At 68.6% G+C, this 112,577-nt stretch carries 107 protein-coding genes, 2 tRNA genes and 2 pseudogenes (2 of these 111 cut by a window edge); 76 read left to right on the top strand and 35 right to left on the bottom strand.

Annotation, left to right across the window (positions count from 1 at the left end; translation table 11 throughout):
• The 4 genes in view from flgH to flgF are tightly spaced (at most 53 nt apart) and all read right to left on the bottom strand, a layout consistent with a single transcriptional unit that may run on beyond the window.
• Positions 1-27, bottom strand: partial view of a flagellar basal body L-ring protein FlgH gene (flgH, locus tag QE389_RS06470; RefSeq protein WP_307365577.1) — the start only. The gene continues 702 nt to the left of window position 1, outside the view; the window shows 27 of its 729 coding nt (coding positions 1-27); it begins with the start codon at positions 25-27; its stop codon lies off the left edge, out of view.
• Between the two features lie 12 nt (positions 28-39).
• Positions 40-687: a flagella basal body P-ring formation protein FlgA gene (locus tag QE389_RS06465; protein ID WP_307365575.1), complete on the bottom strand. Its 648-nt coding sequence runs from the start codon at positions 685-687 to the stop codon at positions 40-42.
• 4 nt (positions 688-691) lie between these two features.
• Entirely contained in the window at positions 692-1,480 is a 789-nt protein-coding gene (flgG, locus tag QE389_RS06460; RefSeq protein ID WP_307365573.1) for a flagellar basal-body rod protein FlgG, read from the bottom strand.
• Positions 1,481-1,533: 53 nt separating this feature from the next.
• Positions 1,534-2,274, bottom strand: a complete 741-nt coding sequence (flgF, locus tag QE389_RS06455) for a flagellar basal-body rod protein FlgF (protein WP_307365571.1) — start codon at positions 2,272-2,274, stop codon at positions 1,534-1,536.
• A 181-nt stretch (positions 2,275-2,455) separates the two neighbouring features.
• On the opposite strand from flgF, the gene QE389_RS06450 reads away from it, so the two are divergent.
• The 7 genes from QE389_RS06450 to QE389_RS06420 all read left to right on the top strand — a co-directional run bounded on the left by QE389_RS06450 (position 2,456) and on the right by QE389_RS06420 (position 7,700).
• Positions 2,456-3,130, top strand: a complete 675-nt coding sequence (locus QE389_RS06450; RefSeq protein ID WP_307365569.1) for a flagellar basal body-associated FliL family protein — start codon at positions 2,456-2,458, stop codon at positions 3,128-3,130.
• A complete protein-coding gene (gene fliM, locus QE389_RS06445) occupies positions 3,127-4,170 on the top strand; it encodes a flagellar motor switch protein FliM (protein WP_307365567.1) in 1,044 nt (347 codons plus the stop codon). Before QE389_RS06450 ends, fliM begins: the two co-directional genes overlap by 4 nt.
• On the top strand, positions 4,170-4,766 hold the full coding sequence (locus QE389_RS06440; RefSeq protein WP_307365565.1) for a DUF6468 domain-containing protein: 597 nt from the start codon (positions 4,170-4,172) through the stop codon (positions 4,764-4,766). Before fliM ends, QE389_RS06440 begins: the two co-directional genes overlap by 1 nt.
• Before the next feature lie 19 nt (positions 4,767-4,785).
• Positions 4,786-5,703, top strand: a complete 918-nt coding sequence (locus QE389_RS06435; RefSeq protein ID WP_307365564.1) for a MotE family protein — start codon at positions 4,786-4,788, stop codon at positions 5,701-5,703.
• Positions 5,704-5,822: 119 nt separating this feature from the next.
• Entirely contained in the window at positions 5,823-6,062 is a 240-nt protein-coding gene (locus QE389_RS06430) for a DUF3297 family protein (RefSeq protein WP_307365562.1), read from the top strand.
• A 39-nt stretch (positions 6,063-6,101) separates the two neighbouring features.
• Positions 6,102-7,565 carry a M20/M25/M40 family metallo-hydrolase gene (locus QE389_RS06425; protein ID WP_307365560.1) on the top strand — a complete coding sequence of 488 codons (1,464 nt, stop codon included), beginning with the start codon at positions 6,102-6,104 and terminating at the stop codon, positions 7,563-7,565.
• A gap of 48 nt (positions 7,566-7,613) precedes the next feature.
• Positions 7,614-7,700 (top strand) — tRNA-Leu (locus QE389_RS06420).
• Positions 7,701-7,906: 206 nt separating this feature from the next.
• Here QE389_RS06420 and QE389_RS06415 read toward each other — a convergent pair.
• Positions 7,907-8,953, bottom strand: coding sequence for an oxidoreductase (locus tag QE389_RS06415; RefSeq protein WP_307365558.1), 1,047 nt, complete (start codon positions 8,951-8,953; stop codon positions 7,907-7,909).
• 64 nt (positions 8,954-9,017) lie between these two features.
• Positions 9,018-10,463 carry a short-chain fatty acyl-CoA regulator family protein gene (locus QE389_RS06410; RefSeq protein WP_307365556.1) on the bottom strand — a complete coding sequence of 482 codons (1,446 nt, stop codon included), beginning with the start codon at positions 10,461-10,463 and terminating at the stop codon, positions 9,018-9,020.
• Positions 10,464-10,594: 131 nt separating this feature from the next.
• Here QE389_RS06410 and QE389_RS06405 point away from each other — a divergent pair, with 131 nt between their 5' ends.
• The 9 genes from QE389_RS06405 to tdh all read left to right on the top strand — a co-directional run bounded on the left by QE389_RS06405 (position 10,595) and on the right by tdh (position 22,125).
• The gene (locus QE389_RS06405) at positions 10,595-12,130 is read left to right on the top strand and encodes an acyl-CoA carboxylase subunit beta (protein WP_307365554.1); all 1,536 of its coding nucleotides are present in this window, start codon (positions 10,595-10,597) and stop codon (positions 12,128-12,130) included.
• On the top strand, positions 12,127-12,753 hold the full coding sequence (locus tag QE389_RS06400; protein ID WP_307365552.1) for a DUF429 domain-containing protein: 627 nt from the start codon (positions 12,127-12,129) through the stop codon (positions 12,751-12,753). The genes QE389_RS06405 and QE389_RS06400 overlap by 4 nt, the downstream gene beginning before the upstream one ends.
• A 35-nt stretch (positions 12,754-12,788) precedes the next feature.
• Positions 12,789-14,765: an acetyl/propionyl/methylcrotonyl-CoA carboxylase subunit alpha gene (locus QE389_RS06395; protein ID WP_307365550.1), complete on the top strand. Its 1,977-nt coding sequence runs from the start codon at positions 12,789-12,791 to the stop codon at positions 14,763-14,765.
• The gene (locus QE389_RS06390; protein ID WP_307365548.1) at positions 14,766-16,145 is read left to right on the top strand and encodes a methylmalonyl-CoA mutase family protein; all 1,380 of its coding nucleotides are present in this window, start codon (positions 14,766-14,768) and stop codon (positions 16,143-16,145) included. It abuts the gene before it with no gap.
• Entirely contained in the window at positions 16,142-18,313 is a 2,172-nt protein-coding gene (gene scpA, locus QE389_RS06385; RefSeq protein WP_307365546.1) for a methylmalonyl-CoA mutase, read from the top strand. Before QE389_RS06390 ends, scpA begins: the two co-directional genes overlap by 4 nt.
• Entirely contained in the window at positions 18,310-18,732 is a 423-nt protein-coding gene (gene mce / locus QE389_RS06380; protein WP_307365544.1) for a methylmalonyl-CoA epimerase, read from the top strand. The genes scpA and mce overlap by 4 nt, the downstream gene beginning before the upstream one ends.
• A 61-nt stretch (positions 18,733-18,793) precedes the next feature.
• On the top strand, positions 18,794-19,693 hold the full coding sequence (locus QE389_RS06375) for a DUF4232 domain-containing protein (RefSeq protein WP_307365542.1): 900 nt from the start codon (positions 18,794-18,796) through the stop codon (positions 19,691-19,693).
• Between the two features lie 42 nt (positions 19,694-19,735).
• Complete coding sequence (locus QE389_RS06370) at positions 19,736-20,926, top strand: glycine C-acetyltransferase (RefSeq protein WP_307365540.1); 1,191 nt, start codon at positions 19,736-19,738, stop codon at positions 20,924-20,926.
• Between the two features lie 158 nt (positions 20,927-21,084).
• Entirely contained in the window at positions 21,085-22,125 is a 1,041-nt protein-coding gene (gene tdh, locus QE389_RS06365; RefSeq protein WP_373458339.1) for an L-threonine 3-dehydrogenase, read from the top strand.
• Between the two features lie 18 nt (positions 22,126-22,143).
• Here tdh and QE389_RS06360 read toward each other — a convergent pair whose 3' ends face one another.
• Entirely contained in the window at positions 22,144-23,166 is a 1,023-nt protein-coding gene (locus QE389_RS06360; protein ID WP_307365536.1) for a DNA topoisomerase IB, read from the bottom strand.
• 204 nt (positions 23,167-23,370) lie between these two features.
• Between QE389_RS06360 and rlmJ the strand changes: the two genes are divergently transcribed.
• Positions 23,371-24,186, top strand: a complete 816-nt coding sequence (rlmJ, locus tag QE389_RS06355) for a 23S rRNA (adenine(2030)-N(6))-methyltransferase RlmJ (protein ID WP_307365534.1) — start codon at positions 23,371-23,373, stop codon at positions 24,184-24,186.
• A gap of 23 nt (positions 24,187-24,209) precedes the next feature.
• Positions 24,210-24,938, top strand: coding sequence for a type 1 glutamine amidotransferase (locus QE389_RS06350; protein WP_307365532.1), 729 nt, complete (start codon positions 24,210-24,212; stop codon positions 24,936-24,938).
• Here QE389_RS06350 and QE389_RS06345 read toward each other — a convergent pair.
• Positions 24,935-26,014: a YeiH family protein gene (locus QE389_RS06345; protein WP_307365530.1), complete on the bottom strand. Its 1,080-nt coding sequence runs from the start codon at positions 26,012-26,014 to the stop codon at positions 24,935-24,937. The genes QE389_RS06350 and QE389_RS06345 overlap by 4 nt on opposite strands.
• A 79-nt stretch (positions 26,015-26,093) precedes the next feature.
• Here QE389_RS06345 and QE389_RS06340 point away from each other — a divergent pair, with 79 nt between their 5' ends.
• Entirely contained in the window at positions 26,094-26,969 is an 876-nt protein-coding gene (locus tag QE389_RS06340; protein ID WP_307365528.1) for a LysR family transcriptional regulator, read from the top strand.
• Between the two features lie 200 nt (positions 26,970-27,169).
• Here the strand turns inward: QE389_RS06340 and hemF are convergent, their stop codons facing one another.
• Together hemF and QE389_RS06330 are read right to left on the bottom strand one after the other, a co-directional pair.
• Complete coding sequence (gene hemF, locus QE389_RS06335; protein ID WP_307365526.1) at positions 27,170-28,051, bottom strand: oxygen-dependent coproporphyrinogen oxidase; 882 nt, start codon at positions 28,049-28,051, stop codon at positions 27,170-27,172.
• A gap of 439 nt (positions 28,052-28,490) precedes the next feature.
• A complete protein-coding gene (locus QE389_RS06330) occupies positions 28,491-28,943 on the bottom strand; it encodes a tRNA (cytidine(34)-2'-O)-methyltransferase (protein ID WP_307365524.1) in 453 nt (150 codons plus the stop codon).
• A gap of 195 nt (positions 28,944-29,138) precedes the next feature.
• On the opposite strand from QE389_RS06330, the gene petA reads away from it, so the two are divergent.
• The 5 genes from petA to QE389_RS06305 all read left to right on the top strand — a co-directional run bounded on the left by petA (position 29,139) and on the right by QE389_RS06305 (position 35,543).
• Positions 29,139-29,687 (top strand): ubiquinol-cytochrome c reductase iron-sulfur subunit, encoded by a 549-nt coding sequence (petA, locus tag QE389_RS06325; protein WP_307365522.1) that lies wholly within the window; start codon positions 29,139-29,141, stop codon positions 29,685-29,687.
• 17 nt (positions 29,688-29,704) lie between these two features.
• The gene (locus tag QE389_RS06320) at positions 29,705-31,009 is read left to right on the top strand and encodes a cytochrome b N-terminal domain-containing protein (protein WP_307365520.1); all 1,305 of its coding nucleotides are present in this window, start codon (positions 29,705-29,707) and stop codon (positions 31,007-31,009) included.
• 5 nt (positions 31,010-31,014) lie between these two features.
• Complete coding sequence (locus QE389_RS06315; RefSeq protein WP_307365518.1) at positions 31,015-31,887, top strand: cytochrome c1; 873 nt, start codon at positions 31,015-31,017, stop codon at positions 31,885-31,887.
• Positions 31,888-32,143: 256 nt separating this feature from the next.
• Positions 32,144-33,802: a M28 family metallopeptidase gene (locus QE389_RS06310; RefSeq protein ID WP_307365515.1), complete on the top strand. Its 1,659-nt coding sequence runs from the start codon at positions 32,144-32,146 to the stop codon at positions 33,800-33,802.
• Between the two features lie 76 nt (positions 33,803-33,878).
• Positions 33,879-35,543 (top strand): M28 family peptidase, encoded by a 1,665-nt coding sequence (locus QE389_RS06305; protein ID WP_307365512.1) that lies wholly within the window; start codon positions 33,879-33,881, stop codon positions 35,541-35,543.
• A 7-nt stretch (positions 35,544-35,550) separates the two neighbouring features.
• Here QE389_RS06305 and QE389_RS06300 read toward each other — a convergent pair whose 3' ends face one another.
• Entirely contained in the window at positions 35,551-36,996 is a 1,446-nt protein-coding gene (locus QE389_RS06300) for a short-chain fatty acyl-CoA regulator family protein (RefSeq protein WP_307365510.1), read from the bottom strand.
• Between the two features lie 155 nt (positions 36,997-37,151).
• Between QE389_RS06300 and aceA the strand changes: the two genes are divergently transcribed.
• Positions 37,152-38,432, top strand: a complete 1,281-nt coding sequence (gene aceA, locus QE389_RS06295; RefSeq protein ID WP_307365508.1) for an isocitrate lyase — start codon at positions 37,152-37,154, stop codon at positions 38,430-38,432.
• Between the two features lie 20 nt (positions 38,433-38,452).
• On the top strand, positions 38,453-38,662 hold the full coding sequence (locus QE389_RS06290; RefSeq protein ID WP_307365506.1) for a hypothetical protein: 210 nt from the start codon (positions 38,453-38,455) through the stop codon (positions 38,660-38,662).
• Between the two features lie 81 nt (positions 38,663-38,743).
• Here the strand turns inward: QE389_RS06290 and QE389_RS06285 are convergent, their stop codons facing one another.
• Both QE389_RS06285 and QE389_RS06280 read right to left on the bottom strand, forming a co-directional pair.
• The gene (locus QE389_RS06285) at positions 38,744-39,826 is read right to left on the bottom strand and encodes a hypothetical protein (RefSeq protein ID WP_307365504.1); all 1,083 of its coding nucleotides are present in this window, start codon (positions 39,824-39,826) and stop codon (positions 38,744-38,746) included.
• 84 nt (positions 39,827-39,910) lie between these two features.
• Entirely contained in the window at positions 39,911-40,846 is a 936-nt protein-coding gene (locus QE389_RS06280; protein WP_307365502.1) for a ribose-phosphate pyrophosphokinase, read from the bottom strand.
• A 193-nt stretch (positions 40,847-41,039) separates the two neighbouring features.
• Here QE389_RS06280 and QE389_RS06275 point away from each other — a divergent pair, with 193 nt between their 5' ends.
• Both QE389_RS06275 and recN read left to right on the top strand, forming a co-directional pair.
• On the top strand, positions 41,040-41,894 hold the full coding sequence (locus QE389_RS06275; protein ID WP_307365500.1) for an outer membrane protein assembly factor BamD: 855 nt from the start codon (positions 41,040-41,042) through the stop codon (positions 41,892-41,894).
• 103 nt (positions 41,895-41,997) lie between these two features.
• On the top strand, positions 41,998-43,695 hold the full coding sequence (gene recN, locus QE389_RS06270; RefSeq protein WP_307365498.1) for a DNA repair protein RecN: 1,698 nt from the start codon (positions 41,998-42,000) through the stop codon (positions 43,693-43,695).
• A gap of 260 nt (positions 43,696-43,955) precedes the next feature.
• Here recN and QE389_RS06265 read toward each other — a convergent pair whose 3' ends face one another.
• From QE389_RS06265 to QE389_RS06250, 4 genes are all read right to left on the bottom strand, one after another.
• Entirely contained in the window at positions 43,956-44,861 is a 906-nt protein-coding gene (locus QE389_RS06265; RefSeq protein ID WP_307365496.1) for a cobalamin biosynthesis protein CbiG, read from the bottom strand.
• A gap of 81 nt (positions 44,862-44,942) precedes the next feature.
• Positions 44,943-45,458, bottom strand: coding sequence for a hypothetical protein (locus QE389_RS06260; protein ID WP_307365494.1), 516 nt, complete (start codon positions 45,456-45,458; stop codon positions 44,943-44,945).
• Positions 45,459-45,463: 5 nt separating this feature from the next.
• Entirely contained in the window at positions 45,464-46,261 is a 798-nt protein-coding gene (gene xth, locus QE389_RS06255) for an exodeoxyribonuclease III (RefSeq protein WP_307365492.1), read from the bottom strand.
• A gap of 107 nt (positions 46,262-46,368) precedes the next feature.
• On the bottom strand, positions 46,369-47,316 hold the full coding sequence (locus QE389_RS06250; protein ID WP_307365490.1) for a hypothetical protein: 948 nt from the start codon (positions 47,314-47,316) through the stop codon (positions 46,369-46,371).
• A 125-nt stretch (positions 47,317-47,441) separates the two neighbouring features.
• On the opposite strand from QE389_RS06250, the gene QE389_RS06245 reads away from it, so the two are divergent.
• The 7 genes from QE389_RS06245 to QE389_RS06215 all read left to right on the top strand — a co-directional run bounded on the left by QE389_RS06245 (position 47,442) and on the right by QE389_RS06215 (position 53,162).
• On the top strand, positions 47,442-48,521 hold the full coding sequence (locus QE389_RS06245) for an MBL fold metallo-hydrolase (protein ID WP_307365488.1): 1,080 nt from the start codon (positions 47,442-47,444) through the stop codon (positions 48,519-48,521).
• Positions 48,518-49,291 (top strand): enoyl-CoA hydratase, encoded by a 774-nt coding sequence (locus tag QE389_RS06240; protein WP_307365486.1) that lies wholly within the window; start codon positions 48,518-48,520, stop codon positions 49,289-49,291. The genes QE389_RS06245 and QE389_RS06240 overlap by 4 nt, the downstream gene beginning before the upstream one ends.
• A 72-nt stretch (positions 49,292-49,363) precedes the next feature.
• The gene (locus tag QE389_RS06235) at positions 49,364-49,861 is read left to right on the top strand and encodes a GNAT family N-acetyltransferase (protein WP_307365483.1); all 498 of its coding nucleotides are present in this window, start codon (positions 49,364-49,366) and stop codon (positions 49,859-49,861) included.
• 126 nt (positions 49,862-49,987) lie between these two features.
• Entirely contained in the window at positions 49,988-50,635 is a 648-nt protein-coding gene (locus tag QE389_RS06230) for an OmpW family protein (protein WP_307368944.1), read from the top strand.
• 72 nt (positions 50,636-50,707) lie between these two features.
• A complete protein-coding gene (locus tag QE389_RS06225; RefSeq protein WP_307365481.1) occupies positions 50,708-51,295 on the top strand; it encodes a DUF1285 domain-containing protein in 588 nt (195 codons plus the stop codon).
• Entirely contained in the window at positions 51,292-51,954 is a 663-nt protein-coding gene (locus QE389_RS06220) for a CoA pyrophosphatase (RefSeq protein WP_307365479.1), read from the top strand. The genes QE389_RS06225 and QE389_RS06220 overlap by 4 nt, the downstream gene beginning before the upstream one ends.
• Positions 51,951-53,162, top strand: coding sequence for a CCA tRNA nucleotidyltransferase (locus QE389_RS06215; RefSeq protein WP_307365477.1), 1,212 nt, complete (start codon positions 51,951-51,953; stop codon positions 53,160-53,162). Before QE389_RS06220 ends, QE389_RS06215 begins: the two co-directional genes overlap by 4 nt.
• On the opposite strand, the gene QE389_RS06210 is transcribed toward QE389_RS06215, so the two are convergent.
• Entirely contained in the window at positions 53,143-54,096 is a 954-nt protein-coding gene (locus QE389_RS06210) for an endonuclease/exonuclease/phosphatase family protein (protein ID WP_307365475.1), read from the bottom strand. The two genes, QE389_RS06215 and QE389_RS06210, sit on opposite strands and share 20 nt — an antisense overlap.
• A gap of 64 nt (positions 54,097-54,160) precedes the next feature.
• On the opposite strand from QE389_RS06210, the gene QE389_RS06205 reads away from it, so the two are divergent.
• The 18 genes from QE389_RS06205 to QE389_RS06120 all read left to right on the top strand — a co-directional run bounded on the left by QE389_RS06205 (position 54,161) and on the right by QE389_RS06120 (position 69,051).
• The gene (locus QE389_RS06205) at positions 54,161-54,622 is read left to right on the top strand and encodes a DUF4112 domain-containing protein (RefSeq protein WP_307365473.1); all 462 of its coding nucleotides are present in this window, start codon (positions 54,161-54,163) and stop codon (positions 54,620-54,622) included.
• A gap of 141 nt (positions 54,623-54,763) precedes the next feature.
• Entirely contained in the window at positions 54,764-56,227 is a 1,464-nt protein-coding gene (locus QE389_RS06200; RefSeq protein WP_307365471.1) for a DUF2793 domain-containing protein, read from the top strand.
• Positions 56,224-56,373 carry a hypothetical protein gene (locus tag QE389_RS06195; protein WP_307365469.1) on the top strand — a complete coding sequence of 50 codons (150 nt, stop codon included), beginning with the start codon at positions 56,224-56,226 and terminating at the stop codon, positions 56,371-56,373. Before QE389_RS06200 ends, QE389_RS06195 begins: the two co-directional genes overlap by 4 nt.
• The gene (locus QE389_RS06190; RefSeq protein ID WP_307365467.1) at positions 56,370-56,639 is read left to right on the top strand and encodes a hypothetical protein; all 270 of its coding nucleotides are present in this window, start codon (positions 56,370-56,372) and stop codon (positions 56,637-56,639) included. The genes QE389_RS06195 and QE389_RS06190 overlap by 4 nt, the downstream gene beginning before the upstream one ends.
• Entirely contained in the window at positions 56,636-57,019 is a 384-nt protein-coding gene (locus tag QE389_RS06185; RefSeq protein WP_307365465.1) for a M15 family metallopeptidase, read from the top strand. The genes QE389_RS06190 and QE389_RS06185 overlap by 4 nt, the downstream gene beginning before the upstream one ends.
• Positions 57,016-57,504 carry a hypothetical protein gene (locus tag QE389_RS06180; protein ID WP_307365463.1) on the top strand — a complete coding sequence of 163 codons (489 nt, stop codon included), beginning with the start codon at positions 57,016-57,018 and terminating at the stop codon, positions 57,502-57,504. Before QE389_RS06185 ends, QE389_RS06180 begins: the two co-directional genes overlap by 4 nt.
• A gap of 345 nt (positions 57,505-57,849) precedes the next feature.
• A complete protein-coding gene (locus QE389_RS06175) occupies positions 57,850-58,668 on the top strand; it encodes a flagellin (protein WP_307365461.1) in 819 nt (272 codons plus the stop codon).
• Between the two features lie 412 nt (positions 58,669-59,080).
• The gene (locus QE389_RS06170; protein ID WP_307365458.1) at positions 59,081-59,893 is read left to right on the top strand and encodes a flagellin; all 813 of its coding nucleotides are present in this window, start codon (positions 59,081-59,083) and stop codon (positions 59,891-59,893) included.
• A 115-nt stretch (positions 59,894-60,008) separates the two neighbouring features.
• Positions 60,009-60,821 carry a flagellin gene (locus QE389_RS06165; protein WP_307365458.1) on the top strand — a complete coding sequence of 271 codons (813 nt, stop codon included), beginning with the start codon at positions 60,009-60,011 and terminating at the stop codon, positions 60,819-60,821.
• Between the two features lie 86 nt (positions 60,822-60,907).
• The gene (locus QE389_RS06160; protein ID WP_307365456.1) at positions 60,908-61,189 is read left to right on the top strand and encodes a flagellar protein FlaG; all 282 of its coding nucleotides are present in this window, start codon (positions 60,908-60,910) and stop codon (positions 61,187-61,189) included.
• A 135-nt stretch (positions 61,190-61,324) separates the two neighbouring features.
• The gene (locus tag QE389_RS06155) at positions 61,325-62,158 is read left to right on the top strand and encodes a flagellin (RefSeq protein WP_307365454.1); all 834 of its coding nucleotides are present in this window, start codon (positions 61,325-61,327) and stop codon (positions 62,156-62,158) included.
• An 83-nt stretch (positions 62,159-62,241) separates the two neighbouring features.
• Complete coding sequence (locus tag QE389_RS06150; protein ID WP_307365452.1) at positions 62,242-64,962, top strand: transcriptional regulator; 2,721 nt, start codon at positions 62,242-62,244, stop codon at positions 64,960-64,962.
• 89 nt (positions 64,963-65,051) lie between these two features.
• On the top strand, positions 65,052-65,729 hold the full coding sequence (locus QE389_RS06145; RefSeq protein ID WP_307365450.1) for a hypothetical protein: 678 nt from the start codon (positions 65,052-65,054) through the stop codon (positions 65,727-65,729).
• Positions 65,729-66,151, top strand: a complete 423-nt coding sequence (locus QE389_RS06140; RefSeq protein ID WP_307365448.1) for a hypothetical protein — start codon at positions 65,729-65,731, stop codon at positions 66,149-66,151. Before QE389_RS06145 ends, QE389_RS06140 begins: the two co-directional genes overlap by 1 nt.
• Before the next feature lie 177 nt (positions 66,152-66,328).
• Entirely contained in the window at positions 66,329-66,820 is a 492-nt protein-coding gene (gene ssb / locus QE389_RS06135) for a single-stranded DNA-binding protein (protein ID WP_307365446.1), read from the top strand.
• Between the two features lie 10 nt (positions 66,821-66,830).
• Positions 66,831-67,286, top strand: a complete 456-nt coding sequence (locus tag QE389_RS06130; protein ID WP_307365444.1) for a thiol-disulfide oxidoreductase DCC family protein — start codon at positions 66,831-66,833, stop codon at positions 67,284-67,286.
• Positions 67,283-68,584, top strand: coding sequence for an SDR family oxidoreductase (locus QE389_RS06125; protein WP_307365443.1), 1,302 nt, complete (start codon positions 67,283-67,285; stop codon positions 68,582-68,584). Before QE389_RS06130 ends, QE389_RS06125 begins: the two co-directional genes overlap by 4 nt.
• Entirely contained in the window at positions 68,581-69,051 is a 471-nt protein-coding gene (locus tag QE389_RS06120; RefSeq protein ID WP_307365441.1) for a DUF2269 domain-containing protein, read from the top strand. Before QE389_RS06125 ends, QE389_RS06120 begins: the two co-directional genes overlap by 4 nt.
• Before the next feature lie 3 nt (positions 69,052-69,054).
• Here the strand turns inward: QE389_RS06120 and QE389_RS06115 are convergent, their stop codons facing one another.
• Both QE389_RS06115 and QE389_RS06110 read right to left on the bottom strand, forming a co-directional pair.
• Complete coding sequence (locus QE389_RS06115; protein WP_307365438.1) at positions 69,055-69,435, bottom strand: type II toxin-antitoxin system VapC family toxin; 381 nt, start codon at positions 69,433-69,435, stop codon at positions 69,055-69,057.
• Complete coding sequence (locus tag QE389_RS06110; RefSeq protein WP_307365436.1) at positions 69,432-69,734, bottom strand: type II toxin-antitoxin system Phd/YefM family antitoxin; 303 nt, start codon at positions 69,732-69,734, stop codon at positions 69,432-69,434. The genes QE389_RS06115 and QE389_RS06110 overlap by 4 nt, the downstream gene beginning before the upstream one ends.
• A gap of 71 nt (positions 69,735-69,805) precedes the next feature.
• Between QE389_RS06110 and QE389_RS06105 the strand changes: the two genes are divergently transcribed.
• From QE389_RS06105 to QE389_RS06070, 8 genes are all read left to right on the top strand, one after another.
• Positions 69,806-70,717 (top strand): DMT family transporter, encoded by a 912-nt coding sequence (locus QE389_RS06105; RefSeq protein ID WP_307365434.1) that lies wholly within the window; start codon positions 69,806-69,808, stop codon positions 70,715-70,717.
• Positions 70,718-70,747: 30 nt separating this feature from the next.
• Positions 70,748-71,131: a hypothetical protein gene (locus tag QE389_RS06100; protein ID WP_307369121.1), complete on the top strand. Its 384-nt coding sequence runs from the start codon at positions 70,748-70,750 to the stop codon at positions 71,129-71,131.
• The gene (locus tag QE389_RS06095) at positions 71,013-71,279 is read left to right on the top strand and encodes a DUF1003 domain-containing protein (protein ID WP_307368943.1); all 267 of its coding nucleotides are present in this window, start codon (positions 71,013-71,015) and stop codon (positions 71,277-71,279) included. The genes QE389_RS06100 and QE389_RS06095 overlap by 119 nt, the downstream gene beginning before the upstream one ends.
• A gap of 270 nt (positions 71,280-71,549) precedes the next feature.
• Positions 71,550-74,327, top strand: a complete 2,778-nt coding sequence (gene gyrA, locus QE389_RS06090; protein ID WP_307365432.1) for a DNA gyrase subunit A — start codon at positions 71,550-71,552, stop codon at positions 74,325-74,327.
• A 15-nt stretch (positions 74,328-74,342) separates the two neighbouring features.
• Positions 74,343-75,140, top strand: a complete 798-nt coding sequence (locus tag QE389_RS06085) for an aminotransferase class IV (RefSeq protein WP_307365430.1) — start codon at positions 74,343-74,345, stop codon at positions 75,138-75,140.
• A gap of 91 nt (positions 75,141-75,231) precedes the next feature.
• On the top strand, positions 75,232-75,720 hold the full coding sequence (gene coaD / locus QE389_RS06080; protein ID WP_307365429.1) for a pantetheine-phosphate adenylyltransferase: 489 nt from the start codon (positions 75,232-75,234) through the stop codon (positions 75,718-75,720).
• Between the two features lie 8 nt (positions 75,721-75,728).
• Positions 75,729-76,604 (top strand): peptidylprolyl isomerase, encoded by an 876-nt coding sequence (locus QE389_RS06075; RefSeq protein ID WP_307365427.1) that lies wholly within the window; start codon positions 75,729-75,731, stop codon positions 76,602-76,604.
• A gap of 25 nt (positions 76,605-76,629) precedes the next feature.
• A complete protein-coding gene (locus QE389_RS06070; protein ID WP_307365425.1) occupies positions 76,630-77,499 on the top strand; it encodes a peptidylprolyl isomerase in 870 nt (289 codons plus the stop codon).
• On the opposite strand, the gene QE389_RS06065 is transcribed toward QE389_RS06070, so the two are convergent.
• Positions 77,496-78,602 carry a Ppx/GppA phosphatase family protein gene (locus tag QE389_RS06065; protein ID WP_307365424.1) on the bottom strand — a complete coding sequence of 369 codons (1,107 nt, stop codon included), beginning with the start codon at positions 78,600-78,602 and terminating at the stop codon, positions 77,496-77,498. The genes QE389_RS06070 and QE389_RS06065 overlap by 4 nt on opposite strands.
• Before the next feature lie 145 nt (positions 78,603-78,747).
• Between QE389_RS06065 and hspQ the strand changes: the two genes are divergently transcribed.
• Both hspQ and phhA read left to right on the top strand, forming a co-directional pair.
• A complete protein-coding gene (gene hspQ / locus QE389_RS06060) occupies positions 78,748-79,056 on the top strand; it encodes a heat shock protein HspQ (RefSeq protein ID WP_307365421.1) in 309 nt (102 codons plus the stop codon).
• Positions 79,057-79,109: 53 nt separating this feature from the next.
• Positions 79,110-79,985, top strand: a complete 876-nt coding sequence (gene phhA / locus QE389_RS06055; RefSeq protein ID WP_307365419.1) for a phenylalanine 4-monooxygenase — start codon at positions 79,110-79,112, stop codon at positions 79,983-79,985.
• 457 nt (positions 79,986-80,442) lie between these two features.
• Here phhA and astB read toward each other — a convergent pair whose 3' ends face one another.
• The 4 genes from astB to QE389_RS06035 form a co-directional block, all read right to left on the bottom strand.
• A complete protein-coding gene (gene astB, locus QE389_RS06050) occupies positions 80,443-81,786 on the bottom strand; it encodes an N-succinylarginine dihydrolase (protein WP_307365417.1) in 1,344 nt (447 codons plus the stop codon).
• Positions 81,783-83,198 (bottom strand): succinylglutamate-semialdehyde dehydrogenase, encoded by a 1,416-nt coding sequence (astD, locus tag QE389_RS06045; RefSeq protein WP_307365415.1) that lies wholly within the window; start codon positions 83,196-83,198, stop codon positions 81,783-81,785. Before astD ends, astB begins: the two co-directional genes overlap by 4 nt.
• A 151-nt stretch (positions 83,199-83,349) precedes the next feature.
• Positions 83,350-84,357 carry an arginine N-succinyltransferase gene (locus QE389_RS06040; RefSeq protein ID WP_307365413.1) on the bottom strand — a complete coding sequence of 336 codons (1,008 nt, stop codon included), beginning with the start codon at positions 84,355-84,357 and terminating at the stop codon, positions 83,350-83,352.
• Position 84,358: 1 nt separating this feature from the next.
• Positions 84,359-85,609, bottom strand: coding sequence for a hydrolase (locus QE389_RS06035; RefSeq protein ID WP_307365411.1), 1,251 nt, complete (start codon positions 85,607-85,609; stop codon positions 84,359-84,361).
• 98 nt (positions 85,610-85,707) lie between these two features.
• Between QE389_RS06035 and QE389_RS06030 the strand changes: the two genes are divergently transcribed.
• Both QE389_RS06030 and arsC read left to right on the top strand, forming a co-directional pair.
• Positions 85,708-86,244 (top strand): hypothetical protein, encoded by a 537-nt coding sequence (locus tag QE389_RS06030; RefSeq protein WP_307365409.1) that lies wholly within the window; start codon positions 85,708-85,710, stop codon positions 86,242-86,244.
• Positions 86,245-86,246: 2 nt separating this feature from the next.
• Positions 86,247-86,588, top strand: a complete 342-nt coding sequence (arsC, locus tag QE389_RS06025; RefSeq protein ID WP_307365408.1) for an arsenate reductase (glutaredoxin) — start codon at positions 86,247-86,249, stop codon at positions 86,586-86,588.
• A 74-nt stretch (positions 86,589-86,662) separates the two neighbouring features.
• Here the strand turns inward: arsC and QE389_RS06020 are convergent, their stop codons facing one another.
• The 5 genes and pseudogenes from QE389_RS06020 to QE389_RS06000 form a co-directional block, all read right to left on the bottom strand.
• Entirely contained in the window at positions 86,663-86,950 is a 288-nt protein-coding gene (locus tag QE389_RS06020) for a hypothetical protein (RefSeq protein ID WP_307368940.1), read from the bottom strand.
• A 103-nt stretch (positions 86,951-87,053) separates the two neighbouring features.
• Positions 87,054-87,980 (bottom strand): annotated as a pseudogene (locus QE389_RS06015) (translocation/assembly module TamB domain-containing protein); the annotation flags it as partial.
• A 2,942-nt stretch (positions 87,981-90,922) separates the two neighbouring features.
• Positions 90,923-92,716 (bottom strand): autotransporter assembly complex family protein, encoded by a 1,794-nt coding sequence (locus QE389_RS06010; RefSeq protein ID WP_307365406.1) that lies wholly within the window; start codon positions 92,714-92,716, stop codon positions 90,923-90,925.
• Positions 92,717-92,775: 59 nt separating this feature from the next.
• Positions 92,776-93,042, bottom strand: coding sequence for a hypothetical protein (locus QE389_RS06005; RefSeq protein WP_307365404.1), 267 nt, complete (start codon positions 93,040-93,042; stop codon positions 92,776-92,778).
• Between the two features lie 77 nt (positions 93,043-93,119).
• On the bottom strand, positions 93,120-94,208 hold the full coding sequence (locus tag QE389_RS06000; protein ID WP_307365403.1) for a CaiB/BaiF CoA-transferase family protein: 1,089 nt from the start codon (positions 94,206-94,208) through the stop codon (positions 93,120-93,122).
• 96 nt (positions 94,209-94,304) lie between these two features.
• Between QE389_RS06000 and QE389_RS05995 the strand changes: the two genes are divergently transcribed.
• The 5 genes from QE389_RS05995 to QE389_RS05975 all read left to right on the top strand — a co-directional run bounded on the left by QE389_RS05995 (position 94,305) and on the right by QE389_RS05975 (position 101,205).
• Positions 94,305-94,381, top strand: a tRNA-Lys gene (locus QE389_RS05995).
• 247 nt (positions 94,382-94,628) lie between these two features.
• Positions 94,629-96,587, top strand: a complete 1,959-nt coding sequence (locus tag QE389_RS05990; RefSeq protein ID WP_307365400.1) for a TonB-dependent receptor domain-containing protein — start codon at positions 94,629-94,631, stop codon at positions 96,585-96,587.
• Positions 96,588-96,591: 4 nt separating this feature from the next.
• The gene (cobN, locus tag QE389_RS05985; RefSeq protein ID WP_307365398.1) at positions 96,592-100,440 is read left to right on the top strand and encodes a cobaltochelatase subunit CobN; all 3,849 of its coding nucleotides are present in this window, start codon (positions 96,592-96,594) and stop codon (positions 100,438-100,440) included.
• Positions 100,427-100,903, top strand: a complete 477-nt coding sequence (locus QE389_RS05980) for a MotA/TolQ/ExbB proton channel family protein (RefSeq protein ID WP_307365396.1) — start codon at positions 100,427-100,429, stop codon at positions 100,901-100,903. The genes cobN and QE389_RS05980 overlap by 14 nt, the downstream gene beginning before the upstream one ends.
• Positions 100,903-101,205, top strand: coding sequence for a DUF2149 domain-containing protein (locus QE389_RS05975; protein WP_307365395.1), 303 nt, complete (start codon positions 100,903-100,905; stop codon positions 101,203-101,205). Before QE389_RS05980 ends, QE389_RS05975 begins: the two co-directional genes overlap by 1 nt.
• A gap of 33 nt (positions 101,206-101,238) precedes the next feature.
• Here the strand turns inward: QE389_RS05975 and QE389_RS05970 are convergent, their stop codons facing one another.
• Positions 101,239-102,345, bottom strand: coding sequence for a histidinol-phosphate transaminase (locus QE389_RS05970; protein WP_307365393.1), 1,107 nt, complete (start codon positions 102,343-102,345; stop codon positions 101,239-101,241).
• The gene (locus QE389_RS05965) at positions 102,345-104,879 is read right to left on the bottom strand and encodes a TonB-dependent siderophore receptor (RefSeq protein WP_307365391.1); all 2,535 of its coding nucleotides are present in this window, start codon (positions 104,877-104,879) and stop codon (positions 102,345-102,347) included. The genes QE389_RS05970 and QE389_RS05965 overlap by 1 nt, the downstream gene beginning before the upstream one ends.
• 393 nt (positions 104,880-105,272) lie before the next feature.
• Here QE389_RS05965 and QE389_RS05960 point away from each other — a divergent pair, with 393 nt between their 5' ends.
• Entirely contained in the window at positions 105,273-105,815 is a 543-nt protein-coding gene (locus QE389_RS05960; protein ID WP_307365390.1) for a hypothetical protein, read from the top strand.
• Here QE389_RS05960 and tgt read toward each other — a convergent pair.
• From tgt to udk, 3 genes are read right to left on the bottom strand one after another with little or no spacing between them, the layout of a single operon-like run.
• Positions 105,812-106,927, bottom strand: a complete 1,116-nt coding sequence (gene tgt / locus QE389_RS05955; RefSeq protein WP_307365388.1) for a tRNA guanosine(34) transglycosylase Tgt — start codon at positions 106,925-106,927, stop codon at positions 105,812-105,814. The two genes, QE389_RS05960 and tgt, sit on opposite strands and share 4 nt — an antisense overlap.
• Positions 106,928-107,401 carry a hypothetical protein gene (locus QE389_RS05950; protein WP_307365386.1) on the bottom strand — a complete coding sequence of 158 codons (474 nt, stop codon included), beginning with the start codon at positions 107,399-107,401 and terminating at the stop codon, positions 106,928-106,930.
• A gap of 1 nt (position 107,402) precedes the next feature.
• Positions 107,403-108,050, bottom strand: a complete 648-nt coding sequence (gene udk, locus QE389_RS05945) for a uridine kinase (RefSeq protein WP_307365385.1) — start codon at positions 108,048-108,050, stop codon at positions 107,403-107,405.
• A 159-nt stretch (positions 108,051-108,209) separates the two neighbouring features.
• Here udk and QE389_RS05940 point away from each other — a divergent pair, with 159 nt between their 5' ends.
• From QE389_RS05940 to QE389_RS05925, 5 genes and pseudogenes are all read left to right on the top strand, one after another.
• On the top strand, positions 108,210-109,838 hold the full coding sequence (locus QE389_RS05940; protein ID WP_307365383.1) for a long-chain-fatty-acid--CoA ligase: 1,629 nt from the start codon (positions 108,210-108,212) through the stop codon (positions 109,836-109,838).
• 19 nt (positions 109,839-109,857) lie between these two features.
• On the top strand, positions 109,858-110,541 hold the full coding sequence (locus QE389_RS05935; protein ID WP_307365381.1) for a DUF1499 domain-containing protein: 684 nt from the start codon (positions 109,858-109,860) through the stop codon (positions 110,539-110,541).
• 114 nt (positions 110,542-110,655) lie between these two features.
• A pseudogene (locus QE389_RS14635) lies at positions 110,656-110,967 on the top strand (transposase); the annotation flags it as partial.
• 43 nt (positions 110,968-111,010) lie between these two features.
• Positions 111,011-111,217, top strand: a complete 207-nt coding sequence (locus QE389_RS14630; RefSeq protein WP_373458338.1) for a transposase — start codon at positions 111,011-111,013, stop codon at positions 111,215-111,217.
• A gap of 190 nt (positions 111,218-111,407) precedes the next feature.
• Positions 111,408-112,577, top strand: partial view of a TonB-dependent receptor gene (locus tag QE389_RS05925; RefSeq protein WP_307365377.1) — the beginning only. It continues 1,983 nt past the right edge of the window; 1,170 of the gene's 3,153 nt are visible here — the first part of the coding sequence; the start codon lies at positions 111,408-111,410; its stop codon lies off the right edge, out of view.

Raw genomic sequence — 112,577 nt, 5'->3', positions numbered from 1 at the left:
GGCGGCGACGATCAGGGCGGTCTTCATGATTGTGTTTCCCTAGCGGGCGGCGAATTGTTGGGGATTGGCGCGGGCCAGATCGGCGGCAGGGCCGGCGACGGCCTGGCCCGGTCCGGTGGCGACCGCTTCGATCAGGCGGTTGGACGACACGTTCATGATCGCCAGCGGCTCTCCGGCCGCGGCGTTGCGCATGGCCTTGCCCATGACGCTGAGGTTCACGCCGCCGACCTGGTAGATGACGCGGACCATGTCGTTGCGGGCGATGACCTGCTGGCCCGCGCCGGTCGGGCGATAGGCGGCGCGGACTTGCGGCGCGGCGGCCTCCAGGCCGGCGGAGGCGGGCGCGGCCTGATTGGCGGCCTGATTGGCGGTTTGGGCGGGCGCGAGGGCGCGCCGCACCACCACGCGGCGCAGGCCGTTGGGATTGCTCCATTCCAGTCCGGCCTGGCTGGCCATGGCCTGAAGCTGGCCAGCCTCCAGCACCACCGATGGGCCGACACGCTGGGCCACCGCCACGTTCGAGGCGGCGCCCGCGCCCTCGAACAGATCGCCCAGGGTGACGTGGCCGTCGTCGTCGACGGGGTTGGCGCGCAGCACGACCGGCGCGGCCAGGGCCGGCGCGGCCACGGCGGGCAGGACGGCGGCCAGGAGAGCGCCGAGGGCGGCGATGCGATGAAGACGGCCCATGATCTTAGCCCTTGATCTGCGATGTGACCGACAGCATCTGATCGGCCGTGCTGATGACCTTGGAGTTCATTTCGTAGGCGCGCTGCGCGATGATCAGGTCGCTGATCTCCGTCACCGCGTCGACGTTCGACGCCTCGGTGTAGTTCTGCATGATCTGGCCGAAGCCGACGTCGCCGGGGGTGCCCACGATGGCCGGGCCGGACGCGGCCGTTTCCAGCAGCAGATTGTCCCCGACCGCTTCCAGACCCGCCTCGTTGAAGAAGTTAGCCAGTTCGATCTGGCCCACGGTGGTGGGGGCCGGCTGACCCGCTTGCGTCACCTGGACCAGGCCGCTCTTGGAGATGGACACCTTGGTCGCGTCCTGAGGGATGGTAATCGCCGGCTCCAGCAGATAGCCGTCGTCCGTGACCATCTGGCCTTCCGGATTGACCTGCAGATTGCCGGCGCGGGTATAGGCTTTTTCGCCCGAGGGCAGGCTGATCTGGAAATAGCCCTTGCCGTCGATGGCCATGTCATAGGGGTTGCCCGTCGCCTTGGGCGTGCCTTGCTCGGTCAGGCGATAGACGGCGCCCGCCTTGACCCCGGCGCCGATCTGGATTCCGGTGGGAACGACGGTGCCCGCGCTGGACGACTGCGCGCCCATCCGTTCGACGTTCTGGTAAAGCAGGTCCTGGAACTCGGCGCGCTGCTTCTTGAAGCCCACCGTGTTCATGTTGGCGATGTTGTTGGAGATGACCTCCACGTTCAACTGCTGGGCGGCCATGCCCGAGGCGGCGGTGCGAAGTGCGCGCATTGTTCGTCTCCCTATCTCTCGACGCTCGGCGTCTCGTGACTTGAGGGGCTCCCTTAAGCGGCCTTGCCGAGGCGCTCGACGGCGCGACGGCTCAGGTCGTTGGTGTTGTCGATCATCCGCGTCACGCTTTCGTAGGCGCGGCTGATCTCGATCAGATTGGTGATTTCGATCAGGGGGTTGACGTTGGAGGACTCCAGCGATCCCTGATGGATCTGGGCGTCGGCCGCCTCGATCGGCTTGGCGTTGGAGCGGTTGCGGTAAAGGCCGTCGCCGCCCTTCTCCAGGGCGCCGAGAGCGTCGAACCGCACGACCGACAGCCGGCCCGTGACCTGGCCCCGTTGCGTGATGGCGCCGTCCGCGCCGACCGAGACCGGACCGAGTTGAGGGTCCAGCACGATCTCGGCGCCGCCCGACAGGACCGGCTTGCCCTGTTTGGTGGTCAGGCGGCCTTCGGGATCGGTGGTGAAGGCGCCGTCGCGGGTGTAGGCTTCGCCGTTCGCGCCGTCCCTGACGGTGAAGAAGGCGCCTTCGCCGGAAATGGCGAAGTCCAGGGGGCGACCGGTCTGGGCCATCGAGCCCTGGCGGAAGTCGCGGCCCACGCCGTTGTCCAGCACGAAGCTGGCGGAGGGGCGAATGGAGTCGTTGCGGGCGCGCTCGCCCACCTCGGCGCTGACCATCAGCTGCTCGACCTTGAAGCCGTTGGTGTCGGCGTTGGCGACGTTGTTGGCCACGATGTCCAGCTCGCGGCGCAAGGTCATCTGACGCGACAATCCGATATAGGCGGCGTTTTCCACGAGAGGCGTGCTCCTTCGCCCTTCGTCTCGCAACGGCCGTGCCAACACGGTTAATTCAGGCGGGATGGGGGTTTCAGCGGCGCAGCTCGGGTCGGCGCCCGGCAAAACCTGCCCACTGTAAACGCCGCGTTAACCAAACCCGGTCGATCTTCTCCACTGAGAATTTCCGGGGCGCGCGCGCATGTTCAAGTTCGGCAAGAAGAAGGGCGACGCGCCGGCGGACGACGCCAACCTGCCCGCCGTCTCGGACGCCTCGGGCGAAGCCGCCGAGGGCGAGGCCGCCGGGTCCAAGAAAAAGAAGCTGCCGCTGCTGTTCATCATCGCCCCCGTCGCCCTTCTGGTGCTGGGTGGAGGGGGGGCGGCCGCCTTCTTCATGCTTCAGCCCAAGAAGGCCGAAGCGCATGGGGCGGAAGGCGAAAAGGGGGCCGGCGAGCACGGCAAGCCGGAAAAGAAGGAAGAGAAGAAGGGCGGCCACGGCGGAGGGGAAGGCGGAGAGGGCGGCGCGGCCGATCCTTCGCAGGGCGTGATCGCCGCGGGACCGGACGGCGTCACCTTCTTCACCCTTCCGGACATGACGATGAACATCCAGTCGTCGGACGGCCGGGCGACCTATCTGAAGCTGAAGCTGACCCTGGAGACGCACGACGCCGAGGTGGCGACCCATCTCCAGGAAGAGATGCCGCGCCTGCAGGACATGTTCACCACCTTCATGCGTGAACTGCGGCCGGAAGACCTCAGCGGTTCGGCCGGCGCCTATCAACTGCGCGCCGAAATCCTGCGCCGCGTCAATCTGATCGCCGCCCCTGGCAAGGTCGACGCCGTGCTGATCGAAGAAATGCTGGTCGGCAATCAATGACCGAGACCGCGCCTCTCGACCCGTTCGGCGGCCTGGGCGACCCTAGCGACAGCCTGTCCGAACGTGTCCTGAACCAGGACGAAATCGACAGCCTTCTTGGCTTCGATCTGGGTGACGGCGACGACGGCGACAAGTCCGGCATACGGGCCATCATCAACTCCGCGCTCGTTTCCTACGAGCGTCTGCCGATGCTGGAGATCGTGTTCGACCGCCTTGTGCGGTTGATGACGACGTCCCTGCGAAATTTCACGTCCGACAATGTCGAGGTGTCGCTGGACACCATCTCCTCGATCCGGTTCGGCGACTATCTGAACTCCATTCCCCTGCCGGCCATCCTGGCGGTGTTCCGGGCCGAGGAGCTGGACAACTACGGCCTGCTGACGGTCGATTCCAACCTGATCTATTCGATCGTGGACGTGCTGCTGGGCGGGCGTCGGGGCACTGCGGCCCTGCGGATCGAGGGGCGTCCCTATACCACGATCGAGCGCGTTCTGGTGCAGCGAATGGTCGAGGTCGTGCTGAACGACGCGCGCCAGGCGTTCGAACCCCTGACCCCGGTGCATTTCAACCTGGACCGGCTGGAGACCAATCCGCGCTTCGCCGCCATCGCGCGTCCGGCCAACGCCGCCATACTGATCAAGCTTCGGATCGACATGGAGGATCGCGGCGGCCGGATCGAACTGTTGCTGCCTTATGCGACGTTGGAACCGATCCGCAAGATGCTGCTGCAACAGTTCATGGGTGAGAAGTTCGGCCGCGACAACATCTGGGAGGGCCACCTGGCGACCGAGATGTGGACCACCGAGACCGAGGTTCGCGTCGTTCTGGACGAGCAGCAGATGCCCCTGTCCACCGTATTGAACCTGAAGGTCGGCGACACCCTGATGTTGAACGCCACGCCGGACTCCGAGGTGTCGATCCGCGCGGGGGTCATTCCGCTGACGACCGGCCGCATGGGGCGCAAGGGCCAGCATATCGCCATCCGGGTCGAAGGTCCCCTGAACCCGGAAGCCGCCACACGCCTGAGAGGAGCCCGCTGATGGCTGGAATGATCATGGACGCAGTGCTGATGCTGCTGCTGGTCGCGGCGGTCGGCTATGGCGTCAAGCTGGAGCGCAAGCTTTCGGCCCTGCGCGCGGGGCAGTTGGCTTTCGCCCAGGCCGTCACCGATCTGAACGCCGCCGCCGGCCGCGCCGAGGCGGCCTTGGCGACCCTGCGGGCTTCGGGACAGGAAACGGACCTGTTGCACGACCGGATCATCAAGGCGCGCGAGGTCAAGGCGCAGTTGGAAACCCTGATCGCCCGCGCCCCGACGCCGATGCCGACGCCGCGCGTCGAGGAGCCGACCCCCCGACTGGAGATCGTGCGCCAGACGCCGCCGCCCGCCGCGCCCGCGTCGGCGCCCGCGTCGGCGTCTGAGGACGAAGACCGCGCCCGCCGCATGGCCGCCCTGGCCGAACGCATCCAGGGTCTGGCCGGTCCCGCGACCAGCCAGCGCGCCAGCGCGCCGGCGGGCCGTGAGAATGTCGCCGCCATCGTTCACGCCCTGACGGCGGGACGGTCCGCTAACCATGCCGCCCAACAAAGCCTCAACGCCGCGCGTCGTAATCTCGACGACGATCTGTTCGCCGCCTGAGTTCGGAAAGCCCTAGTCCATGGCCCGCATCCCCCGCATTCTGCCCCTGATCGCCGTCGCCATCGGCGGGGTCGTCGCCGTGCGCGCGGTCGGGTTGGCGCCCGGTCTGTTCGACGGGGCCAAGGCCTGGGCCGAGGACGCGGCCACAAGCGCAGCCGCCGCAGGCGGCGCGCCCAAGCCCGTCCTGCCGACCGCCTGCGCCCTGACGCCGGAACAACTGGCCCAGCAGGCGGGGATTTCGCCGGCCGAACTGAAGATCATCCAGTCCCTGTCGCAGCGCCGCAGCCAGTTGGACGCGCGCGACCAGGACTTCGCCACCACCCTGCCGCTGATGGTCGCCGCCGAACAGAAGCTGGACGCCAAGGTCAAGGCGCTGGAGGCGTTGAAGGTCGAGATGAAGCAGATGCTGGGGCAGGTCGACGAGCGCGAAAAGGCCGAGATCGACCGCCTGGTCCAGGTCTATTCCGCCATGCGGCCCAAGGACGCCGCGCCCGTCATGGCGTCGCTGGAGGATCGGGTGCGCCTGCCGGTCGCCGCCGCCATGCGGCCGCGCACCTTGGCGGCCATCATGTCCCAGATGACCCCGCCCCAGGCCCGCGAACTGACGGAAAAGCTGGCGGCCCGCTTCCAGGCCCAGCAGATGGCCGCCCGCGCCGCCGCCGCCGAGGCCGCCACCCCGCCGCCGCAGCCGACGCCGGCCCAGAATACGAGTCCGGCGGCCGCGCCGACTGCGACGCCCGCCGCCAACGCCACGCCTTCTGCGGCGACGCCGGGCGCCCGCACGGCCCAAAGCCGTCCCGCGTCGCGCCCCGCCGCCCGTCCGCCCGCGCGCCGTCCGGCCCCCAAGCCGGCCGCTGCGACGCCCGCCCCGACGACGCCTCAGCCCTATCAGCCCTCGGCCGCCGCCAACGCCCAGCCGCGTCAAACGGTGCAATAGGCCCTCCCGCAGTCTACGCGCAGCGTCCGGCATACGGCTTTCCGGCGGCGGTTTCGGTTGGCAGGCGCGGCGCGTCCGTCTATCACCGCGCCTTCCCACGACCCGAGCGTACCGAAACCATGTCCGACACGCCCCCCGACCGCCTCTCGGTCGATCCGTCCAGCCCGTATCACGACGCCGAGGTGCTGCAGCGCGGCGTCGGCATCCGCTTCAAGGGCGAGGAAAAGACCAACGTCGAGGAATATTGCGTCTCCGAGGGCTGGGTGCGCCTGGCCCTGGGCAACCGCGTGGACCGCAAGGGCAAGGCCCTGACCGTCAAGCTGCAAGGCCCGGTCGAACCCTATTTCCAGCACGGCTGAATCGGAACAGGGTCCGGCTCCCTGTTCCGGAGCCTGTCCATGTCCCTTCGTCTGTCGATCGCCAGCGTCCTGACCCTGACGCTTAACCTCGCGCTGGGTCTCGTCGCCGCACCCGTGGCCCAGGCGCAGGACGCCGCCACCATCCAGCGCGCCGTCGAGATCCGCGACGCGGCCCTGCGCTCCAATATCGCCCTGGACTATGTCACCCAGCTGACGACCCGGTTCGGCGCCCGCCCCGCCGGATCGCCGGCCGAGCGGCAGGCCGCCGCCTGGGCCGCCGACTATCTGCGCGCCCAGGGCTTCCAGAACGTCCGCATCGAGGAATTCCCGCTGATCGGCTGGGAGAGGGGCGAAAGCTCGGCCGCCATCGTCGGCGAACACCCGCAGGCCCTGGTCGCGGCTGCCCTGGGGCATTCGCCCGCCACGCCGCGCTGCGGGGTGGAGGCGGACGTGGTCCGCTTCACCACCCTCGAAGACCTTCAGGCGGCGCCGGAGGCCGCCGTGCGCGGCAAGATCGTCTATGTCGATCTGGGTCAGATGCGGCCCATGCAGGACGGCTCCGGCTATGGGCCCCAGACGCGGGTGCGCGGCGCCGGGCCGGGCGTTGCGGCGGCCAAGGGGGCTGCGGCCTTCGTCATGCGCTCGGTCGGATCGGACATGGACCGGATGCCCCACACCGGCACGACCCGTTATGTCGATGGCAAGCCGACTATCCCGGCCTTCGCCCTGGCCGCGCCCGACGCCGACCAGGTCAGCCGTCTGGTCGCCATGGATCAGCCGGTTCGGCTGCGCCTGACCTCCACCGCGCGGACCTACGAGACCCATAGCCAGAACGTGATCGGCGACCTGCCCGGCGCTAGTCGCCCGGACGAGATCGTCGTGCTGGGCTCGCACATGGACAGTTGGGACCTGGGCACGGGCGCCATCGACGACGGGGCGGGCGGAGCCATCACGGTCGCGGCGGCCAAAGCTGTCGCCGACAGCAGCCGTCGCCCGGCCCGCACCATCCGGGTCATCTTCTACGGCTCCGAAGAAGTGGCCCAGCCGACGTCCCGCACGGGCGACGGCGGCGGCGTCTATGCCCGCGCGCAAGGGGCGGCTCTGGACAAGCACATCATCGCCGGCGAGAGCGATTTCGGCGCCGACCGGGTCTATGCCCTGCGGCTGCCGGCCGGCGCCCAAGGGTCCGACTTTCAGAAGGCCGCGAACCGCGTCCTCTATCCGATCGGCGTCCTGGCCTCCCAGCAGGTGGAGACCGAGGGCGGCGTCGATGTTGGGCCGATGGGGCCGCTGGGCGTGCCCTTCTTCGGTCTGGCCCAGGACGGGACGCGCTATTTCGACCTGCACCACACGGCCAACGACACCCTGGACAAGATCGACCCGGCCCAACTGAACCAGAACGTCGCGGCCTGGGCCGGACTGGTCTGGCTGATCGCCGATTCCGACGTCGATTTCCGTGCCATGAGGCCCGCCGCCGGATCGACGCCCTCCGCCGGCCACTGAGCCGCTTGGCCCTTCGGATCGGTTCTGGCTATACAGCCGGGCCGGTTCGCGGGCATGGCGAAACTGGTAGACGCAGCAGACTTAAAATCTGCCGGGCGCAAGCCCTTGCCGGTTCGATCCCGGCTGCCCGCACCACCTTCGCCACGGGCTGCATCCGCGCTCGGTTCGTCCGCATCTCGGGGCGCGCCTATCCATTTCGTCGGCGCGGCGCAGCCTCTCGTCCGCGCGTGTCGGCAGAGAGAGGGACAGGCTGCAATTCGGCGTCCGTGAGGGCGTTCAGCCGTCACATCAGAGGATTGCATGAGAATAGCGCGACGGTCGAATGCACTCGCGGTAGGGGGCTATAGCGCGATTTCCCGACGTTCGGCGGCGCTGCGCAGGCCCGCGTCCAGAATCCGCATGACGCTCAGGGCCTGGTCGGCGGGGACCGGCGGCGGGACCTGGCCGCGCATGGCGTCGCGCAGGCCGGCGTAGAAGGCGGGATAGTCGCCGCGTTCGGGCGGGACCGTCGTGCGCCGGGTCTCGCCCTCGACCACGCGGACCAGGGCGCCCGGCGACGGATCAACGCCCCAGTCGGCGTCGCCGGGACGCAGGCCGGCTTTCGACTGGGCCTCCTGCGGATCCAGGCCGTGCTTGAGGAAGCTGCCGCCCGTGCCGTGGACGGCGAAGCGCAGATCGCTGTCGGCCGCCAGATGGCCCATGTTCAGGATCACCCGCAGTCGGTCGTAACGCAGCAGGACGTGGGCGTAGTCGATGGTAGTGGCGTCTTTCCGCTGGGGCTGGAGGTCGGCATAGACGCCCAGCGGCGGCCCGAACAGCTGGACCGCCTGGTCGATCAGATGCGGCCCCAGGTCGGCCCAGACCCCGCCGTCGCGCCTGTCCTTCCAGCGGTCGGTCACGGCGGGGCGAAAACGGTCGAAATGGCTCTCGAACACCGCGATCTCGCCCAGGGCTCCGTCGGCGATCAGGCGACGCAGGGTCAGGAAGTCGGCGTCCCATCGGCGATTCTGGAACACGCTGAATACGCCGGGCGCCTGGGCGGCCAGGGCGGCGACGGCCTCGGCCTGTTCAAGCGTGGCGGCGAAGGGCTTGTCCACCACCACCGACTTGCAGGCCTTCAAGGCGGCGATCGACTGTTCGGCGTGCAGGGCGTCGGGCGTGGCGACGACGATCAGGTCGATGTCGGCGCGCGCCAGGGCCGCGTCCAGGTCCGCAAGAACCTCGACCTGGGGCAGGTCGGCCAGCACCGCCTCGGGACGGGAAGACACGACGACGCGCAGGGCCAGGCCGGGCGTCGCGGCGATCAAGGGGGCGTGAAAGGTCTGGCCCGCCAAGCCATAGCCGATCAGGGCGACGCCCAGCGGGGCGGAGGAGGAGGATCTGGTCATGGTCCGATTCAACCGGCCCGACGCCGCCTTGTCGAGGCCGGATGACCGCCCGTAACCCTTCTTGTCAGCGATCCGGCTCCTGCCCCTCCAGCCGATAGGGCACAACGCCGCGCTCGTTCTCCGAGACGTGCAGCGCCCGGTCCAGCGGCGGGAAGGCGCGCTGGGTGCAGTCGGTGCGCTCGCAGATCCGGCAGCTGACGCCGATCCGCGTCGCCGGCCCGTTCAGGTCCAGCCCGGCCGCATAGACCAGCGATCCGGCGTGTTCGATCTCGCAGCCCAGGGACAGGGCGTAGCGCCGGTCTTCGGCCAGGTAGGAGCCGCTGGGTTTGGAGACCGAACGGGCGATGGAGATGTAGCGCGATCCGTCCGGCATCTCGGCCAGCTGCACCCCGATCCGGTCCGGCGCGGCGAAGGCTTCGTGGACGTTCCACAGCGGACAGGCGCCGCCGAAGCGGGCGAACTGGAACCGTGTGGCGCTGTGCCGCTTGGTGATGTTTCCCGCCATGTCCACCCGGGCGAAGTAGAAGGGCACGCCGCGCCAGCCGGGCCGTTGCAGCGTCGACAGCCGGTGGCAGACCTGTTCGAAACTGACCTGGAACCGGGTTCGCAGGCGGTCGATGTCGTGCCGCTCCGCCCGCGCCGCCTCCAGAAAGGCGCGATAGGGCAACAGCAGCGCGCCCGCCGCATAGTTGGCCAGGCCGACGCGGGCCACGGCGCGCGCCGCCTCGGTGCGGAAGGCCGCTTGGTCCAGTTCGGCCTCGATCCCGTCGCGGAACGACAGCAGGGCCAGTTGGTGCGCCATCTGGAAAGCCCGCGTCGCGCCGGGCTGCCAGGCGTCCAGCGACAGGACCCGGCTGGTCGGATCGTAGCGCCGCAGCGCCGCCTGGCCCGCCACATTGACCACCCGCACGCCGTGGACCTGGGCCAGGGCCGCCTCCAGCCGCCGCTCCAGTTGGCCGTCCGGCGGCAGGGTCTGGGCCAGGGTTTCGGCCAGGGCCTCGGCCGCCGTGTCCAGTCCGTCGATGTAGTTGTCGCGGTAGTGGAAGAAGTCGCGCACCTCTTCATAGGGCAGCAGGGCCGCCGCCGCGCCGCGTTCGTCCCGGCCCAGCGTGTCGTCCAGCGCCTTCACCCGCTCGTCCAGCCGACGGAAGGTCTGGTGCAGGGCCAGGAACTGTCGGGCCAGGCGCGGGGTGTTGGCGACCGCCTGTTTCAGCTCGGCCGCGCTGGGCGGTTCGGCCCCGCCGCTGACCGGCCCGGCGATGTCGGTCGTCGCCTCGCGCAGATCGGCGATCAGCCGGGCGTCGCCCTCCAGGTCGAACAGGCTGGCGTCCACATGGAAGGCGCGGGTCAGGGCGATCAGCACCCGCGCCGTCGCCGGCCGCTGGTTCGTCTCCAGTTGCGACAGATAGGACGGCGACAGTCCCAGCCGCTCGGCGCACGCCTCCAGCGTCCAGCCGCGCGCCTCGCGCAGCTTTCGCAGCTTGGCGCCCAGAAAGAGTTTCTCAGCCATTCGCAACTTTGCAGATCATCGCGGGGTCCTTTGCAAGTCGCCGCAGTTCCGCACTTTTTGCAAAGTTGCGTTTGCCTATTTGCGATGAAGGCGCCACGCCTTGCCCCACGAACAAGAGGCGCAAACTCATCATGACTCAAGCCATCCTTGAAGAACTGGAGCGTCGTCGCGCCGCCGCGCGCCTGGGCGGTGGCGACAAGCGTATCGCCGCCCAGCACGCCAAGGGCAAGCTGACGGCGCGCGAACGTATCGACGTGCTGCTGGACGAGGGCTCCTTCGAGGAGACCGATATGTTCGTCGAGCACCGCAGCCACGACTTCGGCATGCAGGACCAGCGCATCCCCGGCGACGGCGTGGTGACGGGTCGCGGCACGATCAACGGCCGCCTGGTCTATGTCTTCTCCAAGGACTTCACCGTCTTCGGCGGCTCCCTCTCGGGCGCCCACGCGGCCAAGATCGTCAAGCTGCAGAAGATGGCCCTGACCACGGGCGCGCCCATCATCGGCCTGTTCGACGCCGGGGGCGCGCGGATTCAGGAAGGGGTCGAGAGCCTGGCGGGTTACGCCGACATCTTCCTGCAGAACACCCTGGCCAGCGGCGTCATCCCTCAGATCAGCGTCATCATGGGCCCTTGCGCGGGCGGCGACGTCTATTCGCCCGCCATCACCGACTTCATCTTCATGGTGAAGGACACCTCCTACATGTACGTCACCGGCCCCGATGTGGTGAAGACCGTCACCAACGAGGTGGTCAGCCACGAGGACCTGGGCGGCGCCCGCGTTCATGCCGGCAAGTCGGGCGTGGCGGACGGCGCGTTCGAGAACGATCTGGAGGCCCTGTCGGAGGTCCGCCGCCTGATCGGCTTCCTGCCGCTGTCGAACCGCGAAAAGCCGCCGGTGCGCGAGAGCTATGACGAGCCGGAACGGGACGAGCCGTCGCTGGACACCCTGATCCCGGCCAATCCGAACCAGCCCTATGACATGAAGGAGCTGATCCTGAAGGTGGTCGACGAGGCCGACTTCTTCGAGATCGGGGCCGACTTCGCCAGGAACATCATCACCGGCTTCGGCCGGCTGGACGGCCAGACGGTCGGGATCGTCGCCAACCAGCCCCAGGTGCTGGCGGGCGTGCTGGACATCGATTCAAGCCGCAAAGCCGCGCGGTTCGTGCGCTTCTGCGACGCCTTCGACATTCCGCTGGTGACGCTGGTGGACGTGCCGGGCTTCATGCCGGGCACCAAGCAGGAATACGGCGCCCTGATCAAACACGGGGCCAAGCTGCTGTTCGCCTATGCCGAGGCGACGGTGCCGAAACTGACCCTGATCACGCGCAAGGCCTATGGCGGCGCCTATGACGTGATGAGCTCCAAACACCTGCGCGGCGACGTCAACTACGCCTGGCCCACCGCCGAGATCGCGGTCATGGGCGCCAAGGGGGCGGTCGAGATCATCTTCCGCAAGGAGGCCGGCGATCCGGCGGCCCTGGCCGCGCGCGAGGCCGAGTACAAGGACAGGTTCGCCAATCCGTTCGTGGCGGCGGGCCTGGGCTATATCGACGACGTCATCATGCCCCACGGCACGCGGCGGCGGCTGGTGAAGGCCCTGCGGACGCTGAAGAACAAGGTCCAGGCGAACCCCTGGAAGAAGCACGACAATATTCCGCTGTGATTACTCTCGGCTTTGACCCCGGTGGAGCGAACGGCTTTGGCTGTGCGATTGTCACCAATGAGGCGTCGTGGTCCACGACCGTCAGCTCTGTTGACGAGGCTATCGACTGGGTTGTGCATGAGCTCAGTGGTCGTGTTCCTGACGGAGCAGGTATCGACACGCTCCTGTTCTGGCAGACCACAAAATCGGGGTGGCGTGGAGCGGATCAGTATCTTCGCGCGAGGTTTCCAACTCGCAGAAGCAGTGTTGTTTGCTCCAACGGACTTTATGGGTCGATGGCTGTCCAAGGCGCCACGCTAGCGGTGCGGCTACGCACCTTGTGGCCCGATCTTTTGCTGACGGAGACGCACCCCAAGGTGCTGTGGGAGCAGGTTGCTAAAGGAGAAGCCTATCCTCGCGAGGTGTCGAAATCGCACGCCGCAATACTGTGGCTTACCGAAGCACTAGAGGCCCAAATATCCCCGGCGAATGAGCATGAGTTCGACGCCTTGCTTTCAGGATGGGCTGCGGATCGGGCATGTCGTGGCATGTGGAAGTTTGATCTTACGACAATCCCGGCGCAGGGGCAGAAGTCGCCCAATGTCTCACTCGTCGATAACGTGCATTATTTTTGGCCCGAATAGCATCTTTCGGCGAATCCAAGACTGCAAGGACGATCATGTTCTCCAAAATCCTCATCGCCAACCGGGGCGAGATCGCGGTTCGGATCATCAAGACCTGCCGCCGCATGGGCATCCAGACGGTGCAGGTCTATTCCGAGGCGGACGCCGGGTCGCTGGCGGTCGAGATGGCCGACGAGGCGGTGCTGATCGGGCCGGCGCCGGCGGCGCAGTCGTATCTGCTGGCCGACAAGATCGTCGAGGCGGTGCGCCAGACGGGGGCGCAGGCGGTGCATCCGGGCTTTGGGTTCCTGTCGGAAAACGCCGGGTTCGCGCGGCGGCTGAGGGACGAGGGGATCGCCTTCATCGGCCCGAATCCCGAGGCCATCGAGGCCATGGGCGACAAGATCAGCTCCAAGAAGCTGGCGGCCGAGGCGGGCGTCTCGACCGTGCCGGGCCATATGGGCCTGATCGAGACGCCGGAGGAGGCGGTCAGGATCGCCAATCAGATCGGCTATCCGATCATGATCAAGGCCTCGGCTGGCGGCGGCGGCAAGGGCATCCGCGTGGCCCATTCGGACGCCGACATGGCCGAGGGGTTCGCGGCGGTGAAGGCCGAGGCGCTGAACGCCTTTGGCGACGACCGGGTCTTCCTGGAGAAGTTCATCGTCGATCCGCGCCACATCGAGATCCAGGTGCTGGGCGACAAGCACGGCCATGTGGTCCATCTGTTCGAGCGCGAATGCTCGATCCAGCGCCGCAACCAGAAGGTCATCGAGGAGGCGCCGAGCCCCTTGCTGGACGAGGCCACACGCGCCGCCATGGGGGCGCAGGCCGTCGCCCTGGCCCAGGCCGTCAACTATGACAGCGCCGGCACGGTCGAGTTCGTCGCGGGGCAGGACAAGAGCTTCTACTTCCTGGAGATGAACACCCGGCTTCAGGTCGAGCATCCGGTGACGGAGCTGATCACCGGGGTCGATCTGGTCGAACAGATGATCCGTTCGGCCTGGGGCGAGGCCCTGGCCTTCGAACAGAAGGACCTGAAGATCGACGGCTGGGCCATCGAAAGCCGCATCTACGCCGAAGACCCCTATCGCGGCTTCCTGCCCTCGATCGGGCGGCTGGTGCGCTACGAGCAGCCCGAGGAGGGGGAGCAGGACGGCTATGTGGTCCGCAACGATTCCGGCGTCCGCGAAGGCGACGAGATCAGCCTGTTCTACGACCCCATGATCGCCAAACTGTGCGCCTGGGGCGAAACGCGCGAGGCGGCGGTCGAGGGCATGGCCCGCGCGCTGGAGGACACCCACCTGTCTGGCCTTGGGCACAACGTCCCCTTCCTGGCGGCGGTGATGGATCAGGATCGGTTCAAGTCGGGGAACCTGTCGACCAGCTATATCAAGGACGAGTTCCCGGACGGCTTTCACGGTCTGGCGCCGACGGAGCGTCAGCGGCGGCTGCTGATCGCCTGCGCCGTGGCGATGAACGAGGTCGTGGCCGAACAGGACGGCGACCCCAGCGAGCGCACCGAATGGACCGTCCTGATCGACAAGACGGCCCATGCGGTCGAGGTCGGCTATGACGAGGCCGAGGATCTGGTCGTCGTCATCGACGGGGAAGCCGTCTCACTGTCCGAGATCGACTGGCGGCCGGGCCTTTCGCTGTTCAAGGCGGCGCTGGACGACGAACCCTTCACCGCGGAAGTCCGGCGCGTCGCGGACGGCTTCGACATCCGGCACCGCGCGGCCCGCGCGCGGGTGCGCGTCCTGCGGCCCGAGGTCGCCGACCTCTACGCCCTGCTGCCCGAGAAACAGGCGGCCGACACCTCCAGACTGGTGCTGTCGCCCATGCCGGGCCTGGTCGTGGACATCCCCGTGACCGAGGGGCAGGAGGTCAAGTCCGGCGAGACCGTCGCCATCATCGAGGCCATGAAGATGCAGAACATCCTCAAGGCCGAACGCGACGGCCGGGTGAAGGCGGTCAAGGCCAAGGCCGGCGATCCGGTCGCCGCCGACGACGTGCTGGTGGAGTTCGACTGAATGACCGACTTCGCCGTCCCGACCCCGCTTGAGTGGCGCGAGGCCGCCGTCAAGGCGCTGAAGGACCGACCGCTGGAAAGCCTGGTCCATCTGGACGCCGACCAACTGGCGACCCGACCGCTCTATGGGGCGGCGACCGGCGGCGCGCCCGTCTTCGCGCCCCGGCCGTCCGATGCGGAGGGCCGGGCCTGGGATGTGCGGACGCTGATCGAGGGGCAGGACGCCGATGCTCTGAACCAAGCCATCCTGACCGATCTGGAGAACGGCGCGGCCTCGGTCCTGATCGCCGGGCCGGTCGCGCCGGACGCCGGACGGTTGGCGCGCGTGCTGGATAGGGTGGCGCTGGAGTTGGCGCCCGTCGCCCTGGACGCCGGCTTCGACGGGACCAGGGCGGCCGAGGCCCTGTCGGCCGTCGCCAAGGGTTCGCCCCGCGCCAAGCTGGCCTTCCACCTGGACCCCATTTCCGCCTACGCCCAGGCGGGCGGCGCGCCCGGCGACTTCGAGGCCGTGATGGCCGAAACGGCGCAGGCGGCGGCGGCCCAGGCCGCGACCTATCCCGAGGCGACCCTGTTCATGGCCTCGGGCCGCGTGACGCATGAGGCGGGCGGCTCCATCGCTCAGGAACTGGCCTTCGCCGCCTCCTCGGCGGTGGCCTATGTGAAGGCGGCCGTGGCGGCGGGCCTGTCGGTCACGGCGGCGCTGAAGGGCGTGGCGCTGGGCGTCGTCGTGGACCAGGCCTATTTCGATTCCCTGGCCAAGATCCGCGCCCTGCGCCTGGTCTGGGCCAGCGTGTCCAGAGCCTTCGGTGTCCAGACGCCGGCGATGATTGAGGCGCGCTCCTCTCGGCGAATGCTGTCGGCGCGTGATCCCTGGCCCAATATGCTGCGCCTGACCGCCGCGGGTTTCGCCGGGGCCGTGGGCGGGGCCGATGTGGTGGTTCTGGACGGCTTCACCCGCGCGGCGGGTCTGCCGGACGCCTTCGCCCGGCGTCAGGCCCGCAACACCCAACTGATCCTGATGGAGGAAGCCAACCTGGGCCGGGTGGACGATCCGGCCAGCGGCGCCTGGTATCTGGACGCCCGCACCCGCGAACTGGCCCAGGCCGCCTGGGCGGAGTTCCAGGCCTATGAGGCCGAGGGCGGCGTCGTCGCCTGCCTGGAGGGCGAGGTGATCCAACCCCGCGTCGCCCGCGCTCGCGCCCTGGCCGAAAAAGCTTTCAAGGACGGCGCCGCCCAGATCGTCGGCGTGACCCAATTCGTCGATCCCCAGGTCCGACCCGCGCCCGTAACGCCCGCGCCCACAGCGGCCGCCGTCGACGCGACGTTCGAGGCGCTGGCGCCCATCCGCTTCGCCGCCGCCTTCGAGGAGGCCGCCCAATGAGCGCCTTTGGGACCTTCCCCGACTTCTCCAAGATCGACCTGGACCTGGGCGCCACAGGCGCGGGCCCCGACCGCGCGCCCTGGACCACGCCCGAGGGTCTGACGGTCCAGACCGCCTATGGGCCGGACGCAGTGGAAGGGCTGGACTTCATCCACGGCCTGCCCGGCTTCGCCCCCTTCGTGCGCGGCCCCTATCCGACCATGTATGCGGGCGCGCCCTGGACCATCCGCCAGTACGCCGGCTTCTCCACCGCCGAGGAGTCCAACGCCTTCTATCGCCGCAATCTGGCGGCGGGTCAGAAGGGGCTGTCGGTCGCCTTCGACCTGGCCACCCACCGGGGCTACGACTCGGACCACCCGCGGGTGAAGGGCGACGTAGGCATGGCGGGCGTCGCCATCGACTCCATCCTGGACATGCGGACCCTGTTCGACGGCATTCCGCTGGACCAGATGTCGGTCTCCATGACCATGAACGGCGCCGTCCTGCCGATCTTGGCCCTCTATGTCGTCGCCGCCGAGGAGCAGGGCGTCCCCCACGATAAGCTGACCGGGACCATCCAGAACGACATTCTGAAGGAGTTCATGGTCCGCAACACCTACATCTACCCCCCGGCGCCCTCGATGCGGATCATCGCCGACATCTTCGAATGGACGGCGAAGGAGACGCCCCGGTTCAACTCCATCTCCATCTCCGGCTATCATATGCAGGAGGCGGGGGCCTCGGCCGATATCGAACTGGCCTACACCCTGTCGGACGGGATCGAATACCTGAGGGCCGGCAAGGCGGCGGGCATGGCGATCGACCGCTTCGCGCCGCGCCTCAGCTTCTTCTGGGCCATCGGCATGAACTACTTCATGGAGGTGGCCAAGATGCGCGCCGGCCGCCTGCTGTGGGCCGAGGCCGTGCGGCGCGAAGGGGGCGTCGATCCCAAGTCCCTGTCCCTGCGCACCCACTGCCAGACCTCGGGCTGGTCGCTGGCGGCTCAGGACGTGTTCAACAATGTGCCCCGCACCCTGGTCGAATGTCTGGCGGCGGCGGGCGGCCAGACGCAGAGCCTGCACACCAACGCCCTGGACGAAGCCCTGGCCCTGCCGACCGACTTTTCGGCCCGGATCGCGCGCAACACCCAGATCCTGGCCCAGGCCGAGACCGGCCTGACCCGCGTTATCGACCCCTGGGGCGGCAGCTTCTACGTCGAACGTCTGACCCAGGAGTTGGCCACCAAGGCCCGCGCCCTGATGGAGGAGGTCGAGGGGCTGGGCGGCATGGCCAAGGCCATCGAGGCCGGCATCCCGAAGCTGCGGATCGAGGAATCGGCCGCGCGGACCCAGGCCCGCATCGACACCGGCCAGCAGACCGTCGTGGGGGTGAACAAATATCTGAACCCTGTGGTCGACGACATTCCGATGCTGAAGGTCGACAACGCCGAGGTCCGCGCTCGCCAGATCGAGAAGCTGCGACGCCTGCGGGCCGAGCGGGACCAGGCCGCGACGCAGGCCGCCCTGGCCGAACTGACCAAGGGCGCCTGGGGCAAGGCCAATCTGATGGAGCTGGCCGTCCGCGCCGCCCGCGCCAAGGCCACCGTCGGTGAGATTTCCGACGCGCTGGAGGCGGCGTTCGGACGTCACGTCGCCAAGGTTCAGACCGTCTCGGGCGTCTATTTACAAGAGGCGGGGAACGATCCCAAGGTCGCCCGCGCCCGCGAAATGGTCGCCGCCTTCGTAGAGAACGACGGCGGCCCGCCGCGCATCCTGATCGCCAAACTGGGTCAGGACGGCCACGACCGGGGCCAGAAGGTCGTCGCCACCGGCTATGGCGATCTTGGCTTCGACGTCACGGCCGGCGCCCTGTTCCAGACCCCGGCCGAGGCCGCGCGCGATGCGGTGGAGAAGAACGTTCATGCGGTCGGCGCGTCGTCCCTGGCGGCGGGCCACCTGACCCTGGTGCCGGAACTCAAGGCCGAACTGGCCAGGCTGGGGCGCGAGGACATCATGATCGTGGTCGGCGGCGTCATTCCGCCGTCGGACGTGCAGCCCCTGCTCGATATGGGGGCGGCGGCCGTCTATCCGCCCGGTTCGGTCATCGCCGACACGGCGGTCGATCTGATCGAGAAGCTGAACCAGCGCCTGGGCTACGCCCAGCCCGCGCCGCGAAAGGACCCGGTATGATCGGCGATTTGAACCATGTCGGCGTCGCCACGCCCTCCATCGCCGATTCGATCAGGCTGTACCGCGACGTGCTGGGCGCGACGAAGATCGGCGAGCCGTTCGACCTGCCCGCCCAGGGGGTGAAGGTCTGTTTCGTCGATACGCCGACCGCCCAGATCGAGCTGATCGAACCCTATGACGACACCAGCCCCATCGTCGGCTTTCTGGCCAAGAACCCCAGGGGCGGCCAGCATCACGTCTGTTTCGAGGTGGCGGACATGCACGCCGCCGTCGTCGAGATGCGGGCCAAGGGCGTCACACTCCTGGGCACGGGCGAACCCCGCATCGGCGCCCACGGCACGCCCGTCGTCTTCCTGCATCCCAAGGACATGGGCGGGGTCCTGATCGAACTGATGGAAAGCCCGAAAGAAGGTCACTGAAACAGGGCGGCGGGAGCCTTTTTCCAGCTTCGCCGTTACGGCGGGGAGGGGAGACCAGATCATGCACCGCCGCCTGACCGCCTTCGTCGCCATCGCCGCCCTGAGCGCGACCGCCGCCTGTCAGCAGAACGCGCCCGAATCGGCCGCCGCGCCGGCTCCGCCCGCGGCGGCGACCGCCGCCGACGTGGCCGCCGTCGTCTATGCCTGTCAGAGCGGGCAACTGATCCAGGCCCGCTATCCGGACAAGACCGCCGCCCGCCTGACCTACAAGGGCCAGGACTTCGTGCTGCGCGCCACGCCGGCCGCCAGCGGCGCCCGCTACGTCGGCCAGGGTGTCGAATGGGCCACCAGCGCCGCCGAAACCCAGGAGACCGGCACGCTCAGCCTGCTGTCGCCGGACCAGTCGACGGCCCTGGCGGTGGTGGAGCAGTGCGTGCGTCCTCTGGCCACGGTCGGCATGCCCCCCGTTGCGCCGGGCGGCGCCCCGACGCCCGCGTCGGCCGCCGACGACATTCCAGCCTGCCTGGCGCCGCAGTTGAAACTGGCCCCGGGCGAGGGCGATGCGGGCGCCGGCAACCGCGTCCTGAACTTCAGCCTGCAGAACCAGGGCCGCGGGGCTTGCCGCCTGGACGGCTATCCGATGGTCGCCCTGGCCGACGCGCGCGGTCGCACCATCGGTTCGATCCGCGTCGATCAGAGCCCCGGCAGCTATTTCCGTCAGGGCGAGGCGCCGCGCCCCGTCACCCTGCCGTCCCAGGCCAGGGCCTACTTCGAAGTCGCCTGGAACGTCATTCCGAACGAGGCCATGGGTCAGACCGCCTGTCCGCAGGCGCACACCCTGAAGGCCACGGTTCCCGGCGACACGGCGGCCCTCAGCGCGCCGTTCGAGGCCCAGCCGTGCGGCGGCAAGATTCGCGTCAGCCCGATCCGCAGCGCGTCAGCCGTGCCGCCGACCTCCTGATTCCGGATGGAATCATGCGGGAAATGGGCTAAGCCGGCCATCATGACCCAAAGCTTCTACGACCGTGTTTCCGGCGAACTGTCCGACATCGACGCGCAAGGGTTGACCAAGCCCGAGCGGGTCATTGCTTCGCGCCAGGGGCCGGTGATCCAGGTCGGCGGGCGCGAGGTGCTGAACTTCTGCGCCAACAACTATCTGGGCCTTGCCGGCGACGATCGCGTGACCCAGGCGGGGCTGGCGGCGCAGTCGAAGTGGGGCGCCGGCACGGCCTCGGTCCGCTTCATCTGCGGCACGCTGGAAATCCACAAGGCGCTGGAGGCGGCCATCGCCGGCTATCTGGGCTTCGAGGACGCCATCCTGTTCGCCGCCGCCTTCGACGCCAACGGCGGGATTTTCGAGCCCCTGTTCGGCGAGAACGACGCCATCGTCTCCGACAGCCTGAACCACGCCTCGATCATCGACGGGGTGCGCCTGTGCAAGGCCAGGCGGTATCGCTTCGCCAACTCCGATATGGACGAGCTTGAGGCCCGGTTGAAGGAAGCCCGCGCCGCCGGCGCCCGCGACATCGTCATCGCCACCGACGGCGCCTTCTCGATGGACGGCTATATCGCCAAGCTGAAGGATATCCGGGCGCTGGCCGACAAGTACGACGCCCTGATCATGGTCGACGACTGCCACGCCACCGGCTTTCTGGGTCCGCAGGGGCGGGGCTCCTTCGCCCATCACGGGGTTCAGGTGGACTTCGTCACCGGCACCTTCGGCAAGGCCCTGGGCGGCGCCATGGGCGGCTTCATCTGCGCCAGGAAACCGGTGGTCGAATTGCTGAAGCAGCGCGCGCGGCCCTATCTGTTCTCCAACGCCCTGTCGCCGGCCGTCTGCGGCTCGTCGCTGGAAGCCATCCGCATCGCGCAAGGCGAGGAGGGCGATCGTCTGCGCGCCCAGCTTTCCGCCAACGCCCATCGCTATCGCGGCGCCATGGCGGACGCGGGTTTCACCCTGCTTGAGGGCGAACATCCGATCATTCCGGTCATGCTGGGCGACGCCAAGCTGGCGCAGGATTTCGCGGCGCGGGCGCTGGAGCTGGGCGTCTATGTGATCGGCTTCTCCTTCCCGGTCGTGCCGCGCGGCCAGGCCCGCATCCGCACCCAGATGTCGGCCGCCCACACCTTCGATCAGATCGACCGGACGGTTGCGGCCTTCACCCGGGCCGGTCGGGAGTTGGGCGTCATCTGACGCCCCATTTCGCCCGTCATCCTCGGCCTTGCGCCCAGGATCAATGGACTCCGGCGAAGACGGTGCGCACCGTCGAAAACCGGGAGTATGGATCCTCGGCACAAGGCCGAGGATGACGATCTTGAAGTCTTTAAGGAGACGCCATCATGGCCGATACGATGAAAGCCCTGGCCAAGACCGGCCCCGTCGAAGGTCTTGAACTGATCGACGCCCCGATCCCCCAGCCGGGAGCCGAGGATGTGCTGATCAAGGTGCACCGCACCGCCGTCTGCGGCACCGACATCCACATCTGGAACTGGGACGAGTGGTCCCGGAAGAACGTCCCGACGCCCATGATCACCGGCCACGAATTCGCCGGCGAGATCGTCGCCATCGGCCAGGACGTGGATCGTCGCCTGAAGGTGGGCCAGCGCGTCTCGGCCGAAGGTCACGTCATCGACCTGAACTCAGAGGCCGCCCGCGCCGGTCATTTCCACCTGGACCCGGCGACCATGGGCATCGGCGTGAACCGCCAGGGCGCCTTCGCCGAATATGTCGTGGCCCCCGCCTTCAATGTGATCGAACTGCCCGACGACGTGCCCTATGAGATCGGGGCCATCCTCGATCCGTTCGGCAATGCGGTTCACACGGCCCAGCAGTTCGACCTGCTGGGCGAGGACGTTTTGGTCACGGGCGCCGGCCCCATCGGCATGATGGCCGCCGCCGTCGCCCGTCACGCCGGCGCCCGCACCGTCGTCCTGACCGACATCAACGACTTCCGGCTGGACCTGGCGCAGAAAGTCGCTCCCGGCATTCGCGCGGTGAACACGACAAAGGAAGACCTGAAGGACGTCATGCACGAGCTGGGCCTGAAGGTCGGCTTCGACGTGGCGCTGGAAATGTCGGGCTCGCCCATCGCCTTCAAACAGTGCGTCGACACCCTGATCATGGGCGGCGGCATGGCCCTGTTGGGCATTCCCGCCAAGCCGATGGAGACCGACTGGGGCGCCATCATCCTGAAGGCCCTGACCATCAAGGGGGTCTATGGGCGCGAGATGTTCACGACCTGGCGCAAGATGCTGGGCCTGTTGAAGGCCGGTCTGGACCTCAGCCCCCTGATCACCCACCGCCTAGGCTACGCCGACTACCGCGAAGGGTTCGAGGCGATGAAGTCGGGCCGGTCGGGCAAGGTGGTTCTGGACTGGGATCAGGCCGCCTGAAACCTGTGCCGGCCCGGATCAGGCGGCGCGCAGCTGTTTGATCAGGGCCGCCTCGAACCCCTTGGCGTCCGGTCCGGGCAGGGACTCGGCGATTCGCCCGGCCTCGAACAGGGCCAACACCTTGGGGTGGACATAGGATGTTCGGCACACGGTCGGCGTATTGCCCAGCAGGCCCGACACGGCCTTCACGCAGAGGGTGATCTTGCGCTTGGCGTCGGTGGGAGAGGTCGGCGGCTCCATGTCGCGCAGCGCCCGCGCCGCCGACACCGTGCCGGCCCAGGTGCGGAAGTCCTTGGCCGAGAACTGTTCGCCCATCGCCTCGCGGATATAGGCGTTCACATCGTCGGAATCGACGGGGCACAGGGTCCCGTCGTCGGCGCGGTATTTGAACAGTTGCTGGCCCGGCAGCCCCTCCAGGGCGCGCACCACCTTCGCCAGTCGGCGGTCCCTGACGCTGACCACATGGTCCTTGCCGCTCTTGCCGCGAAATTCGAACGTCAGGGCCGCGCCGTCCACGTCCAGATGCCGCTTGTGCAGGGTGGTCAGGCCATAGCTGCGGTTCTGTCTGGCGTAGGCCGCATTGCCGACTCGGATCAGGGTGATTTCCAAAAGGCGCACGGCGGTCGCCAGCACCTTGTCACGACAGACGCCGCGCAGGCCCAGGTCATGCTCCACCCTGGCCCGCAGCCGGGGCAGGGCGCGCGAAAAGGCGGGCAGGCGGTCGAACTTGTTGTCGGACCGGGCGCTGCTCCAGTCGTTGTGATAGCGGTACTGCTTCCGCCCCTTGGCGTCCCGGCCCGTGGCCTGGATATGGCCGTTCGCCTTGGGGCAGATCCACACATCGGTCCAGGCCGGCGGAATGGCCAGGGCGCGGATGCGGTCCAGAACCCTGGCGTCCTTGATCGCCCGACCCTGGACGTCCCGATAGGACCAGCCCTTGCCTGCGCGGCGCCGCGTCAGGCCCGGAAAGGCGTCGCTGCAATAGGTGAGACCTTGCGGAACCTCGACCTCGGGCTCGAAGGCGTGCGCCCCGTCGGCCATCAGGCGTCGGCCCTTCCCTGCCGTTCCCGCAGGTCCGGCTCGCGCCGCGTCTGAACGGCGAGGCCCTGGAGCGGGGTGCGCGGGGCGTCGGTCAGGGCGGTCGTGGCGGTCATCGTCGCTTTCCTTACAAGGGCTTGGGCCGAACGCCGCGCGCGCCGCGTCAGTTCCGCTTGACCCCGCCGGCCCGGCGGGGGACGAGGCGGCATGAACTATCGCCACAGCTTTCACGCCGGAAACTTCGCCGACCTGGTCAAGCACGCCCTGGTCCTGTGGCTGGTCCAGGCGCGTCAGGCCGGGGGGGCGCTGACGGTGCTGGACACCCACGCGGGCGCCGGCCTCTACGACCTGTCCGGCGACGCCGCGCGGTCCAGGGAGGCCGAGGCGGGGGTCGCCCGCCTGATGACCGCCCAGGGGCGGCCGCCCCTGCTGGACGCCCTGGCGGCGCGGGTCGCGGCGGTCAATCCGGACGGCGGCGCGCGCTACTATCCCGGCTCGCCCCTGCTGATCGCCGACGCCCTGAAGCCCGGCGGCCTCTATCTGGGGTTCGAGCTGAACCCGCCCGTCCTGGCCTTGCTGGAGCAAGCCCTGTCCGGGCGTTCAGGCGCCCAGGCTCAGGAAGGCGACGGCTATGACGGCGTGATCGCGGCGGCGGCCCGCGCCCAGGCGCCCCTGATCCTGATCGACCCTCCGTTCGAAAAGCCCGACGACTACATCCGCTCGGCCCGGACGGCGGTCGCCGTCGTCCGCCGCGATCCCGCCGCCACGGTGGCCATCTGGACGCCGCTGAAGGACCTTGAGACCTTCGACGCCTTCATCCGTCGGCTTCAGGGCCAGGTCGGTCCGACTCTGGTGGCCGAGGCGCGCCTGCGTCCCCTGACCAATCCGATGAAGATGAACGGCTGCGCCCTAATCGTCGTCAATCCGCCGGCGGGCGCCGAGGTGGCGGCGCAAGAGGTCTGCGGCTGGGTGGCGGGGGCCTTGGGCGAAGCCGGCGGCCGCGCTGAGGTCTGGACCTTCTGAGCCTCTGCTCTAGGCTGCAGGGCATGACCCGCATCGCCATTCTGGAAACCGGCCATCCGCCCGAGGCCCTGAAGGACAGTTTCGACGACTATCCCGCCCGGTTCCGCGCCCTGTTGGGCGAAAATGTCCCCACCATCCGCTTCGACGTGCAGTCGGGGCATCTGCCGGACGATCCGGCGGCGTTTCAGGGGGCCATCGTCACCGGCTCTGCGGCGGGGGTCTATGACGACCTGCCGTGGATTGCGCCGCTGGTGGACTGGCTGCGGGCCGCGCGGGGCCGGACGCGGCTGGTCGGCATCTGCTTTGGCCACCAGGTGATGGCCCACGCCTTCGGCGGCGCGGTCGAAAAGTCGAACAAGGGCTGGGGGATTGGTCTGCATCGCTACGACGTGCGCACGCAGGAGCCGTGGATGCATCCCCGCGCCCGCACCCTCGCCATCCCGGTCTCGCATCAGGATCAGGTGGTCGCCGTCTCTGCCGACGCGCGGGTCATCGCCTCCTGCGGCTTCACCCCCTACGCCGGCCTGGCCTGGGGGCAGGACGCCGTCTCCTTCCAGTGCCATCCGGAGTTTCAGCCCGACTACGCCGCCGCCCTGATCGAGGGCCGGCGCGACCGCATCCCCGAGGCTCTGGCGGACGAGGCGATCGACAGTCTGAAACGTCCTAACGACCGCGCCGTCCTGACCGCCTGGATCCGGGCCTTCCTGCTCCTGACCCCGCCCCCGGTCGAGGACCAGGGCAGCGGCATCTAAAGCCCCAGCAGCCGGATCAGCAGCAGCGCCAGCGCCAGAAGGGCGCCCAGCGACAGGATCGCCGCCCCCACGACCCGCCCGCCCGCGCGCGCCACGGCCCGGATGTCGGTCTGAAGGCCCAGGCCCGCCATGGCGATCACGGTCAGAAGGCCCGACGTCGTCGCCGTCGGCGCCAGCCACGCCTCGGGGATGAAGCCCATCGAGCGCAGGCCGATCATCAACAGGAAGCCGACGATGAACCAGGGCAGCAGCCGATGCAGACCCGGCCCCCTGGCGGTCGCCTCGTCCCCGACCGCCGCGTCCGCCTTGCGTCCCCCGATCAGCGACAGGACCAGGATCACCGGCCCCAGCATCAGCACACGCACCAGCTTGACCACCGTGCCCGTCTGGACGGCGGCGGGGCCGAAGGGGGCGGCGGCGGCCAGCACCTGCGGCACCGCATAGACGCTTAGGCCCGCCAGGGCGCCGTATTGCGCCGCGCCCATGTGCAGCAGGCCGCCCAGCAGCGGCAGGGCCAGGACCACGATCACCCCCAGAACGGCGGTGAAGGCGATGGAGGCGGCCACCTCTTCCCCGTCCGCCCGGATCACAGGGGCCACGGCGGCGATGGCCGAGTTGCCGCAGATGGCGTTGCCGCAGGCGACCAGCAGCGCCATGCGCGGGTTCAGACCCAGCAGCCGTCCGACGCCGAAACCGACGACGATTCCGACCACGACCAGAAGCAGGATTGCGAAGACAAACGATACGCCCAGGGCCGCCAGGGTCGCCGCGCTGACCGATGCGCCCAGCAGCACAACCGCCACCTCCAGCAGCATCTTGGCGCTGAAGTCGATTCCCGGCTTGAGGCGCGCGCCCGGCGTCCAGGCCGTCCGCACCGCCGCCCCCAGCAGGATGGCCAGGACCAGCGGCTCCAGCCAGGCGTGGCCCGCCAACCCATGCTCGATGCGCGCCAGGCCCATGGCCGCCGCCGTGACCAGAACGGACAGGCCGACGCCGGGCCCGACGCGGCGCAGGAACGCCGTCGGCGCCGCGATCGGCGGCAGGGCGACGGGCGAGGGCAGGACCGCAGGCTTCATCCTTCAGCCTGATGCGCCGCGCATCGACATCGGTCCAACGCATAGTTATGGTTGTTTCAATCCGATTCGGAGATCAATCGTGACCTTGGAGCGCCTGCGCATCTTCGTCGCCGTGGCGGAGCGCGACCATGTGACGGCGGCGGCGCGGGCGCTGAACCTGACACAGTCGGCCGTCTCCAACGCCCTGGCGGCCCTGGAGGCCGAGCATGACGTCCGCCTGTTCGACCGGGTCGGGCGGGGCGTGGCCCTGAACGCCACCGGCCGCGCCTTCCTGCCTGAGGCCAAGGCCGTGCTGGCCCGCGCGGCGGCGGCCGAGGCGGCGCTGGCGGACATGAGCGCCCTGCGGCGCGGGCGTCTGGCCGTCTTCGCCAGCCAGACCATCGCCAGCTACTGGCTGCCGCGCCGGCTGGTGGCCTTCCACGCCGCCTATCCGGGCATCGAACTGGATGTCCAGATCGGCAATACGCGCGAGGTCGCCCAGGCGGTGCTGAACGGCGCCGCCGAGATCGGCCTGGTCGAGGGCGTCGTCGACGCCCCGGCCCTGACGCAAACGCAGGTCGGATCGGACCGGCTGGCGGTGGTGGTGACGCCCGACCATCCCTGGGCCTCGGCCACGCGGTTGAAGGCCCGCGACCTGATCGGCTCGCCCTGGGTGCTGCGTGAGCCGGGCTCGGGCACCCGGTCCAGCCTGGAGGCGGCGCTGCGTGATGCGGGCATCGACCCGGCCGATCTGCCGGTCGCCATGACCCTGCCGGCGAACGAGGCGGTCCTGGCCGCGGCGGAAGCGGGGGCCGGCGCCACCGCCCTGTCCGAAAGCGTGGCCCAGGCGTCGGTCGCCGCCGGGCGGCTGGTCCGCGCGCCGTTTTCCTTGCCCCAACGCCCCTTTCGCCTGCTGCGCCATTCGAACCGCTATCGCAGCCGGGCCGGCGACGCCTTCATTGCTGCCCTGGCCTGATCCGGGCGCGCATTTCGGGTGTCACGGCCGTTGATCGGAAACGGTTTTTCCACGCGCGGAGATGATCGACATAGCACGCTCGAAAATGGCGCTAGACTGGCGGCGGGTCTTTGAAAATCGAACGCCGAACGGGAAATTGCACGGTTTTGCATACTGCACCGTTTTTCAGGGTGCAGTGCAATTTCAGCCGGCGAGGGCGTCTAGGGCCATTTCACCGCCGGGGGCATGGAGCTTAGGATCGACTCGACGTTCCCGCCGGTCTTCAGGCCGAACATCGTGCCCCGGTCGTACAGCAGGTTGAACTCCACATAGCGCCCGCGCCGGACCAACTGCTCCTCGCGCTCCTCCGGCGTCCAGACCTCGCCCATTCGTCCGGCGACGATGCGGGGATAGACGTCCAGGAAGGCCAGGCCGACATCGCGGGTGAAGGCGAAATCCCGGTCGTAGTCGCCGCTGTCGTGGTGGTCGTAGAAGACGCCGCCCGTGCCACGCGGCTCCTGCCGATGGGGCAGATAGAAATACTCGTCGCACCAGGCTTTGTAGCGGGCGTGCCAGTCGGGGTGGTGGGCGTCGCAGGCGGCCTTCATGGCGGCGTGGAAGGCCAGGGTGTCGGGGTGGTCCTGACGCCGATCCGCCATCAGCACGGGGGTCAGGTCGCCGCCCCCGCCGAACCAATGTTGGGTCGTGGCGATGAAGCGGGTGTTCATGTGGACGGCCGGCACGCGCGGGCTGACCGGATGGCAGATCAGGCTGATCCCGGTGGCGAAGAAACGGGGATCGACGTCGGCGCCGGGCACCGTCTTGGCGTAGTCGGCGGGAAAGGCGCCATGCACGGTCGAGACATGGACCCCCACCTTCTCGAACAGCCGCCCATGCATCATGCCCATCACGCCGCCGCCGCCCTCGGGCCTTTCCCAAGGGGTGCGGACGAACCGCCCCGGCTCGCCCGGAAACAGATCGGCGGGGGCCGCGTCCTCCAGCGCCTCGAACGCCGCGTGTATGCGGTCGCGCAAATGCTCGAACCAGGCGCGTGTCTCGACCTTCTTCAGGTCGAGCGGATCGGAGAAGACGGCGTCGCTCATGGCCTTTGTCCTAAACCGACCCGGCGCATCCGCCAACTTGTCGGCGTTTAGGGACGACGATGAGCGGACTGACCAGGGGCCTGGGCCGGGGACCAAGGAATCTTCTCCAGCGCGCCGAACCGGGGCAGGTTTGGTTCGTGGCCAAACTTTGCGCGATCTTTTGATGACTGTCGCTGGCAGCGGATGTCTGTCTGCAGGGACGCCCCGCGATCGCGATTTGGTGGGCGCACTCCAGGTTCCTTCATCGAGTCTGCGGCGGTCGCATTGCAGCGATATTCTCGAAGAGCCGACCGAGTTCGCCTGTCGCTACGAAATGCGCGACGCGGACGGAACCTGGCGGCGGTGGCAGGTCATGCTCGCCATCGACGGTGCGACCTGGGTGATCATCGACGGTCCCGGCCCCGCCTCTGACTAAATCCAGCGGTGGAACGGTCCGCGCCTAGCGTCCGACCTGACCCGTCTGGCGCAATCCCTCCCACAGGGCGACGCCCGCCGTGACCGACAGGTTCAGCGAGCGGGCCTGGGGGCGCAGCGGCACGACGACGCGGGCGTCGGCGGCGGCGTGAACATGGTCGGGCGCCCCTGCGCTCTCCTTGCCGAACAGCAGCACGTCGTCGGGTCGGAAGGCGAAGTCGGTCAGGGGCGTGGCCCCCTTGGTGGTGAACAGGACCAGCCGTCCGGCCGGGCGATCCGCCTGGAAGGCTTCCCAGTTGGCGTGCCGCGTCATGTGCGACAGGGGGCCGTAGTCGAGGGCGGCGCGCTTCATGGCGCGGTCGTCGAAACGGAAGCCTGTCGGTTCGATGACGTGCAGATCGACGCCGAAACAGGCCGACAGCCGGATGCAGGCGCCGACGTTCTGAGGAATGTCTGGTTGAAAAAGGGCGAGACGCATTCTAAGCCCTGACATACGCGCGGCCAGGGGGTTTGTCGCGGCCTGTTTTGCGAGCGTTTCGCAAGAAACGTCAGCAGCTTGCGCCGAGGGGGCGTCGGCGCAGGGCCGCTGGAGATCTTCGGCCTCGTTCGTTGGTTTGGCCGTCATGACAAGAGGCTTTCGAGTCCATATTCGACGGCGTGCGGGAGGTGAAACGTGGCCGAATCGGTCGTGCATGCTGAAAGCCCCGAGGGCGGCGATCCCAATCGCCGTGACTTCATCCATATCGCGGCGGGCGCCGCCGCGGCCGGCGCGGGCGTCATGGTCGCCTGGCCGCTGATCAACCAGATGAACCCGGCGGCCGACACCCTGGCCCTGGCGTCGATCGAATTCGATCTGACCAAGGTTCAGGAAGGCCAGCAGGTCGTCATCAAATGGCAGGGCAAGCCGGTGTTCGTGCGCTATCGCACCCCGGCCGAGCTTCAGCGCGTCATCGCCGACGACCATGCGCCGGACCTGAAACAGCCCCAGACCGACGCCGAGCGCACCAAGCCGGGCCACGAGAAATATCTGGTCGTCATCGGCTCCTGCACCCACCTGGGCTGCGTGCCGACCTTCGGCGCCGGGGATTACGGCGGCTGGTTCTGCCCGTGCCACGGCTCGCACTACGACGCCTCGGGCCGCATTCGAAAGGGCCCGGCGCCCCTGAACCTTGTGGTTCCAGAATACGACTATCTGTCCGACACCCGCGTTAAGATCGGTTGAGGGCGAAGGGGAGGACCATGAGCGATCACGAGAGCACCTACGTCCCGAAAACGGGCGTCGAGAAGTGGCTGGACAGCCGTCTGCCCATCATTCGCTTCGGCGCGGACTACATGTCCCTGCCGACGCCGCGCAACCTGAACTACTGGTGGACCTTCGGCGGCATCCTGGCGCTGTGCCTGATGACGCAGATCGTCACCGGCATCGTTCTGGCCATGCACTATACGCCGAACGTCGACCTGGCCTTCGCCTCGGTCGAGCGCATCATGCGCGACGTGAACGGCGGCTGGCTGATCCGTTACGTTCACGCCAACGGCGCGTCTATGTTCTTCATCGCCGTCTATCTGCATATGCTGCGGGGCCTGTACTATGGCTCCTACAAGGCCCCGCGCGAGATGATCTGGATCATCGGCTGCGTGATCTTCTTCCTGATGATCGCCACCGCCTTCCTGGGCTACGTCCTGCCCTGGGGGCAGATGTCCTTCTGGGGCGCCGAGGTCATCACCAACCTGATCGGGGCCATTCCCGGCATCGGCGAGCCGATCCTGATCTGGCTGCGTGGCGGGCCGGCGATCGACAACGCCACGCTGAACCGTTTCTTCTCGCTGCACTATCTCTTGCCGTTCGCCATCCTGGGCTGCGTGGTCCTGCACCTGTGGGCCCTGCACCACGCCGGTCAGAACAACCCCGTCGGCATCCTGATCCCCAAGGATCGCCAGGCCAAGGACACCGTGCCGTTCCACCCCTATTTCACGGTCAAGGACGGGTTTGCGGTGATCCTGTTCCTGATCCTGTTCTCGATCTTCGTCTTCTATCAGCCGAACGCCCTGGGCCACGCCGACAACTATATTCCGGCCAACCCGCTGCAGACCCCGGCGCACATCGTGCCCGAGTGGTACATGCTGCCCTTCTACGCCATTCTGCGCGCCATCCCGGACAAGTTCGGCGGCGTGGTGGCGATGTTCAGCGCCATCGGCGTGCTGTTCGTCCTGCCCTGGCTGGATACGTCCAAGGTGCGCTCGATGCGCTATCGCCCGACCATGCGGACCTTCTTCGTCATCTTTCTGGTGGTGGGCGTGGGCCTGGGCTGGTGCGGCGGTCAACTGCCGGACGCTCCGGTCATTCCGGGCATGCCCAGCCCCGTCCTCTTCGACGGCGCGCTGAACTCCTATCTGTGGCTGACGCGCCTGTTCACCCTCTACTACTTCGTCTTCTTCCTGGTGATCCTGCCGCTGGTGGGGCTGAAGGAAACGCCTCTGCCGATCCCGGCGACCATCTCCGAGCCGGTGCTGACCGGCGCGGACGCCGTCGAGCAGAAGGGCTGACTGTCATGACGATTGGAATGAAGACCGTGTCGATCAAGACGATCATCGCCTCGGCCGCCGTCGTGCTGGGTCTGGCCGCTGCGGCGCCGGCCCTGGCCTCGGGCGGCGCGGCCCATCCGCGCTCGGGCGGGTTCAGCTTCGAGGGGCCGTTCGGGACCTACGACCAGGGCCAGCTTCAGCGCGGCTACAAGGTCTATCACGAGGTCTGCTCGGCCTGTCACAGCATGAACCTCATGCACTACCGGAACCTGGGCGACGCGCACGGGCCGTTCTGGAATCCGAAGTACCCGAACCCGAACGACAACCCTGTCGTGAAGGCTCTGGCCAAGGAGGTTCAGGTCCCCGACATCGACAGCGAGACCGGAGAGGCGATCCAGCGCGACGCCACCCCGGCCGACAAGTTCCGCAGCCCCTATCCCAACGCCACGGCGGCGGCGGCGGGCAACGGCGGCGCCGCGCCGCCCGACCTGTCGGTCATGGCCAAGGCCCGCCACGACGGCGCCAACTACATCTATTCGCTGCTGTCGGGTTATCGGAACCCGCCGGCGGGCCTGACGATCCGCGACGGCCAGCACTACAACCCCTATATGGCCGGCGACCTGACGCCGTTCTGGGACTCGACCAAGGGTCATGTGCCCGAGGGCGGCTTCATCGCCATGCCGCCGCCGCTGAAGGACGGACTCGTCACCTATGACGACGGCGCGCCTCAGACGGTGGACCAGTACGCCAAGGACGTGGCCGCCTTCATCGCCTGGACCTCCGAGCCCAAGATGGTCGAACGTAAACAGGCCGGCTTCGGCGTGCTGATCTTCCTTCTGATTTTCGCCGGCGTCACCTACGCCAGCTACCGCCGCATCTGGAAGGGCGTGGCCCACTAGAGCCGGATCCGTTGAGGCGGAATCGCTGCGCGATTCCGTCTAAAACGGTCAGGCGCCAGGGCCGCTCTCGTCTCGGTCGGATGACCTTCAAGGCCCGTCGGCGTCCATGCCGGCGGGCCTTAGGCTTGCCCCTCTGCGTACCCTCTCTGCTTGCCCCCTCTGCTTGCGACGAATCGCCGCTGTCATGGAATCGACAGGGTCGGGATCGACCCCTAGGGTTCGGCGGTCTTCTCCTTGGCTGTGGGGCCTTAAGTTCATGCGTCTTGTCTCTTCCTTCGCCGCCGTTCTGCTGGCGGGAGTCGCCCTGTCCGCCTGTGCCACGACCGCCGCGCCGGACGCCGCGCCCGCCTTCGACGCGGCGCGGATTTCCGAGGACATCCGCGTCCTGTCCGACGACAGTTTCGAAGGGCGCGGCATCGCCACCCCGGCCGAGGCCAAGGTGATCGACTATCTCAGCCGCCAGTACGCCGCAGCGGGCTTCCAGCCGGGCGGGCCGAACGGCCAGTGGACGCAGGACGTGATCCTGAACCGCTTCACCCAGTCGAACGTCCATGCCTCGCTGAAACTGGGCGACTGGACCCTGCCGCTGACGCAGGGACGCGAGGTCGCCCTCTCCACCCGTCGCCCGGCCGAACACGTCAGCCTGAAGGACGCGCCACTGGTCTTCGTCGGCTATGGCGTCAATGCGCCCGAGCGTCAGTGGAACGACTTCAAGGGCCTGGATCTGCGCGGCAAGGTGCTGGTCGTTCTGGTCAATGACGCCGACTTCGAAGAGCCGGCCCTGAACACCTTCGGCGGAAAGGCCATGACCTATTACGGCCGCTGGACCTACAAGTACGAGGAGGCGGCGCGCCAGGGCGCGGCGGGCGTGCTGATCGTGCATGAAACGGCGCCGGCCTCCTACGGCTGGGCGACGGTCGCCAACTCCTGGGGCGTGCCGCAGTTCGACATCCTGCGCCAGAATGCGGCGGCCGAGCGCGTGCCGATGGAAGGCTGGATCCAGCGCGACGTGGCCGTCGATCTGTTCCGCCGCGCGGGGCAGGATTTCGAGGCCCTGAAGGCCCAGGCGCGCCGCCGCGACTTCCAGCCGGTCGCCCTCGCCGGCGCGTCCTTCTCCACCGAGTTCGACGTGGCGACCAGCCAGGTCACGAGCCACAATGTCATCGCCCGCCTGCCGGGAACGACCCACCCGGACGAGACGGTTCTGTACACCGCCCACTGGGACCACATCGGCATGGGCGAGCCGGACGCGACGGGCGACCGTATCTTCAACGGCGCGGTGGACAACGCCTCGGGCACGGCCGGTCTGTTGGAACTGGCGCGGATGTTCGGCCGGGCGGCGCGCACCGAACGCTCTGTCGTGATGATCAGCTTCACCGGCGAGGAAAGCGGCCTCTTGGGCTCGGAATACTATGCGGTGAACCCGGTCTATCCCCTGGCCAAGACGGTCGGCGGCTTCAACATGGATTCCATGAACGTCTATGGCCGCGTCACCGGCCTGGGCGTCACCGGCTACGGCCAGTCGGACTTCGACGAGCGGCTGGCAGCGGCCGTCCAGCCGCAGGGCCGCACCCTGGTTCCAGACCATGAGAATGCGGCCGGCACCTACTATCGCTCGGACCACTTCCCCCTGGCCAAGCGCGGCGTGCCGATGGCCTATGCTGGCAGCCGGGGCGATTTCCGCGACGCGCCCGTCGCCGCGCGAGAGGCCGCCCGCAGCGAATACGGGGCCAAACGCTATCACCAGGCGGCGGACGAATGGTCGCCCGACTGGGATTATCGCGGCATGATCGAGGATCTGGCAGCCTTCTACGACGTCGGGCGCGCCCTGGCGAACGGCCGCGACTGGCCCCAGTGGAAGACGGGGTCCGAGTTCGCGCCGGTGCGCGAGACCACGGCCTCCCAGCGGCGCTGACTCTTTCGATCCTTCGTTCAAGACGGGGCGGGCGACGACCCGCCCCGTCGTCGTCTTTCCTTTTCGAGCCTTTCGCATGATCCGCCGTTTCCCTTTCGCCGCCTCGGCGCTGCCCATGCTGGCGGCCCTGGCCCTGGCCCTGTCGGCCTGCGCCACCGCCCCCTTGCCGGCCGGCGCCCCGGCCGACGCTTTCGCCGTGGCCTCGGCCGCCACGCCGCAGTTCAGCGCCCCGCGCCTGTCCGACCACATCAAGTATCTGGCCTCCGACGAGCTGGAGGGGCGCTTTCCCGGCCAGGTCGGCGAACGTCTGACCCTGGCCTATCTGCAGGCCCAGTACGAAGCGATGGGCGTTGAACCCGGCGGCCGCGACGGGTCGTGGCTGCAGCCGGTCGATCTGGTCCGCTTCACGCCCGCGCGGGCGCCCGCTGCGACCTGGACGGGGGCGGACGGCGTCGCCGTGGCCCTGACCAGCGGCACGGACATCACCCTGCGCGCCGGACCGGCCGATCCGCAGGTGAAGCTGGACGGCCTGCCGGTCGTCTTCGCCGGCTACGGCGTCGTGGCGCCCGAGCGGGGCTGGGACGACTATGGCCCCGGCGACCTGACCGGCAAGGTGGTCGTGGTCCTGCGCGGTCAGCCGGCCGCCATGGGCGCCGAGCCGAACTTCTATGGCTCCCCCACCCACAAGATGCAGGAGGCGCTGAAGCGCGGGGCGGTCGGCGTCATCACCCTGGAGGAAGAGGCCGGGCGCTGGCGCCGCGCGGCCGGCGGGGCGACCCGGCCGCAGATGACGGTCAAGGGCGCCAGGGAGACCCGCTTCACTGGCGCGATCAACATGGACACGGCCCAGCGGCTGGGCGGGTCCGGCTTGGCCCAGGCCCTGACCCGGGCCAAGGCCGGCGGCTTGGGCGGGGCGGCGCCTCTGGCCGGGCGGCTGTCGGTCGACATCGACGAGACGATCGAGGTCATCCGCTCCAACAATCTGCTGGCCAGGATTCCCGGGACGAGGCGGCCGGATGAATATGTCGTCTATTCCGCCCACTGGGACCATGTGGGCAAGGCGCGCCAGCCCGACGCCACGGGCGACATCATCTACAACGGCGCCTGGGACAACGCCTCGGGCACGGCGGCCCTGATCGAGATGGCCCGCGCCTTCAAGGCCGGCCCGGCGCCGGAACGCACCGTCGTCTTCCTGCACGTCACGGCCGAGGAGCAAGGTTTGCTGGGTTCCGAAGCCTATGCCGCCGATCCGGTCTATCCGCTGGAGAAGACGGCCGCCGACATCAACATCGACATGCTGCCCTTCACCCCGGCGACGCGCGATGTGGCCGTCTTCGGCGTCGGCAAGTCGGAGCTGGAGGACATCCTGGGCCGTTTCGCCGCCGTTCAGGGGCGGGTCGTGACCGGCGACGGCTATCCGGAGGAGGGGTTCTACTACCGCTCCGACCACTTCAACTTCGCCGCCGGCGGGGTGCCGGCCCTGATGCCCTGGACCGGCCGGGACTTCGTCGAGGGGGGGGGGGCGGCGGGCAAGCCGTACTACGAAGCCCAGATGGCGCGCTATTATCACAAGCTGACGGACGAATGGCGGGCCGACTACGACTTCACCGCCGCGTTGCAGAACCTGGACCTCTTGTATCGGCTGGGGCTGACGGTGGCCGACAGCACGACCTGGCCCGCCTGGAAGCCGACGGCCGAGTTCAACGCCATCCGCGACCGCTCGGCGGATCAGCGGCGCTAAGGGTCGATCAGGCGTTGGCGAACGGATAGGGGCTGACCGACTTGGCCCAGTCGTCGACCGCCAGCGGGCGGTCGATGGGCGCCGCCGCCCGCTCGGCGCAGGGATGGCGGTGGCACAGGCGGCAAGCCGGGCCGATGGGCGTCGCCTCGGGCCGGTCCAGGTCCAGGCCGCGCGCATAGGCCAGCCGGGGGGCGTGGCGCAGTTCGCATCCCAGGCCGATGGCCAGGTCCTGTCCCTCGCTGAAGCCGTCCTGCCCCTGGCGTTCGACGGTGCGGGCGAACGTGAACCAGCGCGCGCCAGGCTTTCCGTCCTGGGCGGGCGTCTCGATGATCTGGGTCACGATGCGGCCGGGTGTGCGGAAGGCCGAATGCAGCCGCCATCGCGGACAGGCGCCGCCAAAGCGCGAGAAGGGAAAGGCGCCCGAGGCGTAGCGTTTGGAGATGTTGCCCGCCTGGTCCACCCGCATCAGGAAGAAGGGCACGCCACGCGCGCTGGGCCGTGACAGGGTCGTCAGCCGGTGCGCCGCCTGTTCGTAGCTGACGCCGAACCGGGCCTGGAGTTTCGCCAGATCGTAGGCCGAAGCCTCCGCCGTCTGCTGGAAGGCGCCGTAGGGCATCAGGATCGCCCCGGCCAGGGTGTTGGTCAGGGCTATTTTCAACAGGGCTCGCGTCGGCCCGTCCGGCGCGCCCGCCGCCTCGACCATGCCGTTCAGGGCTGGGCCGTGTTCGGCCAGGGCCAGCTGATAGGCCAGGGCGAAGGCGCGCGACGACGGCGTCAGGGTTTCCGACAGCAGCAGGCGGCGGCGATGCGGGTCGAAGCGCCGCGTCCACTCCACCATCACTTCGGCCGGCAGGGTGCGGACCCCCAGGTCGTGCCTGGCCGCCAGCCGCTGACGGGCCGCGGGTTCGAAGCCTTCGCCGTGGGCCGGCGCATCGGCCGCCAGGGCTTCGGCCAGGCCCTCGCCCATCGTGTCCAGTTCGGGGAAGTGGTTGCCGCGCGACTGGACGTATTCGCGCACCCATTCGGCCGGACTGTCGTCGGTGAGGCCCTCGCCCGCGCCGACGGCCGCGCGCGCACGGGTCCGCTGGTCGTCGAAGGCGCGATAGAGCCGCAACAGGGCGTCGGCGGCGCCCGGGGCCTCGTCCAGCAGTTGCAGCAGTTCATGGCGTGGGACCGTCAGGCCCTTGAAGACTGGGTCGCTGAACACCTCGCCCAGCTTGGCGGCGTCGGCCTCTCCGCCCTGGTTCAGATGGCGCAGATCGACGTCGTAGGTCTCGGCCAGACGCAGCAGCAGCTGGGCCGAGACGGGGCGCTGGTTGCGTTCGATATGATTGAGATAGCTGGGCGAAACCGCCAGGTCGGCGGCCATGGCTGTCTGCGTCAGGCCCAGGTCGCGCCTCAGCCGCTTGAGTCGGGCCCCCAGGAACAGTTTGCGGTCGGCGGCGGCATCCATGGCGAGAGGGTGTCACAAACAGACCGGCGAAGCAAAGTCATAATATGACATAATGACTTCGTTGTTTCGACGGGATCGGTGTCATTCGTGACTTCGGCGTGTTTCTGTCTTGAGACGGCGGCTGCGGCCGCGCTTTCGACAGACGGGTTTCGACCATGACCACCTTCGCCGACCTGGTTCCTTCGCCTTCGGGCCGCTTCGACGGGATCGAGCGTCCGTATTCTCCGGACGACGTCCTGCGCCTGCGCGGCTCCGTGCCGATCACCCACACCCTGGCCGAACGCGGCGCGAACCGCCTGTGGCAGTTGCTGCACGACGAGCCTTTCATCAACGCCTTGGGCGCCGTCACCGGCAATCAGGCGATGCAGATGGTCCGCGCGGGGCTGAAGGCCATCTATCTGTCGGGCTGGCAGGTGGCGGCGGACGCCAATACCGCCGGGGCCATGTACCCGGACCAGTCATTGTATCCGGCCAATGCGGCGCCGGAACTGTGCCGCCGCATCAACCGCACCCTCCAACGCGCAGACCAGATCGAGCATGCGGAGGGCGGCGCCAAACGTGACTGGTTCGCCCCCATCGTGGCCGACGCCGAGGCCGGCTTCGGCGGCCCGCTGAACAGCTTCGAGATCATGAAGGCCTTCATCGAGGCCGGTGCGGCGGGCGTCCATTTCGAGGACCAACTGGCGTCGGAGAAGAAGTGCGGCCACCTGGGCGGCAAGGTCCTGATCCCGACCCAGGCGCATGAGCGCAACCTGATCGCCGCCCGTCTGGCCGCCGACGTCTGCGGGGTGGCGACCCTGACGGTGGCGCGCACCGACGCCGAATCGGCCCAGCTGATCACCTCGGACGTCGATGAGCGGGACCATCCCTTCATCGACCGCGAAAACCGCACGCCGGAGGGCTTCTTCCGCCTGAAGCCGGGCACGGGGCTGGACCACTGCATCGCGCGGGGCCTGTCCTATGCGAAATACGCCGACCTCCTGTGGTGGGAGACCTCGCATCCGGACCTGGACGATGCGCGCCGCTTCGCCGAAGCGGTCCAGAAGGCGCATCCCGGCAAGCTGATGGCCTACAACTGTTCGCCGTCGTTCAACTGGGAAGCCAAGCTGGACAAGGCCACCATCGCCAAGTTCCAGCGCGAGCTGGGCGCCATGGGCTACAAGTTCCAGTTCGTGACCCTGGCGGGCTTCCACAGCTTGAACAACGGCATGTTCGAGCTGGCCAGCGGCTATCGAGACCGGGGCATGGCGGCCTATTCCGAACTGCAACAGCGCGAGTTCGCAAACGAGGCCATCGGCTACACCGCCACGCGCCACCAGCGCGAGGTCGGCACCGGTTACTTCGACGATGTGGCCACGGTCATCTCTTCGGGTCAGTCCTCGACGACCGCCCTGAAGGATTCGACCGAAACCGCCCAGTTCACCCACGCGGCCTGATCAGGAAAGGAAAAGTCTCTATGGAACCGCTGACCCGAACCGAAGCCATCCTCGACTTCTGCCTGGCGCCCCTGGCGCTGGACGCCGGCACGGAGGCCGAGCGCGAGGTGCGCCGTCGCCTGACGCACGTTCTGCGCACCTATCAGGCCAAGGTGGCCAATCCCGTGGCGGTCGACTTCTCGTCCATGCCGTCCCAGGTCATCAACGAGGCCGCGCACGGCTACGAATAGGCCGAAGACCAAGCGCCGCATGAAAAAGGCCCGCTCCGATCGCTCGGGGCGGGCCTTTGATCGTCTGGCCGCGCGCGTAGGTCAGCCGCCGGTCGGCGCGGGCGTCCGCACGGCGGTGGAGGCGGAGGTCGAGGCCGCGGCGACAGGGGTGGCCACGGGCGTGCCCGTCTCGGTCGGATCGCCGACCGTGATGATGGGGGCGAAGACGGCCTGGGTGGCGCAGCTGGACAGGTCGCGGGCGACGTGGCGGCCCAGGCAGAACATGTCCTCGTAGCTGGGACGCGAGGCGGCCAGGCACTGGAACAGCATCAGCTTGGACAGGTTCAGGCAGAACTCGCTGTTCGGCTCGGAGACCAGGGCGTCGGTGTTGGCCTTGGCCTCGTCCCCGGCGGCGCCCAGGGCGGCCAGGGCGGCGATGGCCAGGGAGCGGACCATGGCGGGCGTATAGGGCGGCGCCTTGCGCGACGGCTCGACCTGAAGGCCCGCGCCCGTGTTGGCGGCGGCGAGCAGGCGGGCCGATTCCTCGGGCGAGGGAAGCATGTCGACCGCCGACAGGGTCTTGGCGCTTTCCAGCCGGACCTCGCGGTGGGGAATGGGGGTGATCGCCCAGCGACGGCGCGGATCGGTGCGCCCCTGGACGGTGTAGGCGTCCTGCTCCACCGCGTCGGCGATGGCGCGCATGGCCACCGCGTCCTTGTTGATGGTCGAGGCGATCAGGCCGGCGGCGGCGTCGGCGCCGGGCAGGGTGGCGGCATAGGCCGGATCAGCCACGATGCGGGCGACCATCTGCTGGCGCTGGGTCGGATCGACAGCGAACTGGCGCACGCCGGCGACGAACTCGGGCGACTGCAGGGCGATGATGGAGCCATAGGCGATCAGGCCGCGCGACAGCTCGAGCGGCTCATAGGACGCGCCCTTGCGCAGGTCGGCCTGGATCGATTCCGCATCGGCGAAGCCGCCGGGGCTAATGGTCTGCGCTTGGCGCAGATAGGCGACATAGACGGCGGCGGCGTCGGCGACGCTCTGATTCAGGGTGACGGGCGGCGGGGGCGGCGGCGGGGGCGGCGCAACGGCCGTCTCCGTCTTCGTCGAACAGCTGGCGAGCACGACGGCCGCAGCGAGGGCGGCGATCGACAGGCCGCGGGTCATGAAGGCCTTGGGCATAGGAAGCGTCCACAGAACTCTGGCGCCGGGGAAGCGCATACAACTGGAGCCGCTTATAACGCGGGGAAACTGGTTATCCGATCCTTAATCGAACAGTTTCGACACCGATTCCTCGTTGGCGATCCGTCGGATAGCTTCACCGATGAGCGGAGCCACGGAAACGGCGCGGATTTTCGAGCAGTTCAAAACTTCGTGGGGCTGCTCGATGGAATCGGTGATGACCAGCTCTTTCAGCGGGCCGTCGGTGATGCGCTGGACGGCGGGGCCGGACAGGACGCCGTGGCTGATATAGGCCGAAACCTCGGTCGCGCCCTGGTCGATCAGCGCCTTGGCCGCATTGACCAGGGTGCCGCCCGAATCGACGATGTCGTCGAACAGGATGCAGCGGCGGCCTTCCACGTCGCCGATGATGTTCATGACCTCGCTTTCGCCCGCCTTGGCCCGGCGCTTGTCGACGATAGCCAGGTCGACGTTCAGACGGCTGGCCAGGGAGCGGGCGCGCACCACCCCGCCGACATCGGGCGAGACGATCATCAGGTCGTCGCCGCGCGGATAGTTGTCCTTGATGTCCTGGGCCAGGACCGGGGTGGCGACCAGGTTGTCGGTCGGGATGTCGAAGAAGCCCTGAATCTGGCCCGCATGCAGATCCATGGTCAGGACCCGGTCGGCGCCGGCGCGGGTGATCAGATTGGCGACCAGCTTGGCCGAGATCGGCGTGCGGCCGCCGGTCTTCCGGTCCTGACGGGCATAGCCGAAGTAGGGCATGACGGCCGTGATCCGCTTGGCCGAGGCCCGGACCAGGGCGTCGGTGATGATCAGCAGCTCCATCAGATTGTCGTTGGCGGGATAGGAGGTGGACTGGAGGATGAAGACATCCTCGCCGCGCACGTTCTCCTCGATGACGGCGAAAACCTCGTTGTCGGCGAACCGCTTGACCTGGGCCTTGGTCAGGGGCGCGTCCAGGTGGTCGGCGATGGCCTGCGACAGGGCGCGGTTCGCGTTGCCAGAGAGCAGCTTCATCGGCCGGTCATCCTTTCGCCGTCATCCGACCCTCATGAACGACAGTCGGTTGGCGCGCTCTTTACCAGCGGAGCCGGGCAGGGCAAGTCGTGCGGCGATAGATTTCGTCGGCATGGCGCGGCCCGGTCGCGGGTGCTAGAGATCGCCACGTTCGTTTCAGGAGGCTTGGCTGCACGGCCGGCTTCCGCTCGTCATGGGGTCGTCCTTGCTCGTTTCCAAGTTCCGTTCCGGCCTGGTGCTGTTGGCCGTGGCCTGTGTCGCCATGACGATGTCGGCCTGCGCCGGCAAGACCCGCCCCAAGCTGGCCTATGAGGAACGCCCGGTAGAGGCGCTGTACAACACCGGCTACGAACGGCTGCAGCAGCATCGCTGGACCGATGCGGTGGACTACTTCCAAGAGGTGGAACGCCAGCACCCCTATTCGGACTGGGCGCGCCGTTCGATCCTGATGCAGATCTACGCCTACTATCAGAACAACAACTACGCCGAGGCCATCGCGGCGGCGGATCGGTTCATCCAGCTGTTCCCCGGCAATCCGTCGGCGGCCTACGCCTTCTACATGAAGGCGGTCTGCAACTTCGAGCAAATCACCGACGTGGGCCGCGATCAGGGCTACGCCACCGCGGCGCTTGCGGGCCTGCGCGACGTGGCCCGCCGCTATCCGGGTACGCCCTACGCCCAGGACGCCGCGGTCAAGATCGACATGGTCAACGACCAGCTGGCCGGCAAGGAGATGAACATCGGCCGCTACTATCAGCGCGCCAACCAGCCGCTGGCGGCCCTGAACCGCTACAAGGCCGTCATCGCCAACCCGGACTTCCAACGCACCTCGCACACGCCCGAGGCCCTGTACCGCCTGGTCGAGGTGAACCTGCAACTGGGCCTGAAGGACGAGGCGACCCGCAACGGCGCGGTCCTGGGCTACAACTATCCGGGCAGCGCCTGGTACGCCGAAGCCTACGCCTTGCTGACCGAAAACGGCCACACGCCGGACAAGGCGCCGGAGGGCAAGCGCCAGGGCTGGCTGCACCGGCTGATCCCGGGCTGAGCGCCAACCTGATACGCCTTTTGGACGCGCGTTCGGGCCTTGCGCCGGGGCGCGCGTCTGTCGATTCTGCGGTCCCGATTCGTTCCGCCGGTTGCCGACCCCGATGCTGACCGCCCTTTCCATTCGTGACGTCGTCCTGGTGGACGCGCTGGACCTGGAGGTTCAGGGCGGGCTGACCGTGCTGACCGGCGAGACGGGGGCGGGCAAGTCGATCATTCTGGACGCCCTGGGCCTGGCGCTGGGCGGGCGGGGCGACGCCGGCCTGGTGCGGGCGGGCGCCCGACAGGCCGTGGCCACGGCCGTCTTCACCGCCCCGGACGACGCCGACCTGATGGCCCTGATCGCGGACAAGGGGTTCGAGGTCCAGCCGGGGGAAGAGCTGATCCTGCGCCGGGTGATGGGCGCCGACGGCCGCAGCCGCGCCTATGTCAACGATCAGCCCGCCGGGGTCGCGGCCCTGCGCGAGATCGGCGCCGCCCTGGTCGAGGTGCATGGCCAGCACGAGACGGTGGGCCTTTTGGACTGGCGCACCCATCGGGGCCTGCTGGACGCCTATGGCGGGGTGCAGCCCCAGTTGTCGGCCGTCGCCGCCGCCTCGACCAAGCTGAAGGCCGCAGAGGCGAGACTGGCCGAGTTGAAGGCCCAGGCGGCGGATGCGGCGGCGCGGCGCGAGGAGATCGCCCTGAACCTGGCCGAACTGGACGCCCTGGACCCGCGCGCGGACGAGGAGGCCGAACTGGCCGGCGAACGGGCCGTGCTGGGCGCCGCCGAAAAGGCCATCGCCGATCTGGCCGACGCCCGGACCCAGTTGGGCGGCGACAAGCTGAGCCAGAAGCTGGGCGCGGCCCTGCGCGCCGTCGAACACGCGCGCCAGCGGGCGGGCCAGGCGGGGGTGGAGGGCGATCATCCGGTGATCGTGCGCCTGTCGGCCGCCGTAGACGCCATCGACCGGACCCTGGTGGAGGCGCAAGAGGCCATCGCCGCCGTGGACGCCGCCGCCGACGCCTTCGACTACGAGCCCGGACGGCTGGACAAGGCCGAGGAGCGGCTGTTCGCCCTGCGCGCCGTCGCGCGCAAGCTGCACGTCGCCGTCGACGGCCTGCCGGGCCTGCGGGTTCGGCTGCGCGAACAGCTGCGGCTGATCGAGGACGGGGAGGAGGCCCTGACCAACGCCGGGCGCGAGGCGGCCGAGGCGGCCGAAGCCTATGACCTGGCGGCGACCTTCCTGACCTCGGCGCGGGAGGCGGCGGCCGAGCGGCTGACCGCCGCCGTCATGGACGAACTGGGGCCGCTGAAGCTGGAGCGGGCGCGGTTCCGCGTGGCGCTGGAGCCGACCCCGGGTCGGCGTGGGCCGGACGGGGTCGAGACGGTGCGGTTCCAGATCGCCACCAACGCCGGGACCGATTTCGGCCCGCTGGACGCCATCGCCTCCGGCGGGGAACTGGCGCGTTTCGCGCTGGCGATGAAGGCGGCCCTGGCCGGGCGCGCGGACATGCTGCAGCCCGTGATGATCTTCGACGAGGTCGATCAGGGCGTCGGCGGCGCCGTGGCCGAGGCGGTGGGGTCGCGCTTGAAGCGGCTGTCGACCGGGGCCCAGGTCCTGGTCGTGACCCACAGCCCCCAGGTCGCCGCGCGCGGCCACGCCCACTGGAAGGTGATGAAGGCCGAAAAGGAGGGCCTGACCACCACAACCGTCGTCGCCCTGGACGAGGAGCGCCGCCAGGAGGAGATCGCCCGGATGCTGTCCGGCGCCGAGATCACCGACGAGGCGCGGGCGGCGGCGCGGTCCCTGATCGGGTAGGCGGCGGAGGAGCGGACGTCGGGAAAACGGAGTCCGAACAGTCCGAACAGTCCGATTTATCCGGATCGTCCGATGCGTCGCGGCATCGGACGCTGAAAAACAGAGTCCGAACAGTCCGATTTTATAGAGAGGATGGGATTGTCAAAGACCGGCGGCCAGTGTCGCACGGTTTCGAACCAGGGCGTGTCGATGGGGCGGTCGCGTCTTCAGGGGACTGAAAACGCGACGCCTTTTTCGGGACGTTGCGCGCCCAGGCGGCGTCAGACGCCCAGGATCCAACCCTCTTCCTGTTCGATCTTCTGGATCAGTTCGGGCGTGGCGTCCTTGGGCGGGGCGAAGGCCCTGGCCAGGTCGCCGGCCTCGTCCAGGCGGGCCAGGGCCTCGGCTGTCGTGCGGACCTGGGCCTGATCCTTGAACTCGCCCGGTCCGGGCTTTGTCTGGAACAGGGACGGCCAGACCTCGACCACCAGGGCCGACAGGGGCTCCACGTCGTCTGGCGTCAGTTCGCGCCAGCCCGTGCCGAAAGGCCAGACGGCGCCGGACGGACCCAGGCTGTCCAGCAGGCGGCGCACGGCGGGCACGCCGACCAAGGTTTGGCCGCCGACGGCGCCGGCGCCGTGCATCTGCCACACGCTCTTGGGCTGGAGGCGGCCCTTGCGGGCGGCGTCCTCGGTGGCGCGGAACTCGGGGATGTCGGCGCCCGATCCGGCAGGAGGCTTGGTGGTGGTCAGCCAGCGCTGGGCCTGTTTGGCGGGCGCGCCCCAGAAGGGCCAGGCCTCGTCCGTCATCAGGCGGTTCATCTTGGCCGCCACCTGATAGCGGTTGTTGGTGTTGTCGGCCTTGTCCACGATGTTCGAGGCGATGAATTTCCACATCGCCTGCCACGGGGTTCCGGTCAGACCCAGGCGCGCGGCCGTGCCGGCCGGATAGCCGAAGTTGAAGTCCAGCCCCACTAGGACCCGGTCGCCGCGCTTTCTGTGATCGGCCAGGATGGAGGCCAGAAGGGCCTCGCCCTCGGCCCGCGTGGCGACGTTGTGCGTCTCGGTATAGAGGCGGAAACGCACGTCGCGCTTGGCCACGCCGATCCACAGCGAGGACTCGCCCAGCTTTCGGGTCTCGGCGGCGGTCCAGTCGGCGACGACATAGGCGTCGAAAAGGCGGGCCAAGGCGGCCTCCCTGAATAAAGGCTGGTCTGTAGAATGAGCGGGCGCTTCTAACGCTCCCGCGCGCCGAGCGCAAAGGGGCGTTCAGCCCTTCAGCAGGGCTTCGAGGTGGGAAAGCCAGCGGCGGCCAAGGCGCAGGGCCTCGCTGGGCGAGCCGGTCTGGGCGGGCAGGGCGGCGTCCCACAGGGCCAGTTCGAACTCGGGATGGCGGGCGTCGACGAACATCAGGCGCAGCACCACCTGTTCGGCATCGGGGGCCATGACGTCCAGCGCCTTGCGCCCCTCGCCCCGGCGGATGCGGGCCACGACGTGGCCGTCGACGATGATCTCGCCGCCCTCCACCTCCTCGAAGGCGTAGGCCAGGCCGTGGGCGCCGTTGGCCCATAGGACCACCACCTGTTCGACGTCGAAATTCAGGGCGCAGGCGCGGCCCTCGCCCGGCGAATGGGCCTCGACCTCGGGCGCGGCGCCCAGGGCCTTGAGCAGGGCGCGGCGCAGGCGGCGCTCGGGCTCCATCCACCAGGACAGGGCCAGGGCCAGGGTCGTCAGCACGGCCGCCGCCAGGGCGATTAGCAGAACCACCCGCAAGGCGTCGGCCATCGGCGTCAGGCCCCCGCGTCCGGCGACAGGTCCAGGTCGATCACCACGGGGACGTGGTCGCTGGGCTTGTCCATGTCACGGGCCGCGCGGTGGGTCTCGATGCCCCGGAAGCGGTCGGCCGCCTGGGGCGACAGCAGGGCGAAGTCGATGCGGATGCCGTTGTTCCGCTGCCAAGCGCCGGCCTGATAGTCCCAGAAGGTGTAGGTTCCGGTCGGCTCGCCGCCGATCTCGTGCGCATCGGCCAGGCCCAGGTTTTTCAGGGCGCGCAAGGCGCGGCGGCTCTCGGGCTGGAACAAGGCGTCGCCGGTCCAGTCGGCGGGGTTCCTGGCGTCCTCGGCCTCGGGGATGACATTGTAGTCGCCACACAGGGCCAGGGGCTCCTCGAACCGCAGCAGGTCCCGGGCGTGGCGGTTCAGACGGTCGAACCAGGCCAGTTTGTAGGCGAACTTCTCTGTCCCGATCGGATTGCCGTTGGGCAGATAGATCGCCGCGACACGAACGGGGCGGGGCGCCTCGACCACCGCTTCCAGATAACGGGCCTGGTCGTCCGTCTCGTCGCCCGGCAGGCCGCGCCGGACGTCGGACAGCGGGTGTTTCGACAGCAGGGCCACGCCGTTGTAGCTCTTTTGTCCGTGGGTCTCGACATTGTAGCCCAGGCTCTCGAACGCCTCGCGCGGGAATTTCTCGTCCACGCATTTGATCTCCTGGAAACAGGCGACGTCGGGCGCGGCCTGCTCCAGCCAGGCCAGCACGGTCGGCAGGCGGGCGTTGACCGAGTTCACGTTCCAGGTGGCGATGCGCATGGCGGTGACGCTAGGCTGCGTCTCGCCTTCGGAAAAGAGCGACGGATAAAGAAAAAAGGGCCGCCGGATCGCGCCGACGGCCCTTTCGGTTTGGGATGGACGGAGGCTTAGAGGCGACCGCCCGACGCTGGGGCCGGAGCCGCGGCGGCGGGGGCCGTCGTCAGCTTGCAGCCGCCGCCGATCTGCTGGGCGGTGGCGCAGGGGTAGATCTGCTGGACGGCGTTCTGGTCGTTGACGCGGGCGATGACGCCGTCGGCGCCGTCGCACTTGGCTTCATAGAAGACGCCGTTGGCGTTGCGGCCCATCAGACGCGCCTCGGTCACGTTGCAGGAAGCGGCAGGCGAACCGGCCAGCAGGGCCTTTACGAAGCCGGCGTTCTCGGCGGCGGTGGTGTATTCGCAGGCGCCGCTTTCGGCGATGATCTGGATGCACGGCGTCTTGGACCAGCCGGTGGCGGCCTTCTTGATCCAATAGCCCGGCGCATCGGCGCAGCCGACCTCATAGACCACGGCGCCGTCGTTGGAACGGCCACGAACCTTGGCCTGGTCCACAGTGCAGGTCACGCCCGCGTCCTGGGCGTACTGGCGGAGAAATTTCTGGGTGTCGGCGTTGGCGGCGAGGGTGCACTGGGGACCTGTCGGAGCAGCGGGGTCCGTAGCGCGGGCGGTGGAAGCGGCCTGGGCCACGAGGATGCAATCCGTCGCTTCAGGCGGGGTTTTGGTCTCGACCAGATAGCCGACCGCAGCGCCGCAGGCGACTTCGTACAGGCTCGTGCCCGCAGCGGTCACGCCCAGCAGTTTGGCTTCGCTGACGTGGCAGCCCGTATCCGTCAGGTTCATCTGTTCCTGGGCCGAGGCGAGAATCTGTTCCGGCGAGGGCGCGGCCGGTGCGCGCTGGCGGCGCTGCTGACGGGCTGAGGCGGCGCGTGACTGCCCCTGGGTCGCCGTCGGCTGATTGTCGGGGCCGCGCTGCTGGGCGGCGGCGAATGTCGGCGCCGAGACGGCGACGGCGCCGAACAGGAGGGCCGCGACGGCGGCGGCGAAGCGGGACTTCATGAAGACACCTTGGGTTTCCGAAAGCAGGCCCGCTTCGTGAGCCCGGATGAGGGCAGGGTCAAGGCGGCTCTGGACGCGGGCGAGGCGGGCGGGCTAGGTTGATAGGGTTTTTATTGGAGACGGACTTGGGCGACGGCGCGGCACAGACGGTCAAGGATGCGAGGGGCCTGACCTATCCGGGGCCGGCGGTTCCGGCGGCCGGGGAGGCGGTGGAGGTCGCGCCGGGCGTGCTGTGGCTGCGGTTCGCCCTGCCGTTTCAACTGGATCATGTGAACGCCTACGCCCTGGCCGACGGGGACGGCTGGAGCGTGGTCGATACGGGGTTGAGGACGCGCGAGGCGACGGCGGCCTGGGACCAGGCGCTGGCGGGGCCGCTGGGCGGACGGCCGATCAAGCGGGTGATCTGCACCCATATGCATCCCGACCACATCGGCCTGGCGGGCTGGCTTTGCGAACGGTCGGGCGCGCCGCTGTGGATGTCGCGGCTGGAGTATGTGACGGCGCGGATGCTGATGGCCGAGACGGCGGGCGACGCCCCGGCGGACGGCGAGGTCTTCTATCGTGCGGCGGGCTGGAGCGAGGCGCAGATCGGGCGCTGGCGCGACGAGTACGGCGGCTTCGGCAAGGGTGCGACCCCGATGCCTCGCAGCTATCGCCGGCTGTCCGAGGGCGAGGTCGTGCGGATCGGAGGCGACGACTGGACGGTGGTGGTCGGATCGGGCCACAGCCCCGAACACGTCTGTCTGTGGCGCAGGTCGGACGGGGTCTTCCTGTCAGGAGATCAGATTCTGCCGCGCATTTCGTCGAATGTGTCAGTGTGGGCGACCGAGCCGGAGGCCGATCCCCTGGGCGACTGGATGGCGTCTCTGGATCGGCTGGCGGGCTTGCTGCCGGCCGAAACCTATGTGCTGCCGGCGCATGGGGAGCCGTTCACGGGAGTCCAGGCGCGGCTGGAAGCCCTGAAACGCGGACACGAGGTCGCGCTGAAACGCCTTGAGCGGACGTTGCGTCAACCGTCTAGGGTGATCGACGGCTTCCCGGCCGTCTTCGGACGGGCGGTGGGCGACGAGGTGCTGGGCATGGCCACGGGAGAGGCCCAGGCGCACCTGAACTATCTGCAACGACGCGGGCGGGCCACACGCACGCGCGACACCGACGGCGTCGACTGGTGGTCGGCCGTCGCAAGGGACGAGGACACGCCATGAGCGACCATATCCGCACCGAACTGGCCGACGGCGTTCTGACGGTGACGCTGGACCGGGCCGACAAGAAGAACGCCATCACCCAGGCCATGTACTCGGCCCTGGCCGAGGCCACCGAGCGCGCGCGCACCGACGACGCGGTGCGGGTGCTGCTGTTGCGGGGCGAGGGCGACAGTTTCTCGGCCGGCAACGACATTCAGGACTTCATCGCGCTGGGCGCGCAAAGCGCGGGGCCGGGCGACATGCCGGTGTTCCGGTTCCTGAAGGCGCTGGCCGATCTGGACAAACCGGCGGTGGCGGCGGTGAAGGGGCGGGCCGTGGGCATCGGCCTGACGATGCTGCTGCACTGCGACCTGGTGGTCGCGGCCGAGGACGCCTTGCTGTCGGTTCCGTTCGTCAACCTGGCCCTGGCGCCCGAGGCGGCCTCCAGCCTGCTGTTGCCCGCGACCATCGGCCATCAGCGGGCGTTCGAACTGTTCGCCCTGGGCGAGCCGCTGGACGGGCGCACGGCCCTGGCCTGGGGCATCGCCAACCGGGCCGTCCCGGCCGATCAGGTGGAGGCGACGGCGGCGGAGCTGGCGGCCAAGGTTGCGGCGAGGGCCCCGAATTCGATCCGCAAGACCAAGCGGCTGATGCGCGACGCCGAGGGACTGTGGGCCCTGATGCAGCGCGAGGGCGAAGCCTTCGGATCGCAGATGCGCAGCCCCGAGGCGATGGAGGCCTTCATGGCCTTCACCCAGAAGCGGGCGCCGGACTTCTCCAAGGCGGGCTGAGCCTGCGTCATCCGACCTTGACTTGATTTGGACCCCCGTTGGGTCTAGTGCGCGCGCCTTCCCGGAGCGCCGATGCCGCACGCCATTGCCCTGACTGCGGCCGATCACCGGATCGACGCCGAGACCCCGGCCGACGCCCCGGGCGTCACCGCCCTGGTCGCCGCCGCCTTCGGGCCGGGCCGGTTCGCCAAGACGGCCGAGCGGCTGCGCGAAGGGTCGAATTGGATCGTCGGCTTCGTGGCGCGCGAAGGCGAGGCGGTGATCGGATCGGTGCGGCTGTGGCCCATTCGGGTCGGAGAGACGCCGGCCCTGTTCCTGGGACCCATCGCCGTCGATGCGACCCGGCGAAGCGGCGGCCTGGGCGCCGAACTGGTCGAAGCCTGCCTGGAGCGGGCGCGGACCCTGAACGTCGGCGGGGTGCTGCTGGTCGGGGACGTCGCCTATTTCGAGCGGTTCGGCTTTCGCCCCGCGCCCGAGGCGGTGCTGCCCGGACCCGTGGATCGCCGCCGGGTGATGTGGCTGGCCACGCGGGCCGCCGCAGCCAAGGGGCCGGTGCGGATCGATCGCTGACGGATTTGCGCTGGATCAAGGCGTAAACGATCCGGTGCGCGCATCCCCCCGCACGACGCCGGATATCGGCCGCATGAGGCGGCCTGGACGTCGGGGATACCGCAAGTGAACGCCTTCAAGACCCTTATGCTGGCCGCCGCCGCGGCCATTGTCGCCACGCCGGCCCTGGCCCAGAGCCCCGTCCAGAGCGATGCGACATGGACAGCCCCGCGCGCCGGCGACTGGATCGTGACCGGGCGGGTCACGGATGTCTTCTCCAAGGCCGACGACGCCGTCAAGACCGCCGCCGACGCCGACACCGGCCTGCACGTCGATGTGGGCGACAGCGTGATGCCGACCCTGGGCTTCACCTATTTCCTGACCGACCATCTGGCGGTCGAGGCGATCCTGGGCGCGACCAAGCACGAAATCCGCGCCCAGGGCGGGACGACGGACGTGGCGGTGCATGAAACCTGGGTCCTGCCTCCGGTGGTGACGCTGCAATACCGTCCGCTGACCGAGGGCCGGTTCAGCCCCTATGTCGGCGCCGGGGTGAACTACATGGTCTTCTTCGACGGCAAGGATAAGAACGGTTTCAAGGTGAAGCTGGACGACGGCTTCGGCTACGCCCTGCAGGCCGGCGCGGACGTGGGGCTGAAGGGGCCGTGGAGCCTGAACCTCGACGTCAAGAAGGTGTGGTTCAAGACCGACGCCGAGATCAACGACGGCGCGCTGAACAGCGACGTGCACCTGGATCCCTGGGTCGTGTCGGTGGGCGTGGGCCGCAAGTTCTGACGGACGGCCCTCAGGCCGAGGACCCGCGCGGGGTAGGTGACGAACCGGCCCCGCGCGCCTAAATGATGGTCCATGACGGATCAGACTTCGGACGGCGGACTGTCGGCGGTGGCGAAGGCGGCGCAGCAAGCGTCGGGCCAAGCGCGGGGCCAAGCGCGGGGCCAAGCGCCGGGACAGGGGCTGCCGCCCGTGCATCTGTGGAATCCCGAACACTGCGGCGACATCGACATCGTCATCCGGCGCGACGGCGCGTGGATGCACGAAGGTTCGCCGATCGGGCGCCCGGAACTGGTGCGGCTGTTCTCGACGGTCCTGAGGAAGGACCCGGACGGCTATCACCTGGTCACGCCGGTCGAGAAGCTGAGGATCGTGATCGAGGACCTGCCGTTCCGGGCCGTGGCGGTCGAGCGGGAGGGGACGGATCTGGTCTTCACAACCGATGTCGGGGACGCGGTGCGGGCCGGGCCGGACGATCCCATCGTGGTGGAGACCGATCCCGAGACGGGCGAGCCGGCGCCGCGCGTCCATGTGCGGCGCGGCCTGTGGGCGCGGATCGCGCGGCCGGTCTTCTATGAATTGGTCGAGATGGCCGAGGCGGCGGACGGGCGCATGACGGTCCGTTCGGGCGGCGAGACCTTCTCCCTGGGCGCGGTCGCATGAGTCTGGAGACGCTGAAGGCGCGGCTGGCGGAGCGGTTGGCGCCCGTGGACGGCTGGCGGCCCGATCTGACGGCCCAGCGGTCGGATTTCGACCTGAACCCCAAGGCGGCGCGCACGGCGAGGGACCTGCGGCCGGCGGCGGTTCTGATTCCCGTGATCGCCCGGCCCGAGGGGGCGACGGTGCTGCTGACGCGGCGGGCCGACACCCTGGCGCGGCACACGGGCCAGATCGCCTTTCCCGGCGGACGGCTGGACCCCGGCGAGACGGCGGTTCAGGCGGCCCTGCGCGAGGCGGACGAGGAGGTGGCCCTGGACCCCAGGACGGTCGAGGTGCTGGGCCTGTCCGACGCCTATGAGACGGGGACGGGATTTCTGGTCACGCCGGTGATCGGCTGGCTGGACCGGCCGCCCGTGACCACGCCCTCGCCCGACGAGGTGGCCGAGGTGTTCGAGACGCCCTGGGATTTCCTGATGGATGCGGCCAACCATCGGCGCGACTTCTATGATCTGGACGAGGGGCTGCGACGCTGGTTCTGGGCCATGCCGTGGGGCGAGCGTTACATCTGGGGCGTGACGGCGGGCATTCTGAAAGGGCTGCACGCCCGGCTGTACGGCGACGAGGCCCAGCCGGTCGCGGCCGCCGACGAGGATGCGGCATGAGCGTGTCCATGGCCGGACAGTCGTGGTTGGAAGCGACGGCGACCCAGGCGGTGATGACGGCGCTGGAGGCGGCGGGGGGCGACGGCTGTGCGCGCTTCGTCGGCGGTTGCGTGCGAAACAGCCTGTTGGGCCAACCGGTCGACGACATCGACATCGCCACCCGGCTGACGCCCGCTCAGACGATTCGGGCGCTGGAGGCGGCGGGTCTGAAGGCCGTGCCGACCGGGGTGGAGCACGGCACGGTGACGGGTGTGTCGGAGCGGCGCCCCTATGAGATCACCACCCTGAGGCGGGATGTGGAGACGGACGGGCGGCGCGCGGTCGTGGCCTTCACCCAGGACTGGGCCGAGGACGCGGCGCGACGGGATTTTCGGCTGAACGCCCTTTACGCCGACAGGGCGGGGACGGTGTACGATCCGACCGGCGGGGGGCTAGCGGATGCGGCGGCGGGGCGGATCGTCTTCGTGGGCGAGGCCGAGACGCGCATCCGCGAGGACTATCTGCGAATCCTGCGGTTCTTCCGATTCTACGCCTGGTACGGGCGCGGGGCGCCGGATGCGGTCGGGCTGGCGGCGTGCGCGGCGCTGAAAGACGGGATGGCGCGCCTGTCGGCCGAGCGGGTGTCCAGGGAACTGTCGAAGCTGCTGGCCGCGCCCGATCCCCGGCCGGCCGTCAGGGCGATGGCCCAGACGGGCGTGCTGGCCCAGATTCTGCCCGACCATCAGGCGCTGGAGCTGTTCGAGGGGCTGTGCGGGGTCAGCGACGATCCGGTGCTGCGGCTGTCGGCCCTGTTGCCCGCCGATGCTGCGGCGGTGACGCGGATCGCGGGAGACTTGAGGCTGTCGAACGCGGCGCGGGATCGGCTGGCGGCGGCGGTGGCGGCGGCGGAGGGGCCGGCGGTCACGACCGACCTGACGGACGCCCAGGCGCGGGCGGCCCTGTATCGACTGGGTCGGCGGGCGTTTCTGGATCGGCTGGCGCGGGCCGAGGCGAGGCAGGGGATCAGCGCGCGGCTGCGCGGCCTGGCCGAGACCTGGACGGCGCCGGCCCTGCCGGTCAACGGGCGGGACCTGGCGCGGCTGGGCCTGAAGCCGGGACCGGAGACGGGGCGGGTGCTGAAGGCGTTCGAGGACGGCTGGATCGCCGACGACTTCCCGGCCGTGGGGCACGAAGACCGGCTGAAACGCCTTATGGCGCCGCGCGGGTGAACTGGGTCACGACCGGGCGGTGATCCGAGCCGGTGGGCTGGCCCAGGCGGCGCGACACCAGGGCCAGTTCGGGCGAATAATAGACCTGGTCGATGGTGAGGCCGGCGAAAGCGGGCAGGCGCGTGGGCCAGGTGCCGGGCCAGCCGGGGGCGGGGATCAGCTTCATGTCGGCCTGGATCTGACGGCCGATGCGGGCGCTGGAGACGCTGTTGAAATCGCCCGCGGCGATGACCGGATGGGGCGGGGCCTGCCGGCGCCGCTCGGTCAGGGCCATGACCTGGCTGATCTGGCCCCACTGATACTGATAGGGCCAGGGACGGGTCAGGTGGACGGCGAAGACGTCCAGCGGCCCCAGCGGCGTCTGGACCACCGCGCCCACGGTGCTGAGGCCGTCGGGCGGCGAGGGCAGGGGCTGGGCGATGGGATAGCGCGAGGCCACGACCGAACGGGCCTCGCGGCCGCGATCCGGCTGGTGCAGGTCGGTGCGATAGGGATAGCCGGCCAGGAGGGCGTCGGCCTGGGCGGCGGGGGCGGCGCCCATCTCCACCAGCATGACGATGTCGGGGTCGGCGGCGACGATGGAGCGGCGCATGGCCTGAACGTCCGCATTATAGACCCACAGATTGGCGGAATAGACGCGCACGACGGGCTGGTCGGGCTGGGGCAGGGGCGCGCGTGGCGGAAACCCCTGGGGCCAGACAGCCAGCAGCAGCACGCCGCACGCCAGGGCGCCGGTTCCCGCCGCCGGCCAAAGACGCAGCAGCAGGCAGATCAGGGTGACGCCCAGCGCCGCCGTCAGGGCCGGGGCGGTGAACTGGGCCAGGATGTCCACCCAGCGGTGGCCTATGCCGCCGAGGGCCGCCGCCGCGATGGTCGCCAGGCCGAGAAGGGTCAGGCCGGCCGCCAGATTGGCCGCCGTCTTCAGCAGGGACATGCACGGTCCTTCGCGGGTGAACATCGACGCCCAAGGCGCGTTAAGCGTGACCATGGGGGGCGATATGGCCAAACGGTCGATCCGGGATATCGAGAAGATCTGGTCCAATGTCGAGGGCGTGAAGAAGCTGTCGGATCGGGTGATCGGCTTCGGGCCGTTCGGTCTGGGTCTGGATGCGCTGCTGACGTGGATCCCGGTGGTGGGCACGGTCTATACGGCGGGGACCGGCGGCTGGCTGCTGCTGCAGGCGGTTCGGGCGCGGGCGACGCCGGCGACCCTGGCGCGGATGGCGGCCTATATGGCGATCGATACGGCGACCGGTTCGGTCCCCATCGCGGGCGACCTGGTCGACACCTTCTTTCCCGGCCAACTGATGGCGGCCGGCGCCCTGCAAAAGCATATCGAGGCGACCCACTGGGTCGAGGACAGCGAGGCGGCGGCGCGCGCCAGCGGCGACCACGAACGCCATCTGGAGACGCTGAAGGGCGACCGGAAACTGAAGCGGATCGTCTATCTGCACGATTGAGACGCGCGCAAGGGCGGGGTTGGGCGCGCATTTCGGCGGACTGATCCGAGAGAATTCAAGGGCCTGGCGCGACGCTGGGCCGATCTGGCCGCCCTGGTCGCGGGCCGTTCCAGACTGATCTCCATCAACGACGGAGATCCCATGAGCGACGATTTCAGCGCGCGTCTGGCCCTGCCTTATCTGGCGGCGGGGCAGATGCAGAAACATGTCACCTTGAACGCGGCCCTGACGCGGCTGGACGCCCTGCTGCAGACGCTGGTGCTCAGCCGCACGACGGCGGCGCAGCCGGAAGGACCGGCGGACGGGGCCCTCTACATCCTGCCCGAAGGGGCGACGGGCGCCGCCTGGGGCGGGCGGCCGGCCGGAACCCTGATGCGGTTCGAAGCGGGTGGATGGAGCATGGTCCCGATCTCGGACGGCCTGATCGCCCTGATCGCCGATGCGGGCGAGGCGGTGGTGCGGGTCGGCGGCGCCTGGCGGCCGCTGGGCGAACGGTTGGGCGTTGTGCAGGACCTGACCCGGCTGGGCGTCGGCACGACGGCGGACGCGAACAATCCAGTGGCGATCAAGGTCAACGCCGCCCTGATGACCGCACGCGGCGTCGGCGAGGGCGGGGACGGAGACCTGCGGCTGAAGCTGAACAAGGAAGGGGCGGCCGACGTCCTGTCGCTGCTGTTCCAGAGCGGCTGGGGCGGCCGGGCCGAACTGGGCCTGATCGGCGACGACGACCTGAGCCTGAAGGTCAGTGCGGACGGCGGAACCTGGCGGCGCGCCTTCGCGGTGGACCGGGCGACGGGGCGGGTGGCCTTCGACCAGGGCGCGGCCCGGCTGGAGAGCGCGGTCTTCACCGGCGCGGGGGTCTATACGCCGCCGGTCTGGGCGCGGTGGATCGAGATTGCATGCATCGGCGGCGGCGGGGGCGGCGGGGCCGGACAGGCGGGCGCCGCCGGGACCGCGCGTTTGGGCGGCGGGGGCGGCGGGGCGGGTGGACGCAGCGAGGCCCGCTGGGCGCGTGCGGCCCTGACCGGCGACCTGACGATCACGCCGGGCGGCGGCGGAGCGGGCGGGGCGAGCTCGGGCGCGAGCGGTCAGGGCGGGGGCGAGACGACGGTGATCCTGGCGGGCAAGACCCTGCTGAAGGCCACGGGCGGGGCCGGGGGCGCCGGCGCCAGCACGGCGGCGGCGTCGGGCGGTCTGGGCGGTTTGCTCGGCAACAGCGGGGGCGGGTCTTCGACCAGCGCGACAGCGACGGCGGGAGAGGAGCGGCGCGATCCCTTCGGCCCTGGCGGGGGCGGCGGGGGCGGAGGGCTGGACACCGGCAATACGGCGCGCGGCGGCGGCAAAGGCGGCATCGGCGCTGTGGCGGGAAGCCAGGCGGCGGCCGGGAACGCCGGGGCCGCGGGGCAGGGCGCGTCGACCCCCGATTTGTCGCCGAGCGGCGGCGGCGGCGGCGGGGGGGCCGCCGCAGCCAGCGGCGCCGGACAGGCGGGCGGGGCCGGCGGCGCCTTTGGGGCGGGCGGCGGCGGCGGCGGCGCGGGTCAGACGGCGGGCGGCGTCGGCGGCCAGGGGGGCGCGGGCGTGGTCCGCGTCACGGCCATCGGATGAGCCCGTTCGAGCCGATGGAGTCGGTTGAGGTGCTGGACGCCGAGGCCTGGGAGGCGCCCGACAGCCTGAGCGCGGGCGAATGGCGGATGGAGAGCGGGATCGACGGCCTGCGCGGGCGTCGCCTCGCCGAGGAGGACGAGGAATGAGCAGGACCAACCGGAGGGGCCAGCCCCTGGCCGAAGGGCGGTGGCTGTGGCGACGTCTGTACGCCTTTCTGGTCAGCGCGGGATTGTGGCTGCTGTTGCTGCGGGCGGTGGAGACGATGCCGCCGGAGCGGCTGGTCCATGCGACGGACGGGCTGATGGGGCTGCTGGCGCTGATCCTGGTGCTCTATCTGGTGGCGCCGACGGCCCAGCAGTTGATCGCCCTGATCGCGGAGCTGAAGCTGCGCCTGGCGGGAGGGCGGCCATGAGCGGGCGCCTGTCTTCCCGGTCGCGCGCGCGGCTGGTCGGGGTGCATCCGGCCCTGGCGGCGGTGGTGGAGGCGGCCATCGCCCGCAGCGCCGTCGACTTTATCGTCACCGAAGGGCTGAGGACGCCGGAGCGTCAGGCGGCCCTGGTCCGGGCCGGGGCCAGTCGGACCCTGAAGTCGCGTCACCTGAGCGGCCATGCGGTGGATGTGGCGGCCCTGGTGGAGGGGCGGGTTCGGTGGGACTGGCCCCTGTATGGCCGGATCGCCGAAGCCTTCAAGGCGGCGGCCCAAGCGCTGGACACCCCCATCGTCTGGGGCGGCGACTGGCCGACCCTGAGGGACGGCCCGCATTTCGAGCTGGATCGGAGGACCTTTCCATGAGGCCGCCGATCCTCCGCCGCCTGACCGTGCTGGGCTGGGCCGTCGTGCTGGCGGTCGGTTTGGCGCTGATGCTGGCGGCCCTGGCTGGGCTGGGCTTTCGCTGGGACCCGCTGGGGCTGGAGCGAAGACGGCTGGAGGCGGCGCGGGCGGGCGCGGCCGTCGCAGCGGCAGAACGCCAGGCCCGCAGCCTGGAAGCCGAAGCGGCGGTCGCCCAGGCGCGCCGCCTGGAGACGCATCACACACAGATCACGGCCGGCGCGCGGGCGACCGCCGCCGCCGTCAGCCAGGCCAGGAGCGCAGATGACGCCGATATCCCTGTTGAAAGCCGCCGCGCCGATCGCCTGCGCGGCCATGACCGCGAGCTGTGCCGCCTCGCACCCGAACTGGACGGTTGCGCCGCCGCGCCTGCCGCTGCCGGAGGCGGCGTCGAAACCGTGCGGCCTGGCGGCCCTGCCGCCCCGGCCGACGACGGCCGATCTGGATGAGGTCTATCTGATGCGCGGCAACCAGATCCTGAGCTGCGACGCCGCGCGGCGGCTGGCGGTCGAGACCCTGCTGGCGGAGCGGGCGATGCTGGACGCCTGGATCAGGAACGGCGGCCCGCCGCGCTGACGGCGGCAGAAACGACTCGGCAGGATTTGCCGCGCAGCGTCAAACCTTGCCGGGTCGCCCGTGCGTCTTCTGAAATAAATTCAATGAAATCAACGATAGACTTGGGCTGGCGCCGCCATACGGGCTGGCCTCGACCTTGCTCTTGGAGAGACCGAGCAAAACGCTCCTGGCGCTAAAACGGCGCCGGACATCACACGAAGTGAAAAAGGACAGCCAAAATGGCTACGAGCATCAACACGAACTATGGCGCGTCGATCGCGCTGCAAAACCTCAATGCGACCAACGCCCAGTTGGAGCGCACGCAGAGCCGTGTCAGCACGGGACTGAAGGTCGCCAACGCCAAGGACAACGGCGCGATCTTCGCCGTCGCGACGACCCAGCGCGCCAATATGAGCGCCATGGATGCGGTCAAGAATTCGCTGCAACGCGGCCAGTCCATCGTCGACGTGGCCCTGGCCGCCGGCGACACCGTCACCGCCGCCCTGGAAGAGATGAAGCAACTGGCGGTCAACATCCAGTCGTCGGCGGCCGGATCGGACTCGGAAGCTTCCTATCTGAAAGATTACAACGCCCTGGGCAAGGAAATCGACGCGGCGCTGAAGGGCGCCAGCTTCGATGGGGTGAACCTGTGGAACACCACCACGGCGACCAATATCACCACCAATCTGAACGGCGGCAGCTATCAGATCGGCTTCGGCACGGTGGACAAGGCCGCCGCCGCCCCCATTACGGCCGTCTCGGCGGGCACGGCCGCCCGCGCCGACGCCACAACGGCCGCCGTCGACGCCGCCATCAAGGAAGTCACCACCAACCTGGCGACCCTGGGCACCCAGTCCAAGTCGGTCGGTCGTCAACTGACTTTCGTGAACAAGTTGCAGGACTCCACCGAAGCCGGCATCGGCAACCTGGTGGACGCCGACCTGGCCAAGGAAAGCGCCAAGCTGACCGCCCTGCAGACCAAGCAGCAACTGGGCGTCCAGGCGCTGTCGATCGCCAACTCGGCCAGCTCGACCCTTCTGAGCCTGTTCCGGAACTAGAGCCTGATCCGTCGAGGCGGAATCGCCAGACGATTCCGCAGATGCGGTGAAGAAGCCTCCAGATTCAAGCGAGCGCCTGATTCACGCCTCAGCCGGAACCGTGGCGCGGTTCCGTCCATGACAATCCGGCTCTCGGGGGGCGCGCCCCCTGATGCGATCCCCCGCCGCCGCCGACGGCGGCGGGGCCCTGAAACGTCGTCGCCCGGCAAAATCTGCCTGGCGACCCCTGAGAACTCGGCAGATTTTGCCGGGAGAAAGGCATGGTGAACAACGTATTAACATTGCAAATCAATAGGTTGCAGATTTTGCCGACCGCCAGGACTGGCCCGGCAATTGCTTCTTCCCTCCCGAGCAAAACGCTCCCGACGCCAAAACGACGTCGGCCATCACGAAGTGAAAGGAACCGGCCAAAATGCCGAATAGCATCAATACGAACTACGGCGCCTCGGTTGCGCTGCAAAACCTCGCCAAGACCAACAGCCAGTTGCAGACAACGCAAAGCCGCGTCAGCACGGGCCTGAAGGTCGCCACGGCGAAGGACAACGGCGCCATCTTCGCCGTCGCCACGACCCAGCGCGCCAGCATGGGCGCCATGGACGCGGTCAAGAACTCGCTGCAACGGGGTCAGTCGCTGGTCGACGTCGCCCTGGCCGCCGGCGACACCGTGACTTCGGCCCTGGAAGAGATGAAACAACTGGCGGTCAACATCCAGTCGTCCGCGGCCGGATCGGACTCGGAAGCTTCCTACCTCAAAGATTTCAATGCTATGGGCAAGGAAGTGGCCTCGGCCCTGTCGGGCGCCAGCTTCGACGGCGTCAACCTGTGGACCACGGCGGGCGTCACCAATGTGACGACCAACACCACGGGCGGCACCTACGGCATCGGCTTTGCGGCCGATACGTCTTCGGACGCGACCCTGACCGCCATCAACAGCGGCACGGTCGTTCGCGCCGGCGCCACGACGACCGCCGTGGACGCCGCGATCAAGACCGTGACGACCAGCCTGGCCACCTTGGGCACCCAGTCCAAGTCGGTCGGTCGCCAACTGACCTATGTCGGCAAGCTGCAAGACGCCACGGAAGCCGCCATCGGCAACCTGGTGGACGCCGACCTGGCCAAGGAAAGCGCCAAGCTGACCGCCCTGCAAACCAAGCAACAGCTGGGCGTGCAGGCGCTGTCGATCGCCAACTCGTCCAGCTCCATCCTGCTGGGCCTGTTCCGCTAAGGACCGCAAGGTCGGATGGGTTCGCCCGTCCGGCCAAAGTCCCCAAGACCCTGAGCAAAACGCTCCCGTCGTCAAAAGGGCGACGGACATCACAAAGTGAAGAAGGACGGCCAAAATGCCGAATAGCATCAATACGAACTACGGCGCCTCGGTTGCGCTGCAAAACCTCGCCAAGACCAACAGCCAGTTGCAGACAACGCAAAGCCGCGTCAGCACGGGCCTGAAGGTCGCCACGGCGAAGGACAACGGCGCCATCTTCGCCGTCGCCACGACCCAGCGCGCCAGCATGGGCGCCATGGACGCGGTCAAGAACTCGCTGCAACGGGGTCAGTCGCTGGTCGACGTCGCCCTGGCCGCCGGCGACACCGTGACTTCGGCCCTGGAAGAGATGAAACAACTGGCGGTCAACATCCAGTCGTCCGCGGCCGGATCGGACTCGGAAGCTTCCTACCTCAAAGATTTCAATGCTATGGGCAAGGAAGTGGCCTCGGCCCTGTCGGGCGCCAGCTTCGACGGCGTCAACCTGTGGACCACGGCGGGCGTCACCAATGTGACGACCAACACCACGGGCGGCACCTACGGCATCGGCTTTGCGGCCGATACGTCTTCGGACGCGACCCTGACCGCCATCAACAGCGGCACGGTCGTTCGCGCCGGCGCCACGACGACCGCCGTAGACGCCGCGATCAAGACCGTGACGACCAGCCTGGCCACCTTGGGCACCCAGTCCAAGTCGGTCGGTCGCCAACTGACCTATGTCGGCAAGCTGCAAGACGCCACGGAAGCCGCCATCGGCAACCTGGTGGACGCCGACCTGGCCAAGGAAAGCGCCAAGCTGACCGCCCTGCAAACCAAGCAACAGCTGGGCGTGCAGGCGCTGTCGATCGCCAACTCGTCCAGCTCCATCCTGCTGGGCCTGTTCCGCTAAGGCCGACGACCGGGGCGGATCATGATCCGCCCCGGTCCGACGTTTGTTGAGTTTTAGAGGAGCGCGGCTCGCCCGCGCTGGGAGCCATGACAGAGAATGTCGTCAGAATAACGAATCCCCCCGTCGTCCCGTCCTCGACGCCCGCCGTCGCGCCGCACCCTCAGGCCCAGCCCGAGCCGCGCAACGACAATGCGGACGCAGGCCGTTATCGGCTGACTATCGAGGCTGTCGGAGAAAACCGCTACGTTTACAAGGTTCTGGATCGTGTGACGGGCGAGGTGATCCGCCAATTGCCTCGTGAGGAGGTCGAAAAGCTTAGCGGCGATCCGACCTATCGCGGCGGAAAGATATTCGACACCACGGTCTAGGCCGGTTGTCGAAAACAGACGTCGTTAACGCCGCCGGCATGCCGGACGGCGCAATCATGGTTTCCGGGGCGTTAACCATCCGCTCACGACTCATGGTTATATGGTGCAGCTAACAGAAGTCCGGGGCTTAAAGCCATGACCAGCATCCACACCAACACCTCGGCGATGATCGCCCTGCAGAACCTGAACAAGACCAGCGACCAGCTGGCCTCGACCCAGAGCCGGGTGAACACCGGCCTGAAGGTTCAGGGCGCCAAGGACAACGCCGCCGTGTGGGCGGTGGCGCAGGGGCAGAGAGCGGATCGCGGATCGCTGGAAGCCGTCACCACCAGCCTGGGCCGCGCGACCTCGATCGCCGACGTGTCGCTGGCGGCGGGCGAACAGATCACGGACCTGCTGACCGAACTGAAGTCCAAGGCCACGGCCGCCTCCGACGAGAGCGCCACCCTGGCGATGCGGACCTCCTACAATGACGAGTTCCAGGCGCTGCTGAAGTCGATCCAGTCGTTCGCGGATAACGCCATCTTCGACGGATCGAACATTTTGAACGGCTCTTCGACGACGGCGATCAACTTCCTGGCCAGCGCCGACGGGGTGGAGACCATTCCGCTGGATCGTCAGAACATGACTCTGAACGGCCTTGGGCTGGGCACGACGCCGTCGGCGCCGGACCTGCTGAGCAAGGCCAACGCCGACGCGGCCCTGGCCCGGGTCAATACGGCCCTGACCACGGCGACCGCCAACATGGCCGAACTGGGCGCCCAGTCGAAACAGATCGAGCGCCACACCACCTATGTCAGCAAGCTGTCGGACGCGCTGGAGGCAGGGATCGGCAATCTGGTCGACGCCGACATGGCCAAGGAAAGCGCCCGGTTGCAGGCCCTGCAGGTGCAACAGCAACTGGGCGTCCAGGCGCTTTCGATCGCCAACCAGGCGCCGCAGATCATCCTGTCGCTGTTCAAGGGTTGATCGGCGGCTGATCCGGGGACTGACCGGCCCGTTTAAGGGTTCGTTATCGGTCCGCATCGCAAGATGACAGGCGGAGCCGAATTATGATCAACAACAGCTATCTGTTGGGCCTGTACGGCGGGGGGACCGATACATCCTCGCTGATGAGCGCACTGGCGTCAGCCACGACCTCGCCCCAGACGAAGATTCCGACCAAGCAGACCCAACCGACGGCGCCGTGGTCGTCTTCCAAGGTCGCGTCCGCCCCCAAGGCCAGTGACATGGTGCGCGCCGCCCTGGGCGGGCGACGCATCGTCGATGAATCCGCCGTAAATCTGGACCTGGCGGGCGCCTCGGGCGACTATCGCAAGCTGTTCGCCACCTATCAGGCGTTGAACACCCTCAGCGCCCTGGCGGACAGGGCCGGCGTCAAGGGGCTGTCGGCCGCGGAAGAGGGGCAGGTGGCCAAGCGCTTCGCTTCGGGCCTGTCGGAACTGTCGGACTATCTGAAGGCCGCCAAGTTCGAGGATCTGCGCCTTGTGCAGGGCGTGTCGCAGTCCAGGGTCAAGACCGGCTACGCCCAGGAGAAGGCGCCCTCCAGCTTCGTGACCCAGCCGATCCACGACGGCTCTCTGAGCGATCCGGTCCAGGCGTTCCAGGGCGACGTGAAGTTCGCCATCACCATTCGCACGACGAACGGGACGCAGAGCGTCGATATCGACCTGTCGGACATGGGCGCGACGCCGCGCACTATGGACAACGTCATCGCCCACATCAACGGCAAGCTGGCGGACGCCGGCGTCGGCACGCGCGTGGGGCGCGAGGCGATCGAGGCCCCGCCCAAGACGGTCAAGAGCGGCGGCAAGACCATCACCCTGCCGGCCGGGCCGGATCAGTGGGCGCTGAAGTTCTGGGGCGGGTTGGGGGAGACGGTGGGCTTCAAGGCCGCCGCCGCCTCTGACGCCGTCTATGTGACGCAGGGCGTCGGGACCAAGGGCGCGAGCCAACTGCTGAAGTTCCAGGCCGACGGCGGCGACGCCCCGGCCGCGCAGCAGGGGGTGGATGATCCTTTCTGGGTCGCGGACCGGGTGGGGAAGACCGATTTGCCCGACGGGGTTGCGGCGGTGCGGGCCAGCGCGACGGCGCCCGACGGCTCGGTCTGGGTCATTGCTGACCTGACCGAAGGGCTGGACAACCAACCGATCAAGGGGACGCGCGACGTCGCCCTGATGAAATACGATTCCGCCGGCAATCTGATGCAGACCAAGCTTCTGGGCGCGGCCGGATCGGCCAACGGCTTCTCCATCGCCGTGGACGCCGACGGCCGGGTGGCGGTGGCGGGGTCCGTGACCGGCGCCCTGGAGTCGGGAAAGAGCGGCGACGTCGCCACTGTGGCCGACAGTTTCGTCACCATCTTCGACAAGAGCGGCAAGGAGCTGTGGACCCAACGGCGCGGCGCCAAGGCGGCCGACGAGGCGACCGAGGTCCGTTTCGGCGACGACGGCATGGTCTATGTCGCCGGGCGGGCCAAGTCGGCGATGCCGGGCCAGGCGGCCCTGGGCGGATGGGACAGCTATCTGCAGAGCTTCCAGGAGAAGCCGTTGACGGTCAACGGGCCGGTGAAGGGGGTGAATGTCTCGACCAGGCAATTCGGCACGTCCGGCGACGATTCGGTGCAGGCCATGACGGTGTCGGGGTCGGATCTCTATACCGCAGGCGTCGAGAACGGGCGGGCCGTCGTGCGCCGGTTCACCCTTGATTCTTCCGGGGTTCCGACCCTGGCGGCCACGCGCGATCTGGGGCTGCTGAGCGGCTCCATCGCCGGAGTTTCGGTCGAGAACGGCCGGGTGGTGGTGACGGGCCAGACCGAGAACGGCGCCCTGGACGCCGGGACGGTGACTAACGCCTATTCGGGTGGGAGCGACGTCTTCGTCGCCAGCCTGTCCGACGACCTGCAGGCCGGGTCCGATGATCGACTGACCTATTTCGGCGGGGCCGGAAACGACACGGCGGCCGACGTCAAGATCAAGGACGGCAAGGTCTGGATCACCGGCACGAACCGCGACGCGGGCGCGGCCAAGACCGATCCGACACGGGCCTATCTGGCGCGGCTGGATCTGGCCACCGGGACGGTGGAGTACAATCGCACCTGGCGCGGCGACGGCGACCAGGCCACGCCGACCAGCCTGACCATCGCGGAGGGAGGGTCCAGCGTCCTGGATCGCCTGGGGCTGCCGCAGGGCGAGATCATGCAGACCGAATCCAGGCTTTTGACCATCTCCACCGCGGCGCGGGTGGGGGATCAGTTCTCGATCTCGCCGGCCGGAGGCGGCCGCGCCGTGACGGTGACGATCGACGCCAAGGACACGCTGGACACCCTGGCCAAGAAGATCATGACCGCGTCGAACCGGCAGTTGAAGGCGACGGTGATCACCGACTCCAAGGTGGCTCCGCCCGTCCAAAGGCTTCAGATCGTCGCGGCCGACAACAAGGCCGGAGCGGTGATCTCGGCCGGCGCCGTGGGCAAGGACGCCCTGGCGGCGCTGGGGCTGTCGCCTGGCTTCGTCGGAAACACGGCGGACAAGTCGGTCAAGACCTACGGGCTGAACCTGGCCAACACCTTGAATCTGAACGACGCCCAATCGATCAAGGCGGCGACGGCGGCCCTGGCCCAGGCCATGACGGCTGTACGGTCCGCCTACCGCTCCCTGGGGCCGCAGAGCACGTCTCAGACCAACAGCCAGACCGGCAAGGGCGGCTCGACCGCCTATCAGCAGACCCAGTTGGCGAATTTCCAGGCCGCGCTCAATCGTCTGAGCGCCTGATTCCGGGCGCGCGCCCGGTGGGGGCGGATCGGCGGTTGACGCCCGACGCCGGCTCGGGGTTATTGGGCCGGCAATCGTGAAAGGCGTCCATGACTCCGCCCAAAGACAACCGCGTCATCATCGCCGTCGGCGCCGGTCTGGTGATCGTCGCCGCCGTCGTCCTGGCCCTGGTCTTCACCCGCGGCGGGGACAAGACGCCCGAGGCGCCCCCGGCGTCCAAGGGCGGGCTGACGGTCGATCTGGCCGACGCCCCCTCGCTGGAGCCGACGCGCGAACTGAAGTGTTTCGTGGACGGGCGGTTCGTCGGTCTGGCGACCCTGGCGGACTGCGCGCGACGCAACGGCCTGGCCACCGACGCCCTGGACGTGGGCCTGGATGAGACGGGGGCCCTGGCCGCAGCCCCGACCGCCGCCTTCGCGCCGCCGCCGGCGTTGCCGCCCGTCGAGGTCGTCGAGACGCCGGCTGTTACCCCCAGCGCCGAGCCGACCTCGCCCAAGCCCGCAGCCGCCCTCGCCGCCAGCGGCAGCCCTTGCCTGCGCTACACCGGATCGGACTGGCGCGTCCTGTCCAACGGCATGAGCCGGTCGGCCTGCGTCCAGGCCCTGTACGCCGGGACCTGCGTGCGTCCGGGCGAGGCTCAGTACGGCCGCTGGGGCGACAGCACCCTGCGGCTGGTGCCGCGCCGGGTCGAACAGTCCAGCGACAACGCCCGCTTCCGCACCCTGGCCGAACAGGACCGCAACTGCCAATTTCCGGAGTTGAACTGATGCGTGCGACCGCCCTCGTCCTCGTCGCCGGCGTGGCCGCCCTGGCGGCGTGCAGCCGCGAACCCAAGTTCGAGTTCACGCCCGAGACCTGCTATTATGTGGCGCAACCTGCGGGCAAGCCGCCCGAACTGCAGACGCTGGGCGAGAACGTCGCCCAGATCGAACTGTGCGCCGCGCGCCTGGAAGAGATGCGGCTGCGTTTCCTGCGCATGGGCGGCTCCAACCAGGAGGTGACGGGCGCCTATCAGGGCCGGTTCATCTTCATCGACCGCGAAGGGGTGAAGTTCGGCAAGAGCCTGAACGGCAGCCGCTTCTTCGCCATGGCCCGCACGGGCGACGGCCGCCTGGCCATTCCGGGAGCCATCACCCGCGACGAGACGGGGCGTCCTATCGCCGTCGCCGCCGAGCCCGAGGCGAAATAAGGAAACGCCTGTCGGACTTGCGCGGCGCGAACAAAGGTGGAACATTTCGTTAATCCACCGATTTGGCGGGTTCGATGTCGAATGCGGCTGGCGGTGATCCGCTTCCGCCGTCAGACATCCGACTGAATTGACGGAGCGGTCCGATAACAGGCCGTCTCCTGCGAGAAGGAAATCATCATGGCTGGCTCAGTCAACAAGGTCATTCTGGTCGGCAATCTGGGCCGCGATCCGGAAATCCGCTCCATGCCGAACGGCGACCGCATCGCCAATCTGTCGATCGCCACGTCCGAGACCTGGCGCGACAAGTCCTCGGGCGAGCGCAAGGAAAAGACCGAGTGGCACCGGGTCGTCATTTTCAACGACAACATCGTCAAGGTGGTCGAGAACTATGTGAAGAAGGGCTCGACCGTCTATGTCGAGGGCGCCCTTCAGACCCGCAAATGGACCGATCAGCAGGGTGTCGAGAAATACTCCACCGAGATCGTGGTCAGCCGCTTCAAAGGTGAGCTGACCATGCTGGGCGGCCGTTCGGACGGCGGTTCCTCGGGCGGCGGTTACGGCGGCGGCCGCGGCGACGACGACTATTCCTCGGGCTTCTCCACCGGCGGGGCGAACAAGCCCAGCGGCCCCAAGGAAAGCTACGACCTGAACGACGACATTCCGTTCTAAGGTCCAGTCGGTGGGGCGGGGGCCTTACAGCTATAGCGACGATCCCGCCGTGCCGGATTTTCCGGACGACCGGCCCCTGGTCCTGTTCGACGGCGACTGCGCCCTGTGCTCCGGCTCGGCGCGCAAGATCCTGAAGCACGACCGGGGCGGGGTGTTCCGCCTGGCCCCGACGCAGTCGCCCCTGGGGCGGGCGTTGCTGACCCATTACGGCGTCGATCCCGACGACCCCTATACGATGCTGCTGATCCAGGACGGTCGGGCGCGCGAGCGGTCGGACGGCGTCCTGGCTATCGCCGCGCGACTGCCCCTGCCGTGGCGGCTGGCGGTTTTGGTGCGGATCGTCCCGCGCGTCTTGCGCGACGCGGCCTATGACGTCGTCGCACGCCGTCGCCGCCGATTTCCCGGCCCGAGCTGGTGCGCCCTGCCGCCCAAGGGCGTGGATATGAAGGACCGGGTGCTGGGATGAGCGGACGAGTGCTGGTGCTGGGCGCCAACGGCTTCATCGGATCGCACGTCGCAGCGGCCCTGTCGACGGAGGGGTGGCGCGTGCGGGCGGGGGCGCGCCGCATCGCCGAGCCCGCGCGGCGGGCGCCGGGCTTCGACTGGGTCGCGGCGGATTTCGCCAAGCTGACGACCGCCGAAGCCTGGGCGGCCCTGCTGGACGGGGTGGAGGCGGTGGTGAACTGCGTCGGCGTGCTGCAGGACGGCGGCGGCGACAGCACGCGCGCCGCCCATGTCGACGGCCCGCGCGCCCTGATCGCGGCCTGCCGGGCGGCCGGGGTCCGGCGGCTGATCCACATCTCGGCCGTTGGGGCCGACGAGCGTGCGGGCACGGCCTACGCCCGCACCAAGGTCGAGGCCGAGCGGAGGGTCGAGGCCAGCGGCCTGGACTGGCTGATCCTGCGGCCGTCGCTGGTGGTGGACCGGGCGGCTTTCGGCGGGACGGGCCTGATCCGGGCCCTGGCGGCCTTTCCGCTGGTCATGCCGGTGGTGGGCGGGGACCAGACCTTCCGCCCCGTTCCACTGGGCGACGTCGCCGCCGCCGTGGTCGCTGCCCTGCGGCCCGGCGCCCCGTCGGGCCTGACGCTGGACATGCCGGGGCCCGAGGCGGTCAGCATGGCCGAAACGGTGCGGCTGTATCGCGGCTGGCTGGGGCTGAAGCCGGCGCCGGTGGTGCGCATGCCGCGCGCCGTGGCCGCACCGGCCCTGGCGATCGGCGACCTGTTGGGGCGGTTGGGATGGTCGTCGCCGATCCGCACCACGGCGATGCGCCAGATGGATCACGACGTCGCCGGCCGCGACAGCGGCTGGGCCGAGCGGCTGGGTGTCGAGTCGCGCGGCTTCTCCCGCTTTCTGGCCGAGACCCCGGCCTCGGTTCAGGATGTCTGGCACGCGCGGCTATGGTTCGTGCGGCCGGTCGCCATCCTGACCCTGGGCCTGTTCTGGCTGATCACCGGCCTGATCAGCTTCGGTCCCGGCTGGGACCGCGCCGTCGCCATTCTGCATGAGGGCGGTTACGGCCGACTGGCGGAACTCGTCGCCGGGTGGGGCGCGCTGCTGGACGTGGTGCTGGGGCTGATGCTGTTCGTGCGGCCCTGGACGGCGCGGGTGGCGATTTTCATGTGCCTGGCGACCATCGGCTATCTGATCGCCGGGACGCTGAGCCTGCCGCACTATTGGATCGATCCGCTGGGGCCGTGGCTGAAGGTTCTGCCGATGATGGTTCTGTGCCTGTTCGTCGCCGCCACGGATGCGCGGCGATGACCCTGTATTTCGCGCTGAAGATCGTCCACATCCTGTCGGGCGCGGTGCTGTTCGGCACGGGGGCGGGGATCGCCTTCTTCATGCTGCGCGCCCATGCGACGAGGGATGCCCGAACGGTCGCGGCCGTGGGCCGGATCGTGGTCCTGGCCGATTTCGTCTTCACCGCGACGGCGGTGGTGATCCAGCCGATCAGCGGCCTGGGCCTGATCCATCTGCAGGGGTGGTCCCTGACCAGTCCGTGGCTGCTGGCGGCCTATGGCCTGTACGTCCTGATCGGTCTGTGCTGGCTGCCGGTGGTCTGGATTCAGTACCGGATGATGACGCTGGCCGAACAGGCGGCGGGGCAGGGGACGGAACTGCCGGCGGCCTATCACCGGCTGTTCCGCTGGTGGTTCGCCCTGGGCTGGCCGGCGTTCGCGGGGGTGCTGGCCATCTATTGGCTGATGGTCGCCAAGCCGGCGTTCTGACGCCTACCAGACCGCCTGATCGAAATGGCGCAGGATCATCTGGTCGGCGGTGATCAGTTTCGCCCCATCGGCCATGGCGTTGGCGACGATCAGCCGGTCGAACGGATCGCGCGTCCAGGCGAAGCGGCAGGCGGCCTCGGATACGGCGGACATTGAGGCTTCAGACTGAACCAGGCCGATCTGATCCTCAAGCGTCGCAATCATCTGTGGAACCGAAGGCGGGCTTATGCGACCCAACTCCGTCAGGATTTCAAGCTCGACGATCACAAAGGGCGATATCATGGGCGCAGAGGTGCGCCGCAACAGTCGTTGGGCCGCGTCGCCCAGGTTCCGGATCTTGCGCAGATAGAGCCAGGTGACGATCTGGGTGTCGAGATGGATCACTTGTCGCCAAAGTCGAACTTGGTGTCCGGATCCCAGGTCCAGTGGCTCTTGTTCGTGTCGATGTCGTCCGCCCAGTCGTCGGCGCCTTCCCGAACGCCCTGGGCCATATAGGCGTCCCAGCGTTCCTCGGGCGTCACGGGCTTGGCGGGCGTTTCGGCCACCAGGGTCAGCCGCCGTCCGCGGCGCTGGATCACCAGCGGTTCGCCGGTCTCCAGCACGCTGTCGACCAGTCGGAACAGATCCTTGCGCAGGGCGGTCAGGGTGACTTCGATCATATGTACGGGGTGGACTTGAAGCATGTACATGTCAATGCAACGAGCCGACACGCCATTTGACGGGCCAAGCGATCCGACCCGTGCGATAGGCGGGCATGACCTCTACCCCTTCGACCGCAAAACCCCACGCCCTGACCGGGCTGGAGATCGCCGCCATCGTGGCCATCATCCTGGTGTGGGGCGTGAACAACGCCGGGGCCAAGCTGGCGACGCAGGAACTGCCGCCCCTGCTGGTCGGGGCCATCCGGTTCGGCATCGCCACGGCCTGTCTGATCGTCTTCGTGCGGCCGCCCTTTCCGGATTGGAAGAGCCTGTTGCTGATCGTGCTTATCGGCGGGCCGATCCAGTACGGCCTGGCCTATACCGCCTATTGGCTGGCGAACGACGTCAGCCCGGTGACGGTCGCCAACCAGCTGTGGATTCCGTTCACCACTCTGTTCGCCTTCCTGATCCTGGGCGAGCGGCTGTCGAAGGCGGCCCTGGTCGGCATGGGCGTGGCCTTCGTCGGCGTGGCCTGGATGACGCTGGACGCCCATGCGCTGCAGGACTGGAAGGCCATACTGGTCGCCATCGCGGCCGGCGCGGCCTGGGGGCTCACGACGGTGGTGGCCCGGCGGACGACCTCCATTCCGCCGTTGAAGATGCAGGGACTGCTGGCGCTGGGGGCCTTTCCCGTCATGGCCTTCGGTTCGGCGGTGTTCGAACACGGGCAGTGGGAGGCGGTGAAGAACGCCACGCCCATGGTCTGGGCGTCCTTGCTGTGGGCGGGGATCGTGTCGTCGGTCCTGGCGACGACCCTGTTGTTCTGGCTGGTGCAGCGGCGCGAGGCGGGGCGGGTGACGCCCTATTTGCTGGTCACGCCGGTGGTGTCGATGCTGATCGGCTGGGGGCTGATGGGGGACGTGCTGACGCCGCAGATCCTGACCGGCTCGGCCATCGCCATGGGCGGGGTGGCCCTGGTCGCCCTGGCCGAACGGGGCTTGCGCGCGGGGGCCGCCAAGGCTTGATCTGATCCGACGCGATTTTCGGAGACCGCCATGACGCCCGCCCGCCTCGACCCCGATCATGTCTCCCGCCGCTGGCTGGGCAAGGACACCCGCGACCTGCCCGAGACCGAAGCCGCAGTGGTGCGCAGCGCCGCCGACCGCCGCCCGGTGTCCGAGGACGTCAACGAGACGTTCGACGATCACCAGACGTTTGGAGAGCGGCTGGCGGATCGAGTGGCTGCGTTCGGCGGCTCCTGGCCCTTCATCATCGCCTTCGGTCTGTTTCTGGCGCTTTGGGACGGTTACAAACCTGCTTCTGCGGAAGGAGGCGTTCGACCCCTATCCCTTCATCTTCCTGAACCTGGTGCTGTCCATGCTGGCGGCGGTGCAGGCGCCGGTCATCATGATGAGCCAGAACCGCCAGGCCGCACGTGACCGGCTGGACGCCAACAACGACTACCAGGTCAATCTGAAGGCCGAGATCGAGATCATGGCCCTGCTGGATAAGGTCGAGCATCTGACGGCCCGACAGGAGGAACAGACCGCGCTGATCCGTCGCCTGCTGGACCAGAAGGGCGGCTGATCTGTTCACCGCGACCGTCATCCGAGGGGGGGCGGCCCGAGGATGACGGGCAGGAGCGATCCTAGCTGACGGCCAGGGCGGCGCAGGCGGCGGCGACGGCCACCGGCGAAGCCAGGCCGAGAAGCGCGGCGAGACGGCGAGCGCGCACAGGAAATGTCCTTTCAGAGACGGGCTTTCACGGCGGCGTCGCTTTGCCACCGGGGGCCTTGAATGCTAGAAAACCTCCCAGCGGATCACGTTCCGATTCCGGCCGCATAAAGCCACGCTTCATTGACCGACGACAGCTACGAAAACGCCGCGACCCCGATCAACAGCGGAGGCGGCGGCTCCGATATTTCCACGATCACGATCGAGGACGAACTGAAGCGTTCGTACCTCGATTACGCCATGAGCGTGATCGTCAGCCGCGCCCTGCCTGACGCGCGCGACGGGCTGAAGCCCGTGCATCGCCGCATCCTGTATTCGATGCACGATCTGAACATGACGCCCGAGCGCGCCTATTCGAAGTGCGCGCGCGTGGTCGGCGACGTGCTGGGCCGATTCCACCCGCACGGCGACGCCTCGGTCTATATGGCCCTGGTGCGGATGGCGCAGCCCTTCTCGATGGGGCTGATGCTGGTGGACGGCCAGGGCAACTTCGGCTCGGTCGACGGCGATATGCCCGCCTCGATGCGTTACACCGAGGCCCGGATGGCCCCGGCCGCCGTCGCCCTGATGACGGACATCGACAAGGACACGGTCGATTTCCAGCCCAACTATGACGAGAAGGAGCTGGAGCCGGTCGTCCTGCCCAGCCGAATCCCGAACCTGCTGGTCAACGGCGCGGGCGGCATCGCCGTCGGCATGGCCACCAACATTCCGCCGCACAATCTGGGCGAGGTCGTGGACGCGGCCATCGCCCTGCTGGACGACCCGGACATCGCGGACGAGGCGCTGCTGGACATCGTGCCCGGTCCCGACTTCCCCACCGGCGGCGAGATCATGGGCCGCACCGCGCCGCGCAACGCCCTGCGTGACGGGCGTGGATCGGTCATCGTGCGCGGGCGCGCCTCCGTCGAGGAAATTCGCAAGGACCGCGAAGCCATCGTCGTCACCGAACTGCCCTATCAGGTCAATAAACAGACCCTGATCGAGCGCATCGCCGAAATGGTGCGCGAGAAGCGTCTGGAAGGCATTTCCGACGTGCGCGACGAATCCGACCGTCAGGGGATGCGGATCGTCATCGAGCTGAAGCGCGACGCCTCGGGCGACGTGATCCTGAACCAACTGTGGCGCTATACCGCCATGCAGTCGTCGTTCGGCGTCAACATGCTGGCGCTGAATCACGGCCGGCCCGAACAGATGGGCCTGCGCGCCCTGCTGGAGGTCTTCCTGGACTTCCGCGAGGAGGTGGTGGTCCGCCGGGTCAAGTTCGAACTGGCCAAGGCCCGCGATCGCGGCCACGTCCTGGTCGGTCTGGCCGTCGCCGTCGCCAATATCGACGAGGTGATCCACATTATCCGGTCGTCGGCCGACCCCAGCGAGGCGCGCGAACGACTGCAGGCCAAGGCCTGGCCCGTGGGCGACATGATGGCCCTGGTCGAGCTGATCGCCGACCCGCGCAGCGTCATCGTCGAAGGCGACAAGATCCGCCTGACCGACGAACAGGCCCGCGCCATCCTGGCCCTGACCCTGTCGCGTCTGACCGGCCTGGGGCGCGACGACATCTTCGGCGAGGCGCGCAGCCTGGCCGACACCATCCAGGGCCACCTGACCATACTGTCGGACCGCAAGAACGTCCTGGCGATCATCCGCGACGACCTGATCGAGGTGAAGGACAAGTTCGCCGTGCCGCGTCGCACCCTGATCGGGGAAGGCGACGGCGAGATGGAGGACGAGGACCTGATCCCGCGCGAGGACATGGTCGTGACCGTGACCCACGGCGGTTATGTGAAGCGCGTGGCCCTGAACGCCTATCGGACCCAGCATCGCGGCGGCAAGGGCCGCAGCGGCATGGCGATGAAGGACGAGGACGCCATCACCGGCGTGTTCAGCGCCTCGACCCACACCCCGGTCCTGTTCTTCGCCACCAACGGCAAGGCCTACAAGCTGAAGACCTGGCGGCTGCCGCTGGGCAATCCGCAGTCGCGCGGCAAGGCTTTCGTCAATCTGCTGCCTATCGAGCCGGGCGACAGCATCATGAACGTGCTGCCCCTGCCCGAGGACGAGGCGACTTGGGGCGACTACGACATCATGTTCGCCACCAGTTCGGGCGACGTGCGGCGCAACAAGCTGTCGGACTTCGCCACGGTGAACCGCGCGGGCAAGATCGCCATGAAGCTGGAAGGCGACGACCGCATGGTCGGCGTCGGCCTGTGCACGGCGGACGACGACGTGCTGCTGACGACGGCGCTGGGCCGGGCGATCCGCTTCAAGGCCGACGACGTGCGCGTGTTCAAGGGGCGGGATTCCACCGGCGTCCGGGGCGTGCGCCTGCAGGACGGGGACGAGGTCATCTCCATGGCCATCCTGGGCCGTGTCGATGCGACGCCGGAGGAACGCGCCGCCTATGTCAAACACGCCAACGCCATGCGCAAGGCCCTGGCCGGCGCCGAGGGCGAGGACGAGCCCACGACGACCGAGATCGAGGACGACGTCGCCGAGGCGCCGATCTCGCCCGAACGCATCGCCGAATTGGGCGCGGCCGAGCAGTTCATCCTGACCGTGACGGAATCCGGCTTCGGCAAGCGGACCTCGGCCTATGAGTATCGGCGGACGGGGCGCGGCGGGCAGGGGCTGACGGCGCACGGCCTGGGCGGCCGGGCCGGCACGCGCCTGGCGGCGGCCTTCCCGGTCGAGGAGTCCGACGACCTGCTGCTGGTCACATCGGGCGGACAGATGATCCGCACGCGCATGGATCAGGTCCGCGTGGTCGGCCGCGCCAGTCAGGGCGTCACCATCTTCCGCACCGGCAAGGACGAGAAGGTGGTCTCGGTCGAACGCCTGCCCGAAGGCGGCGGCGACGCCGCGGAAACAGACGTCGCGGGTGAAGAGGGCGGCGAGGTCTGATCGGAGCAGGGCGGCGTGGACATTCTGATCGACGGCCGCCCCGCCACGACCGAGGACCTGACCCATCAGGCCCTGGTCAACTACGGCGCCTATACCTCTTTCCGCGTGGAGCGGGGCGCCGTGCGCGGTCTCGACCTGCATCTGACCCGGCTGGAACAGGCAGCGGTCGAACTGTTCGGGGAAAGCCCCGGCGAGGCCGAACTGCGCCGCCTGATGGCGCTGGCGGTCGAAGGCCGCGACGCCTGCTGGCTTCGGGTCAGCCTGTTCTCGCCCGAGATCGGCCACCGCAATCCATCCTTCGTGGGCCGGCCCAGGGTGATGACCGTGGTTTCGCCCCCGCCGCCGCCTCTGGCGACCAGTATGAGGGTGACGACCGTGCCCCATGTCCGCGAGACGCCGCATCTCAAACACGTCGCCACCTTCGGCCAGACCCGGGCCCGACGGGCCGCGCGGGCCGCCGGGTTCGACGACGTCCTGTTCATTGACGGTCAGGGTTGCGTTTCCGAGGGAGCGACCTGGAATATCGGCTTCATCCAGGGCGACCGGATCGTCTGGCCCCAGGCCCTGATGCTGGCGGGCGTCACACAGAGCCTGATCCAGCGGGGGCTGGAGGCGGCGGGCCTGCCGTCGGAAATCCGGCCGGTGCCTCTGGACGAGGCGGCGACCCTGGACGGTGCCTTCCTGTGCAACGCCGCCACCCCGATCTGTCCGATCACGGCCATAGGCGAGATCGCCATTGCGACCGATCCGGCGGTCCTGAGCAGGCTGGAACGCGCCTGGTCGTCCCAGCCGCCTCAACCTGTCGCGGTTTAAGACGATGACGAAGCCGTCAGCCGGCTAGGCCGCTGATTTCGCACCTGCTAAGTCACGCCGAACAGCAGGCGACAGGCTGGGGAGACACGCCATGCGAATTGGACTTTATCCGGGCACCTTCGACCCGGTGACCAACGGGCACACCGACATCATCAAACGGGCGCTGAAGCTGGTGGACCGGGTGGTCATCGGCGTGGCCCGCAACGACGACAAGGGGCCGTTGTTCAGCACCGACGAGCGCGTCGAAATGCTGAAGGCCGAGGTCGCGGGCCTGGGCGGGGACATCGTGGTCCAGCCCTTCTCGAACCTGCTGATGCATTTTGCAGAAGAACTGAACGCCAATGTCATCATCCGGGGTTTGCGCGCGGTCGCCGACTTCGAATACGAGTTCCAGATGACGGCGATGAACCAGCGCCTCAATCAGGACATCGAGACGGTGTTCCTGATGGCCGATCCGCGCCACCAGGCCATCGCCTCGCGGCTGGTCAAGGAAATCGCCCGTCTGGACGGCGCGATCGACAGTTTCGTCAGCCCCGCCGTCGCCGAGCGCGTGCGGGCCAAGGTCAAGGGTCAGGGATGAAGACGGGGATGCGTTGGGGAATGACGGCGGCGACGGCCGTGCTGGCGGCGTCGGCGCTGATGCTGTCGGATCTGGGGACCACGCCGGCCAGGGCGCAGACGACGGCCGCGACCGCCGAATGGCGCACGGTGGCGCCGGAAAACCTGCTGATCATCGACACGGTCAAGGGCCGCATCCTGGTCGAGCTGTCGCCCGTGGCGGCGCCGAACCATGTCGAACGCATCCGCACCCTGGCGAACCAGGGATTCTATGACGGGCTGAAGTTCCACCGGGTCATTCCCGATTTCATGGCCCAGACCGGCGATCCCAAGGGCACGGGCGAGGGCGGCAGCGACTTGCCGGACCTGAAGGCCGAGTTCAGCTTCCGTCGCGGGCGGGACGCAGGCTTCGCCCAGACGCCCGATGTCGGAACCGGCGTGTTCGGCCTTGTCGGAACCCTGCCGGTCCAGACCCAGCCCGACGCCCAGATGATGGTCACGGCCGATTTCAAGGTGGAGGCGCACGGTCTGTTCTGCCCTGGCGTGCTGGGCATGGCGCGTTCGGGCGCGCCCGACAGCGCCAACAGCCAGTTCTTCCTGATGACCGGCGAAAAGGACCTGCTGAACGGCCAGTATACCGCCTTTGGCCGCATCGTCTCCGGCCTGGACGTGGTCAAGTCGCTGAAGAAAGGGTCCGAGGCCGAGGACGGCAAGGTGAGCGATCCCGACGTCATGACCCATGTGCGCATGGCCTCGGCCCTGCCGGAGGCGCAGCGCCCGACGGTCCGGGTGATGGACGCCCGCAGCCCCGCCTTCGCCCAACGTCTGGCCGCCCAGCGCGCGCAGGGCGGGGCGGCTTTCAGCATCTGCGACGTGCAGCCGGTGGTCGAGGTGACGGGCGGCTGACGCCTGAACGGGGAGGGGAAGCGGGATGAAGACCTTGAGAGCGACGGTCCTGTCGGGCCTGATCCTGGGCCTTTGCGCGACGGCGGCCGTGGCCGAACAGACCCCGCCGCCTCCACCGCCGCCGGCCGAATGGCGCACTGTCGCGCCGGAAGACCTGCTGGTCATCGACACGAACAAGGGGCGGATTCTGGTGGAACTGGCGCCCCAGATCGCCCCGGCCCATGTGGAGCGTATTCGGCTTCTGGCCTCGCGCGGCTTCTACGACACGCTGAAATGGCACCGTGTCATCGACTGGTTCATGGCCCAGACGGGCGATCCCCTGGGCACCGGCGACGGCCAGAGCTTCTATCCCGACCTGAAGGCCGAGTTCACCTTTCGACGCGGCGCGGACATGGCCTTCACGCCGGTGGCGGCCCCCGCCGGCGCCTTGGTCGGCTTCGTCGGCTCGGCGCCCGTCCAGACCCAGCCCGACGCCTTGATGGCCGGCACCGGCGATCACAAGGTGCACGGCTGGGGTCTGTATTGCCCCGGCGTGGCCGGCATGGCGCGCGACGAGGGCAATGACAGCGCCAACAGCCAGTTCTTCCTGATGCGCCAGGCCTATCCGGCGCTGGACAAGCGCTACACCGTCTGGGGGCGGGTGGTGTCAGGGCTGGACGTGGTGCGGGCGTTGAAGGCCAGTCCCAATCCCGACGGCATCGTGGACGGCCCCGATCAGATGACGCGGGTGCGCGTGGCCGCCGATCTGCCGACGGCGGAACGGCCCAGCCTGCAGGTGCTGAACACCGCCTCGGCCACCTTCCACACCATCGTGGAACAGGCCCGTCAGGCGCGGGGAGCCGATTTTTCGGTGTGCGACATCGACATTCCGTCGCGTGAGACGCCGGCGGCCTAGCCGCCGTTGCGGCCCGAGCCGTTTCCACGCCCGCGCCGACGTCTGCGCCTCTTCGGCGGTTTGCGATCCTCGCGCATGCGCTGAAGCAGCAGGCCTTCGCGCAGCCCCCGGTCGGCGACGCGCACGCGGTTGGAGGGCCAGGCGCGCTGCACCGCCTCCAGGATCGCAGCGCCGACCAGGACCAGGTCCGCGCGGTCGGGGCCGATGCAGGCCTCCCTGGCGCGGCCGTCGGGTCCCAGGGCCTTCAGCCGTTCGGCCGCCGCTTCGCAGTCGGCGCGCGTCATCCACAGGCCGTCGACCCGGTCGCGGTTGTAGCGGGGCAGCTTCAGATGGATGCCCGCCAGGCTGGTGATGGCCCCCGAGGTGCCGACCAGATGGGCGCGGTCCTGGCGAAACAGCTCCAGCATGGCCGGGTCCGAGACGCCGCCCGCCGCGATGGCCGCGCCCATGTCGGCGACCATGGCCTCGTACCAGGTCTCTCCGGCGTCGGCCGGCTCGGGGTGGCGTTCGGCCAGGGTGACGACGCCCAGAGGCGCCGACATCCAGGCGCTGGTCGTCCAGTCCACGCCGTCGCGCTTCAGCCAGGACATTTCGGTGGAGCCGCCACCCACGTCGATGATCAGGACCGCCTCGGCCTGAGGGTCGATCAGGTTCAGACAGCCCTCCACCGCCAGGCGCGCCTCTTCGTCCGGGTCGATGATGCGAAGGCGCAGGCCCGTGCCCTTTCGCACCCGTTCGACGAATTCGGCTCCGTTCTCGGCCGCGCGGCAGGCCTGGGTGGCGACGGCGACCAGGCGGCTGGACTCGACGCCCTTGCGCATGATCCGTTCGGCGCACAGGGCTAGGGCGTCATAGGCGCGATCCATGGCGCGGGGGTCCAGAAGGCCGGTGCGCGACAGCCCCTCGCCCAGGCGCACGATGCGGCTGAAGCTGTCGACCACGCGAAAGCCTTCGCGGGACGGCCGCGCGATCAGCAGCCGGCAATTGTTGGTCCCCAGGTCGAGCGCGCCGTAAAGCGGCGTGTCCCGACCCGACGCATCCCGCGAACGGGAAGGCTGGGACCGCTCGTCGCGCCGTGCGGGCGCGCCGGGGGTCTCCCGCATGGGCCGTCATCCGATGTGGGCGGTCCGAAGCGGCGCCCGTCGGGGCCAGCCTAGCGCGGCGGGATCGTCCGCGCCAAGCCATTCTGTCAGGAAGATGAACGGCCCATACCGGCCCTGGTCATGGCGGGCGGGGCAAGGTCGCTCCATGCCCCAGATTCGCACCGCCCGTTTCGCCGTCGGCCAGGCCGTCCGCCACTGCGACGACGCCTTCAACGGCGTGGTCATGGACGTGGACCCCGGTTACGCCGGTCCCGCCGTCGACCTGGGCGTGCTGCAGGCCGACCAGCCCTTCTATCGTGTTTTCGCCCTGGGCGACGACGGCGGCTTCATCGCCTACGCCGCCGAGTCGTCGCTGGAGGCCGGAGATCTGGCTCTGGACCCCGGCGAGATCGCGCGCTGGTTCGCCACCGACGCCCAGGGACATCACGCGCCGCTTGACGCCGGGCTGCACTGACGGTTGGAAGAGGCGGTCGCCGGGGCTAGGTTCGGCCCAAGGAGGAGCGCGCCATGTCCGACTTCGAACACGTTTTCGAACAGCCGCCGGAAGGCGCCGCCGCCGACTGGACGATTCCCCAGAACTGGAGCGCCTATACCGAGATCGAGCACCGGACGTGGGACACGCTGTACGCCCGCCAGATGAAGATACTGCCGGGCCGCGCGTGCGACGCCTTTCTGAACGGGCTGAAGGCGCTGGACCTGAACGCGGGCGGAATTCCCGACTTCGACGTGATCAATCCCAAGCTTCAGGCCCTGACCGGCTGGAGCGTGGTCTGTGTGCCGGGCCTGGTGCCCGACGAGGTCTTCTTCGACCATCTGGCCAACCGTCGCTTCGTGTCAGGCCAGTTCATCAGGAAGCCGGATCAGCTGGATTACCTGCAGGAGCCGGACATCTTCCACGACGTCTTCGGCCATGTGCCGATGCTGACCGACCCCGACTTCGCCGCCTATATGGAGGCCTATGGCAAGGGCGGGCAACGCGCGGCCGGGCTGGGGATGCTGCCCAATCTGGCGCGCCTGTATTGGTACACGGTCGAGTTCGGCCTGATGAAGGAGGCGGACGGCCTTCGCATCTATGGCGCGGGCATCGTGTCGTCGGCGACAGAGAGCGTGTTCGCGCTGGACGATCCGTCGCCCAACCGGCTGGGGTTCGATCTGGAGCGGGTGATGCGGACCCTGTACCGGATCGATGACTTCCAGCAGGTCTATTTCGTCATCGACAGCATCGAGGCGCTGAAGAACGAGACGTTGAAGGATTTCGGGCCGGTCTATGCCGCGCTGAAGGGGAAAGACGATCTGGCCATCGAGACCGTCCTGCCCCGCGACCAGGTCTTCACGCGCGGCACTCAGGTCTATGCCGAAAAAGGCGGACGGTTCGCCGCCTAGTTGGTCGCGGATGTCCCGAAGGCGACCTCAACCTTGGCGCCCTGATTGGTCACATTGACCAGACAAGAGCGGCCATCAGCCTGAACAGTGCAGCCTTGCCAATTGACAGACCAGTTGGCAGCCATTTCGTGTCCGGGGCGTGCGGTCAGTCGTACGACTTGGCCAGCGGGGCGCCGAATCCAGCAGAGCCGAGGTGCAGCATATGGAGCGTATGTATATCGGCTGATGCCGCAGCGCACACCGACAGGGTCGCTTTCCACTATGGTTTCCATGTCAATGTCGCCGCTTACAGTGACGCTAACCAGGGGGTCGGTTCTGTGCGCTTCAACGAGGATAACGCCTAGATCGGAAGGGCCTGTCTGTTGTTGCAGTAGGGCGAGTAGAAAGATGGCCGTCGGTGTCATCACGGATTGCTCATAGAACGAAAATCGCAGTTTTCAGGAAGTCTCTCGGCCGCTCAAGCGCGTAGCCGCTGAAACGGATAGAAGTCGGCGCCCAGTTTCAGGATCGCCGTCAGTTCGTCCAGCGCACCCCGGCTTTCGTCCAGCAGCTTCGGGTCGGCCAGATCGGCCGGACGTAGTTCGTCGCGATACCAGCGGGTCGCCCAGTCCGACAGGTGTGCGTGCAGGCCATCGGTCAGGCGCATGGCCGGATTGGTCGCCGCCAGCTCGGCCTCGGTCAGGACGACGCGCAGCCGCAGGCAGGCCGGACCCCCGCCGTTCCGCATCGACTGGCGCACATCGACATACTGCACCCGACCGATGGGGCCGTTGGAGGCGGCGATCCGTTCGGCGACGGCGTGGCTGCGTGGATTGTCGCGCGTTTCGGTCGGGCAGATCAGGGTCAGGCGATCCTCGCCCGGAACCTGGATCAGCATGGAGTTGAACAGATAGCTTGAGATCGCGTCGGCCAGGGGCAGGTCGGCGTTCGAGACCTCGACGAACTGCGGTTCGAACAGGCCGTCGGCGGCGCGGCGAATGGCGGCCTTGGTCGCGTCGGTGTCCTCGAACGCCAGTTCGTGGAAGAACAGGGTGTCCAGCGCCCCGACGCAGACCACGTCGTTATGGAAGGTTCCACCCGCGATGGCCGCGCGCGACTGCTGGGCCAGAACCGGGCGTCCCGCCTCATGCCGGCGAACGATGGCCTCTGAGGCTTCGCGCGTCTGGCGGGCGGGGAAGGGGCCGTCCCAAGGCTCGAACGCCTCGCGACCCCAGACCAGCAGATTGACGCCGCGGCCGCCATGTTGAGCGCACAGGCGAACGTGGTTCGCTGCGCCCTCGTCGGCCAGATGCGCCACAGCGGGCAGGGCGTCATGGACGGCGAACCTGCGTGGGTCGGGAAACAGGGCGTCCAGCGCGCGCTTGGTCTGCCGGTGTTCCAGACTGCGGTGCAGATTGGTGTGCAGATTGGCGGGGGTGAAATGCACCCGGCCGTCGGCGGCGTCGCTGGACGGCGTCACCGTCGCGGCGTTGGCGGCCCACATGGGCGAGGCGGAACAGGCGGCGGCGGCGAAGGATGGCGCGGTCCTCCACGCGCGTTCCAGCACCTGAGCATCCGATCCGGTGAACCCCAGCGCCCTCAGGAAGAGAATGTTCGGCCGCTCGTGCGGGGGCAGGACGAACTGGGGCAGGCCCAGGTCCGCCAGCAACTTCATCTTGTCGAGGCCCTGCAAGACGGCGGCGCGCGGGTTCGACGCCTCGCCCTTGTTCAGACTGGACGCCAGATTGCCCGGCGACAGGCCAGCGTAGGAATGGGTCGGCCCGATCAGGCCGTCGGCATTGGCTTCGACGGCGTCGATCATCGCAGCCCCTTGATCTCGACTTCGATGTTCGCAACCGCATCGGCCTCGAAGCTGGCGACCGGATAGGCGCAATAGTCGGCGGCGTAATAGGCGCTGGGCCGGTGGTTGCCGCTGGCCCCCAGGCCGCCGAAGGGCATGTCCCCGGCGGCGCCCGTGGTCGGACGGTTGAAGTTGACCACGCCCGCGCGGATGCGGCGGATGAAGTGGTCCCAGTTCTTCGGATCATCGCTGACCAGGCCGGCGCTGAGGCCGTAGCGGGTGGCGTTGGCGGCCTGGATCGCGGCGTCGAAGGTCGGGACGCGGATCACCGACAGGAAGGGCGCGAACATCTCTTCGTCCGGCACGTCCACGCCGGTCACATCGATGATGGCCGGCTTGACGAAGGCGCCGGGCAGATTGGCGACCGGACCCGAGGCGCGGATGACCTTGGCCCCCCTGTCGATCCGCTCCTGCAACGCCTTCAGCGCCGCCTCGGCCGCACGCGCCGAGATCAGCGGCCCGGCATAGGGTTCCGGATCGCTGTCCCACGGGCCGAAGATCAGGCGGTCGGACAGGGCTGCGACGGCCTCTACAATCGCATCCCCCTGCGGGCCTTCCGGCACGACAAGGCGACGCGCACACGAGCAACGCTGGCCGGTGGTGATGAAGGCGGATTGAACCGCGATGCCCGCCACGGCCTCGGCGTCGGCGGCGTCCCAGACGACCAGCGGATTGTTGCCGCCCAGCTCCAGCGCCAGGATAACGTGCGGATCGTCGGCGAACTTCCTACGGAAATGCGCGCCCGCCGCGCCCGAGCCAGTAAACATCAGGGCGTCGATGCCGGCGTCCAGCAGGGCCGCGCCCGTCTCGCGTCCGCCCTGGACCACATTGACCACGCCGGTCGGCAAATCGGCGGCGGCGAAGGCCTCGGCCATCACCTGACCGACCAGAGGCGTCTCTTCCGACGGCTTGAACACGACCGTGTCGCCGGCCAGCAGGGCCGGGACGATATGGCCGTTCGGCAGATGGCCGGGGAAGTTGAACGGGCCAAGCACGGCCGCCACGCCATGCGGGCGGTGACGCAGGGTCGTGCGGCCGAAGGCGGTGTCGCTGGTCCGTTCGCCGGTGCGTTCGTCATAGGCGCGGATCGAGATGTCCACCTTGCCGATCATGGCGGCGGCTTCGGTCTTGGTCTCCCACAGGGGCTTGCCGGTCTCGCGGCTGATGGCCTCGGCGATCTGGGGCGCGCGGTCCTTCAGCACGGCCTGATAGCGTTTGACGGCGTCGATCCTCGCTTGACGCGGGGCATCGGCCCAGGCGGGGAAGGCGGCGCGGGCGGCGTCCACGGCGGTCTGGACCTGGGCCGGGCTGGCGGCGTCGCCTTCCCAGTTCACGGCTTCGGTCGTGGGATCGATGGAGGTGAAACGGGTCATGGCACAAATACTCCGCTCATCCCGGCGAAAGCCGGGAGCCAGGTCTTTCGCATCGCCAGTGCGTCGGATGACCACCGGGTATCGATCTCACGCATCCTTCGCCCACAGCGCGGGGTCCCGGTTTTCGCCGGGATGAGCGGGGTAGGGAGGATCACGATTTCACCCGCACGGCGTCGCCAGCATGGACTTTAAGGGCGGAGGCCGTTTCGGCGGTCAGGCGCACGGTGTCGCCGTCGATGTCGCCCTTGGCGCGGACGGCGCGGAAGGCGGAGACGCTGTCGTTCGAAATCAGGGCGGGCAGTTCGGCCTCGACCGCTTCGGCGATCTGGACCTTCAACCTGCGCGCATCGCGCACGGTGCGGATGTTGTCGCGCCCGCAAGATACGGTCGGGCCAGCATCGAAGATGTCCACCAGACCGTTGGGGCGAAACCCCTCGCTTTCCAGCAGGGCCATGGCGGGCACACCCTGCGGATGGACCTTGCCGATCACGGCGCGGGCGGGTTCGGGCAGCAGTTCGACATAGATCGGATGGCGCGGGGCCAGGTCAAGAATGAACTGCTTGTCGGTGGAGCCGGTCATCCGGTCGGCGTCGTCGAACTCCATCGGAAAGAATTTGTGCGCCACATGATCCCAGAAGGGGCAAGCGCCGTCGGGGGTGAAGACGCCGCGCAGTTCGGCCAGCACATTCTCGGCGAACAATTCGGGTTGGGCGCCGATCAGCATGTAGCGCGACTGGCTGAGCAGACGGCCCGCGCCGCCCTTGCGTCGGTCGGCCTTCAGAAACAGCGAGCCCACCTCGGTCCAGCCGGTGCATTCGTTGACCAGAACCAGGGTCTGGTGGTCCAGCTTGACGCCAAGGGACGGCGACTGGACCGTGTTGTTGACGACGCGGAACGAGAAGAAGGGGCGTTTCAGCCCCACCGTCGCCTTGACCGAGCCGACGCCGTCGATGTCGCCGGTGTCGCCGTCCTCCAGCATCAGGGTGTACCAGGCGTCCTGCCACGGGACCTTGCCGTCGAAACTGGCCTTGCTGAGCTCCAGGCGTTCGGCCAGGGCGTCGGGGTCTTCGGGCAGGCTGGTGAAGCCGGGGCCGGACAGGATGGCCAGCTCCAGCAAATGATCGAGGTCGGCAGGACCGGCGGGACGGACGACAAGCATTCTACAGGGTTTCCATCCGCAGGGATTTCAATTTGGCCGCTTCGATTTCACCCGAGGCGACCTTGCACAGGATCAGGGCGCTGAGCTGGGCGCGTTCGACGAAGCTGTCGGGCCAGGCGAACTCCTGATCCGAATGGATGTCGCCGCCGCGAACACCCAGGGTGTCGATATTGGGCAGTCCGGCGGCGTGCAGATTGTTGCCCTCGCACACCCCGCCCGACGGCTTCCAGGCGATGGGTTGGCCCAGCAGGGCGCCGGCTTCCTTTACCGCCTCGAACAGGGCGGTCTGGGCCGCGTCCATCGGCTTGGGCGCACGGGTGAAGCCGCCGTGCAGGTCCAGCGCCAGTCCCTCGAACGGCGGCGTCGCGGCGATGGCGCGCACCGAGGCGTCGATCCAGTCGGCGGCCGCCTTGTCCGGCACGCGGACGTTGAACCGGACTACGGCGTTGTCGGCGACAACGTTCAGGGCGCTGCCGCCCGAAATCTTGGCGACATTGACGGTGACGCCCTCGCGCTGGCCGTTCAACCCATGCAAGGCGGCGGCGATGATGGCGGCGCCCGCCACCGCATTGCGTCCCTCTTCGAAGGCGCGCCCGGCGTGGGCGGCCCGGCCCGTGACGATCAGATGATAGTTGCCGCTGCCCTTCCGGGCGCCCGCCAGCGTTCCGTCCGCCAGAGCCGGTTCGTATGTCAGGCCCACATGGCCGCGCGCGCCCAGTCCGGCCAGCAGCGGGGCGGAGGCGGGCGAGCCGATCTCTTCGTCGGGGCTCAGCAGCACGGTCCAGCCGACGCCGTGTTTGTCGGGGTGGGTCTCGAACGCCTCCAGCGCGGCCAGAAGTACGCTGATCCCGCCCTTCATGTCGGCGACGCCGGGGCCGTTCAGCGCCCCGTCCGCGCGGGCGGTCACGCTCTGGAACCGGCTGTCGGCGGGAAAGACGGTGTCATAGTGGCCGGTCAGGATCACCTGGATCGGCGCCTCGGGCCGGGCGGCGATCTTCAGGGCGTCCGCGTGGGCCTCCGTTCGCACCGAACCGTCGTCGGCGACGGTCGTGGAGCCTTCAGTGGGAATGCGTTCCACGACGGCGGGCAGGCGACGCGCCTCGGCGTCCAGCACGTCCAACATGGTGTTCAGCCCGGCGGCGTTGCGGCTGCCGGAGTTGATGTTCGCCCAGTCGATGGTGCGCCCGATGATGGCCTCGCGTCGCGCGGCGACGTGATCGAGGACGGCCTGGTCGCAGTTCAGAATCCGCATCGACCGGACCCTAGACGGACGGACGGCAAAGGTGAAGGCCGGGACTGGCTGGACACGGCATGAACAGGCGCTAGTTTCGCGGGAAAGGGGACATCGTCATGCTCGAATCCTGGTTGCGCGCCGCCAATCCTTTCAATCGACCCCGCGCCATGGCCGAGGCGCAGCGGTCGGCGCAAACCGCCAGTTTCGGCCTGATCGCCTCGGCGGCGACCAGCCTGGCCACGGCCGGCCTGATGGCTCTGCATCCGGAATGGATAGGGACCATCATGGCCAATCAATACGCCCGCATGGGGATGTCCGGAGAGATGCAGCAGACTCAGCAGGCGATGATGGCGACCATCATGCCCTGGGCCATGGTCGGCGGTTCTGTCGTGACCGTGGCGATCTGCTTGGTCCTGGCCTGGGTGCAATGGAAGTTCATGACCCGCGCCATTCCGATCATCCTGCTGATCCTGATCGGCTACAGCGCCGTGACGGGCGTGGTGGGTCTGAGCACCGGCCAGTATCACGGCGTCGCCTCGGGTTTCGTGACGATGACCGCCCTGTCCTGGGCGGTTCAGCTGGTGTGCGGTGTGCTGTACGCCGCCGCCTTTCGCGGGGCGCTGGTTCTGCATCGCCTGAAGCAGGAGCCCTGAGCGTGAACGTCGTCCTCTATCACAATCCGAAATGCAGCACGTCGCGCAACGCCCTGACGTTGCTGCGAGAGCGGGGGATCGAGCCCACGGTGGTCGATTATCTGAAGACCGGCTGGGACGCGGCGACGTTGCAGCGGCTGGCGTCGGGCGCCGGCGTGGGGCTGGGCGGGCTGTTGCGGACCAAGGAGGCGGGCGCCAAGGCCCTGCTTGAAGCGAATGCCTCCGACGCCGCCGTCCTGAAGGCCGTGCTGGCCGAGCCGATCCTGATCGAACGGCCGATCGTCGAGACCGACAAGGGCGCGCGCATCGGGCGCCCCATCGAACGGGTGCTCGAGGTTCTATAGGGCCTGATTCAAGCGAGAGCCTGCTTCACGCTTCAGCCGGAACCGCAGCGCGGTTCCGGCCAAACGATCGGACTCTAGCGCCGATTGGGGCGTCGGTCGCGCTGTTCGCCCGGCGCGCGGCTCTCGCGCCGCCAGCGGATCGACAGGCTGGTATCGCCCTGGCCGCCGAACTGCGAGGCCACGGCGATGTTGCGCCGAGGCTGCCATTCGACCTTGACCGCGGCCCCACCTTCGCCGCCGCCGATCACCTCCAGATAGACGTTGTCGGTGATGTAGCGTCCGCCCGAGATGGTGACGGCCGAGGCCTGGCCGCCGAACGACAGCCGGTCCAGCCCGGCCAGTTCGCGCAGATTGCCGATCACGTCGAAGCCGCCGCCGCCCGCCAGGGCCGCGACCCCGGCGGCCTAACTGAGCCGCCTCGAACGGCGATAGCTGCGAGGCCGAGCGGCCGAACAGCACCTGAGACAGGATTTCGTCCTGCGGCAGGGCGGGGGTGGAGGTCAGGGCGATCTTGGGTTCCGCCGCCGTGCCGGTGACGTTGATGGAGGCGGTCAGGGCCGTGTCCTCGCGCGTCGCCGACAGGTTCAGCCGGATCAACCTGGGATCGGTCGACAGGGTGACGCGCCCGTCGTCGTCGAAAACGAACCGTTTGCCCCCGAACTCATAGTCGCCGCGCACCACGTTGGCGACGCCGGTCAGCTGGGGCTGGGCGATGGTCCCGCCCACCTGGGCGTTGACGTCTAGCACGACGTTCAGGCCCCGACCGCTGACGCGCACCTTGCCGCCCGAGGAGCGCAGGGCGATGTTCATGCCGATCTGGGGGCCGCGCGCCTTTTGCTCGGCCGTGTCGACGGGGTCGCCGCCGGGGCGGTTGATCTCGACCACGTCCATCGAGACGATGCCGTTGGAACCGGGCACTTCAGGCTCGATCCGGGCCTCGTCGATATTCATCTGGCCAGTCAGCTGGACGTTGCCGTCCTGTCCGCGAACGATGGTGATCGGGCCAGAGGCGCGGGCCTCGCCGATGTCGTTGTCGATGACGCGGAAGCGGTTCAGCATCAGCTGGGCCGTGGAGCCCGAACCCTGGCGCAGGCCGATCCGGCCCTGGCCCGTCACCGTGCCGCCTGAACGGTCGTCGGCCGTGAAGGTCTCGATCAAGGCGGTGGTGTCGTCGAAACTGGTGCGCAGGGTCAGGTCGCCCAGAACCAGGCCGACCGCATTCTCGCGATAGGCGCCCTGGGTCAGGTCGAAGCGGCCGTTGATGCGGGGTTCGGCCAGGGTGCCGGCGATGGCGGCGCGGCCCGCGACCTGACCCGACAGGCTGCGCTCGCCGCCCAGGAACAGGTCCCAGATCGGCTGGATCTGGCCGTTGATCGCCACATTGCCCGACATCGGCCGCGTGCGGGCGATGGCCAGGCGCAGCGGCGCGGCCGAGGTCTCGACCGGCAGGGTCAGGTCGGCCGAAGCCTGAACCGCGCCCTCGTCGATGGCGGTGGCGCGGACGGTCAGACTGTCGCGGGCCAGGACAGCGTCCAGCCGCCCGTCCACGGCCAGGCCGGCGGGGGCGTCGATGCTGCGGATCTGATTCAGCACCAGATTGGCCGTGCCCGACAGGTCGTCGCCCATGCCGCGCACGGTGATCCTGCCGGTCGCGGCGCCGCGCAGGTCCGGCGTCAGGGACCCCAGGTCCACCGTCGTCAGGTCGGCCTGAAGCTGGGCCGAGCGGGCGTCCTGGCGCATATCGGCCAGCAGCACGCCGCCGCCGACCCCCAGATCCAGGTGCGCTGCGCGCTCGGCGCCGTTTAGGGTGATGGAGGCAGGGCTGCGGGTGGTGAAGGCAACGTCGCGTACACGCCCGCCGCCCTGCAGGGTCAGGCTGTTCGCCTGGCCCTGGCGGGAATAGACGCCCGCGCCGTTGAACTGGGCCGGCGTGCCGCCGCCGACGTCCAGCGCCAGGGTGAAGGGCAGGCGCGCCAGCGTGCCCTGACCCTTCAGATTCAGGGTGCGCAAGGTCCAGGTCTGGCCCGCGAGGCGCACATTGCGGCCGGTGACGTCCAGCACGGCGGTGTCGGAGCCCCCGCCCTCGGTCAGGCGCACGCGGCCGCTGGCCTCGCCCGCCGCCAGGAAGGCGCCTGTGCGGGCGGTGAAGGTCAGGTCGGCGCTGGAAGGGATGTTGTTCGACAGAGCGACCGCGCCCTGGGCCGTCACCCCGCCGGCGTTGACGTCCAGATCGGTCAGTCGGATGCGGTCGCCGCCCAGGAAGAAGTTCCCCTGCGCCCGCGCCGGGCCGTAGTTGGAGCCACTGGTCACGGTGATGCGCCCGTCGGAGGCGTCCGATCCTTTGCGGAAGCTCAGCACCATGTCGGCGTCGTTCAGCACCAGAGCGCCGGCGGTGACGGTCTGGAACCCGGCGGTCAGATCGACGCGCGGTTCGGACAGGGTTCCGGTCAGGGCGCCCTGGCCCTTCATGTCGCCGCCGATCTCGACCGGGCCGGCGTTGAAGGGGCCGCGCGCGTTCCAGTCCAAGGCCAGACGCAGGCGTCCGGCCGTCTCGATCAGACCCTTGGCGCTGGCGCGACCTGCAGCCCCGGTCAGTTCGCCGCGCGTGACCTCGATCCGACCGCCGTTCAGACGACCCTCCAGCTGCAGGCGCGGGGTCTTGCCCAGTATCCGGTCCAGTTCGGGCAGGCCGACCGACAGGTCGCGGCCGCGTCCGTCGAAGGTCAGCCCCCAGGGCGCGCCGGTGCGGGCGGTCGAGGCGCGCAAGGGGCCGCCGAACGCGCCGCGCGCCTTGGGCAGGATGCGGGCGGCGTCCGTCAGGCGCACGTCGCCGCGGAAGCTCATGCCGCCCAAAAGGTTACGCCCGCCCGAGCCCTTCAGCGTCAGACCCTGTCCGGTCAGATCGATCTTCTCCAGCAGCAGGGCGCCGTCCTTCATGCGCGCGGCCTCAAGTTGCACGCGCGGGCTGGAGCCCAGAAGGCCGCCGATGATGCCGCTTTCGACCCCGCCGTTGGCGCGGATGTCGCCGTCCAGGTCCATGCGGCCGTTTTTGACCTGGATGTTCAGCGGACCGGCGATGCGGGTGGCGCGATAGCTGGCCAGGTTGGCGTTCAACACCGTGGCCTGCCCCGCAAGGCTCCAGTTCGCCGCGTCGCCCTTGAAAACGCCCCCATAGGCGGCGGGACCCGCCACATCCGATCCGGCCAGGCGGCTGAGCGAGGCGATCTGAAGGTCCAGCTTGATCCCGTTGGGCGAACTGCGATCCGACATGCGGATGACGCCCGACGCCTGGGAGGCGACATTGTCGGAGATCAGCTTCCAGCCCACGCCCTGATAGCCCTTGTTCCTGGACGGGACCATGGCGAAGCCGAATCGCGCGGTGCGGCCGATCTTGGTGATGAAGGGCGCCAGGAGGTCCGACCCGGAGAAGTCGGCGTAACCGGCCACGCGCGACCCCTTGGCGTCGAAATGCCCCTCGATCGTCAGGGGGGTGAACTCGCCGGTCCGGACCTTGGCGTGGACGATCTTGTCGTTCAGCACCGCGACGGCCGAGAACGGCTGGTCCGGCGAATACCCCAGGCTGCCCGCCAGGGGACCGCCCTGCGCCTCGTTGGCGCGCAGGTCCAGCCGGGTGTCCTCCAGCTTGCCGCCGAAGCTGGCGTTCAAGCGCAGGAAGTCGCCGGGCCGGTTCAGGCTGTCGGCGTTGACCACGGCCGACTTCACGCCCTTGCGGGGAATGTCAGCCTTGCCCGACAGGGCCCAGCGACCGTACTCCTTGGAGAAGCCCTCCATCAGTTCGACGTGGGTGGAGAAGCGGTCGATGGCGATGGAGATCGGCTGGGGGCCGCCCGGCTGGCCTGTGTCGGGCTCCAGCACCGGCTGGCGTATCAGGCGGATGACATCGGCGCTAACGTCCCGGGCGTGGAAGCGCCGGCCCAGCAGCGGCCAGTAGGACCAGTCCATGCGGACGTTGCGCGCCTCCAGCCAGACGCCCTGGGCGTCGGTCACGGTCAGCCGGTCGATGCTGAAGTCGTGCAGAAGGTCGCCCTTCACCCCATAGACGTTCAGCCGGCCGTAGCGACTCAGCTTCTGGTTCTGCAGCAGTCCGGCCACCCGCTCGCGCCCGGAATCCGAAGCGATGTAGTAGCGGCCGCCGACCAGGGCCACGGCCGTCAGAACCAGCAGGACCGCGACCAGTCCCGCCGCGATCAGGGCCAGACGTCGGGTCCATGTTCGCCAGGCCGCCTTCCGCGCCCGGTCCGCTCGGGCGGGCGTCTTCGGCGCGCCCGGGTTCGGCGCGTCGTCAGACGTCGGAGACGGGGGAGGGGTGTCGGTCAAAACGCCTGGCCGATGCTGACATAAAGCTGGAAGGCCGCGTCTCCCGGACGCCGGTTCAGGGGCAAGGCCACATCGGCGCGGATCGGGCCGAACGGCAGCTTGTAGCGCACGCCCGCCCCGACGCCATAGCGCATATTGGACAGGTTCGGCGTCTCCTGGAAGCCGATGGCGCCAGCGTCCACGAAGCCTACCGCCTGGAAGCTTTCGCCGATGTCGCGCCGGACCTCGAACGAGGTTTCGAAGAGCGACAGCCCCCCGCGCGGCGTGCCGTCCGGCAGTTCGGGATTGACGCCCTGATAGGAATAGCCGCGCACCGAACCGCCGCCGCCCGAATAGAACAGCCGGTCGGACGGCACGGTCAATTCGCCGCCGCCGACGATGGCGCCGATGCGAAGGCGGCCGGCCAGGACGGTGCGTCCCTTCTGCAGCGGCAGATAGGCGGTCGACTGCCCCTCGGTGCGCAGGAAGACGATGGTGTCCTGGCCTGTCACGGCCGTCGGCTGGACCGACAGGTTCACGCGCCAGCCGGTCGTGGGGTTCAGCGGATCATTGGACCGATCCAGATAGGCGCTGGTCCGGCCGGTCAGGATGGCCAGGTCCCGGTCCAGCTTGACCGAGCGAGGCGGCACGGTGGTGTAGTCGTAGCGATTTTCGGCGTAGCGACCCGCGTCCAGGCCGACGCCGTAGTTGAAATAGGAGGTCTTGCCGATCCGCTGCTGCAGGTCGGCGGCCAGCACCACGGCCGAGCGGCGGAAGGCGTCGGTTTCCTGATTGACCAGGGCGGCGCTCAGTTTCAGCGTCCGGCCCGGACGACGCCAGTGCGGCAGGGACAGATCGGCGCCCAGGCGGCTGTCGATTTCCGCCAGTCGTGCCTCCAGCCGCAAGGTGTCGGCGCGGCCGAAGCGATTGTAGCGGGTCTGGATCACGTCCACGCCCGCGCCCTCGGCCGTGGACCAGGTGGCGCCCGCCTCCAGGATGCGACGCGGTCGGTCCTGAAGGGTGACGACGACGGGACGCAACCCCGCGTCGGTGGTCTGGTCGATGGGCGCCAGGGCGACGCCGACGCTGTCATAGACGCCGGTGTCCAGCAGCCGACGCTCCAGCTCCGCCACCTCTTCCGGGTCGTAGCGGTCGCTTTCCTTCCAGGGCGCCAGGCCCGCGACCCAGTCGGGATTGGTGCCGCCGCGCGTGACCAGGCGCACGCCGTTCAAACGGACCAGCAGGCCCGAGGCGATGCGGTATTCGGGGGCGACGGTGAAGGTCGCATGATCGACGACGACGCGGCGCGGCTCGGCCGTGGCGTCGGCATAGCCGTCGCGCGTCAGGCGGGCGACGACGCGGCCCTCGCCGGCGATGATGTCCACGGCGCGGCCGGGATCGCCGGCCTTCAGCCCGATGGCGGCGACAGCGTCGCGGGCGCTGTCGGCGTCGGGCGTCGGCCCGGTCCACAGCACGGTCGGATCGGTCAGCAGGAAGCGCTGGCCCGGCGTGACGTCGATGATGGCGACGGGCCGATCTTCGCCCTCGACCTGGTCCTGAAGCACGGGCTGATAGTAGCCTTCGGAGCGCAGCAGGGCCTGGGCGGCCTCCATCGCGCCGCGGGCGCGACGGCGCGCCTCGAACCGGCTTTCGGCCGGGTCGTCCACCGCGCCGACGGCGCGTTCCAGCATCCGGCGCAGCTCGCCGCTCAGATCGCCACGAATCTGGGCGCGCGGCTCGGCCAAAGCGGTGTCGGCGCAGGCCGTCCAGGCGGCCATGGCGGCGAGAATCAGGGGCGGCCGAAACTTCAAACGGAAACCTTCGTCAACGGATGGAGACCCAGGGCGGCGGCCCTGGCGTCGCGCGCGGTTTAGTAGAAGAGGGTTTCGCTGTCGGGCTGGACCGACTGTTCGGAGGACCGTTCGTCAGCGTTCGGCTTTTCCGGCGGCGGGGTCGGCGCGGGATCGGTGACGGGCGGCGTCTCGACCGGCTGTTCAGGCGCGGCGGGCTGGGCCGGGGCGGCCTCGATCGGCGGGGTGCGATCGTCGTCATAGCCGCTCGACCGACGGTCGTCGCAGGCCACGAGGCTGAGCGCCCCCAGCGCCGTGGCGGCCAGAACAAGGATCGAGCGTTTCATCACAAAAGTCCCCGGCTTTGACCCTTTCGAACGTCTCAGGGTCTTGGGCCGTTCCATAACGAGCAAAATGTCCGAGGTCATCCTGTGTTTGACCAAGCCTGAACGGCGTCTGAAAGCGTCACGGCGGACGGGGGCGCGACTGTCCGTGCGGGTGCGCCGTCGAACCGCGGCGCCGGTGTCGGCAGGCCGCCGTGGAACGTGGCCCTCGCGCGGTTGTGCGGGTGGTCCGGCGCTTCGGCCAGGGACAGGACGGGGGTGACACAGGCCTCGGTGTCGGCGAAGGCGGCGGTCCAGTCGTCGCGGTCGCGTCGGGCGAATATCTGCTCCAGCCGGGCGTGGAGGGCCGGCCAGCCGGCGAAATCGTACTGCGGCGCCGTCTCGGGCGCGATCTCCAGTCCCTTCAGAAGGGCGGCGTAGAAACGCGGCTCCAGCGCCGCCACGGCCACGAACCCGCCGTCCTGGCAGCGATAGCAGCGATAGAAGGGCGCGCCGCCGTCCAGCAGATTGGCCCCTCGCCGGTCGTTCCATAGGCCCCGGCCGTGCAGGGCCTGGAACAGGCCGCCCAGCAGGGCCGCCCCGTCGGTCATGGCGGCGTCCACCACCCGGCCGCGCCCCGTGGTGCGGGCCTCGATCAGACCCGCCAGCACGCCCACGACCAGCATCATCGCCCCGCCGCCATAGTCGCCCACCACGTTCAGCGGCGGCGCGGGAGGACGATCCGCAGGCCCCATGGCGTGCAGCAGGCCCGACAGGCCGATGTAGTTCAGGTCATGCCCCACCGTCTGTGCCAGGGGGCCGGTCTGGCCCCAGCCGGTGACGCGGCCGAACACCAGAGCCGGATTGCGCTGGTGCAGGATCTCCGGGCCATAGCCCAGCCGCTCCATCACCCCGGGTCGAAATCCCTCGATCGCCGCGTCGGCCTTTTCGACCAGGGCCAGGATGCGTTCCCGGTCGGCAGGAGCCTTCAAATCGACGGGAACCGAGGCGCGACCCCGGTGCAGCACCGCGCCCCCGACCTCGTCGAACACGCCCGCGCCCGCGCCCGCCGACGTCGCGCGGCTTAGGCGCAGCACCTCTGCGCCCAGGTCGGCCAGCATCATGCCGGCGAAGGTGACGGGGCCCAGGCCGTCGAACTCCAGGATACGCAGGCCGGAAAGCGGTTGCATTCCTCATGACTAGCCAGCAGCGCCCTTGACCGGAAGAGCGGATTGCAACAGAAGGCGCCCTTCGACGGTTCGGGCCCGCCCCGGACGTCGCGCGGTGCGTCCTTAGCTCAGTTGGTTAGAGCATCTGACTTTTAATCAGAGGGTCCTCGGTTCGAGCCCGAGAGGACGTACCATTTAAAGCCCGCTTCGGCGGGCTTTTTGCTGTCTGTGATTCAGAACAGAAGTGAACATTTGTGACTTTGCGCCAGACGTTCACCTCGCGTTCACGGATGCCCTGGCGCACATCGCGCGCCGGGGGTGGCGAGGTCAGTGTGGCTGTACGGGGCCGAGCGAGCCCGTGCTTGATCCAATCAGGCGTCATCCACTGTTGACAAGAATGGTACATGATAACATTACGGCTCCGTCTTTACGGGGTCGTTCATGTCGTTATTGCGTTCCGCATCGGGTGCACTCGCTGTCTTCGCGCTTTCGGCGCCTGGCCTGACGGCCCATGCCGAGGTCGAGGCGGAGGCGCCGCAAACCTTGCCCGAGGTGGTGGTGACGGCGACGGCGACGCCGCGCGCGTTGCGGACCGCCCCGGCCAGCATCACGGTCGTGGATCAGGAGGCGCTGTCGCGTCGGCCGGTTCAGGATCTGACGGACGTGCTGCGCGACGTGCCGGGCGTGACGGTGAACGGCGCCGGCCTGACGCGGCGGGGCGTTTCCATTCGCGGCATGCCGAGCGAACATACCCTGTTCCTGGTGGACGGGCGGCGCGTCAACGGCTCGGCCGGGGCTATCGCCCATGCCGATTTCGAGCTGAACTGGGCGCCGGTCGAGGCCATGGACCGGGTGGAGATCGTGCGCGGACCGATGTCGTCCCTCTATGGCTCAGAGGCGCTGGGCGGGGTGGTCAATGTCATCACGCGCAGCGCGACGGACGACTGGCGCGGCAGTCTGCGCGCCATGGGCGGGCTGCGCGAGGACGGGCGCGGCGGAGAGACCTATCAGCTTGGCGCCTATGCGGGCGGACCGCTGGTTCACGACCGTCTGGGCCTGAGCCTGTACGCGGAATCCAAGGCGCGGGGCGACACGCCCCAGGCCGCCAATGCGCGCCTTTCGGACCTGGAGGCGCGCGAGGCCGTGTCCGGATCGGCGACCCTGAGCTGGACGCCCGACGCGGCCCAACGCATCGACCTGACCGTATTGGCGGGCCGCGACGACCGTTCGCGCAACACCGTCACGACCGGGGCGGCGCCGGTCTATTATCAATATGCCGACGCGGTGGATCGGCGTCAGTACGCCCTGTCCCACACCGGGCGTTGGAGCTGGGGCGAGACGGCGGTGCGCGCCTATCGTTCGACCCTGGACCGGACCAACACCGTCACCAACGGCCAGACGGCGTCGCGCCCGGTCGGCATGCAGGAAGACATCGTCGACGGTCGCGTCACGGTCGATCCCATCGCCGGCCATCGCCTCAGCGTCGGCGGCGAATGGCGGCGCGAAGAGCTTCAGGACGCCGCCGCCGCCGTGTCCGGCGTTCTGGCCGGCGAGCGTTACGCCGTCTTCGCCCAGGATGAGTGGACGCTGACGCCGACCCTGTCCCTGACGGGCGGCGCGCGTTTCGATCACCATGATCAATACGGCTGGCAGACCAGTCCGCGGCTCTACGCCGTCTGGACGCCGCTTGAGGGGCTGACCTTGAAGGCCGGGGGCGGGCGGGGCTTCAAGTCGCCCAGCCTGAAGCAGTTGTCGCCCGAGTTCGTGACCGTGGCGGCGGCAGGACGTTTCACCGTCTATGGCAATCCCGACCTGAAGCCCGAGATCGGTACGTCGTATGAGGCGTCGGCCGAATATCGCCACGACGGCTGGGCGGTGCGGCTGGGCGCCTTCGACAACGCCATCGAGAACCTGATCGAGACGCGCTGCACGGCCTTCTGCGGCGTGCGCGGGCGCGAGGTGCGGCTGTATCAGAACATCAACCAGGCGCGGATCACGGGTCTGGAGCTGGGCGCGGAAACCCGCCTTCCGGCCGGGTTCAACTTGAGCGGCGACTATACCTATCTGGACAGCGAGAACCGTACGACCAATCAGCCCCTGTCCGAGCGGCCCCGTCACAGCGGCCATGCGACCTTGCGATGGGAGCCGGACGACCGCCGTTTCGTGCAGCTGCGCGCGGAGTATGTCGGCGAGCAGCTGATGCTGTCGAACGCGCTTCAGTACCCCGTGCCCGACTACACCCTGGTGTCGCTGGAGGGCGGACTGCGGCTGGAGGACAACCTCTGGGTCCGCGCCGGCGTGCAGAACCTGGGCGATGTGCGTCTGGCGGATGAATCGGCCTATTTCTCCTTCGCCGAACCCGGCCGGTTCTACTACCTCGGCTTCACGGCGGGCTTCTAAGCCCTTGGGGCGGATCGTTCAGATACTCCTGCTGGCGGCGCTGTGGGCGTTCGTCTGGACCGGCGGCGCGACGGCGCAGACGGCGCCGACCGTGCGGGTGAATCTGATCGGCAGCGACTTCGTCCTGCCCGCCAAATACGGGCGCTTGGCCGGTTTCGCCGCGCCTGAGGGCGTGGCGGTCCGGGGCTGGGCGCTTTCCACCCTGCCCGAGACGGCGGCCTGGAGCGACGCCGATCTGATCATTCTGGACACGCCGCGCCCGGCGGACGTGGAGGCGGTCGAGGCGCGCATCGGAGACGCCTTGCGCGCGGGTGGCGCGCCCTGGGTGCGGATCGGCGGCGGCCCGCCGGCGTTCGGCGGTCTGCCGCCCGAGATCGGACGCCGGATCGCGGCCTATTACGCGGCGGGCGGGCGGCGCAACTTCACCGCCCTGTTCGACTATCTGGCGCAATGGAAGGCGGGGGGAGACCTGTCCGCCGTGACGGCGCCCGCCCCCCTGGGCGACAGCGGCTACTATCATCCGGCGTCGTCGATCACGGCGCCCGGCGCCTTCAAGGACTGGCTGTCGGCGCGCCCCGACCGGCCGCGCGCCGCCATCCTGATCGGGAGTTCGATCGTGGCCGACGACGACACGGCCGTGGTCGACGCCCTGATCGCCGCCCTGGACCGGCGCGGCGTCGAAGGCGTGGCCGTGTGGTTCGATCAGCGCAAGCCGCGCGGCCTGGTCGAGGCCGTGCAGCCGCTTCACCCCGATCTTCTGATCAACACCCAGCATATCGTCGCCGGGGGCGTCATTCGCGATCAGCTAGTCGAACTGGATGTGCCCGCCGTCCTGACCTTTTCCTACCGTGAAGGTGACGCGGACGCCTGGCGGTCGGCTCCGGCGGGGCTGAACAGCCGCTCGGCCGCCGCGCTTCTGGCGCCGGCCGAAACCTGGGGCATGAGCGATCCGATGATCATCTCGGCCGTCGATCACGGCGCCCTGGTTCCCATCCCCGAACAGATCGAGGCCGTGGCGGCGCGCGCCGCGCGTCAGGTGGCCCTGCGCCGCACGCCCAACGCCGAAAAGCGGCTGGCGTTGATGTTCTGGAACCATCCGGGCGGTGAGGCCAACATCTCGGCCTCGAACCTCAATGTCCCGCGCAGCCTGGGGGCGTTGAGCACGGACCTGAACGCCGCCGGCTATGAGGTGCCGCCCTTGCCCGAAGCGCGCTGGATCGCGGCGGCGCGCGCCATGCTGGGCGCCTTCTACAGGCAGGAGACCCTGGACGGCCTGCCGGGTCAGGGCCTGGCCGTGACCCTGCCCGTCGCCCGATACCGCGCCTGGCTGGACACGCTGCCGGCCGCCGGCCGCGATCCGATCCTGGCCCGGTGGGGCGATCCGGCGCGGCATTGGGCGGTGCGGACGGTGAACGGCGAGCCTGTGTTCGTGATCCCCGCCTTCCGGGACGGCGCCCTGACCGTCATGCCGCAGCCGCCGCGCGCGGCGCGGGTGGGCGAGGCCTATCACGATACGGCCGTGCCGCCGGACCACCTCTATCTGGCGGCCTATCTGTGGGTGCGCGAGGCCAGCCAAGCGAACGCCCTGATCCATCTGGGAACCCACGGCACGCAGGAGTTTCTGCCCGGCAAGGACCGGGGCCTGTCGGTCGCCGACGACGCCTTCCTGGTTCTTGGCGATCTGCCGGTGATCTATCCCTATATTCAGGACAATGTCGGCGAGGCGACCCAGGCCAAGCGGCGCGGACGCGCCGTGACCGTCAGCCACCAGACGCCGCCGTTCGCGCCCGCCGGGCTGAACGACGAGTTAAAGACCCTGCACGACCTGATCCACCAGTATCTTCAGCTGGACGAGGGGGCGGTGCGCGATGCGGTCGGAGACCAGATCCTGAGCTTGGCCGGCGCGCGTCACATCGATGCGGACATGGGCTGGACCCTGGCCAGGGCGCGCGCGGACCTGCCGGTCTTCCTCGGCGAACTGCACGACTATCTGCACCAGGTGGGCGGGGCGCCGACGCCCATGGGCCTGCACACCTTCGGCCGTCCGGCCACGCCCGATCACCGGCTGACGACGGTGCTGCAGCAACTGGGCCGGCCCTATTTCGACGCCCTCGGCGAGAACGAGACCGAGGTTCTGGCACAGGACGAGGCGGGCCTGCGCGCCAGCCGCGCCTTCACGGTCCTGAAGGCGTATCTGCGCGACGGCGCGCCGATCGAGACCGCCGAGCCCGCGCTGCGCGAACCCTTGGCGCGCGCGCGCCTGCTGGATCAGCGGCTGGCCGAGACCGGAGAGAGCGAGGGGCTGCTCAGGGCCCTGGCGGGTCGTTTCGTGCGTCCGGGGGAGGGCGGCGACCCCGTCCGCAATCCCGAGGCCGTCGGCGGTCGAAACCTCTACGCCTTCGAGCCGGACAAGATGCCCGCGCCGCCCGCCTACGCCGCCGCCGCCGGGGCCTTGAACAGTCTCGCCGCCGCCTATGCCGCCGAACACGACGGGCGGCCCCTGACCAAGCTGGCGATCACCCTGTGGTCGTCCGAAACCATCCGCACCCTGGGCCTGCCCGAAGGCGAAATCCTGCAGGCGCTGGGCCTGCGTGCGCGCTGGGACGAGGGCGGACGGGTGGTCGGCCTGGACATCATTCCGGCCGCCGAGCTGGGGCGGCCGCGTATCGACGTCGTGGTCCACGCCACCGGCGTCTATCGCGACCAGTTCGACGGCTTCCTGCGGCTGCTGGCCGATGCGGTCGATCGCATCGTCGCCCTGGACGAACCGAACGATCCGGTCGCCGAAAACAGCCGGATCGCCGCCCGGCGTCTGATGGCCGAAGGGGTCAAGGCCGAGGAGGCGACGGCGCTGGGTCGGGCCCGCATCTTCAGCAATGCGCCGGGCGACTACGGCAGCGGCCTGCCCGAAGCGGTGCGCGATACGGCGGGGTGGGACGACCCGGCCGCCCTGGCGGACCCGTTCCTGGATCGGCTGGGCTATGTCTATGGCGCGGGTCGCTGGGGCGCAAAGGTCCAGGGCGCCGACGTCTTCGCCGCTCAGCTGGCCGGGGTCCAGGCCGCCGCCCTTTCGCGGTCCAGCAATCTGCACGGCGTGCTGTCGACCGATCACCCCTTCGAATATCTGGGCGGACTGTCGCTGGCGGTGCGCCGGGCGGGCGGGACGGCGCCGTCCCTCTACATCACCGACGCGCGGGCAGGCGCGCCCAAGACCGTCGCCGCGCGCGATTTCCTGGCCGCCGAGATGCGCAGCCGCTATCTGAACCGCAGCTGGATCCAGGCGATGAAGGCCGAAGGCTACGCCGGGACGCTGGCCGTGGTCGATCTGGCGGACAATCTGTTCGGCTGGCAGGCGACGGCGCCGGGCATGGTCCGGCAGGATCAGTGGCAGGCCCTGCACGACGTCTATGTGCGCGACGAACGCGGCCTGGGCATGCGGGACTGGTTCGTCGCCAATCCCTCGGCCGAGCGGCAGGTGCTGAACCGATTGAAGGACGCGATCCGCAAGGGCTTCTGGGCGCCTGACGATCAGACCCGTCAGGAACTGGACGCCCGCCTGGCCCGGATCGGCGCCCCCGCGCCGCGCACCGCCGCCGGCGGCTTCGGCCGGGGCGCGCCGACAGCGCAGTCGCCCGTGTCCGCGTCAAATCCGACGCCCGCCCCGAAGGCCGATGAAGCGGCCGCCTCTGCGACGCCCGACCGGATTCGCGGCCAGGTTCTGCAGAAGATCGCGCCGCCCGCCGTCCCCGCCTCGCCTGCGCCCTGGGGGGCCTTGATCCTGGTTCTGGTCTTCCTGGCCGGCGGCGCAAGCCGGCTTTTCTCGCGTCGAAAGTTCGCCCATGCCCCAGTTTGAAGCCGGCCTCTATCAGGTCTCCAGCCTGTTCCTGATCCCGGCCCTGGTCCTGATCCTGGCCGCCCTGGCCTACGCCGTCTTCGCCCTGGGGGCCTTCTTGATCGAAGGCGTCCAGCGCCGTCGTCCCGACTGGCGGTCGCCCCTGTCGCGTCTCCAGGCCCGAACCGACGCGGCCAGCGACGATCTGGAGCTGATGATCCTCAAGGAGCTGGAGGGGCTGCGGATCGTCTCGCGCAGCGCGCCGATGCTGGGCCTTGTCGCCACCATGATCCCCATGGGGCCGGCGCTGCTGTCCCTGGGGCGCGGCGACGCCTCCGGCGTGGGCCAGAACATGGTGGTGGCCTTTTCGGGCGTCACCCTGGCCCTGATCGCCGCCAGCATCGCCCACTACGTCCTGACGGTCCGCCGGCGCTGGCTGCTGCAGGACCTGCGCGCCATCGAACGCGCGCGGGAGGGGCGCTGATGCGTTTCCTCGATGAAGACGACGACGATCCGATCACTTCGGTCGTCAATCTGGTGGACCTGTTCGTGGTCATCATCGCCGTCCTGCTGGTCGTGCTGGTCCAGAACCCGCTGAACCCCTTCAACGCCCGCAACGTCGTGGTCATCGAAAACCCCGGCGCCGCCAACATGCGGATCACGGTGAAGGACGGCGAGGACCTGACCCGCTACGAATCCCAGGGCCAGATCGGCGAAGGCCAGGGCGAAAAGGCCGGCTCGGCCTATCGCCTGCCGAACGGCAATCTGATCTATGTGCCCGAGTAGGGACGGCTTCGGCGGTGGCGTGGGGCGAGCGCGTCAGCGCGCCTTGTGGATCGAAACCGCTTGCTCCAACGTCGACCGAACCCTGAGGTTCTCCTCCGGCAGGCCCAGACTGATGCGGGTCCAGTCGGTCAGGGGCGGATGGGCGCGGCCGATATCTACGCCCTGATCGCGGAGGATCGCGGCGATCTCGGCCTGAGGGCGCGGGGCGCGGAAGAAGACGAAGTTCGCCTTGGACGCCGTGCGGGGCCAGCCCAGCCCGTCCAGCCACGCCTGATAGAGCTCGCGCTCCACCGCCGTTCGCCGCACCACGGCGCGGACATGGTCCTGATCGGCCAGGGCCGCGCCACCCGCCGCCAAGGCCAGGCGATCGAGCGAATGCGGCGCGCCCACCCCCTTGGCCTTCAGCCGCCGGGCCAGATCAGCCGGCGCCAGGGCGTAGCCCAACTGCAGGCCCGCTAGGCCGTAGACCTTGGCGAAGGTGCGGAAGACCACCAGGTTCAGACCCTGCGCCACCAGCGGCGCCGCCGTGCGGGCGGGGTAGTCCCCGGCGTACTCCAGATAGGCTTCGTCCACGATCACCAAAGTCTTGCGGGCGGCCTGACGCAGAAAATCGTGGAAAGCGGCCGGGTCGCTGACGGTCCCGGACGGATTGTGAGGGTTGACCACGAACAGGGCCGTCGCATCCTCGGCCCGCGCCAAGAGTGCGGGCAGATCGTTTTCGTATCGCGCGTTCAGCGGCAAGGGATCCAGTCGACCGCCCACGGCGGCGGCCGGGTCGGTGAAACCGGCGTAGCCGGGGGTGCTGTGCACGAAGCGGCTGGCGCTTCCGGCCGCCAGGGCCAGGTGGAGGCCCAGGGGCGCCAACACTTCGCCCACCACGACCTGATCGGGCGTCACGCCCTCGAAGGCCGCGACCTGTCGTTCGAAGGCGGCGGCCTCGTCCTCGACATAGCGGTTGACCTGGCCCAGGGCGCCGCGCACGGCCAGGGCCACGCGCGGCGACGGACCCCAGGGATTTTCATTCAGCCCCAGTTGAAGCCGGCCAGGCGACCGGCCAAGCGACTGGGCGGCGGCCGGCAGGGCCGACAGGGCGCCGGCCGTCAGCCCCCCGCCCAGGACAAAGCGTCGGGTTGCGCGCATCAGAAGCTCGCCTTCAGGCGGACGTAACCGAAGGCGCCGCTCCAGCCGAACGGCGAGTATTCGCTGTACGGAAAGACGCCGAACGTGTCGCCGCCCTGAACCGAGGGCGTGCTGGCTATGTTCTGGGTTCCATACTGGTTGAAGATGTTGTCGGCGCCGACCTCCAGCTTCAACGCCTTGTTGATGCGATATTCCACCGAGACGTCGGTCAGGACGACCGGCTTAAGCGTCTGGACGATGTCGAAGTTTCCGGCCGCCCCGGCTTGTGTGGCCAGGGTGCGGAACGGCGTCGAGCCATTGGCGAAGACCGCGACGTTGGCCGCGCTCTGGTTGGTCAGGATCAGTTGCTCCACCCGGCCATAGCGTTGAGCCCGCACCGTCACCGACCAGGGGCCGCGATCCCAGGTCCCGCCCAGTTGCAGAGTGTCGCGCGGCTGCCCGCGCTCCGTCCGCGTGACCTCCGTCACGTCGAACAGCGGCGTCAGCACGCCCAGGCGCGTGAGTTCGGCCGGCGTCGGCGCCAGGCGCGTCACCTTGGTGTCGTTTCGGTTGTAGCCGCCGGTCAGGGTGAGGGCGCCCCAGCCGGCGCCGACATAGCGCCAGCGCGCGCTGACATCGAAGCCTTCGGTGCGGGTGTCGCCGACATTGGCGAAATAGCGCACGCTGGACACCCCAGGCAGGCCGTTGGCGGCCAGGAAGCTGCGGATCGCGGTGGACGAGCCGGTGTCCACGAAGTTGGAGGACAGGGCGATGCGGTCGTCGATGGCTATCCGATAGGCGTCCACGGAGGCCGACAGCCGCCCTCCCGCCAGTTCGCCCTGCCAGGTAGCGCCCAGCGAAACGCTGCGGGATTCCTCGGGCTCCAGCGGCTTGGCGCCGAGCAGTCGCGCCTCGGTGGCGGTGACGGGCGCAGTGCGCACCAGGACGTATTCCGGCACGCCGCCGACGACCAGAGTGCGGCTGGAGGTCGAGGAATAATACTGCTGGGCCAGGGCCGGCGCATGGAAGCCCGTGCCGGCCGACGCCCGCAGCGCCAATCCGCCGCCCAGATCATAGCGACTTGCCGCCTGGACGTTGGCGGTGGAGCCGAAGTCCGAAAAATCCTCGTAGCGAACCGCGCCCGTCACCAGGAGCGCGTCGGACAACTGGGTGGAGGCTTCGGCGTAGGCCGACAGGCTGTGCCGGTGTACGTCGACCACGTCGCGCGGTTGGATGCCGGCGAACCCTTGCGAGCCGATGGTCGGCACGGCGCCGGCCGAGGGACCGTCCAGAACCAGGACGCCGCCGTTGCGATAGGAATCGGGTTCTCCGGCCCCGATGGCGTAGGTGTCACGGCGATACTCCAGACCGCCCGCCACCTCGACCGGCGCCGCCCAGCCCAGATCGAAGTTTCGCGTCAGGTCCAGATTGGTGGTCCATTGCGAGGCTTCGAGACGGCCGTTGTAGAAGCTGGTCGGACTGGCCGCGCCCAGGGTCGCGTTCAGGGTGTTGCGCGTCCGATATTCCAGGGTGTTCCGCCCCCAGGTGGACGACAGGTCCCAGTTCCAGCCTGCGGCTTCGCCCCGCGCCCCGGCCGAGGCGGACAGGTTTTCCGAGGCCGTGTCGACATAGGGCAGGAAGCCGTTCGGATAGAGGGCTCTGACGTTCTCGGCCTGGGCCGGACGGCGGAAGGAGGCGTTGGACGTGGCGTCCGACTGGTCCCAGCCGCCGAAGGCGTAAACCTCGACCTGGCCCAGTGGCTTGCGCGCGTTCAGGAACAAGGTAGTCTGTTCGATGTCGGCCGAATCGGCGAACCGCCAGACGTTGCGGTCCACGGTCGCCTCGCGCGGGTCCAGCGTCGTCCCCGCCGGACCGCCGGGCGGGGCCAGGCCGACGCCGGCCCCGACGTTCGACGACGGATTGACCAGACCACCCGAGCCGGACCGTCCGAAGTAGAACTGGCGCGTGTCGGGCCGGGCGCGATTGGCCGCGGTGACGTCCCGATAATAGAGGGTGGCGTGCAGCACGCCGTCGTCGCCCAGGGCGAAGCCGTGATCCAGCGACGCCTCATAGGTGTCGCCGCCGCCGTCCTTGGTCGCGCCGTAACTGACCGTCGCCTCCGTGCCCAGATCCTCGCGCAGGCGCAGATTGATCACACCGGCGATGGCGTCCGACCCATACTGGGCCGAGGCGCCGTCGCGCAGAACCTCGGCGCGGTCGACGGCGCTGGGCGGAATGGCGTTCAGATCGGTCGGCACCGAACCCTTGCCGATGGTGCCCCCCACATTGACCCAGGCGGCGGTGTGGCGGCGATGGCCGTTGACCAGCACCAGGGTCTGGTCCGGCGACAGGCCGCGCAGGCTGGCCGACCGGATATGGGTGTTGCCGTCCGGCGTCGTCGGGGTCGGATAGTTGAACGAGGGGATCAGGGTCTGCAGCACGCGCGCCGTGCCCGAGTGACCGCTGCGCGTCAGTTCCTCATGCGTCAGCACGTCGATGGGGACCGGCGAATTGGTCACGGTGCGATTGGCCAGCCGCGTTCCGGTGACGACCACCTCGTCGACCTCGGAGGAGGCTGGCGGCGCCGCTGTCTGCGCCAGAGCAGGGCCTGCCAGGCCGATTAGAGAAACTCCTGCAAGCCATAGGCTCTGGCGAAGGTGAGAACGCGCGATAGTCATTGTGATTTAATCCCCGAAGATGGGAAATCGCTACAACCCGCCCGGCCGCCGCCGCCAACGAAACCTTCTCCACGAACTAAATAGAAAAACTAATCCATAGACGCTTCGCCAACCCGACCTCCGGGCGGCGAGAGCCCAGGTGAACATCGAACGGGATCGGGATGTCGCAGGACCCGCTGGGTCCGCCGACGGCGGATTCGGAATCTCAAGCCCGCTTCGGCGGGCCTGATGAGCTTTTGATCGGGGACGCACGGCGTGGTCTAAGGGGGCATGAAGCGTATCGGCCCTTTAAGTCTCGTCGCCTTCGTTCTGGCCGGCTGCAACGCCGGTCAGTCGGCCTTGGGCGGGGTGGAGCAGGTGCGGGCGGGGCTGGGGGATGCGGTCACGGCGCCGTTGGACGACCTGAATCTGCGGCGTCAGCTGATTCCCACTGTCCTGCTGCAGGCCGAGGCCAATCCCTATGATCTGCGTAATCTGAACCAGTGCACGACCATCGGCGCGGAGGTGGCGCGGCTGGATGCGGCCCTGGGCCCCGACACCGACGAGCCGCCGCGCCAGGACGGATCGTACCGCAGCGAGCAGGCGGCCGATGCGGCGGCCAAGGCGGCGTTGGACGCCATCCGCAACACGACCACCGACTTCATTCCGGGGCGCAGCTGGATTCGACGGCTAAGCGAGGCGGACCAGCACTCCAGGCATGTCCAGTCCGCCATCCAGGCGGGACGGATGCGGCGCGCCTTCCTGAAAGGCGTCGGCATGCAGCGGAACTGCGCCCCGCCCGCGGCGCCCGGCTGGTTCCGGCCGAGGCCCTAACCGTTGGACGTGTGCCGGGCGTGGAAGTCGCGGCGGAACTGTTCGAACCGGCCCTGGGCGATGGCGGCGCGCATGGCCGCCGTCAGGGCCTGATAGAAGGCGATGTTGTGCCAACTGAGCAGCACCTTGCCCAAAATCTCGTCGGCGCGAATGAGGTGATGCAGATAAGCCTTTGAATAGGCGGAAGAGGCCGGGCAGGGGATGGTCGGGTCCAGCGGGTCCTGATCCTCGGCGAATCGGGCGTTCTTCAGGTTGACCGGCCCGTCCCAGGTCCAGGCCTGGCCGTGGCGACCGGCGCGCGTGGGCAGGACGCAGTCGAACATGTCGACGCCGCGATAGACCGCCTCCACCAGATCGACCGGCTTGCCCACCCCCATCAGATAACGGGGGCGGTCTGCAGGCAGCATTTCGGGCGCATAGTCCAGCACCTCGCACATGGCCTGGTGGCCTTCGCCCACCGCCAGGCCCCCGATGGCGTAGCCGTCGAAGCCGATCTCCTGAAGTTGTTCCGACGACTGGCGGCGCAGGTCCTCGAAGGTCGAGCCCTGCTGGATGCCGAACAGGGCCTGATGCTCGCGCTCACCAAAACGGGCCTTGGACCGCGCGCCCCAGCGGATCGACAGCTCCATCGCCTTCTTGGCCGCGACCTTTTCCGCCGGGAAGGCGACGCACTGGTCCAGTTGCATCGAGATGTCGGCGCCGATGCGGTCGGCCTGGATTTCGATGGAGCGTTCGGGCGTCAGAACGTGTTTGGAGCCGTCGATGTGGGAGGAGAAGGTCACGGCCTCCTCCTTCACCTTGGAGATGCCGGCCAGGGACATGACCTGAAAGCCGCCGCTGTCGGTCAGGATCGGCTTGTCCCAGCCCATGAACCTGTGAAGCCCGCCCAGACGCTCCATCCGTTCCGGCCCGGGGCGCAGCATCAGGTGATAGGTGTTGCCCAGCAGGATGTCGGCGCCGGTCGCCTTGACCTGGTCCGCCGTCAGGGCCTTGACCGTGGCGGCCGTGCCCACGGGCATGAAGGCGGGGGTGCGGATGTCGCCGCGGGCGGTCTTCAACACGCCGGTGCGGGCGCGGCCCTCGACGGCGGAAATCTGGAAAGGAAAGAGCATTCAGGCGATCAGTCGTTCAAGCTGTTCGACACGCACCAGGTCCTTGGGGCGGCCGAACAGGCGGTAAAGGGCGATGTGGTCCCGAATGTCGGGCACGAACAGGTCGACCTCGTCCAGGACGATGCGGCGCCGCGTGGTGAAGGCGGCGGGGCGCCATTCGGCGCCGTCGCGCGTCTCCAGCTCGGCCATCACCTCGACCAGCAGGGGTTGGTCCGGCGCGCGGCCGAAGACGGCCGAACGGAACAGCCCTTCGCCTGGATCGAGCGCCAAATGGCCGCCCAGGGCGTCCAACAACACAGGCGCGTCGCGCCGCGCGCACAGCACGTCGATGTCGGGCACATGCAGGTCGGTCAGCCCGTACAGGGCCATGGCCGCGCCGCCGAAAATCCACCAAGGCTCGCGCAGACCTTGCGCCGCCTCGCCCACGGCGATCAGGCCGGCGTGCAGGTCGGGAGGAAGGCAATCGAACTCCATCTCAGTCGTCCAGCAAGGGTTGAAGCAGCGGATGGGCCAGGACCGGCGCGGCAAGGCGCACCACGGCCTGGGGGTCTTCCAGGCGCACCGCCGCCGTGGCGTCCGCGACGATGAAGTCGGCGTGGGTGCGCGACGGTTCGGTCAGGCGCTCGTGGCCCGGACGCACCGTGGCCAGATATTGCGCCACGACCGAATCGGCCGACCGGCCGCGCTCGGCCTGGTCGCGCAACAGGCGGCGGATGAAGCGGATGTCCGCCGGCGTGTCTACGAAGACCCGGATGTCGAACAGGGCGGTCAGGTCGGGGGTGCACAGGACGTGGGTGCCCTCCACGATCACCACCTGCGACGCGGGTATCGGCTCTCCGCCTGGCTCGCGCCCGTGGTGGATGAAGGAATAGACGGGTGCGACGATGTCCTGTCCTGCCTTCAGCGCCTGCAGGTCACGGATCATCAAGTCATGATCGCGCGCCGCCACATCGTCGAAGTCGAAGGTCGCGGCGTCGAAGCCGGGCAGGGAGGCGGCGTCCCGATAGTAGGAGTCCTCGCGCACCAGAACCGCCGCGCCGTCCGGCAGGGCCGAAACCAGGGCCTCGGCCAGGGTGCTCTTGCCGGAGCCGGAGCCGCCGGTGATCGCAATCAGAATAGCCATCCGGGCCTTCTAGGGCGCCGCGCCGACGGACGCCACAAGGGACGATCCGCCGCGCCCAGGCTTACGCAAGGTCACGTTGCTTATCGCTGATAACCAATGATAGCGTCGGATCAAGCGTCGCATCCAAGTCGACGTAATTCGAGGAACAAGGAAACGCATATGCTGGGCTTGATGCAGGACTGGCCGCTGACGGTCGACAAGATCATCGATCACGCCAAAAATTGGCACGGCGAGCGCGAGGTCGTGACCCGTTCGGTCGAGGGACCCATCGTCCGAACCACCTACGCCGCGATCCACGAGCGGGCGCGCCGCGTCTCCAACGCCCTGAAGGACTGGGGGATCCGACCCGGCGACCGGGTCGCCACCCTGGCCTGGAACACCGCCAACCATATCGAGGCCTGGTACGGGATCATGGGCATCGGGGCGGTATGTCACACCCTGAACCCGCGCCTGTTCCCCGAGCAACTGGTCTATATCATCAACCACGCCGAAGACCGGATCATCTTCGTCGACCTGACCTTCGTGCCCCTGCTGGACGCCATCCTGCCTCACATCCCCAAGGTCGAGCGCGTGGTCGTCATGACCGACGCCGCCCACATGCCGCAGACGAAGCTGCCCAAGGCCGTCGCCTATGAGGATGCGATCACCGGCCAGTCGACCGATGTGATCTGGGGCGACTTCGACGAACAGACGGCTTGTGGCCTCTGCTACACCTCGGGCACGACGGGCAATCCCAAGGGCGTGCTGTATTCGCACCGCTCCAACTTCCTGCACACCTTCATGGCGCTTCAGGCCACCGTCATGGGCGCGACGCCCAAGGAGGTGATCCTGCCGGTCGTGCCGATGTTCCACGCCAACGCCTGGGGCATCGCCTTCGCCGGTCCCGCCGCCGGGACCAAGCTGGTCATGCCGGGCGCCAAGATGGACGGCCAGTCGATCTATGAACTGATCGAGCAGGAGGGCGTCACCTTCTCGGCCGCCGTGCCCACCGTCTGGCAGGGATTGTTCGCCCATATGAAACAGAACGGCCTGGGCTTCTCCACCCTGAAACGGGTTCTGATCGGCGGTTCGGCCTGCCCCGAAAGCTTGATCCGGGGTTTCCAGGAGGACTTCGGCGTGGAGGTCACGCACGCCTGGGGCATGACCGAGACCTCGCCCATCGGCACCATCGCCAACCTGCCGCCCGAAATCCTGAAACTGCCCTATGACGAGCAGATGAAATACCGGCTGAAGCAGGGCGTGCCGCCGTTGGGCGTCGAGCTGAAGCTGAAGGACGAGGCGGGCGCCGAACTGCCGCACGACGGCGAGACCTTCGGCCGGCTGATGGTCAAGGGGCCGACGATCAGCCGCGCTTATTTCAAGGAGGACGGCTCGATCCTGGACGACGAAAGCTTCTTCGACACCGGCGACGTAGCCACGGTCGACGACCTGGGCTTCATGCAGATCACTGATCGGGCCAAGGACGTGATCAAGTCCGGCGGCGAATGGATCAGCTCCATCGAGATCGAAAACATCGCCGTGGGCCACCCCAAGGTCGAGATGGCCGCCGTCATCGGCGCCGCCCATCCGAAATGGGACGAACGGCCGGTGCTGATCCTGAAGCTGAAGTCGGACGAAACCCTGGACAAGCAAGAGCACCTGGACTTCCTGAAGGGCAAGATCGCCAAATGGTGGATGCCCGACGATGTCGTCTCGGTGGCCGAAATCCCCCTGGGCGCCACGGGCAAGATCGACAAGAAGCTTCTGCGTGAACGGATGAAGGACTACCGTCTGCCTGAACCCGCCTGATCTCCTTTAGCGAGCGTCGATGTCGTCCCGGAAGCCTGTCCCGCCCCTGATTCCCTGGCTCACGGCCCTGACGGCGTTGCCGCCGGTGCTGGTGGTGGCGGCCGTGGCGGCGCGGCAGTTCGGCGGCGTATCGCTAGAGTTCGCCTATGACCTGCTGACCTGGACGGTGGCGCGAGGGTTCGGCTGGCTCGCCCTGGCCGCGGCCTTGGCCGTCGGGGTTCTGGCGCTGCGCGACCTGCCTCGGCGCGGAGTCTTCGCCGTGATCGCCCTGGCCCTGGCCGGCGGCTCGGTCGGAGTGTTCCAGTTCCAGGCGCATCGCCTGGCCCAGCCGACACCCCGCGACGTCAGCACGAACCTGTCCGAGCCGCCGCGCTTCAACGCCCTGGCCGACCTGCATCCCGGCGCGGCGAACGTCCAAGGCGCGGCCGCCTGTCCGGCGGCCCAGGCCGTGCCCAGCCAGATGCTGGCCCAGCAGGCAGTCTCGGCCTTGGTCGACGCCGGTTTTCCGGTGGTCCGCGCCGCGACTTTCGAGGTGGAGGGGGTGCACGAAGGCGCCTGGTTCGGCTTCCCCTACGACGCCGTCGTCCGCATCCGCCCGGGCCGCACCGACGTTCGCGTGGTCGCCCGCGACCCGCGCCCCGACGGCGGCGCCGCCTGCCGCCTGACCGCCAAGATCGTTCGGAACCTGGCGGCCGAGCGTTAGGCAACTGCCGCTAGAGCCAGCACGACGCAAAAATGGGCCGGTCTAGGTTCTGAACCCATTAAAGCTTGCTGGTTGAGCCGAGGCTTGATTCAAGGCTTCCGAAAGGAGCCTTGGATGGCGCGCTACGATCTGAGCGAAGCGGAGTGGCGGTTGGAAGTCACCCCAGTCCCTGCACCTGATCGACAGCTCCATCATCCGGGCCCACCAGCACGCCGCCGGTGGAAAAAAGGGGGCCCGGATCACGCCATCGGCCGTTCTCGTGGAGGACTGAGCACCAAGATCAACGCCCTGGTGGATCAGGACGGCCTGCCACTGAGGATCGTGCTCTCCGCCGGCCAAGCCTCCGACAAGGCCGCCGTCGCCGAACTGATCGACGGCCTGCCACCCGCCAAGGCGCTGGTGGCCGACCGAGGCTACGACGCCCAGGCGGTCATCGAATCTCGTCCGCGAGCACGGCGGCTGCGTTCACATCCCCACGCAGAAGGACCGCAAGGTCCAGCGCTCCATCGACCCGGCGATCTACCGCCAGCGCAACCAGGTCGAGCGCTTCTTCTGCAAGCTCAAGCACTTCAGACGGGTCGCAACGCGCTTCGACAAACTCGCAAGGAACTTCCTGGCAGCCGTCTTGCTCGCATCAACCCGGTTGTGGCTCAGAGCTTATGAGTCCACGACCTAGGCTAGGGCGCTCGGTTCACGAGGCATCTGTGGCGAGATTGTGACAGGTGCTCGAAACTTTCACCTCAAGCGACAAATTGTCCTACTCAATAGGGGTTGGCGGGGCATAGTCCGTTCAGCGTGCGCGCCGCGCGCGTTTTTCGGATCGCTCATTCTGTGAGCGCCGAGATGTCGTCGGAGGAGGACGAAATTTGACTTCACCCAATATTCGCCAGCGGTTGCTGCGATCCACCGTGATTGGCGGGGCCGCCTTGATGGCCCTGGTCGCCATTCCCGCCGCTGCCGTGCTGACGCCGACTTCGGCTGTGGCGCAGGACTACACCAGCGGAATCCTTTCGGGCACGGTGTCCGACGCCTCAGGCGCACGCATCGCAGGAGCAACCGTCTCCACGACCTCAGCACAGGGGGCTGTTCGGACCACGACCACCGATGCGAACGGCGCTTTCCGACTGCCGGCCCTGCCGGTCGGCCCCTACGAGATTTCGATTACATCTTCTGCGGGTTCAACGACCGACCGGATCAGCGTTTCACCGGGCGGCAGCAGCTACGCCTTTACGGTATCGTCTTCTGATGGCGCTGCCAACCTTGGCGACATCGTTGTCATCGGCGCTAAAAAGACGCAGGACTTTAGCCGCACGGACACGGGCCTGAGCGTCGATGTTCAAGACTTCGCCGACCGTGTGCCGACCGGCCGAAGCATCAACGCAGTGACCTTGTTCACGCCCGGTGCGTCGGCTCCCGACGCCACCATCGCAGCCAGTTCGCGCCGTAATCAGTCGCTGGTATCACTCTCGGGCACGTCGGCTGCTGAAAGTGTATATTATATCAATGGTCTGAATGTCACCGACCAGCGAAGCTTCCTAGGTTATGGCGAACTTCCATTTGATTTCATTCAGACGATCGACGTCAAGACGGGTGGCTATCAGGCAGAATACGGCCACGCCACTGGCGGTGTGGTCAACATTGTCACCCGATCCGGCACAAATGAGTGGACCGGAGGCGTCAGCAGCTACTGGACACCGAACAGCCTGCGTAGTTCGCGTGGCGTGTCTTACCAGGCTGGAGGCAACAACGCCGCTGGCATTCAGAACTTCAATCAGTATTCCGAAAGCGATATAAAGGACTACACGGCTTACATCGGCGGTCCACTATGGAAGGATCACCTCTTCCTGTTCGGCGTCTACAACATCCGGGACGTTGAAACCGCCGGGGCTCGCTCGCGCACCTATTCCTACAGTGCGGCGAACCCTAATGGCACGGCTGTCCCCACGCGCACACAAAGCTATGCATCTTACGACGATCCGCGTTGGGCTGTGAAGCTGGACTTTGTCCTGAATCCGCAGCATCGCCTTGAAGCGACG

The organism is Brevundimonas sp. SORGH_AS_0993, from assembly GCF_030818545.1.
Classification (GTDB): Bacteria; Pseudomonadota; Alphaproteobacteria; order Caulobacterales; family Caulobacteraceae; genus Brevundimonas.
Note: the sequence above shows the minus strand (reverse complement) of the source record. Positions and strands in the feature narration are given on the sequence as shown.

Coding starts and splice junctions, on each gene's coding strand:
- QE389_RS06155 (WP_307365454.1), top strand. CDS start 61,325: ATGACCAGCATCCACACCAACACCTCGGCGATGATCGCCCTGCAGAAC.
- QE389_RS06390 (WP_307365548.1), top strand. CDS start 14,766: ATGACCGACTTCGCCGTCCCGACCCCGCTTGAGTGGCGCGAGGCCGCC.
- aceA (WP_307365508.1), top strand. CDS start 37,152: ATGACCACCTTCGCCGACCTGGTTCCTTCGCCTTCGGGCCGCTTCGAC.
- QE389_RS06170 (WP_307365458.1), top strand. CDS start 59,081: ATGCCGAATAGCATCAATACGAACTACGGCGCCTCGGTTGCGCTGCAA.
- QE389_RS06005 (WP_307365404.1), bottom strand. CDS start 93,042: ATGAAACGCTCGATCCTTGTTCTGGCCGCCACGGCGCTGGGGGCGCTC.
- QE389_RS06070 (WP_307365425.1), top strand. CDS start 76,630: ATGAAGACCTTGAGAGCGACGGTCCTGTCGGGCCTGATCCTGGGCCTT.
- QE389_RS06035 (WP_307365411.1), bottom strand. CDS start 85,609: ATGCGGATTCTGAACTGCGACCAGGCCGTCCTCGATCACGTCGCCGCG.
- QE389_RS06410 (WP_307365556.1), bottom strand. CDS start 10,463: ATGGCTGAGAAACTCTTTCTGGGCGCCAAGCTGCGAAAGCTGCGCGAG.
- QE389_RS06165 (WP_307365458.1), top strand. CDS start 60,009: ATGCCGAATAGCATCAATACGAACTACGGCGCCTCGGTTGCGCTGCAA.
- QE389_RS06065 (WP_307365424.1), bottom strand. CDS start 78,602: ATGCGGGAGACCCCCGGCGCGCCCGCACGGCGCGACGAGCGGTCCCAG.
- QE389_RS06140 (WP_307365448.1), top strand. CDS start 65,729: ATGCGTGCGACCGCCCTCGTCCTCGTCGCCGGCGTGGCCGCCCTGGCG.
- astB (WP_307365417.1), bottom strand. CDS start 81,786: ATGATCGACGCCGTCGAAGCCAATGCCGACGGCCTGATCGGGCCGACC.
- rlmJ (WP_307365534.1), top strand. CDS start 23,371: ATGAACTATCGCCACAGCTTTCACGCCGGAAACTTCGCCGACCTGGTC.
- QE389_RS06405 (WP_307365554.1), top strand. CDS start 10,595: ATGACTCAAGCCATCCTTGAAGAACTGGAGCGTCGTCGCGCCGCCGCG.
- QE389_RS06230 (WP_307368944.1), top strand. CDS start 49,988: ATGCTGGCCGCCGCCGCGGCCATTGTCGCCACGCCGGCCCTGGCCCAG.
- tgt (WP_307365388.1), bottom strand. CDS start 106,927: ATGCTCTTTCCTTTCCAGATTTCCGCCGTCGAGGGCCGCGCCCGCACC.
- QE389_RS06205 (WP_307365473.1), top strand. CDS start 54,161: ATGGCCAAACGGTCGATCCGGGATATCGAGAAGATCTGGTCCAATGTC.
- QE389_RS06435 (WP_307365564.1), top strand. CDS start 4,786: ATGGCCCGCATCCCCCGCATTCTGCCCCTGATCGCCGTCGCCATCGGC.
- ssb (WP_307365446.1), top strand. CDS start 66,329: ATGGCTGGCTCAGTCAACAAGGTCATTCTGGTCGGCAATCTGGGCCGC.
- QE389_RS06285 (WP_307365504.1), bottom strand. CDS start 39,826: ATGCCCAAGGCCTTCATGACCCGCGGCCTGTCGATCGCCGCCCTCGCT.
- QE389_RS05960 (WP_307365390.1), top strand. CDS start 105,273: ATGAAGCGTATCGGCCCTTTAAGTCTCGTCGCCTTCGTTCTGGCCGGC.
- QE389_RS06220 (WP_307365479.1), top strand. CDS start 51,292: ATGAGTCTGGAGACGCTGAAGGCGCGGCTGGCGGAGCGGTTGGCGCCC.
- QE389_RS05940 (WP_307365383.1), top strand. CDS start 108,210: ATGCTGGGCTTGATGCAGGACTGGCCGCTGACGGTCGACAAGATCATC.
- QE389_RS06190 (WP_307365467.1), top strand. CDS start 56,370: ATGAGCAGGACCAACCGGAGGGGCCAGCCCCTGGCCGAAGGGCGGTGG.
- scpA (WP_307365546.1), top strand. CDS start 16,142: ATGAGCGCCTTTGGGACCTTCCCCGACTTCTCCAAGATCGACCTGGAC.
- QE389_RS06150 (WP_307365452.1), top strand. CDS start 62,242: ATGATCAACAACAGCTATCTGTTGGGCCTGTACGGCGGGGGGACCGAT.
- QE389_RS05990 (WP_307365400.1), top strand. CDS start 94,629: ATGTCGTTATTGCGTTCCGCATCGGGTGCACTCGCTGTCTTCGCGCTT.
- recN (WP_307365498.1), top strand. CDS start 41,998: ATGCTGACCGCCCTTTCCATTCGTGACGTCGTCCTGGTGGACGCGCTG.
- QE389_RS06280 (WP_307365502.1), bottom strand. CDS start 40,846: ATGAAGCTGCTCTCTGGCAACGCGAACCGCGCCCTGTCGCAGGCCATC.
- QE389_RS06145 (WP_307365450.1), top strand. CDS start 65,052: ATGACTCCGCCCAAAGACAACCGCGTCATCATCGCCGTCGGCGCCGGT.
- astD (WP_307365415.1), bottom strand. CDS start 83,198: ATGACCCGTTTCACCTCCATCGATCCCACGACCGAAGCCGTGAACTGG.
- QE389_RS06350 (WP_307365532.1), top strand. CDS start 24,210: ATGACCCGCATCGCCATTCTGGAAACCGGCCATCCGCCCGAGGCCCTG.
- QE389_RS06360 (WP_307365536.1), bottom strand. CDS start 23,166: ATGGCCGACGGGGCGCACGCCTTCGAGCCCGAGGTCGAGGTTCCGCAA.
- QE389_RS06305 (WP_307365512.1), top strand. CDS start 33,879: ATGATCCGCCGTTTCCCTTTCGCCGCCTCGGCGCTGCCCATGCTGGCG.
- QE389_RS06180 (WP_307365463.1), top strand. CDS start 57,016: ATGAGGCCGCCGATCCTCCGCCGCCTGACCGTGCTGGGCTGGGCCGTC.
- QE389_RS06310 (WP_307365515.1), top strand. CDS start 32,144: ATGCGTCTTGTCTCTTCCTTCGCCGCCGTTCTGCTGGCGGGAGTCGCC.
- QE389_RS06440 (WP_307365565.1), top strand. CDS start 4,170: ATGGCTGGAATGATCATGGACGCAGTGCTGATGCTGCTGCTGGTCGCG.
- QE389_RS06195 (WP_307365469.1), top strand. CDS start 56,224: ATGAGCCCGTTCGAGCCGATGGAGTCGGTTGAGGTGCTGGACGCCGAG.
- QE389_RS06240 (WP_307365486.1), top strand. CDS start 48,518: ATGAGCGACCATATCCGCACCGAACTGGCCGACGGCGTTCTGACGGTG.
- QE389_RS05975 (WP_307365395.1), top strand. CDS start 100,903: ATGCGTTTCCTCGATGAAGACGACGACGATCCGATCACTTCGGTCGTC.
- QE389_RS06425 (WP_307365560.1), top strand. CDS start 6,102: ATGTCCCTTCGTCTGTCGATCGCCAGCGTCCTGACCCTGACGCTTAAC.
- QE389_RS06275 (WP_307365500.1), top strand. CDS start 41,040: ATGGGGTCGTCCTTGCTCGTTTCCAAGTTCCGTTCCGGCCTGGTGCTG.
- QE389_RS06040 (WP_307365413.1), bottom strand. CDS start 84,357: ATGCTTGTCGTCCGTCCCGCCGGTCCTGCCGACCTCGATCATTTGCTG.
- QE389_RS06105 (WP_307365434.1), top strand. CDS start 69,806: ATGACCTCTACCCCTTCGACCGCAAAACCCCACGCCCTGACCGGGCTG.
- QE389_RS05980 (WP_307365396.1), top strand. CDS start 100,427: ATGCCCCAGTTTGAAGCCGGCCTCTATCAGGTCTCCAGCCTGTTCCTG.
- QE389_RS06075 (WP_307365427.1), top strand. CDS start 75,729: ATGCGTTGGGGAATGACGGCGGCGACGGCCGTGCTGGCGGCGTCGGCG.
- QE389_RS06210 (WP_307365475.1), bottom strand. CDS start 54,096: ATGTCCCTGCTGAAGACGGCGGCCAATCTGGCGGCCGGCCTGACCCTT.
- tdh (WP_373458339.1), top strand. CDS start 21,085: ATGAAAGCCCTGGCCAAGACCGGCCCCGTCGAAGGTCTTGAACTGATC.
- coaD (WP_307365429.1), top strand. CDS start 75,232: ATGCGAATTGGACTTTATCCGGGCACCTTCGACCCGGTGACCAACGGG.
- QE389_RS06450 (WP_307365569.1), top strand. CDS start 2,456: ATGTTCAAGTTCGGCAAGAAGAAGGGCGACGCGCCGGCGGACGACGCC.
- fliM (WP_307365567.1), top strand. CDS start 3,127: ATGACCGAGACCGCGCCTCTCGACCCGTTCGGCGGCCTGGGCGACCCT.
- QE389_RS06370 (WP_307365540.1), top strand. CDS start 19,736: ATGACCCAAAGCTTCTACGACCGTGTTTCCGGCGAACTGTCCGACATC.
- QE389_RS06465 (WP_307365575.1), bottom strand. CDS start 687: ATGGGCCGTCTTCATCGCATCGCCGCCCTCGGCGCTCTCCTGGCCGCC.
- xth (WP_307365492.1), bottom strand. CDS start 46,261: ATGCGCATCGCCACCTGGAACGTGAACTCGGTCAACGCCCGCCTGCCG.
- QE389_RS06300 (WP_307365510.1), bottom strand. CDS start 36,996: ATGGATGCCGCCGCCGACCGCAAACTGTTCCTGGGGGCCCGACTCAAG.
- hemF (WP_307365526.1), bottom strand. CDS start 28,051: ATGAGCGACGCCGTCTTCTCCGATCCGCTCGACCTGAAGAAGGTCGAG.
- QE389_RS06110 (WP_307365436.1), bottom strand. CDS start 69,734: ATGCTTCAAGTCCACCCCGTACATATGATCGAAGTCACCCTGACCGCC.
- hspQ (WP_307365421.1), top strand. CDS start 78,748: ATGCCCCAGATTCGCACCGCCCGTTTCGCCGTCGGCCAGGCCGTCCGC.
- QE389_RS06250 (WP_307365490.1), bottom strand. CDS start 47,316: ATGAAGTCCCGCTTCGCCGCCGCCGTCGCGGCCCTCCTGTTCGGCGCC.
- flgG (WP_307365573.1), bottom strand. CDS start 1,480: ATGCGCGCACTTCGCACCGCCGCCTCGGGCATGGCCGCCCAGCAGTTG.
- QE389_RS06235 (WP_307365483.1), top strand. CDS start 49,364: ATGCCGCACGCCATTGCCCTGACTGCGGCCGATCACCGGATCGACGCC.
- QE389_RS05935 (WP_307365381.1), top strand. CDS start 109,858: ATGTCGTCCCGGAAGCCTGTCCCGCCCCTGATTCCCTGGCTCACGGCC.
- QE389_RS06160 (WP_307365456.1), top strand. CDS start 60,908: ATGACAGAGAATGTCGTCAGAATAACGAATCCCCCCGTCGTCCCGTCC.
- QE389_RS05950 (WP_307365386.1), bottom strand. CDS start 107,401: ATGGAGTTCGATTGCCTTCCTCCCGACCTGCACGCCGGCCTGATCGCC.
- QE389_RS06320 (WP_307365520.1), top strand. CDS start 29,705: ATGAGCGATCACGAGAGCACCTACGTCCCGAAAACGGGCGTCGAGAAG.
- QE389_RS06000 (WP_307365403.1), bottom strand. CDS start 94,208: ATGCAACCGCTTTCCGGCCTGCGTATCCTGGAGTTCGACGGCCTGGGC.
- phhA (WP_307365419.1), top strand. CDS start 79,110: ATGTCCGACTTCGAACACGTTTTCGAACAGCCGCCGGAAGGCGCCGCC.
- QE389_RS06200 (WP_307365471.1), top strand. CDS start 54,764: ATGAGCGACGATTTCAGCGCGCGTCTGGCCCTGCCTTATCTGGCGGCG.
- udk (WP_307365385.1), bottom strand. CDS start 108,050: ATGGCTATTCTGATTGCGATCACCGGCGGCTCCGGCTCCGGCAAGAGC.
- mce (WP_307365544.1), top strand. CDS start 18,310: ATGATCGGCGATTTGAACCATGTCGGCGTCGCCACGCCCTCCATCGCC.
- QE389_RS06395 (WP_307365550.1), top strand. CDS start 12,789: ATGTTCTCCAAAATCCTCATCGCCAACCGGGGCGAGATCGCGGTTCGG.
- QE389_RS06215 (WP_307365477.1), top strand. CDS start 51,951: ATGAGCGTGTCCATGGCCGGACAGTCGTGGTTGGAAGCGACGGCGACC.
- QE389_RS06375 (WP_307365542.1), top strand. CDS start 18,794: ATGCACCGCCGCCTGACCGCCTTCGTCGCCATCGCCGCCCTGAGCGCG.
- QE389_RS06175 (WP_307365461.1), top strand. CDS start 57,850: ATGGCTACGAGCATCAACACGAACTATGGCGCGTCGATCGCGCTGCAA.
- QE389_RS06260 (WP_307365494.1), bottom strand. CDS start 45,458: ATGGCCGACGCCTTGCGGGTGGTTCTGCTAATCGCCCTGGCGGCGGCC.
- QE389_RS06330 (WP_307365524.1), bottom strand. CDS start 28,943: ATGCGTCTCGCCCTTTTTCAACCAGACATTCCTCAGAACGTCGGCGCC.
- QE389_RS06225 (WP_307365481.1), top strand. CDS start 50,708: ATGACGGATCAGACTTCGGACGGCGGACTGTCGGCGGTGGCGAAGGCG.
- QE389_RS06185 (WP_307365465.1), top strand. CDS start 56,636: ATGAGCGGGCGCCTGTCTTCCCGGTCGCGCGCGCGGCTGGTCGGGGTG.
- QE389_RS06125 (WP_307365443.1), top strand. CDS start 67,283: ATGAGCGGACGAGTGCTGGTGCTGGGCGCCAACGGCTTCATCGGATCG.
- QE389_RS06345 (WP_307365530.1), bottom strand. CDS start 26,014: ATGAAGCCTGCGGTCCTGCCCTCGCCCGTCGCCCTGCCGCCGATCGCG.
- QE389_RS06415 (WP_307365558.1), bottom strand. CDS start 8,953: ATGACCAGATCCTCCTCCTCCGCCCCGCTGGGCGTCGCCCTGATCGGC.
- QE389_RS06315 (WP_307365518.1), top strand. CDS start 31,015: ATGACGATTGGAATGAAGACCGTGTCGATCAAGACGATCATCGCCTCG.
- QE389_RS06290 (WP_307365506.1), top strand. CDS start 38,453: ATGGAACCGCTGACCCGAACCGAAGCCATCCTCGACTTCTGCCTGGCG.
- QE389_RS06430 (WP_307365562.1), top strand. CDS start 5,823: ATGTCCGACACGCCCCCCGACCGCCTCTCGGTCGATCCGTCCAGCCCG.
- QE389_RS05970 (WP_307365393.1), bottom strand. CDS start 102,345: ATGCGCGCAACCCGACGCTTTGTCCTGGGCGGGGGGCTGACGGCCGGC.
- QE389_RS06030 (WP_307365409.1), top strand. CDS start 85,708: ATGCTCGAATCCTGGTTGCGCGCCGCCAATCCTTTCAATCGACCCCGC.
- QE389_RS06100 (WP_307369121.1), top strand. CDS start 70,748: ATGACGCCCGCCCGCCTCGACCCCGATCATGTCTCCCGCCGCTGGCTG.
- QE389_RS06120 (WP_307365441.1), top strand. CDS start 68,581: ATGACCCTGTATTTCGCGCTGAAGATCGTCCACATCCTGTCGGGCGCG.